This is a genomic window from Vogesella oryzagri, from assembly GCF_040148885.1.
GTDB classification, from domain to species: Bacteria; Pseudomonadota; Gammaproteobacteria; order Burkholderiales; family Chromobacteriaceae; genus Vogesella; species Vogesella oryzagri.
In genome coordinates this window covers 54324-166687 of record NZ_JBEFLD010000006.1, presented here as the reverse complement: position 1 = coordinate 166687, position 112364 = coordinate 54324, and the positions used below count along the sequence as shown (strand labels likewise).

At 64.1% G+C, this 112364-nt stretch carries 107 protein-coding genes, 3 tRNA genes and 1 pseudogene (2 of these 111 cut by a window edge); 66 read left to right on the top strand and 45 right to left on the bottom strand.

What is annotated here, in order from left to right; translation table 11 throughout:
• The 3 genes in view from ABNW52_RS12770 to ABNW52_RS12760 are tightly spaced (each overlapping or abutting the next) and all read left to right on the top strand, a layout consistent with a single transcriptional unit that may run on beyond the window.
• A protein-coding gene (locus ABNW52_RS12770) for an AAA family ATPase (protein WP_349588421.1) crosses the window boundary here: on the top strand, positions 1-182 show its end. The gene continues 727 nt to the left of window position 1, outside the view; 182 of the gene's 909 nt are visible here — the last part of the coding sequence; its start codon lies off the left edge, out of view; the stop codon is at positions 180-182.
• On the top strand, positions 166-1107 hold the full coding sequence (locus ABNW52_RS12765; RefSeq protein ID WP_349588419.1) for a DUF58 domain-containing protein: 942 nt from the start codon (positions 166-168) through the stop codon (positions 1105-1107). The genes ABNW52_RS12770 and ABNW52_RS12765 overlap by 17 nt, the downstream gene beginning before the upstream one ends.
• Complete coding sequence (locus ABNW52_RS12760; protein WP_349588417.1) at positions 1097-3040, top strand: transglutaminase TgpA family protein; 1944 nt, start codon at positions 1097-1099, stop codon at positions 3038-3040. The genes ABNW52_RS12765 and ABNW52_RS12760 overlap by 11 nt, the downstream gene beginning before the upstream one ends.
• A 58-nt stretch (positions 3041-3098) precedes the next feature.
• Here the strand turns inward: ABNW52_RS12760 and rpoS are convergent, their stop codons facing one another.
• The 5 genes from rpoS to nadA all read right to left on the bottom strand — a co-directional run bounded on the left by rpoS (position 3099) and on the right by nadA (position 7689).
• Positions 3099-4046 (bottom strand): RNA polymerase sigma factor RpoS, encoded by a 948-nt coding sequence (gene rpoS, locus ABNW52_RS12755; RefSeq protein WP_349588415.1) that lies wholly within the window; start codon positions 4044-4046, stop codon positions 3099-3101.
• 44 nt (positions 4047-4090) lie between these two features.
• Positions 4091-5176 carry a peptidoglycan DD-metalloendopeptidase family protein gene (locus ABNW52_RS12750; RefSeq protein ID WP_349588413.1) on the bottom strand — a complete coding sequence of 362 codons (1086 nt, stop codon included), beginning with the start codon at positions 5174-5176 and terminating at the stop codon, positions 4091-4093.
• A gap of 87 nt (positions 5177-5263) precedes the next feature.
• On the bottom strand, positions 5264-5938 hold the full coding sequence (locus ABNW52_RS12745) for a protein-L-isoaspartate(D-aspartate) O-methyltransferase (RefSeq protein WP_349588411.1): 675 nt from the start codon (positions 5936-5938) through the stop codon (positions 5264-5266).
• Positions 5923-6663 (bottom strand): 5'/3'-nucleotidase SurE, encoded by a 741-nt coding sequence (gene surE, locus ABNW52_RS12740; RefSeq protein WP_349588409.1) that lies wholly within the window; start codon positions 6661-6663, stop codon positions 5923-5925. Before surE ends, ABNW52_RS12745 begins: the two co-directional genes overlap by 16 nt.
• Before the next feature lie 108 nt (positions 6664-6771).
• The gene (nadA, locus tag ABNW52_RS12735) at positions 6772-7689 is read right to left on the bottom strand and encodes a quinolinate synthase NadA (protein ID WP_349588407.1); all 918 of its coding nucleotides are present in this window, start codon (positions 7687-7689) and stop codon (positions 6772-6774) included.
• A 237-nt stretch (positions 7690-7926) separates the two neighbouring features.
• Here nadA and ABNW52_RS12730 point away from each other — a divergent pair, with 237 nt between their 5' ends.
• The 6 genes from ABNW52_RS12730 (at position 7927) to xerD (ending at position 13605) form a co-directional block, all read left to right on the top strand.
• Entirely contained in the window at positions 7927-10632 is a 2706-nt protein-coding gene (locus ABNW52_RS12730) for a bifunctional acetate--CoA ligase family protein/GNAT family N-acetyltransferase (RefSeq protein ID WP_349588406.1), read from the top strand.
• A gap of 77 nt (positions 10633-10709) precedes the next feature.
• Positions 10710-10958, top strand: coding sequence for a 30S ribosomal protein S16 (rpsP, locus tag ABNW52_RS12725; RefSeq protein ID WP_349588404.1), 249 nt, complete (start codon positions 10710-10712; stop codon positions 10956-10958).
• Positions 10959-10991: 33 nt separating this feature from the next.
• Positions 10992-11501 carry a ribosome maturation factor RimM gene (rimM, locus tag ABNW52_RS12720; protein WP_349588402.1) on the top strand — a complete coding sequence of 170 codons (510 nt, stop codon included), beginning with the start codon at positions 10992-10994 and terminating at the stop codon, positions 11499-11501.
• The gene (gene trmD, locus ABNW52_RS12715) at positions 11501-12271 is read left to right on the top strand and encodes a tRNA (guanosine(37)-N1)-methyltransferase TrmD (RefSeq protein WP_349588399.1); all 771 of its coding nucleotides are present in this window, start codon (positions 11501-11503) and stop codon (positions 12269-12271) included. The genes rimM and trmD overlap by 1 nt, the downstream gene beginning before the upstream one ends.
• Before the next feature lies 1 nt (position 12272).
• Positions 12273-12632 (top strand): 50S ribosomal protein L19, encoded by a 360-nt coding sequence (gene rplS / locus ABNW52_RS12710; protein ID WP_349588397.1) that lies wholly within the window; start codon positions 12273-12275, stop codon positions 12630-12632.
• A gap of 82 nt (positions 12633-12714) precedes the next feature.
• Positions 12715-13605 (top strand): site-specific tyrosine recombinase XerD, encoded by an 891-nt coding sequence (gene xerD / locus ABNW52_RS12705; RefSeq protein WP_349588394.1) that lies wholly within the window; start codon positions 12715-12717, stop codon positions 13603-13605.
• Positions 13606-13729: 124 nt separating this feature from the next.
• Here xerD and clpA read toward each other — a convergent pair whose 3' ends face one another.
• Together clpA and clpS are read right to left on the bottom strand one after the other, a co-directional pair.
• Entirely contained in the window at positions 13730-16012 is a 2283-nt protein-coding gene (gene clpA, locus ABNW52_RS12700) for an ATP-dependent Clp protease ATP-binding subunit ClpA (RefSeq protein ID WP_349588392.1), read from the bottom strand.
• Positions 16012-16320, bottom strand: a complete 309-nt coding sequence (gene clpS / locus ABNW52_RS12695) for an ATP-dependent Clp protease adapter ClpS (RefSeq protein WP_174873355.1) — start codon at positions 16318-16320, stop codon at positions 16012-16014. The genes clpA and clpS overlap by 1 nt, the downstream gene beginning before the upstream one ends.
• A 238-nt stretch (positions 16321-16558) precedes the next feature.
• On the opposite strand from clpS, the gene ABNW52_RS12690 reads away from it, so the two are divergent.
• Positions 16559-16762, top strand: a complete 204-nt coding sequence (locus ABNW52_RS12690) for a cold-shock protein (RefSeq protein WP_349588389.1) — start codon at positions 16559-16561, stop codon at positions 16760-16762.
• Between the two features lie 69 nt (positions 16763-16831).
• Here the strand turns inward: ABNW52_RS12690 and mdtH are convergent, their stop codons facing one another.
• Complete coding sequence (gene mdtH, locus ABNW52_RS12685; protein WP_349588386.1) at positions 16832-18031, bottom strand: multidrug efflux MFS transporter MdtH; 1200 nt, start codon at positions 18029-18031, stop codon at positions 16832-16834.
• Between the two features lie 94 nt (positions 18032-18125).
• On the opposite strand from mdtH, the gene ABNW52_RS12680 reads away from it, so the two are divergent.
• Positions 18126-19013 (top strand): LysR family transcriptional regulator, encoded by an 888-nt coding sequence (locus tag ABNW52_RS12680; protein WP_349588383.1) that lies wholly within the window; start codon positions 18126-18128, stop codon positions 19011-19013.
• 107 nt (positions 19014-19120) lie between these two features.
• Here the strand turns inward: ABNW52_RS12680 and icd are convergent, their stop codons facing one another.
• Both icd and ABNW52_RS12670 read right to left on the bottom strand, forming a co-directional pair.
• Positions 19121-20365: an NADP-dependent isocitrate dehydrogenase gene (icd, locus tag ABNW52_RS12675; RefSeq protein ID WP_349588380.1), complete on the bottom strand. Its 1245-nt coding sequence runs from the start codon at positions 20363-20365 to the stop codon at positions 19121-19123.
• Between the two features lie 299 nt (positions 20366-20664).
• A complete protein-coding gene (locus ABNW52_RS12670; RefSeq protein WP_349588377.1) occupies positions 20665-22902 on the bottom strand; it encodes an NADP-dependent isocitrate dehydrogenase in 2238 nt (745 codons plus the stop codon).
• 450 nt (positions 22903-23352) lie between these two features.
• Between ABNW52_RS12670 and ABNW52_RS12665 the strand changes: the two are divergent.
• Positions 23353-23871: pseudogene (locus ABNW52_RS12665) on the top strand (pseudouridine synthase); the annotation flags it as partial.
• A 195-nt stretch (positions 23872-24066) separates the two neighbouring features.
• A complete protein-coding gene (gene aceK / locus ABNW52_RS12660; RefSeq protein WP_349588371.1) occupies positions 24067-25842 on the top strand; it encodes a bifunctional isocitrate dehydrogenase kinase/phosphatase in 1776 nt (591 codons plus the stop codon).
• 97 nt (positions 25843-25939) lie between these two features.
• Here the strand turns inward: aceK and ABNW52_RS12655 are convergent, their stop codons facing one another.
• From ABNW52_RS12655 to ABNW52_RS12645, 3 genes are all read right to left on the bottom strand, one after another.
• The gene (locus tag ABNW52_RS12655; protein ID WP_349588369.1) at positions 25940-26377 is read right to left on the bottom strand and encodes a hypothetical protein; all 438 of its coding nucleotides are present in this window, start codon (positions 26375-26377) and stop codon (positions 25940-25942) included.
• A 73-nt stretch (positions 26378-26450) separates the two neighbouring features.
• A complete protein-coding gene (gene mutS, locus ABNW52_RS12650; RefSeq protein ID WP_349588367.1) occupies positions 26451-28994 on the bottom strand; it encodes a DNA mismatch repair protein MutS in 2544 nt (847 codons plus the stop codon).
• A gap of 94 nt (positions 28995-29088) precedes the next feature.
• Positions 29089-30936, bottom strand: coding sequence for a diguanylate cyclase domain-containing protein (locus ABNW52_RS12645; protein ID WP_349588365.1), 1848 nt, complete (start codon positions 30934-30936; stop codon positions 29089-29091).
• Positions 30937-31243: 307 nt separating this feature from the next.
• Between ABNW52_RS12645 and ABNW52_RS12640 the strand changes: the two genes are divergently transcribed.
• From ABNW52_RS12640 to ABNW52_RS12625, 4 genes are all read left to right on the top strand, one after another.
• Positions 31244-31813, top strand: a complete 570-nt coding sequence (locus tag ABNW52_RS12640; RefSeq protein ID WP_349588362.1) for a GbsR/MarR family transcriptional regulator — start codon at positions 31244-31246, stop codon at positions 31811-31813.
• A gap of 3 nt (positions 31814-31816) precedes the next feature.
• Positions 31817-33154, top strand: coding sequence for a cytochrome ubiquinol oxidase subunit I (locus tag ABNW52_RS12635; protein WP_349588359.1), 1338 nt, complete (start codon positions 31817-31819; stop codon positions 33152-33154).
• Positions 33151-34161, top strand: a complete 1011-nt coding sequence (locus tag ABNW52_RS12630; RefSeq protein ID WP_349588356.1) for a cytochrome d ubiquinol oxidase subunit II — start codon at positions 33151-33153, stop codon at positions 34159-34161. Before ABNW52_RS12635 ends, ABNW52_RS12630 begins: the two co-directional genes overlap by 4 nt.
• Before the next feature lie 210 nt (positions 34162-34371).
• The gene (locus ABNW52_RS12625) at positions 34372-34506 is read left to right on the top strand and encodes a DUF3149 domain-containing protein (RefSeq protein WP_349588354.1); all 135 of its coding nucleotides are present in this window, start codon (positions 34372-34374) and stop codon (positions 34504-34506) included.
• A gap of 250 nt (positions 34507-34756) precedes the next feature.
• Here ABNW52_RS12625 and ABNW52_RS12620 read toward each other — a convergent pair whose 3' ends face one another.
• Entirely contained in the window at positions 34757-35545 is a 789-nt protein-coding gene (locus tag ABNW52_RS12620) for an inositol monophosphatase family protein (protein WP_349588352.1), read from the bottom strand.
• Positions 35546-35689: 144 nt separating this feature from the next.
• On the opposite strand from ABNW52_RS12620, the gene ABNW52_RS12615 reads away from it, so the two are divergent.
• The 3 genes from ABNW52_RS12615 to ABNW52_RS12605 are packed head-to-tail and all read left to right on the top strand — an operon-like array spanning position 35690 to position 37837.
• Entirely contained in the window at positions 35690-36466 is a 777-nt protein-coding gene (locus tag ABNW52_RS12615; protein WP_349588349.1) for an RNA methyltransferase, read from the top strand.
• A complete protein-coding gene (locus ABNW52_RS12610; protein ID WP_349588347.1) occupies positions 36463-37374 on the top strand; it encodes a DUF1853 family protein in 912 nt (303 codons plus the stop codon). The genes ABNW52_RS12615 and ABNW52_RS12610 overlap by 4 nt, the downstream gene beginning before the upstream one ends.
• Before the next feature lie 7 nt (positions 37375-37381).
• Positions 37382-37837: a flavodoxin family protein gene (locus ABNW52_RS12605; protein ID WP_349588345.1), complete on the top strand. Its 456-nt coding sequence runs from the start codon at positions 37382-37384 to the stop codon at positions 37835-37837.
• A gap of 57 nt (positions 37838-37894) precedes the next feature.
• Here the strand turns inward: ABNW52_RS12605 and fnr are convergent, their stop codons facing one another.
• On the bottom strand, positions 37895-38641 hold the full coding sequence (gene fnr, locus ABNW52_RS12600) for a fumarate/nitrate reduction transcriptional regulator Fnr (protein WP_349588343.1): 747 nt from the start codon (positions 38639-38641) through the stop codon (positions 37895-37897).
• 111 nt (positions 38642-38752) lie between these two features.
• On the opposite strand from fnr, the gene hemN reads away from it, so the two are divergent.
• Positions 38753-40159 carry an oxygen-independent coproporphyrinogen III oxidase gene (gene hemN, locus ABNW52_RS12595; protein WP_349588341.1) on the top strand — a complete coding sequence of 469 codons (1407 nt, stop codon included), beginning with the start codon at positions 38753-38755 and terminating at the stop codon, positions 40157-40159.
• Between the two features lie 83 nt (positions 40160-40242).
• Here the strand turns inward: hemN and ABNW52_RS12590 are convergent, their stop codons facing one another.
• The 13 genes from ABNW52_RS12590 to iscR form a co-directional block, all read right to left on the bottom strand.
• Complete coding sequence (locus ABNW52_RS12590; RefSeq protein WP_349588339.1) at positions 40243-40692, bottom strand: Rrf2 family transcriptional regulator; 450 nt, start codon at positions 40690-40692, stop codon at positions 40243-40245.
• Positions 40693-40748: 56 nt separating this feature from the next.
• The gene (gene hmpA / locus ABNW52_RS12585) at positions 40749-42017 is read right to left on the bottom strand and encodes an NO-inducible flavohemoprotein (protein WP_349588337.1); all 1269 of its coding nucleotides are present in this window, start codon (positions 42015-42017) and stop codon (positions 40749-40751) included.
• Between the two features lie 229 nt (positions 42018-42246).
• Positions 42247-42504 carry a hypothetical protein gene (locus ABNW52_RS12580; protein ID WP_349588334.1) on the bottom strand — a complete coding sequence of 86 codons (258 nt, stop codon included), beginning with the start codon at positions 42502-42504 and terminating at the stop codon, positions 42247-42249.
• 225 nt (positions 42505-42729) lie between these two features.
• Positions 42730-43344 carry a uridine kinase gene (gene udk, locus ABNW52_RS12575; RefSeq protein ID WP_349588331.1) on the bottom strand — a complete coding sequence of 205 codons (615 nt, stop codon included), beginning with the start codon at positions 43342-43344 and terminating at the stop codon, positions 42730-42732.
• 87 nt (positions 43345-43431) lie between these two features.
• Positions 43432-44067 (bottom strand): glutathione S-transferase family protein, encoded by a 636-nt coding sequence (locus tag ABNW52_RS12570; RefSeq protein WP_349588328.1) that lies wholly within the window; start codon positions 44065-44067, stop codon positions 43432-43434.
• Positions 44068-44198: 131 nt separating this feature from the next.
• A complete protein-coding gene (gene iscX / locus ABNW52_RS12565; protein ID WP_349588326.1) occupies positions 44199-44393 on the bottom strand; it encodes a Fe-S cluster assembly protein IscX in 195 nt (64 codons plus the stop codon).
• Between the two features lie 11 nt (positions 44394-44404).
• Positions 44405-44746 carry an ISC system 2Fe-2S type ferredoxin gene (gene fdx, locus ABNW52_RS12560; protein WP_349588323.1) on the bottom strand — a complete coding sequence of 114 codons (342 nt, stop codon included), beginning with the start codon at positions 44744-44746 and terminating at the stop codon, positions 44405-44407.
• Positions 44747-44790: 44 nt separating this feature from the next.
• On the bottom strand, positions 44791-46650 hold the full coding sequence (hscA, locus tag ABNW52_RS12555) for a Fe-S protein assembly chaperone HscA (protein ID WP_349588321.1): 1860 nt from the start codon (positions 46648-46650) through the stop codon (positions 44791-44793).
• Between the two features lie 58 nt (positions 46651-46708).
• On the bottom strand, positions 46709-47242 hold the full coding sequence (gene hscB / locus ABNW52_RS12550) for a Fe-S protein assembly co-chaperone HscB (RefSeq protein WP_349588319.1): 534 nt from the start codon (positions 47240-47242) through the stop codon (positions 46709-46711).
• Between the two features lie 86 nt (positions 47243-47328).
• A complete protein-coding gene (gene iscA / locus ABNW52_RS12545) occupies positions 47329-47652 on the bottom strand; it encodes an iron-sulfur cluster assembly protein IscA (protein WP_349588316.1) in 324 nt (107 codons plus the stop codon).
• A gap of 46 nt (positions 47653-47698) precedes the next feature.
• Positions 47699-48082: a Fe-S cluster assembly scaffold IscU gene (gene iscU / locus ABNW52_RS12540; RefSeq protein WP_349588314.1), complete on the bottom strand. Its 384-nt coding sequence runs from the start codon at positions 48080-48082 to the stop codon at positions 47699-47701.
• Positions 48083-48137: 55 nt separating this feature from the next.
• Entirely contained in the window at positions 48138-49355 is a 1218-nt protein-coding gene (locus tag ABNW52_RS12535; protein WP_349588312.1) for an IscS subfamily cysteine desulfurase, read from the bottom strand.
• A 22-nt stretch (positions 49356-49377) separates the two neighbouring features.
• Positions 49378-49869: a Fe-S cluster assembly transcriptional regulator IscR gene (iscR, locus tag ABNW52_RS12530; RefSeq protein ID WP_349588310.1), complete on the bottom strand. Its 492-nt coding sequence runs from the start codon at positions 49867-49869 to the stop codon at positions 49378-49380.
• A 339-nt stretch (positions 49870-50208) separates the two neighbouring features.
• Here iscR and ABNW52_RS12525 point away from each other — a divergent pair, with 339 nt between their 5' ends.
• On the top strand, positions 50209-51330 hold the full coding sequence (locus ABNW52_RS12525) for a beta-ketoacyl-ACP synthase III (RefSeq protein ID WP_349588308.1): 1122 nt from the start codon (positions 50209-50211) through the stop codon (positions 51328-51330).
• A 201-nt stretch (positions 51331-51531) separates the two neighbouring features.
• Here ABNW52_RS12525 and ABNW52_RS12520 read toward each other — a convergent pair whose 3' ends face one another.
• Positions 51532-52458, bottom strand: coding sequence for a LysR substrate-binding domain-containing protein (locus ABNW52_RS12520; protein WP_349588306.1), 927 nt, complete (start codon positions 52456-52458; stop codon positions 51532-51534).
• A gap of 407 nt (positions 52459-52865) precedes the next feature.
• Here ABNW52_RS12520 and ABNW52_RS12515 point away from each other — a divergent pair, with 407 nt between their 5' ends.
• From ABNW52_RS12515 to ABNW52_RS12460, 12 genes are all read left to right on the top strand, one after another.
• A complete protein-coding gene (locus ABNW52_RS12515; protein ID WP_349588303.1) occupies positions 52866-54458 on the top strand; it encodes an ABC transporter substrate-binding protein in 1593 nt (530 codons plus the stop codon).
• 344 nt (positions 54459-54802) lie between these two features.
• Positions 54803-55831: an ABC transporter permease subunit gene (locus ABNW52_RS12510; RefSeq protein ID WP_349588299.1), complete on the top strand. Its 1029-nt coding sequence runs from the start codon at positions 54803-54805 to the stop codon at positions 55829-55831.
• A gap of 13 nt (positions 55832-55844) precedes the next feature.
• Complete coding sequence (locus tag ABNW52_RS12505; RefSeq protein WP_349588296.1) at positions 55845-56768, top strand: ABC transporter permease subunit; 924 nt, start codon at positions 55845-55847, stop codon at positions 56766-56768.
• A gap of 9 nt (positions 56769-56777) precedes the next feature.
• A complete protein-coding gene (locus tag ABNW52_RS12500; protein WP_349588295.1) occupies positions 56778-57752 on the top strand; it encodes an ABC transporter ATP-binding protein in 975 nt (324 codons plus the stop codon).
• A complete protein-coding gene (locus ABNW52_RS12495; protein WP_349588293.1) occupies positions 57749-58723 on the top strand; it encodes a peptide ABC transporter ATP-binding protein in 975 nt (324 codons plus the stop codon). The genes ABNW52_RS12500 and ABNW52_RS12495 overlap by 4 nt, the downstream gene beginning before the upstream one ends.
• 250 nt (positions 58724-58973) lie before the next feature.
• Positions 58974-59513: a pantetheine-phosphate adenylyltransferase gene (gene coaD, locus ABNW52_RS12490; RefSeq protein WP_174873313.1), complete on the top strand. Its 540-nt coding sequence runs from the start codon at positions 58974-58976 to the stop codon at positions 59511-59513.
• Between the two features lie 89 nt (positions 59514-59602).
• A complete protein-coding gene (locus tag ABNW52_RS12485) occupies positions 59603-60553 on the top strand; it encodes a class I SAM-dependent methyltransferase (protein WP_349588289.1) in 951 nt (316 codons plus the stop codon).
• 139 nt (positions 60554-60692) lie between these two features.
• On the top strand, positions 60693-61055 hold the full coding sequence (gene trxA / locus ABNW52_RS12480; protein WP_349588287.1) for a thioredoxin: 363 nt from the start codon (positions 60693-60695) through the stop codon (positions 61053-61055).
• 117 nt (positions 61056-61172) lie between these two features.
• Positions 61173-61706, top strand: coding sequence for a glutathione peroxidase (locus tag ABNW52_RS12475; protein WP_349588285.1), 534 nt, complete (start codon positions 61173-61175; stop codon positions 61704-61706).
• 114 nt (positions 61707-61820) lie between these two features.
• On the top strand, positions 61821-63083 hold the full coding sequence (gene mltA / locus ABNW52_RS12470; protein ID WP_349588282.1) for a murein transglycosylase A: 1263 nt from the start codon (positions 61821-61823) through the stop codon (positions 63081-63083).
• A 28-nt stretch (positions 63084-63111) separates the two neighbouring features.
• The gene (locus ABNW52_RS12465; RefSeq protein ID WP_349588279.1) at positions 63112-64236 is read left to right on the top strand and encodes an efflux RND transporter periplasmic adaptor subunit; all 1125 of its coding nucleotides are present in this window, start codon (positions 63112-63114) and stop codon (positions 64234-64236) included.
• A 10-nt stretch (positions 64237-64246) separates the two neighbouring features.
• Positions 64247-67369, top strand: coding sequence for an efflux RND transporter permease subunit (locus ABNW52_RS12460; RefSeq protein WP_349588276.1), 3123 nt, complete (start codon positions 64247-64249; stop codon positions 67367-67369).
• A 67-nt stretch (positions 67370-67436) separates the two neighbouring features.
• Here the strand turns inward: ABNW52_RS12460 and ABNW52_RS12455 are convergent, their stop codons facing one another.
• Entirely contained in the window at positions 67437-68255 is an 819-nt protein-coding gene (locus ABNW52_RS12455) for a mechanosensitive ion channel family protein (protein WP_349588273.1), read from the bottom strand.
• A gap of 170 nt (positions 68256-68425) precedes the next feature.
• On the opposite strand from ABNW52_RS12455, the gene hemE reads away from it, so the two are divergent.
• The 7 genes from hemE (at position 68426) to ABNW52_RS12420 (ending at position 75726) form a co-directional block, all read left to right on the top strand.
• Positions 68426-69487 (top strand): uroporphyrinogen decarboxylase, encoded by a 1062-nt coding sequence (gene hemE, locus ABNW52_RS12450; RefSeq protein WP_349588270.1) that lies wholly within the window; start codon positions 68426-68428, stop codon positions 69485-69487.
• Positions 69488-69854: 367 nt separating this feature from the next.
• Entirely contained in the window at positions 69855-72020 is a 2166-nt protein-coding gene (locus ABNW52_RS12445) for a primosomal protein N' (RefSeq protein WP_349588267.1), read from the top strand.
• Positions 72020-73411, top strand: a complete 1392-nt coding sequence (dacB, locus tag ABNW52_RS12440) for a D-alanyl-D-alanine carboxypeptidase/D-alanyl-D-alanine endopeptidase (RefSeq protein WP_349588264.1) — start codon at positions 72020-72022, stop codon at positions 73409-73411. Before ABNW52_RS12445 ends, dacB begins: the two co-directional genes overlap by 1 nt.
• A gap of 29 nt (positions 73412-73440) precedes the next feature.
• A complete protein-coding gene (gene grxC, locus ABNW52_RS12435; RefSeq protein WP_349588261.1) occupies positions 73441-73698 on the top strand; it encodes a glutaredoxin 3 in 258 nt (85 codons plus the stop codon).
• 124 nt (positions 73699-73822) lie between these two features.
• A complete protein-coding gene (gene secB / locus ABNW52_RS12430; protein WP_349588258.1) occupies positions 73823-74275 on the top strand; it encodes a protein-export chaperone SecB in 453 nt (150 codons plus the stop codon).
• Between the two features lie 7 nt (positions 74276-74282).
• On the top strand, positions 74283-74726 hold the full coding sequence (locus tag ABNW52_RS12425) for an SH3 domain-containing protein (protein ID WP_349588255.1): 444 nt from the start codon (positions 74283-74285) through the stop codon (positions 74724-74726).
• A 4-nt stretch (positions 74727-74730) separates the two neighbouring features.
• A complete protein-coding gene (locus ABNW52_RS12420) occupies positions 74731-75726 on the top strand; it encodes an NAD(P)H-dependent glycerol-3-phosphate dehydrogenase (RefSeq protein WP_349588252.1) in 996 nt (331 codons plus the stop codon).
• A 56-nt stretch (positions 75727-75782) separates the two neighbouring features.
• Here ABNW52_RS12420 and ABNW52_RS12415 read toward each other — a convergent pair whose 3' ends face one another.
• The 6 genes from ABNW52_RS12415 to aroQ form a co-directional block, all read right to left on the bottom strand.
• Positions 75783-76307 (bottom strand): redoxin family protein, encoded by a 525-nt coding sequence (locus ABNW52_RS12415; protein WP_349588249.1) that lies wholly within the window; start codon positions 76305-76307, stop codon positions 75783-75785.
• A gap of 130 nt (positions 76308-76437) precedes the next feature.
• Positions 76438-77610, bottom strand: a complete 1173-nt coding sequence (locus ABNW52_RS12410) for a DUF3426 domain-containing protein (protein WP_349588246.1) — start codon at positions 77608-77610, stop codon at positions 76438-76440.
• 103 nt (positions 77611-77713) lie between these two features.
• Positions 77714-78604: a 50S ribosomal protein L11 methyltransferase gene (gene prmA, locus ABNW52_RS12405; protein WP_349588243.1), complete on the bottom strand. Its 891-nt coding sequence runs from the start codon at positions 78602-78604 to the stop codon at positions 77714-77716.
• Positions 78605-78607: 3 nt separating this feature from the next.
• The gene (accC, locus tag ABNW52_RS12400) at positions 78608-79960 is read right to left on the bottom strand and encodes an acetyl-CoA carboxylase biotin carboxylase subunit (RefSeq protein ID WP_349588240.1); all 1353 of its coding nucleotides are present in this window, start codon (positions 79958-79960) and stop codon (positions 78608-78610) included.
• Positions 79961-80108: 148 nt separating this feature from the next.
• Positions 80109-80570, bottom strand: coding sequence for an acetyl-CoA carboxylase biotin carboxyl carrier protein (gene accB, locus ABNW52_RS12395; RefSeq protein WP_349588238.1), 462 nt, complete (start codon positions 80568-80570; stop codon positions 80109-80111).
• A 28-nt stretch (positions 80571-80598) separates the two neighbouring features.
• On the bottom strand, positions 80599-81048 hold the full coding sequence (gene aroQ, locus ABNW52_RS12390; RefSeq protein WP_349588235.1) for a type II 3-dehydroquinate dehydratase: 450 nt from the start codon (positions 81046-81048) through the stop codon (positions 80599-80601).
• A gap of 279 nt (positions 81049-81327) precedes the next feature.
• On the opposite strand from aroQ, the gene queA reads away from it, so the two are divergent.
• From queA to ABNW52_RS12350, 8 genes are all read left to right on the top strand, one after another.
• Positions 81328-82353 (top strand): tRNA preQ1(34) S-adenosylmethionine ribosyltransferase-isomerase QueA, encoded by a 1026-nt coding sequence (gene queA, locus ABNW52_RS12385; protein WP_349588232.1) that lies wholly within the window; start codon positions 81328-81330, stop codon positions 82351-82353.
• Complete coding sequence (locus ABNW52_RS12380; protein ID WP_349588230.1) at positions 82353-82724, top strand: gamma-butyrobetaine hydroxylase family protein; 372 nt, start codon at positions 82353-82355, stop codon at positions 82722-82724. The genes queA and ABNW52_RS12380 overlap by 1 nt, the downstream gene beginning before the upstream one ends.
• 2 nt (positions 82725-82726) lie before the next feature.
• Entirely contained in the window at positions 82727-83458 is a 732-nt protein-coding gene (ubiE, locus tag ABNW52_RS12375; RefSeq protein ID WP_349588228.1) for a bifunctional demethylmenaquinone methyltransferase/2-methoxy-6-polyprenyl-1,4-benzoquinol methylase UbiE, read from the top strand.
• Positions 83458-83976: a M15 family metallopeptidase gene (locus ABNW52_RS12370; protein WP_349588225.1), complete on the top strand. Its 519-nt coding sequence runs from the start codon at positions 83458-83460 to the stop codon at positions 83974-83976. The genes ubiE and ABNW52_RS12370 overlap by 1 nt, the downstream gene beginning before the upstream one ends.
• A 26-nt stretch (positions 83977-84002) precedes the next feature.
• On the top strand, positions 84003-84674 hold the full coding sequence (locus ABNW52_RS12365) for a YiaD family glycine zipper/OmpA-like lipoprotein (protein WP_349588223.1): 672 nt from the start codon (positions 84003-84005) through the stop codon (positions 84672-84674).
• Positions 84675-84832: 158 nt separating this feature from the next.
• A complete protein-coding gene (locus tag ABNW52_RS12360; protein WP_349588221.1) occupies positions 84833-85417 on the top strand; it encodes a ubiquinone biosynthesis accessory factor UbiJ in 585 nt (194 codons plus the stop codon).
• Positions 85418-85578: 161 nt separating this feature from the next.
• A complete protein-coding gene (gene ubiB / locus ABNW52_RS12355) occupies positions 85579-87111 on the top strand; it encodes a ubiquinone biosynthesis regulatory protein kinase UbiB (protein WP_349588218.1) in 1533 nt (510 codons plus the stop codon).
• A 111-nt stretch (positions 87112-87222) separates the two neighbouring features.
• On the top strand, positions 87223-88530 hold the full coding sequence (locus ABNW52_RS12350) for an NAD(P)/FAD-dependent oxidoreductase (protein ID WP_349588216.1): 1308 nt from the start codon (positions 87223-87225) through the stop codon (positions 88528-88530).
• A gap of 98 nt (positions 88531-88628) precedes the next feature.
• Here ABNW52_RS12350 and ABNW52_RS12345 read toward each other — a convergent pair whose 3' ends face one another.
• Both ABNW52_RS12345 and ABNW52_RS12340 read right to left on the bottom strand, forming a co-directional pair.
• On the bottom strand, positions 88629-88982 hold the full coding sequence (locus ABNW52_RS12345; RefSeq protein ID WP_349588213.1) for a GlpM family protein: 354 nt from the start codon (positions 88980-88982) through the stop codon (positions 88629-88631).
• Complete coding sequence (locus ABNW52_RS12340) at positions 88979-89347, bottom strand: Mth938-like domain-containing protein (protein WP_349588210.1); 369 nt, start codon at positions 89345-89347, stop codon at positions 88979-88981. Before ABNW52_RS12340 ends, ABNW52_RS12345 begins: the two co-directional genes overlap by 4 nt.
• A gap of 132 nt (positions 89348-89479) precedes the next feature.
• On the opposite strand from ABNW52_RS12340, the gene ABNW52_RS12335 reads away from it, so the two are divergent.
• The 9 genes from ABNW52_RS12335 (at position 89480) to ABNW52_RS12295 (ending at position 98127) form a co-directional block, all read left to right on the top strand.
• The gene (locus tag ABNW52_RS12335; RefSeq protein WP_349588207.1) at positions 89480-90709 is read left to right on the top strand and encodes a pyridoxal phosphate-dependent aminotransferase; all 1230 of its coding nucleotides are present in this window, start codon (positions 89480-89482) and stop codon (positions 90707-90709) included.
• Positions 90710-90938: 229 nt separating this feature from the next.
• Positions 90939-92249 carry a homoserine dehydrogenase gene (locus ABNW52_RS12330; protein WP_349588204.1) on the top strand — a complete coding sequence of 437 codons (1311 nt, stop codon included), beginning with the start codon at positions 90939-90941 and terminating at the stop codon, positions 92247-92249.
• Entirely contained in the window at positions 92242-92565 is a 324-nt protein-coding gene (locus tag ABNW52_RS12325; RefSeq protein ID WP_349588201.1) for a hypothetical protein, read from the top strand. The genes ABNW52_RS12330 and ABNW52_RS12325 overlap by 8 nt, the downstream gene beginning before the upstream one ends.
• 1 nt (position 92566) lies before the next feature.
• A complete protein-coding gene (gene thrC, locus ABNW52_RS12320) occupies positions 92567-93973 on the top strand; it encodes a threonine synthase (protein WP_349588199.1) in 1407 nt (468 codons plus the stop codon).
• A 177-nt stretch (positions 93974-94150) separates the two neighbouring features.
• Positions 94151-94750 (top strand): flagellar basal body P-ring formation chaperone FlgA, encoded by a 600-nt coding sequence (gene flgA / locus ABNW52_RS12315; protein ID WP_349588197.1) that lies wholly within the window; start codon positions 94151-94153, stop codon positions 94748-94750.
• A gap of 72 nt (positions 94751-94822) precedes the next feature.
• On the top strand, positions 94823-95110 hold the full coding sequence (gene flgM, locus ABNW52_RS12310) for a flagellar biosynthesis anti-sigma factor FlgM (RefSeq protein WP_349588194.1): 288 nt from the start codon (positions 94823-94825) through the stop codon (positions 95108-95110).
• A gap of 12 nt (positions 95111-95122) precedes the next feature.
• On the top strand, positions 95123-95587 hold the full coding sequence (locus ABNW52_RS12305) for a flagellar protein FlgN (RefSeq protein WP_349588191.1): 465 nt from the start codon (positions 95123-95125) through the stop codon (positions 95585-95587).
• A gap of 66 nt (positions 95588-95653) precedes the next feature.
• Positions 95654-96571, top strand: coding sequence for a CobD/CbiB family protein (locus ABNW52_RS12300; RefSeq protein ID WP_349588188.1), 918 nt, complete (start codon positions 95654-95656; stop codon positions 96569-96571).
• 110 nt (positions 96572-96681) lie between these two features.
• Positions 96682-98127: a DEAD/DEAH box helicase gene (locus ABNW52_RS12295; RefSeq protein WP_349588186.1), complete on the top strand. Its 1446-nt coding sequence runs from the start codon at positions 96682-96684 to the stop codon at positions 98125-98127.
• A gap of 122 nt (positions 98128-98249) precedes the next feature.
• Here the strand turns inward: ABNW52_RS12295 and ABNW52_RS12290 are convergent, their stop codons facing one another.
• The 5 genes from ABNW52_RS12290 to ABNW52_RS12270 all read right to left on the bottom strand — a co-directional run bounded on the left by ABNW52_RS12290 (position 98250) and on the right by ABNW52_RS12270 (position 102675).
• A complete protein-coding gene (locus ABNW52_RS12290; RefSeq protein WP_349588183.1) occupies positions 98250-98816 on the bottom strand; it encodes a LutC/YkgG family protein in 567 nt (188 codons plus the stop codon).
• Entirely contained in the window at positions 98813-100195 is a 1383-nt protein-coding gene (locus ABNW52_RS12285; protein ID WP_349588181.1) for a lactate utilization protein B, read from the bottom strand. The genes ABNW52_RS12290 and ABNW52_RS12285 overlap by 4 nt, the downstream gene beginning before the upstream one ends.
• On the bottom strand, positions 100192-100968 hold the full coding sequence (locus ABNW52_RS12280) for a (Fe-S)-binding protein (protein ID WP_349588178.1): 777 nt from the start codon (positions 100966-100968) through the stop codon (positions 100192-100194). The genes ABNW52_RS12285 and ABNW52_RS12280 overlap by 4 nt, the downstream gene beginning before the upstream one ends.
• Positions 100969-101143: 175 nt before the next feature.
• Positions 101144-102028, bottom strand: coding sequence for a cation diffusion facilitator family transporter (locus tag ABNW52_RS12275; protein WP_349588176.1), 885 nt, complete (start codon positions 102026-102028; stop codon positions 101144-101146).
• Between the two features lie 89 nt (positions 102029-102117).
• Positions 102118-102675, bottom strand: coding sequence for a hypothetical protein (locus tag ABNW52_RS12270; protein ID WP_349588173.1), 558 nt, complete (start codon positions 102673-102675; stop codon positions 102118-102120).
• Between the two features lie 61 nt (positions 102676-102736).
• On the opposite strand from ABNW52_RS12270, the gene ABNW52_RS12265 reads away from it, so the two are divergent.
• From ABNW52_RS12265 to ABNW52_RS12240, 6 genes are all read left to right on the top strand, one after another.
• The gene (locus ABNW52_RS12265) at positions 102737-103723 is read left to right on the top strand and encodes a serine/threonine protein kinase (protein WP_349588170.1); all 987 of its coding nucleotides are present in this window, start codon (positions 102737-102739) and stop codon (positions 103721-103723) included.
• A gap of 188 nt (positions 103724-103911) precedes the next feature.
• Positions 103912-105141, top strand: a complete 1230-nt coding sequence (locus tag ABNW52_RS12260; RefSeq protein ID WP_349588167.1) for an aspartate kinase — start codon at positions 103912-103914, stop codon at positions 105139-105141.
• A 59-nt stretch (positions 105142-105200) separates the two neighbouring features.
• A tRNA-Ser gene (locus tag ABNW52_RS12255) sits at positions 105201-105294 on the top strand.
• Between the two features lie 6 nt (positions 105295-105300).
• Positions 105301-105377, top strand: a tRNA-Arg gene (locus ABNW52_RS12250).
• 4 nt (positions 105378-105381) lie between these two features.
• A tRNA-Glu gene (locus tag ABNW52_RS12245) sits at positions 105382-105457 on the top strand.
• Positions 105458-105977: 520 nt separating this feature from the next.
• Positions 105978-106871, top strand: a complete 894-nt coding sequence (locus ABNW52_RS12240; RefSeq protein ID WP_349588166.1) for a LysR family transcriptional regulator — start codon at positions 105978-105980, stop codon at positions 106869-106871.
• A gap of 119 nt (positions 106872-106990) precedes the next feature.
• Here the strand turns inward: ABNW52_RS12240 and ABNW52_RS12235 are convergent, their stop codons facing one another.
• Both ABNW52_RS12235 and ABNW52_RS12230 read right to left on the bottom strand, forming a co-directional pair.
• A complete protein-coding gene (locus tag ABNW52_RS12235; protein WP_349588163.1) occupies positions 106991-108211 on the bottom strand; it encodes a DUF1615 domain-containing protein in 1221 nt (406 codons plus the stop codon).
• Between the two features lie 60 nt (positions 108212-108271).
• On the bottom strand, positions 108272-109006 hold the full coding sequence (locus tag ABNW52_RS12230; protein ID WP_349588161.1) for a substrate-binding periplasmic protein: 735 nt from the start codon (positions 109004-109006) through the stop codon (positions 108272-108274).
• Between the two features lie 249 nt (positions 109007-109255).
• Between ABNW52_RS12230 and ABNW52_RS12225 the strand changes: the two genes are divergently transcribed.
• Positions 109256-111574, top strand: a complete 2319-nt coding sequence (locus tag ABNW52_RS12225) for a YgiQ family radical SAM protein (protein WP_349588158.1) — start codon at positions 109256-109258, stop codon at positions 111572-111574.
• Between the two features lie 111 nt (positions 111575-111685).
• Positions 111686-112364, top strand: partial view of a protein adenylyltransferase SelO gene (locus ABNW52_RS12220; RefSeq protein ID WP_349588156.1) — the 5' end (the start) only. It continues 791 nt past the right edge of the window; the window shows 679 of its 1470 coding nt (coding positions 1-679); the start codon lies at positions 111686-111688; its stop codon lies beyond the right edge, outside the window.

The following is a 112364-nucleotide window of genomic DNA, read 5'->3' as shown; positions in this document are numbered from 1 at the left end:
GCTTGGGGCTGTTGGCCGCGGCCAAGGCCTGGGCGATGCTGGAAGGGCGCGATCACGTGCTGCCGGAAGACATCAAGGCGGTATTCGTCGCGGTGGTGGCGCACCGGCTGACGCCGCGCCTGCCCGGCAGCAACAGTGCAGTACTTGCCATACGGCTGTTGGACCATGTCGCAGTGGCGTAAGGCGCTGGAGCAATGGATGGCCCGGCGTGCGCCGCGCGCGCCGTCGGTCACCCTCAGCCAGAATCGCATCTACCTGCTGCCCACCCGTTTCGGCCTGTTGCTGTTCGGCGTGGCGGTGCTGGTGTGGATCGGGGCGCTCAATTACGCCGTCAGCCTGGCCTATGTGCTGTCGTTCTGGATCATCGCCTTGCTGTTGCTGTCGGTATTCACGGCTTACCGCCAGCTGGCCGGCCTGGCGCTGCGTGCCGAAGCGGGCGGCCCGGTGTTTGCCGGCGACAGTGCCGATTTCGTGGTGCACCTTGCCTGGCCGCAGGAGCCGGGACGGCTGCGCCTGCGCTGGCAGGATGGCGGTGAGCGCGAGCGCTGGCAAGACGATGGCCGGGTGCTGCTGGCATTGGCCGCGCCGCGCCGCGGCCAACTGGCGATGCCGCCGTTGCGGGTGTGGTCGGATGCGCCGCTGGGCTTGATCCGCGCCTTTGCACCGGTAAGGTTGGCCGCCAGCGTGTGGGTCTATCCGCAACCATTACCGGATGCGCGCGCGCCGACGCCTGGGGGGGGCGAGGATGACAGCCTGCTGCAGCGCCGCGATGGCGACGAATTTGCTGGCCTGACTGCCTGGCAGCCGGCGCAGGGCATGCGGCGCATTGCCTGGCGGGTGTTCGCCCGTAGCCAGACGTTGGCCGCACGCGAGTTTGCCTCCTTGCTGCCGCAAGGGCGGCAGTTGCTGCTGGACTGGTCCGATTACCCGCCGACGATGGCGGCGGAAGAGCGGCTGTCCCGCTTGTGCTGGCGTTTGCTGCAGGCGCAGCAGGGCGGGGCGACGGTGTTGCTGAACCTGCCGCAGCAGCAGCTGTTGTTGCCGGACGGTGACGTCACCCCCGGCCTGCTGGCGCTGGCGCAGTTTGGAGTCCGTGATGCCAGTTAACTCGCTGCGATTGCCGGCTTTCGCGGTACTGACGGCGCTGGCATTGACGGCCTTGCCGCTGTTTTTCTACCTGCCCGGCTGGGTGCCGCTGCTGTTTGCCCTGCTGCTGGCCTGGCGCGGAGCGCTGGTGTGGCAGCAGCGCCAGTTGCCATCCCGCCTGTGGCTGTTGCTGGGGCTGGTGCTGCCGGTAGTGGCGCTGTGGCTGACCCTGCGCACGCTGGTCGGCCGCGAGGGCGGGGTCGCCTTCTTGTTGCTGCTGGTGGCGGGCAAGGCGCTGGAAACGCGCGATTTGCGCGACTGGCGGGTGCTGTTGGCCGCCGGCTTCTTTCTGGCATCGACGCCACTGCTGTTTGAGCAGGGGCCGCTGGCGGCGGTGTGGCTGGTGCTCAGCCTGTTTGCGCTGACCTGGGCGATGGTGCTGCTGGCCGGCGAAGATGCCCGTGTCAGCCCGCGTCTGGCGGCGCGGATGCTGCTGCTGTCCTTCCCGGTGATGCTGGTGTTGTTTGTGGTCATGCCGCGCCTGCCCGGCCCGTTGTGGAGCATGCCCACCGAAGACAAGCGTGCCACTACCGGGCTGGCTGACAGCATGAGCCCCGGCAGCGTTGGCCGCATGATTCCCTCCCGTGAGCCGGCATTCACCGCGCAATTCTTTGGCCGCCAGCCGCTGGCGGCGCAGTTGTACTGGCGGGTGATGGTGTTCGATCAATTCGATGGGGTGAGCTGGAGCGCAGGATTCCTGCCGTATTCGGCGGCTAGCCTACTGCCGACCAACCGTCCGCTGTTGCGCTATGACGTGGTGGCCGAACCGTACCGCGGACTGTTGCCGCAGCTGGAGCAGGCCAGTGAGGTTGGCGAAGGGGTACGGCTGGTGTCGCAGCAGCGCCTGCGTCGCAATGACAGTACCAACAATAGCCGCCTGCGTTACCGGCTTAGCAGTCTGGCCAGCGATTATTATCTGGAGGAGATGTCGCCGCGGGTGCAGCAGATGTATCTGCGGCTGCCGGCTGGCAACCCGCGGACGCTGTCTGCGGCGCAAAGCTTGGCTGCTGGCTTTCCCTTGTCGGAAGCGCGCCTGGCGGCACTGAAACAATGGCTGCAGGCGCAGGGGCTGCGTTATACCCTGAACCCGCCGCAGTTGCAGGGCGATGTGGTGGATGGCTTCCTGTTTGGCAGCCGCCAGGGCTTTTGCGAGCATTTCGCTTCCGCCTTTACCGTACTGGCGCGGGCAGCCGGTATCCCGGCACGGGTGGTAGTGGGGTTTCAGGGCGGCGAGTTCAATCCGGGTGGCGCGTTCTGGCTCGTGCGATCTTCCGATGCCCATGCCTGGAGTGAAGTCTGGTTGGCTGGCCGCTGGCAACGGGTGGATCCCACCGCACTGGTGGCGCCGCAGCGTAGTGCCGATGGCATCGAGCAGGCCTTGCCGGCCGCTGCGCCAGCCATGCCCTTGCTGGGTGGTCGCCCGCCGGCCTGGCTGCGCTGGACAACGCAACAATGGCAAGCGGCCAACTTTGGCTGGCAGCGCTGGGTGGTGGGCTATGACGCAGAACGGCAGCGCTCGCTGTTTCAGCGCCTGGGGCTGGATGGTGTCTCGGCGAGCTCGGTTGTACTGCTGCTGGGCAGCGGTATGCTGCTGGTGATGTTGCCGCTGGTGTGGTGGCTGCTGCGGCACCGGCGTCGTGCTTTGCCTGCAACGCAGGCGGCCTGGCAACAGCTGCTGCAGCGCTTGCGCCGCGCCGGTGTGCCGGTGCGCGAGAGTGATACCGCCAGCCAGCTGCTGGAGAAGGCGCAAGGGTTGGCCGCAGCGGATTACCAGCAGCTGGCTGCGCTACTGCAGTTGTGGCAGCGCTGGCAGTATGCACCGCAGCCCCTGGCCGGGGCCGCACAGCAATGGCGGCAGCAACTCCGCCGTTTTCACCCGCGGCGGCAGGACTGAAAACAACACCGCCGCTAGCAGGCTAGCGGCGGTGGGGGCTGGGCGGTGGCGGATGACGCTAGATCAGGAAGTCCTTGGTGACGCCGCGGCGCCGCAGGATGCGGCGCAGGTGTTCCAGCCCTTCGATCTGGATCTGGCGTACCCGCTCGCGGGTCAGGCTCAGCGCCGAGGCCAGCTCTTCCAGCGTGCAGACTTCGTGGCCGTTCAGCCCGTAGCGGCGTTCGATCACCATGCGTTGCTTGTCGGTGAGCTGGGCCAGCCACTCGTGCACAAAGTGCTCGATCTGCGCATTGTGTAGTTGGATGTCCGGTTCTTCATGCTGCTCGTCCGGGATGGATTCACCAATCGACAGCATCGGATCGATGTCTAGCGGTGCATCCAGCGAGGCCATGCGTTCGTTCAGGTTCAGCACCTTGCGCACTTCTTCCACCGTCTTGCCGGTCAGGTGCGCGATGTCCTCTATCGTTGGCTCGCGCCCCATCTGGCTTTCCAGGTGGCGCGAGGCGCGCAGGTAGACGTTGAGCTCTTTGATGACATGCACCGGCAGGCGGATGGTGCGCGACTGGTTCATGATCGCGCGCTCGATGCTCTGGCGAATCCACCAGGTGGCATAGGTGGAGAAGCGGAAGCCGCGTTCCGGATCAAACTTTTCCAGCGCGTGCATCAGGCCGATATTGCCTTCCTCGATCAGGTCGAGCAGGGCTAGGCCGCGGTTGATGTAGTGTTTGGCGATGTTCACAACCAGCCGCAGGTTGTGCTCGATCATCTTCTGCCGTGCGGTGAAGTCGCCCTGCACCACTCGACGAGCCAGTGCGACCTCCTCGGTCGGCGTCAGCAGCGCGTTGCTGCCGATATCGTTGAGGTAGATCTGGGTAACATCGGCGATCTCCTCGTATTCCTTGGCCGCAGCAGTTTCCTCGGCTTCTTCCGCTTCGGTACGCAGGCCGGTTTCCGCTTCGGCCTCTTCGTCCAGTACTTCTTCCAGCAGGTCCAGTTCGTCGCTCATGATATTCCCCCGCTTGTGTTAGGACTCAAGACGGGGGTGAGCCGTCATGAGTGCTGTTCCAGGTACTTGCTTGGGTCTACAGGCTTGCCGAGTTGGCGGATCTCGAAGTGCAGTTTGGTCTGATCCGTGTCGGTATTACCCATCTCGGCGATCTTCTGCCCTTTTTTGACCGTCTGGCCTTCCTTCACCAGCAGCTGACTGTTGTGGGCATAGGCGGACAGGAATGTTTTGTCGTGGCGCAGGATGATGAGCTTGCCGTAGCCACGCAGACCGTTACCGCTGTACACCACCTTGCCATCGGCCGCTGCCACTACGGGTTGCCCCGCCTTGCCGCCGATGTCCAGCCCTTTGTTCTGATCAGAGAAGCCCCTGATCACGCTACCTTGTGTCGGCCAACCCCAGACCGGGCCTGCCGCCTTGGCCTTGTCATCCGCACCGTTGTTGCCCGGTGCTGCTGACGGCGCGGAGGCGTCTGCCTTCGCGGTTGCCGCGGCAGACGCCGGCGTGGTGGCCGGTGTCGGGTTTATCGCTTTGCCATTACCTTCGCTCTGGGCCGTGAGACTCTTGCTGGCCTCTTCTGAGTAGGGCAGTTTCAAGGCCTTTGGATAGCGCTTGATTTCTGCCCCGTTTGCCGCTGCACTGGAGGGTGCTTTGGCATCAACCGGCGCTTGCCCGTTGGCCGGTTTAGTGTCGACTGGCTTGCTTGCCACCGGGGCAACGGCAGTCGCTGCGCTGCTGCTACCTGGTGGTGTCAGGCGTAATACCTGGCCAACCTTGATGTTGAAGCCGTCCAAGTTGTTCCACTCGGCCAGATCCTGGTAACGCAGGCCATTGTTGACGGCGATGCGGTACACGGTTTCGCCTGGCTGGACCGTGTGGGTTGTTTTCCCAGTTGCCACCGCTCTGGGTTGCGGGCTGCCACCAATGGCAATCGCTTGCGTTGTCGCCTTGCCGCTGTTGTTGGCGACGGCTGCCGGCTGGCTGCTACTGGCAGTGCCCAGCACAGAAGGTTGGCCGCGGACAATCTGGGCCGGCGTATCCTGCTGCAACTGCGCACATGCGCTCAGCAACAGGGCAGTAAACAGCGGGCTAAAGCGAATAATCTTTTGAGTTAGCGAAGAGTTTTGCATTGGTTGACAATTTATATGCCAGCATCCCATACAAAGTAAATTGTCTGGCAACGCTGATTGAAAGGGGTGTTGCGTTTTTGCCTTGCATCACTGCTTGCCGGGCAGCAAGGGAACGAACTTGGCTGCTTCCAGCTTGGTTTTGCGGATGCCCTCTGTCGTTTTCTCATACAGCCACAGATGCTGTTCTTGCTGGTCGCCCACCGGCAGGATCAGCCGGCCCCCCTCCGCCAACTGCTCCAGCAGCGGTGTCGGTACCTGGCGTGCCGCCGCGGTGATGATAATGCCGTCGAAGGGGGCGATATCGGGCAGGCCCAGATGACCGTCGCCATGCACCAGCCGGGCGTGTACCAGCTTGGCATTGCGCAGATTCTGTCTAGCTTTGTCCAGAATGCCGGCCAGACGTTCAATCGAGAACACCTGGGCACCGGTTTTCAGCAGCACCGCCGTCTGGTAGCCGCAGCCGGTGCCGATCTCCAGAATCTTGCCGGGCATGGCCCGGCCTTCCAGCAGTTTTTCGGTCATGCGTGCCACGGTCAGTGGCTGCGAGATGGTCTGTCCCTGGCCGATAGGCAGCGATACGTCATCGTAGGCGCGGGTTGCCAGCGCCTGATCGATGAACAGATGGCGTGGCACCTCGAACATGGCGGCCAGCACGCGCTCGTCGGCAATGCCCTGCTGGCGCAGGCGCTCCACCATGCGCATGCGGGTGCGCTCCGACAGCATGCCGTAGTTATTGCCTGCAGCGACTAGGGATTGAGCCATGTCTTGATTACACCCAGTTGGTCACGGGCTGTCAGGTCGATCATCAGCGGGGTGATGGAAACCTGTTTGTGGCGGATGGCGCTGAAGTCGGTGCCATCGCCGGCGTCCTGTTCCGGCCCGACCGGCCCCACCCAGTACACGGTATCGCCGCGCGGGTTTTGTGCGCGGATCACCGGCTCTGCCATGTGGCGGCGGCCAAGGCGGGTGACCGCATAGCCGCCCAGCGCGTCCAGCGGGAGGTCGGGCACGTTGACATTCAGCAGCATGGGGCTGGCAAACGGTGTGGCGATGAAGCGTTGTACCAGATCGCTGGCGACCTGGGCGGCGGTGTCGAAATGGTTGTTCTTGCCGGCCAGTGAGACGGCAATCGCCGGTATGCCCAGCAGGAAGCCTTCGGTGGCGGCGGCCACGGTGCCGGAGTACAGCGTGTCTTCCCCCATATTGGGGCCGTGGTTGATGCCGGACACGACCAGATCCGGGCGTTGTTCCAGAAAGCCGGTAACGGCTACGTGCACGCAGTCGGTAGGCGTGCCGTTGACATAGTAGAAACCGTTGGCGGCCTTTTTTACCGACAGCGGCCGATCCAGCGTCAGCGAGTTGCTGGCCCCACTGCGATCTCGTTCGGGAGCGACAACCACCACGTCGGCCAACTTGCTCAGGCTGGCAGCCAGTGCGGCCAGGCCGGGGGCAAAATAGCCATCATCATTGCTGATCAGAATTCTCATGTCGCTCTTCCATTCAGATGGACTGATTGTATCCATCTCCGGGCGTGGCGGGAACCTCGCGCCGAAAGTGAAACAGCCCGCCGATGGGCGGGCTGTGGCAGTGATGGATCAGCGATAGTAGCGCTGGCTGAATTCCAGCATCCGCTCGATCGGCAGGCGGGCGGCATCCATCTCCGCGTCGCTGAGGTAGTCGATACGGGTACCGATGCCTTGCTGGGCCCGTTTGACCGCCTCGATGGTGTTCATCTTCATGTACGGACAGGAGTTGCACTGGCAACCGGCATAGATCGGCGCCTGGCGGATGTCCAGGTCCGGGCGTGCCAGGCGCATGTTGTAAAGGATGCCATCTTCGGTAGCGACAAAAATCACGTCGGTCGCCGCGCCGGCGAAGGCTTTCACCCAGTTGAGCATGCCGGAGGTGGAGCCGACATATTCGGCGCGTTTCAGTACCGGCAGTGGGCTTTCCGGGTGGGCGATCAGGTGGGCCGGGGTGGCTGAGGCGCTCAGTGCCTCGTCCAGTGCCGCCTCGTTGAACTTGTCGTGTACCTCGCACACCGCCGACCACAGTGGCATGTTGTAGCCGTACTGGTAGTTCAGGTAGGCGCCCATATTGCGATCCGGCGAGAAGATCACCTGTTTGCCCTGTTCGTACAGGTGGGCAATGATGTCGTCCACGTTGCGGCTGGTAACGATCCAGTCGGAGATGGCCTTGTGCGCGGCAGAGGAATTGATATAAGACACATGCACATGCTCGGGGTAGCTCTCGCGCCACTGTTGCAGTGCCGCGACATCGGTCTGCGTTACCAGCGAACAGGTGGAACCGGCATCCGGCAGGATCACTTCTGCCTGCGGGTTCAGGATCTTGGCGGTTTCCGCCATGAAACGCACGCCGGCAAAGACGATGATGTCGGCGTTGGATTCACGGGCGAACAGGGAAAGCTCCAGGCTGTCGCCGACCTTGTCGGCCATTTGCTGGATTTCCGGCTGGGTGTAGTAGTGGGCGAGGGTGACGACGCGTTTGCTCATGTGCTGCTCCCGGGAGGGATGGCCTCTGCTGAATCGGGGTTATCATTTGATGCGGCGCAACATAAGTTGCCCGCCGAATCGGGAAGATTAGCAATAATAGCCCGTCGGCGCTACTGGCCGACCGCGCTTGATGCCGCCGGCAAGTTGCGGCCAACCTTGGCAACTCATTGCCATGAAAGCATTTTGTGTCGGGCAGCATCTTTGCATGGCTGCCTGTGTTAACTGGGACACCTCATCATGAAACCGCACTACCTGACTCCACTGTTTTCGCCGCGCAATGTTGCCGTGGTCGGCGCCAGTGACACACCCGGCTCGGTGGGCCAGGCAGTGTTTGCCAACCTGTTGGCCGGCAACTTCCAGGGCAAGCTGTACCCGGTGAACCTGAACCACAAGGTGGTGGGCGGCATTCCGGCGCAGCCGTCGGTGAAGCTGATCGAGGGGCCGGTGGACATGGCGGTGGTGACCACCGCGCTGCGCAGCCTGCCCGGCATCGTCAAGGACTGTGGCAAGAAGGGAGTGAAGGGCATCCTGCTGGCCAAGGATTTTGCCGACTCGGAAGAGCAGGAGCGTGCGGCGCTGGCCGAGGCGCTGTCCATCGCCAAGCACTACGGTATCCGCATCCTCGGCCCCAACGTGCTGGGACTGATGCGACCGGTGGCCGGCTTCAATGCCAGTAACTACAACAGCCGGGTGCGCGCCGGCAATCTGGCGCTGGTGTCGCAGTCATCGGCGCTGTGTACCGCAATGCTGGATTGGGCCGACAGCAAGGGCATCGGCTTTTCCAGCGTGGTGTCGGTGGGCGAGGCGCTGGACGTGGAGTTCGGCGAAATCCTGGATTACCTGGTCGCCGACAATTTCACCCAGGGCATTCTGCTGCATGTGCATCACGTGCATGACGCGCGCCGCTTCATGAGCGCGCTGCGTGCCGCGGCGCGTACCAAGCCGGTGGTGGTGGTGAAGTCCGGTCGTTATGAAGACGACGTTACCGGCCTGACGCACTCGTCCAATCTGGTGGAAAGCGGCGACGTGTTCGATGCCGCGCTGTCGCGCGCCGGTGTGCTGCGGGTGTCCACCATCGCGCAGCTGTTCACTGCCGCCAAGGTGCTGGCGGCCAACTATCGGGTGCAGGGACGGCGGCTGGCCATCGTCACCAACGGCATCGGCCCGGGCGTGCTGGCGGCGGACAGTGCCTATATGTATGGCGTGGAGCTGGCCAAGTTGTCCGACGCCTCCATGGCGCTGCTGAACGATGCCTTGCCGGCCAACTGGTCGCACGGCAACCCGGTGGACATCATCGGCGATGCCAGTCCGGTGCGTTTCCGTACTGCGGTGAAAGTTTGTCTGGATGACCCCAATGTCGACGGCGTGCTGGTGATTTTCACGCCGCAGGCCGGTACCGATCACCTGACCACCGCTCAGCTGATGGTGGGGTTGCAGCGCGAGTCCAGCAAACCGATGTTCCTGTCCTGGCTGGGTGATGCCAAGGTGTCGGAAAGCCGCGAGCTGTTTTCCAAGGCCAAGTGCGCGCATTTTCGCGCGCCGGAATTTGCCATCGAGGTGTTCCGCAACCTGTCGTCCTACCATCATAACCAGCAGATGCTGCTGCAGACACCGGCGCCGCTGGAAGGCGCGCAGGTGGTGCCGGATATCTCCCATGCCCGTGCCGTGATCGCCACGGCCAAGCAACAGGGACGGGCGGTGCTGTCAGAGCGGGAAAGCAAGGAGGTGCTGGCCGCGTTCCATATCCCGGTGAATCCGGCGCGGCTGGCACGCGACGCGGATGAGGCGGCAAGGTTGGCCGCAGATATCGGCTACCCGGTGGTGCTGAAGATCGACTCGCCGGACATCATCTACAAGTCCGACGTCGGCGGAGTGGAGCTGAATATCGCCAACGAGCCCAGCCTGCGCGAGGCCTACGCTGCGATTCTGGCGCGTGCGCAGGCAGCACGGCCGGATGCGCGTATCGAGGGCATCTCGGTGCAGGCGATGCGCAAGCGCCGCAATGCGCGCGAGCTGATGGTGGGGGTGACCCACGATGCCTCGTTCGGCCCGGTGATTACCTTCGGCGCCGGCGGCATCGCGGTGGAGGTGATGCAGGACCGCGCGCTGAGTCTGCCGCCAGTCAACCAGTACCTGGTCGAGCGCATGATCGACAAAACTCGCATCGGCAAGATTCTTGGCCCGTTCAAGAACATGCCGGCGGTGGACATGGAGGCGCTTAAGAGCGTGCTGCTGCATGTGTCGGAGTTGGTGTGCGAATTGCCGGAAGTGCGCGAGATGGACATCAACCCGGTGATGGCGGACGAGCAAGGGGTATTGGCGCTGGATGCGCGCATCATCATCCAGCCGCTGCCCGCGCGCAGCAAGCCGTATGGCCACATGGCCATCATGCCGTACCCGATGCACATGGTGCATTGCTCGATGCTGAAGGATGGCACGCCGGTGATCATCCGCCCGGTGCGGCCGGAGGATGCGCACATGCAGCAGGAGTTCGTGCGCAACCTGTCGGAAGAAAGCCGCTACAACCGCTACATGTCCAGCATCAAGCAGCTATCGCAGTCGATGCTGGTGCGCTTTACCCAACTGGATTACGACCGCGAGATGGCATTGGCGATGATCCACGAGGCCGAGGGCGCGGAAGAGCAGCTGGCGGTGGCGCGTTATGTCACCGACCCGGACAATGAAAGCTGCGAGTTCGCGCTGGAAGTGGCCGACCACTGGCAGGGCAAGGGTATCGGCGCCATCCTGATGAATGCGCTGTTCGATGCCGCGCGTGAACAGGGGCTGAAAGTGATGGTGGGCGAGGTGCTGGCCGGCAACAAGGGCATGCTCAAACTCATGACCCGCCTGGGTTTTAGCGTGCAGGTGCATCCGGAGGATCGGGCGCTTACCATCGTCACCAAGAACCTGCTGCCGGAGCCGCCTGCGCCGCCGGTCCAATAAGCACTTGCGGCGTAAGGGAAAAATGCCATAGAATCGGGGGCTTTTCTACGAATCCGAATTTTTGAGGATAATCGACAATGGTAGTTATTCGCCTCGCCCGCGGCGGTTCCAAGAACCGTCCGTTCTACAACGTTGTTGTAACCGACTCCCGCAACCGTCGTGACGGCCGCTTCATCGAGCGTCTGGGCTTCTACAATGCCGTAGCCAACGACAAGCAGGAACGTGTTCGCCTGGCCATGGACCGTGTGAACCACTGGATCGGTGTTGGCGCTCAGGTGTCCGACGCTGTTGCCAAGCTGCTGAAAGAGCAGTCCAAAGCTGCCTGATTCTGTAATTAGGCCAGTAAGGAAGCAAGGCGCATGCGTGACGCAGATCTAGTGGTAATGGGGTTCGTCCGCGGCGCCTTTGGTGTTCGTGGCTGGGTGAAAGTCCAGGCAGACACCGAAAATACCGACAGTCTGTTCGACTACCCGCAGTGGTGGTTGAAGCAGAAAAACGGCGAGTGGAAGGCTTTCACTTTCGAAGACGGCGCTATCCAGCCCAAGACGCTGGTGGTGAAGTTCGAGGAAGTGGACGACCGCGATGTGGCGGAAGCCATGCGTGGCATGCAGGTGGCGATTCCGCGTGAACTGCTGCCCAAGCCTCCGGCTGATGAGTATTACTGGATTGATTTGATTGGCCTCGAAGTGGTTAACCGCGAGAACATCGTGTTGGGCAAAGTGACCGACCTGATGGAAACCGGTGCCAACGACGTTCTGGTTGTCCGTGGTGAAACGGATGAGCGGCTGATACCTTTTGTGTCGGATTACATTGTCGATGTTGATCTGGCCGCAAAACGCATCACCGTGGACTGGGGCCTGGATTATTAATGCAGCTTGATGCCATTACGCTGTTCCCGGAAATGTTCGACTCGCTGACCCGCTTCGGGGTAACCCGGCGGGCGCTGGAACAGACGATCTGGCAGTTTGGCGCCTGGAATCCGCGCGACTTCACTACCGACAATTACCACACCGTGGACGATCGCCCCTATGGCGGTGGCCCGGGCATGGTGATGATGGTGGCGCCGCTGGAAAAAGCCATTGCTGCGGCGAAAGCCCGGCAGGCGGCGCAGGGTGTCGAACAAAGCCACGTCATTTACCTGTCGCCGCAAGGCAGGCGCCTGACGCATGCCAAGGCGGTGGAACTGGCGCAAAAGCCAGGGCTGATTCTGCTGTGCGGGCGCTACGAAGGTATCGACGAGCGCCTGATCGACAGCGAAGTCGACGAAGAAATTTCGGTTGGGGATTATGTGCTGTCCGGCGGTGAGCTGCCTGCCATGGTGTTGATGGATGCCGTGCTGCGTTTGCTGCCCGGCGTACTCAACGATGCGCAGTCCGCCTATGAAGATTCGTTCGTGAACGATCTGCTGGATTGCCCGCATTACACCCGGCCGGAAGAATATCGTGGTGTGCGGGTACCGGATGTCCTGATGTCCGGTAATCACGCCATGATCGCCAAGTGGCGACTGAAGCAGTCTCTGGGACGCACTTTCGAGCGCCGTCCCGATCTGCTGGCGTCGCGCACATTGACCAAACAGGAATCTCGGCTGCTGGCGGAGTACCAGCAGGAACAAGATTCCAGTAAAAACAAGGAGCATTAACATGGATCTGATCCAGCAACTGGAACAGGAAGAAATCGCCCGTCTGGGTAAAACCATCCCTGAATTTGCACCGGGCGATACCGTTATCGTTCAGGTAAAAGTAAAGGAAGGTAACCGCGAGCGTCTGCAGGCTTACGAAGGCGTGGTAATCGCCAAGCGTAGCCGCGGTCTGAACAGCTCCTTCATCGTGCGCAAGCTGTCTTCCGGCGAAGGCGTTGAGCGTACTTTCCAGACTTTCTCCCCGCTGGTAGCTTCCATCGAAGTGAAGCGCCGTGGTGACGTACGTCGCGCCAAGCTGTACTACCTGCGTGGTCGTACCGGCAAGTCCGCACGTATCAAGGAAAAACTGGTTCGCAAGTAAGCCGTTACGGTTTAACTTGTCGTACCCTGAAAGCGCCGGCAGCTGCCGGCGCTTTTTTCATGTCCAACGTTGGCCGCAGCAGATGACGGTAGCCGCTTCGCTTTATCTCGATACATTCCTCGACACGCTGTGGCTGGCCGACAACCTGTCAGCCAATACCCTGGCCGCCTATCGCCGCGATTTGCAGCGTCTGGAACAGGCACTGCAGCCCTACGGCCATAATCTGGACACTGCCGATACCCCGGCACTGGAGCAGGTGATGCTGCAGCTGATCGATACCGACAAGCCTGCCACCCGCGCCCGGCGGCTGTCCGCAGCTCGCCGTTTTTACCACTATCTGTGCCAGCAGAAGCTGCGTGACGACGATCCTACCGTGCATCTGCAAGCGCCGCGGCTGGGCTTGCGCCTGCCGGGGGCGCTGTCAGAAGGGCATGTCGAGGCACTGCTGGCGGCGCCGGATATCGACACCACGCTGGGGCTGCGCGACCGTGCGCTGATCGAAACCCTGTACGCTACCGGGCTGCGCGTCAGCGAGCTGGTGGGGCTGACCCTGCCGCAGCTGCATCTGGGCGAGGGTTATGTGCGTATCGTCGGCAAGGGCAACAAGGAGCGGCTGGTGCCGCTGGGGGAGGTGGCCGAGGACTGGCTGCGCCAGTATCTGGCCGACAGTCGCCCGCTGATCATGGGCGCTGCGCGCAGCGAGGATTTGTTTGTCAGCAACCGTAAGCAGGCGATGACCCGGCAGATGGCCTGGCACCTGATCGTCAAGTATGGTCGCCAGGCCGGCATACCGCCGCTGTCGCCGCATACCCTGCGCCATGCCTTCGCCACCCACCTGGTGAACCACGGCGCCGACCTGCGCGTGGTGCAGCTGCTGCTGGGCCATGCCAGTCTGTCCACCACGCAAATCTATACCCATGTGGCGCGCGAACGGCTGAAGGCGCTGCATGCGATGCATCATCCGCGCGGCTGACACCGGCGCATCGTAGCGGCCTGACAGCGGGTACTCAACGCAGTCGCGGGTCGGCTGGCGCCAACGTTGGCCGCAATAAAAAACGCCCCGCAATGCGGGGCGTTGGTTTGGTGGCGGCGGCCGTTTACACAGTTGCTTCGGCCAGCTCGCCAAAGCTCAGCGCCACCTTGCCTTCGTCGTCCAGATCGACCGTCACCTCGCCGCCATGCGCCAGCTTGCCGAACAGCAGCTCGTCGGCCAGCGCCTTGCGGATGGTGTCCTGGATCAGGCGTGCCATAGGGCGGGCGCCCATCAGCGGGTCGAAACCGTTCTTCGCCAGGTGCTTGCGCAGTGCTTCGCTGAAGTGGATATCCACCTTCTTGTCCGACAGCTGATGTTCCAGCTGCATCAGGAACTTGTCCACTACCTGCAGGATGATGGTTTCGTCCAGCATGCGGAACGGGATGATGGCATCCAGCCGGTTGCGGAACTCCGGGCTGAACAGACGCTTAATGTCTGCCATCTCGTCGCCGGTCTGCTTGCTGCCGGTAAAGCCGATCGAGGCCTTGGACAGCGACTCGGCGCCCGCGTTGGTGGTCATGATGATCACCACGTTGCGGAAGTCCGCCTTGCGGCCATTGTTGTCGGTCAGCGTGCCATGGTCCATCACCTGCAGCAGCACGTTGAAGATGTCCGGATGCGCTTTTTCGATTTCGTCTAGCAGCAGCACCGCGTACGGATGCTTGTTGATCTGTTCGGTCAACAGGCCGCCCTGCTCGAAACCGACGTAGCCCGGCGGCGCGCCGATCAGCCGCGATACCGCGTGGCGTTCCATGTATTCGGACATGTCAAAGCGGATCAGCTCCACGCCCAGGAAGTAAGCCAGCTGCTTGGCCACTTCGGTCTTGCCCACCCCGGTCGGACCGGAGAACAGGAAGGAACCGATCGGCTTCTGCGGGTTGCCAAGGCCGGAGCGCGACATCTTGATGGCGGCGGCCAAGGCATCGATGGCCTTGTCCTGGCCGAACACTACGTTCTTCAGGTCGCGATCCAGGTTCTTCAGCACATTGCGGTCGTCGCTGGAAATGGTCTTGGCCGGAATGCGCGCGATCTTGGCAATGATGTCCTCGATCTCTCCCTTGTTGATCACCTTCTTCTGCCGCGACTTGGGCAGAATCTTCTGCGCCGCACCGGCCTCGTCGATCACGTCGATGGCCTTGTCCGGCAGATGCCGGTCGTTGATGTAGCGAGCAGATAGTTCTGCCGCGGTCGACAGCGCCGCCAAGGTGTATTTCACACCATGGTGCGCTTCGAAGCGGCTCTTCAGCCCTTTCAGAATCTCGATGGTCTGCTCCACAGACGGCTCCGGCACGTCGATCTTCTGGAAGCGGCGCGACAGCGCGCTGTCTTTTTCGAAGATGCCGCGATACTCGCCATAGGTGGTGGCGCCAATGCAGCGCAGGCTGCCGTTGGACAGTGCCGGCTTCAGCAGGTTGGACGCATCCAGCGTACCGCCGGATGCCGCACCGGCTCCGATCAGGGTGTGAATCTCGTCGATGAACAAGATGGCATGGCTGTCTTCGGCCAATTGCTTGATCACCTGTTTCAGGCGCTGCTCGAAGTCACCGCGATACTTGGTGCCGGCCAGCAATGCGCCCATGTCCAGCGAGTACACGGTGGCGCGGGTCAGCACCTCCGGCACTTCGCCGGCCACGATGCGGCGTGCCAGACCCTCGGCGATGGCGGTCTTGCCTACGCCGGCTTCACCCACCAGCAGCGGGTTGTTCTTGCGACGACGGCACAGGATCTGGATCACACGCTCCACTTCCTGCTCGCGGCCGATCAACGGGTCGATCTTGCCGTCGCGCGCCTGCTGGTTCAGGTTCTGGGTGTAGTTTTCCAGCGCGCCGCCCGGCGAGCCGTTGCCATCCTCGCTTTCGCCCTCGCCACTGTCGTGGTGGTCCTGGCTGCCGGAGCTGGAGGCCGGCTTGGAGCTCTGCTTGGTAATGCCGTGGGAGATGAAGTTCACCACGTCCAGACGCGAGATGCCTTGCTGGTGCAGGTAGTACACGGCGTGCGAATCCTTTTCGCCAAAAATGGCGACCAGGATGTTGGCCCCGGTGACTTCCTTCTTGCCGGAAGACTGTACGTGCAGGATGGCGCGCTGAATCACGCGCTGGAAACCGAGTGTGGGTTGGGTCTCCACGTCGGCATCACCCGGCACGGTGGGGGTGTGTTCGTCGATAAAGTCGGTCAGCTGTTTCTTCAGCTGCTCGAGATTGGCACCGCAGGCACGCAGGACTTCGGCCGCAGACGGATTGTCGGTCATCGCCAAGAGCAGGTGCTCAACGCTGATGAATTCATGCCGCTTGCGCCGTGCATCCATGAACGCCATGTGCAGGCTTACTTCCAGTTCCTGGGCAATCATCAGTTTTCCTCCATGACACACTGCAGCGGATGCTGGTGCGTCTGTGCGTGCTGCAAAACTTGTGCAACTTTGGTGGCAGCAATGTCTTTGGTGTAAACACCACAAAGGCCCCTGCCTTCATTGTGGACCTGCAACATGACGCGGGTGGCTTTTTCCGCATCCATGTGGAAGAAGTGCTGCAAGACTTCCACCACAAAATCCATCGGGGTGAAATCGTCGTTTAACAACAAGACCTTATACAGTGGTGGTGGGTTCGCCCGAACCTTGGTGGCCTCGGTCGAGACATCATCCTTGTACTGCGTAGACATGGGAACCTTCTGCGAATTCGCGCTCAATTCAATTTTGGTTCGGGCAGGGGCTTTTTCAAGGTCTGCCGCTTTCTATTGCATTGTCTTGACGTTGTCACAGGCGAAGCGTAGAAAGGCAGTCGGTGTTCCGCTGCGACGTGTCAGCCGTATGCATTACTGTACCTGCTGCTGCGCGCAAGCTCTCAATAATTTGCAGGCCTCACCAGCCTGCTACCGTCTACTTGAGGTTTAGTGACACATGGCAACTGGTATCGTTAAGTGGTTCAACGACGCTAAAGGTTTTGGTTTCATCACTCCGGATGAGGGTGGTGAAGACCTGTTTGCACATTTCTCCGCAATCAATGTGCAAGGTTTCAAATCGCTGTCCGAAGGCCAGCGCGTAAGCTTCGAAGTGACCCAAGGCCCGAAGGGCAAGCAGGCGTCCAACATCCAGAAGGCCTGATCGCGTTACGCGATTGCGCCGGCAAAAACCCGCATCGTCAGATGCGGGTTTTTTTATGGTCTTGGCGGGTCAGACGGTTTGCAGCCGGCGCGGCGCGGCAGGTAGCAGTTGCCGCTGCAGCGCCAGCATGGTGATGATGCCGACCGCCGTCAGCACCAGCCACGGCAGAGCTGGCGTAGACGTGGCACGGGACAAGTCCAGCAGCCAGCCGCCACCCAGATAGCCGGCGGCGCCGCCCAGCGCCAACCCCAGGCGGCTGGTGCCGGTGTAGCTGGCGCGGGCATCGTTGCTGGCCATGCTGGCCAGCAGTGTTTCACGGGCCGGTTCGGTGATCAGCGAGCCAATATAGAACAGCGCCAGGATCACGAACGCCGGTAGCGGCTGGCGCACCATGCTCATCAACAGCAGGCTGAGGCACATCAGCCCGATGCCGCACAGAATGCGCCCGGCAGGGGTGAAGTGGCGCTCACCCAGCCGCGCCAGCGGGTATAGCAGGCTGAGCGACAGCACCGTCTCCAGCGCGTACATCCAGCCCACCGCCTGATTGCTGCCGGTCAGCTGTTTCAGCACCACCGGCACCAGCAGCATGATCTGCACCCCCAGCGCGTAGTAGCCGCTCAGCGTCAGCACCAGCCGCATGTAGCGGCGATCGGCCAGCACGGTACGCATCGATGCCAGCGGCGAGGTACGGCGTGCGGTGACACGGTAGGCCGGCAGCAGCCACAGGTTGGCCGCAGCGGTCAGCACAAAGATGGCGCAGCCGCCCATGCCCACCCACCAGAAGTCGAAATGCAGCAGCCAGGAGCCGATCATGGCGCCGGCCACCCCGGCGGCACTCTCGATCATCATCAGCAGGGTGTAGAAGCGGCCACGCTCGGCCGGGCGGGTCAGCTTGATCACCAGCGCCGAGCGCGGCGGATCGAACAGCGTGCCGCCCAGACCGGACAGCACGCAGGAAAACACCAGCAACGATGCGTTTTCCGCCTCGGCCATGGCGGCAAAGCCGGCGGCGCGCAGCAGCATGCCGGCCACGATCAGCGGGCGGGCGCCGTAGCGGTCGGCCAGCGAGCCGCCCAGCAGCCCCAGTCCCTGCTGCAGCAACTGACGCACGGCCAGTGCCAGCCCGACGGCGGCGGCAGCCCAGCCCAGCTGGTCGACAAAGTGCAGGCTGATCAGCGGAAACACGATGAAAAAGCCGAACACCACCAGCGCGGTATCCAGAAAAATGAAATAGCGCCCCAGCTGTCGCGCCTGTGCCATGCGTGCCATGATCGCTCCATGCCCTGAATTGGTGCTCTATTGTCATGGCGGGCGAGCTATCATTGAAGCCGTTAACAGCTAATATTTCCTATTGGGTTTTGTTATGGCTATCACCGTGGATGACCTGACGCTGCTGCTGGATATCGTCGCCTGTGGCAGCTTCAGCCAGGCTGCGGCCAGACGTGGCTGGTCGCAGCCGCAGGTCAGCCAGCGCATTGCGGCGCTGGAAGCGGACATCGGCGCCCAGCTGTTCCATCGCCATCGCCGCGGTGCGGTGGCTACCGCCGCCTGCCAGGCATTCTTGCCGTCTGCGCGGGCGGCGCTGGAGTCGCTGGAGCTTGGCCGCAAGGCGGTGCAGGGCGCACCGGCGCTGCCGCGGCTGACACTGGCCTGTCTGCCATCGCTGGCGTCGGTGGTGTTCGGCCCGGTGCTGCTGGCGCTGGCCGAGGCGCCGTTTGAGATCCGCTGCAGTACCGATCACTCGCCGGCCATCATGGAACGGCTGCTGACCGGTGCGGTTCAGGTCGGCTTTGTACTGAAGTGCCCACCGATGGCCGGCATCCAGATGGAGCGCATCTGGCGCTCGCCCATCGTGCCGGTGGTGCACAAGCGCCATCCGCTGGCGCGCGCGGGCGTGTTGACGCTGGCCGAAGTGGCCAACCAGCGGCTGGCGCCACAATTCTGGGGCGATGGCTGCGATGAACTGATGGCGCTGCTGCGCCCGCACCGCACGGTGAGCGGGCCGCTGCATGCCATCCAGCCGGCTAGTGCCGCGCGCGAGCTGGCGATGGAGCATGGCTTCCTCACCTTCATGCCGGAGGTGGCGGTGAAGCGCGACCTGCGCGAGGGGCGACTGGTGAAGTTGCAGCTCGGCGACCTGCCGCTGTGGCAGTGGGAGGTGATGATGGCGTGGCGGGCCGGCAAACGGCCGGATGCGCCGAAGCAGCAGGTGCTGGACACGGTGCGGGCGATGGCGCCGGACTGGGCGTAGCGGTATGCGGCCAACGTTGGCCGCATGGTGTGGCATTCGTGGCGCGGTGTCCTGTCATAAAGCACAAGGCCCACAAGCGCGGGCCTTGTGCGTCACTACGGCATGGTTTACATGCGCGCGATCATCGCATCGCCAAAGGCGGAGCAGCTGATCTCGGTGGCGCCGTCCATCAGGCGCGCGAAGTCGTAGGTCACCTGCTTGTCGGCAATGGCGGCTTCCATCGAGTGGATCACCAGGTCGGCGGCTTCCTTCCAGCCCAGATGGCGCAGCATCATCTCGGCGGACAGGATCAGCGAGCCCGGGTTCACCTTGTCCTGGCCGGCGTACTTCGGCGCGGTGCCATGGGTGGCCTCGAAGCAGGCGTACTGATCGGAGATGTTGGCGCCCGGCGCGATGCCGATGCCGCCCACCTGCGCCGCCAGCGCGTCGGAGATGTAGTCGCCGTTCAGGTTCAGCGTGGCCACCACGTCGTACTCGGCCGGGCGCAGCAGAATCTGCTGCAGGAAGGCATCGGCAATGGCGTCCTTGACGATGATGTCGCGGCCGGTTTTCGGGTTCTTGAACTGGCACCACGGGCCGCCGTCGATCGGCTGAGCGCCGAACTCGTCCTGCGCCAGCTTGTAGGCCACGTCGCGGAACAGGCCCTCGGTGAACTTCATGATGTTGCCCTTGTGCACGATGGTCACCGACTGGCGGTCGTTGTCCACGGCGTACTGGATGGCGGCGCGCACCAGGCGCTGGGTGCCTTCGATCGACACCGGCTTGATGCCGATGCCGGAGCTATCCGGGAAGCGCATCTTCTTCACGCCCATCTCGTCCTGCAGGAACTTGATGATTTTCTTGGCGCCCTCGGACTGTGCCGCCCATTCGATGCCGGCGTAGATGTCCTCGGTGTTCTCGCGGAAGATCACCATGTTCACCAGTTCCGGGTGCTTCAGCGGCGAGGGCACGCCCTGGAAGTACTGCACCGGACGCACGCACTGGTACAGATCCAGTTCCTGGCGCAGCGCCACGTTCAGCGAGCGGATGCCGCCGCCGACCGGGGTGGTCATCGGCCCTTTGATCGATACCGAGTATTCCTTCAGCGCGTCGAAGGTTTCCTTCGGCAGCCATTCGTCCGGACCGTACAGGCGGGTGGATTTCTCGCCGGCATACACTTCCATCCAGTGGATTTGCTTGGCGCCGCCGTAGGCCTTGGCCACCGCGGCGTCGATCACCTTGATCATCACCGGGGTGATGTCGATGCCGATGCCGTCGCCTTCGATGAACGGGATGATCGGGTTGTTCGGGGTTGCTTGGCCCGGAATGATTTTCTGTCCGCCGGCTGGTACCGTGATATGGGATGCGCTCATCAATATCTCTCCTTTGTGGACTCCATCTGTGTTGACCTGTGTCGTGGCAATCCGCGTGGCGGCCCCTTGCCTGTAGCACCCTGCGTACAGGCGGCTGCTGCTTGTTATTGTTAGCTCAAGGTTGGCCGCAGCGGTATCTGTGTTCGATTTCATCGCCACGCCGGCGTATTGTAGCCGAGCATGTGCTTGGTGGAACATGATCGCCGGCAAGCCGCCGCGGGTGGCAAGAAAAAACGCCAGGGCTAGGCCCTGGCGTTGTTGGGTGCTGGCAGGGCGGGAGCCCTGCGCTAGGCGACGGCTTAGGCGCTCACGGCGGCCAGCGCGGCGTTGAAGGTGGCGCTCGGACGCATTACCGCCTGGCACTTCGCGCTATCGGCCAGGTAGTAGCCGCCGATGTCCACCGGCTTGCCCTGCACGGCCTTCAGCTCGGCCACGATCTGCTGCTCGCTCTCGCTCAGCGTCTTGGCCAGCGGGGCGAACTGGGCGGCCAGATCGGCGTTGGCGGTTTGTGCGGCCAACTCCTGTGCCCAGTACATGGCCAGGTAGAACTGGCTGCCACGGTTGTCCAGCTCGCCGGTCTTCGGCGACGGGCCCTTGCTGTTGTCCAGCAGCTTGCCGGTAGCGGCGTCCAGCGTCTGGGCCAGGATCTTGGCCTTGTCGTTGCCGGTCTTCAGGCCGAGGTCTTCCAGCGATACCGCCAGTGCCAGGAACTCGCCCAGCGAATCCCAGCGCAGGTGGTTTTCTTCCACCAGCTGCTGCACGTGCTTCGGTGCCGAGCCGCCGGCACCGGTTTCGTACATGCCGCCGCCGGCCATCAGCGGCACGATGGACAGCATCTTGGCCGAGGTGCCCAGTTCCATGATCGGGAACAGGTCGGTCAGGTAGTCGCGCAGGATGTTGCCGGTCACCGAGATGGTGTCCAGGCCGCGGATCACGCGTTCCAGCGTGTAGCGCATCGCGCGCACCTGCGACATGCACTCGATGTGCAGGCCGGTGGTGTCGTGATCCTTCAGGTAGCGCTTCACCTTTTTGATCAGCTCGTTCTCGTGCGGACGGTACGGGTCCAGCCAGAAGATCGCCGGCATGCCGGAGTTGCGGGCGCGGGTCACCGCCAGTTTCACCCAGTCGCGGATCGGGGCATCCTTGACCTGGCACATGCGCCAGATGTCGCCCTGCTCCACGTTCTGGCTCAGCAGCACTTCGCCGGTGGCCAGATCGACGATGTTGGCGATGCCGTCTTCGGAGATTTCAAAGGTCTTGTCGTGCGAGCCGTACTCTTCGGCTTTTTGCGCCATCAGGCCAACGTTCGGCACCGTGCCCATGGTCTTCGGATCGAAGTTGCCATGCCATTTGCAGAAGTTGATCATTTCCTGGTAGATGCGGGCGAAGGTTGATTCCGGCATTACCGCCTTCACGTCCTTCAGGCGGCCATCGGCGCCCCACATCTTGCCGCCGTTGCGGATCATCGCCGGCATCGAGGCATCGACGATGATGTCGTTCGGCGAATGGAAGTTGGTGATGCCCTTGGCGGAATCCACCATCGCCAGTTCCGGACGGTGTTCGTGGCAGGCATGCAGGTCACGCTTGATCTCGTCCTGCTTGGATTGCGGCAGGGTGGCGATCTTGTCGTACAGGTTGGCCATGCCGTTGTTGACGTTGACGCCCAGTTCGTCGAACAGCGCGCCGTGCTTGGCGAAAGCATCTTTGTAGAAAATCTTCACGCAGTGACCGAACACGATCGGGTGCGACACCTTCATCATGGTGGCCTTCACGTGCAGCGAGAACATCACGCCGGTCTTGTGCGCGTCTTCGATTTCCTTCTCGTAGAACTCGCACAGCGCCTTCTTGCTCATGAACATGCTGTCGATGATCTCGCCTTCCAGTAGCGATACCTTCGGCTTCAGCACGATGGTCTGGCCGCTGTTGGTGACCAGTTCCATCTTCACGTCGCGCGCCTTGTCCAGGGTGATGGACTTTTCGCCGTGGTAGAAGTCACCGTGGTGCATGTGCGATACGTGGGTGCGCGATGCCTGGCTCCACTCGGCCATGCTGTGCGGGTGCTTGCGCGCGTATTCTTTTACCGCTTTCGGTGCGCGGCGGTCGGAGTTGCCTTCACGCAGCACCGGGTTGACGGCGGAGCCCAGGCACTTGCTATAGCGTGCCTTGATGGCTTTTTCTTCGTCGCTGCTCGGGTTTTCCGGGAAGTCCGGCACTGCGTAGCCCTTGGCTTGCAGTTCCTTGATGCAGGCCTGCAGCTGGCCAACGGAGGCACTGATGTTCGGCAGCTTGATGATGTTGGCGTCCGGGTCCTGCGTCAGGCGGCCCAGTTCGGCCAAGGTGTCCGGCACTTTCTGTGCGTCGGTCAGATAATCGGGAAACTCGGCCAGCACGCGCGCCGCGACCGAAATGTCAGCGGTATCGATATTGATGCCAGCGGGGCCGGTAAAGGTACGGATGATCGGCAGGAAGGCGCTGGTTGCCAGCGCGGGCGCTTCGTCGGTGAGGGTGTAGATGATGGTCGGCTGTTCCGAAGGCATTACGCTATCTCCATGATTATCTTGTGACGACATAACGATGGCACGGGGGGCTTGCTGTGCGGGACGACAACCCGTGTCGACGCGGGGAAAGACTTTGGAAAGGCGGGCTCGATGTTCCTTGGGCGGTTGTCGCCCAGCAGAACGGTGATGCCCGGTGACTCTCGGGCGGCTTTTCAGATGCGAATTATACCTCGCCGCCGCCGTTCTGTTCGACGCACATTCGAACTTTGGTGTCGTTTTAGCAGTGGACGCTTGTTCGAATGTGAATTGTGTTGCAGCGGGGCGACGCCAGCGGCGGCTTATTCCGAAGCGCGATAGCTGCTATAGCGCTGCCAGTTTCTAAAACGAATGTTTGAATCGCGTCGTCGCCGATCGCAGGGCATGCCGATGTGACCGCCGCTTGCCAGCCTTGCTATCATCCGGGCAATTGTTCATTGCCGCCGCCACGACATGCCCCAACTCATTCTGCTCAACAAGCCGTATGGCGTTATCTGCCAGTTTTCCGACCATCCGCTGCACCCGACCTTGAAGTCATGCGTGTCGCAGCCCGGTGTTTATCCGGCTGGCCGGCTGGATACCGACAGCGAGGGCCTGTTGCTGCTCACCGGCGACGGCGAGCTGCAGCACCGCATCAGCGACCCGCGCTGGAAACTGCCGAAGACCTACTGGGTGCAGGTGGAAGGACGGCCGGACGAGGACAAGCTGGCGGCGTTGCGCGCCGGGGTCGATCTCGGCGATTTCGTTACCCAGCCGGCCGAGGTGCGGGTGTTGCCGGAGCCGCCGGCGCTGTGGGAGCGCAAGCCGCCGGTGCGCTTTCGCAAGACGGTGCCGGACACCTGGCTGGAGGTCATCGTCAGCGAAGGCAAGAACCGCCAGGTGCGGCGCATGACCGCCAAGGTCGGCCTGCCGACGCTGCGCCTGGTGCGGGTGGCGATCGGCCCGTGGCGGCTGGACGAGCTGCAGCCGGGCATGCTGCGCAGCATCGAGGTGTCGCTTGCCGACCTGCCGCGCACGCGGCATGCTAAACCGGCCGCACCGGCGCCAGCCAGGCAGGACAGGGCGCCGGCGGCCGCGCCAGCGCCGCGCTTCCGCTTCGCCAAGAAAAAGTAATACCGCAGCAGTCATCTCTCTCCGCTCGCCAGCAGGCGCAACCGAGGTGTCACGATGCAGATTCCCGAATACTACAACCCGGTAGCGCGCGAGATTGCGCAGGCGCTGGTGGACGGCTTCAACCGTCACTACCGGCTGTTTCGCGCCACCAGTCAGCAGGCCAAGCAGCTGTTCGAGGCGGCCGAGTGGCAGGGGGTGCAGAAGCTGGTGCGCGACCGCATCCAGTTCTACGACGAGCGCGTGCACGAGACGGTGCAGCGCCTGAAGCACCAGTTCCACGCCGATCTGCTGGACGACGAAATCTGGCAGCAGGCCAAGCTGTACTTCATCGGCCTCTTGACCAACCACAAGCAGCCGGAGCTGGCGGAGACCTTCTTCAACTCGGTGTTCACCCGCATTCTGCACCGCGACTACTTCAACAACGATTTCATCTTCATCCGCCCGGCAATCTCCACCGAGTACATCGAATCCGACCCGCCGTCCTACCGCAGCTACTATCCCAAGCAGCGCGGTCTGCGCCACACGCTGCGCCAGATCGTGGCCGACTTCGGCTGGCGGCGGCCGTTCGCCAACCTGTCGCGCGACCTGGCCTGGGTGATCCGCGCGGTGGACGAATACTTTGTGCAACGTTGGCCGCAGGCCGAGGCCAACCTGCAGATCCAGCTGCTCTCCAGCGCTTTCTACCGCAACAAGACCGCCTATATCTTCGGCAAGGTGGTGAATGGCGGCCAGATCTACCCGTTCGCGCTGCCGGTGCTGCACGACGCCGACGGCCGCCTGTACCTGGACACCGTGCTGCTGGAGCCGTGGCGCATCGGCGTGCTGTTCTCCTTCAGCCGTGCCTACTTCATGGCCGACATGGAGGTGCCGTCCGGCTACGTGCAGTTCCTGCGCTCGATGCTGCCGACCAAGACCAAGGCCGAGCTGTACACCATGCTCGGGCTGCAGAAGCAGGGCAAGAACACCTTCTACCGCGACTTCATGCAGCACCTGCAGCACTCCAACGACCAGTTCACCGTGGCGCCGGGCATCCGCGGCCTGGTGATGCTGGTGTTCACCCTGCCGTCCTACCCCTATGTGTTCAAGCTGATCAAGGACGTGTTCGGCGGTCCGAAGGAAGTGGACCGCGCCACGGTAAAGGCCAAGTACCAGCTGGTGAAGCGCCACGACCGGGTTGGCCGCATGGCCGATACCCTGGAGTTTTCCAACGTGGCCTTTCCCAAGGCGCGCTTTAGCGACGAGCTGCTGGACGAGCTGCGCCGGCTGGCCACCAGCTCGATCGAGGAGGGCGACGACACGCTGGTGATCAAGCACCTGTACATCGAGCGGCGCATGAAGCCCTTGAACCTGTACCTGATGAACAGCGACACGGCGGAAAAGGAACGCGTGGTGCGCGAGTACGGCGACGCGATCCGTGATCTGGCGGCGGCCAACATCTTCCCCGGCGACATGCTGTTCAAGAACTTCGGCGTGACGCGCTACGGGCGGGTGATCTTCTACGACTACGACGAAATCGAGTACATGACCGACTGCCACTTCCGGCGCATTCCGCCGGCGCCGAACCCGGAAATGGAGATGTCCGGCGAGGTGTGGTATCCGGTGGCGCGCGGCGACGTGTTTCCGGAGGAGTTCGGCACCTTCCTGCTGGGGGATCCGCTGGTGCGGCGGGTGTTCCTGCAATACCACCGCGAGCTGCTGGATGCCGGCTTCTGGCAGCACAAGCAGCAGCGCATCCGCGATGGCCATATCGAGGACTTTTACCCTTATCCGGTGGAGATGCGCTTTTGCAATCGCTATCCGCCGCAGGTGCGTGCTCTGGCGGCGGGCTGAGGCGGTGCGCCGCCCGGCCGGCATCTGCCGCGGCGTGCCGCTAGGTCAGCAATGAAAACGGGAGGCAGCGCCTCCCGTTTTTTGCTACTGCATCTGCTCACGCCAGTGTCGGCGGGCAGTGGTGGTCGTCAAAATACGCCACTGGGCCGGCGCTGGTCAGGCCGACATGGAAACAGCTGTACTCCGGAAATACCTCGCCGGCATTTTCTGCCGCGCGTACCACTTCGAACAGAACTTCCACCTCCTTGAAATACTTGGTAATGCGGTGGTTGTCAGTCAGCCATGCCTGAATGGCTTCTCGTTGCGGGTGGTCGCCTTCTACCGCCAGTACGCAGTCAGGGTAGCTGACCAGGCTGATAGCGGGCGGGATGGAGATACCATGGGTATCCAGTTCTTCCCGCACAATGCGGGCAAATTGCGATAACTCCTTGCTGGCTCGTTCACGGATACCCGACAGCGGGAGGGCTTCGCCACCGTTGGCGGCACCAAACAGGCGCGCCAGCGCGGAAACTACGGCGTTACCTTCTGCATGCATAATCTTTTTGTCTCCTTTCCTGTGTGGCCATCGATTTATTTATTGTAGGAAAGTCCTAAAAAATAACCTGCCTTTATTTTGTCATTTTTTGCAGCTGGTACAGCCAGTCCAGCGCCTGGCGCGGTGAAAGATTGTCCACGTCCAGCTCCGCCAGCGCCTCCACCGCCGGATGCGGTTCCGGCTCGTGCTGGATCACCACCGGGCTGGCGAACAGGTCGGGCTGGGCGCGGGCGGCGGATTCGTTTTCCAGCTCGGTAAGATAACGCTTGGCTTCGCGGATCACCTTGGGCGGCACGCCGGCCAGCTGCGCCACCGCCAGCCCGTAGCTCTGGCTGGCCGGGCCGTCTTCCACGTGGTGCAGGAACACGATGCGGTCCTTGTGCTCCACCGCCGACAGGTGCACGTTGGCCACGCTGTTGTACTCGCCGGCCAGGCTGGTCAGCTCGAAATAGTGGGTGGCGAACAGCGTGTAGGCGCGGTTCTTTTCGATCAGCGCGCGGGCGATGGCCCAGGCCAGCGCCAGGCCGTCGAAGGTGGAGGTGCCGCGGCCAACCTCGTCCATCAGCACCAGCGATTTTTCGCTGGCGTTGTTGAGGATGTTGGCGGTTTCGGTCATCTCCACCATGAAGGTGGAGCGGCCGCCGGCCAGGTCGTCGCTGGCGCCGATGCGGGTGAAGATGCGGTCGATCTGACCGATGGTGGCGCGCTCTGCTGGCACGAAGCTGCCGATGTGCGCCAGCAGCGTGATCAGCGCGTTCTGGCGCATATAGGTGGATTTACCGCCCATGTTCGGGCCGGTGATCAGCAGCAGCTTGCGTTCGGCGGCGAGGCGCGTGTCGTTGGCGATGAAGCGCTCCACCTCGGCCTCCACCACCGGATGGCGGCCGGCGATGATGTCCAGCTGCGTGTCCGGCACGAACTCCGGCTCCACGTAGTTGTGGGTTTCTGCGCGCTCGGCAAAGGCGGCCAGCACGTCCAGCCCGGCCACCGCCTGGGCGATCAGCTTCAGCTCGCTGATGTACGGTGCCAGCCGGTCCAGCAGCGCCTCGTACAGCTGCTTTTCCAGCGCCAGCGATTTGTCCTGCGCCGACAGCGCCTTGTCCTCGAAGGCTTTCAGCTCCGGGGTGATGTAGCGCTCGGCGTTCTTCAGCGTCTGGCGGCGGCGGTAGTCGTCCGGCACCTTGTCGGACTGCGCCTTGCTGACCTCGATATAGAAGCCGTGCACCTTGTTGAATTCCACCTTCAGCGTGCTGATGCCGCTGCGCTCTTTCTCGCGCGCTTCCAGCGCCAAGAGGAAATCGCCGCAGTCGGTCTGGATGGCGCGCAGCTCGTCCAGGTCGGCATGGAAGCCGTGGTTGATCACGCCGCCGTCGCGCAGGAAGGTGGATGGCTCCGGCAGGATGGCTTCTGCCAGCATGGTTTCCACCGGCGAGTTGTCCGGCAGCAGTGCCGCCAGCTCGCCCAGCAGTGGCGCCGGCAGGCTTGCGGCCAACGTTTTCACCCCGGCCAGTGCCGCCAGCGAATCGCGCAGCGCCGCCAGGTCGCGCGGGCGCGCCGAGCGCAGTGCCACGCGCGCGGTGATGCGCTCGATGTCGGCCACCTCGCGCAGCTGGCTGTGCACCTCGCCGTGCGCGGCCAGCAGCGCGCGCACCGCCTGCTGGCGGCGGGCCAGCTTGTCGTGCAGGCGGATGGGGTGGTGCAGCCAGTGGCGCAGCAGACGGCTGCCCATGCTGGTGGCGCAGGTGTCCAGCAGCGAGGCCAGCGTAGGGGAGGGCTCGCCGCGGATGGTTTCGGTGAGTTCCAGGTTGCGGCGGGTGGCGGCGTCCATGCGGATCAGCTCGCCGGCGTCTTCCACCGCCAGCTGGGCGATGTGCGCCGGGTTCACCCCCTGCGTCGATTTGACGTATTCCAGCAAGGCACCGGCGGCGCCTACCGCCACCGGCAGGGTGTCGGCGCCGAAGCCGGCCAGGTCGCGGGTGCCGAAGTGGCGGGTCAGCGCCAGCTGCGACGATTCCACGTCGAACTGCCACGGCGGCAGCTTCTTGCGCGGCATGGTGATGGCCTCGAACGCCGCCAGGCCGGTGTCGTCCGGTATCACCAGCTCGGCCGGCTTCAGCCGCTCCAGCTCGCTGTGCAGCTCTTCCACGCCGGTCTGCATGATCCTGAATTCGCCGCTGGCCAGCGACAGCCAGGCCAGGCCCAGCACGCCCTTGTGCATATTGATGGCCAGCACCAGGTTGTCGCGCTTGTCGTCCAGCAGCGCGGCGTCGGTCAGCGTGCCAGGGGTGACGATGCGCACCACCTTGCGCTCCACCGGGCCCTTGGCCAGCGCCGGGTCGCCGATCTGCTCGGCAATGGCCACCGATTCGCCCATCTTCACCAGCCGCGCCAGATAGCCTTCCGCCGCGTGGTAGGGGATGCCGGCCATCTTGATCGGCGCGCCGCCACTGGCGCCGCGCGCGGTGAGGGTGATGTCCAGCAGGCGCGAGGCTTTCTCCGCGTCCTCGTAGAACAGCTCGTAGAAGTCGCCCATGCGGTAGAACAGCAGCTTGTCGGCGTGTTCGCGTTTCAGGGCGAGGTACTGCTGCATCATCGGGGTGTGCTGGGGCGTGCTCATCGGGTGAATCCTGGGCAAAAGGTTGGCCGCAAAAATGCTGGCGCCCCGACTGGCGGGGCGCGGCGCGACATTTTACGGGATGCCAATCGGTACGTCACGGCAGCGAAACACAGCAATCCCTGCCGGCGTGCTTGGCCAGGTACAGCGCCTGGTCGGCGCGGGCCAGCAGGCTGCGGCTGTCCTCGCCCGCCGCCACGCAGACCTGGCCTATGGACACGGTGAGCGCCACCGTGTGCTGCTGGTAGCACAGCGGCTGGCGGCGCAGCGCGGCCAGGAAAGCCTCGGCCAGTTGCTGCGCCTGCTGCGGCGTGCCGGCACACAGCAGGACAGCGAATTCCTCGCCGCCCAGGCGGCCGGCCAGGGTGTCGGCCGGCAGCAGCTGGCGCAGCAGCTGGGCAAAGTGGGTCAGCGCATGGTCGCCGCAGTCGTGACCGTAGTGGTCGTTGATGGCCTTGAAGTGGTCCAGGTCCAGCATCCACAGGATGCTGCCCTGCTGCGGGCCGGCCAGCTGCGTCTCCAGCCGTTGCAGGAAATGGCGGCGGTTGGCCAGTCCGGTCAGCATGTCGGTGCAGGCCTGCTCGCGCAGCAGCCGCTCCAGCGCCTTGCGCTCACCGATGTCGCGGGCCGAGCCCAGGACAACCGGCTTGCCGTCCAGCATCAGGCGGCGGGCGCAGACTTCGATTTCGAGCAGGTGGCCGTCGCGGTGAAGGTTGACGCTGTCAAAGGTTTCGCCGCCTTCCAAGGTGCTGGCCAGGCGCTGGCAGATCAGCTCGGGGCTGCTGTTGGGCACGACCTGCCACAAATACATGGCCAGCAGTTCTTCCTGGCTGTAGCCCAGCATCTGGCACAGGCAGTCGCTGACTTCCAGAAAGCGGCCGTCCATGTCGATGATGGAAAACGCATCGGCCGAGTTCTGCAACACGGCCTGATACCAGCTGGTGCGGCTATCCAGCGAACGGCGGATTTCGCTGTTTTCCATGATCACCGCCAACAACCGGGCGCAGTCTTCCAGAATGGTGATGGCCTGCGGTGTGGGGGTGGCCGGTTGGCGCTGGTAGACGGCAAAAGTGCCATGCACCTTGCCCTTGCTGTCGATGATGGGTTCGGACCAGCAGCTGCCCAAGCCGAAGCGGGTGGCGATGTCGCGGTATGGCTGCCAGTTGGGGTGCTGCTGTAGGTTTTCTGCCACCACGCGGCGGCCATGCCAGGCGGCGGCGCCACAGCTGCCCACCGTCGGGCCGATGGCCATGCCGTGCAGGAGATTGCTGTAGGCGACAGGCAGCGACGGTGCGGTCAGCGGATGCAGGCACTGCTGGTCATCCAGCAGCACGATGGAGCACTGCCAGTCCGGCAGCTGTTGCTCGATCTGCTGCACCACCCGTTCCAGTAGCTCCGGCAGCGGCTGCTGCGTGGTGACGTACTGCCGCAACACGCTGCTGTGCAGTGCATGCCAGCGCATGCGTTGCTGCTGGGCGGCCTCTTGCTGCAGGCGCTGCAGTTCGGCACTGGCGCGCAGCGCAAACGGCGCGATGGCGGTCAGCAGCGTGTCATCCAGCGTGCCGGCGTGCGGGCAGAACAGGCTCAGCAACCCCAGGCAGTTGCCCTGCGCGTCGTGCAGCGGCCAGGCGGCATAGCTTTGCCAGTCAATGCCGGTGGGGGACAGCGCCCCGGCTGGCCCCTGTTGTTGCAGCAAGGGTTGGCCGCGACGAATCACCTGCTCACAGGGGCTGCCGGCCACGTCATAGCCGTCACGTGCCAGTGGTTGATTGCTGTACAGGATGCGGGCGTGTTGCCGTGGCTGGAACTGCAGGCTGCTGATCAGCGCCTGGCTGTGCGGGAAATGCCTGGCCACGCCGCTGACCAGCGCCTGCAGATACTGGCCGCCCACGGTCGGGGCGGTGGCGTGCAGCAACTCGATGCCAAGCCTGGAAGGGTCTGCCATGAGCACCCCGGGGTATTTCGATAGCTACAGTATCGCTTTTGTGCCGGCTGCCGCCAATATCAACTGGCGTGCGCTGGAGCCGTGGCGGGCGCGGCGGTGAAGCGGTGCTCAGCCGCCACTTGATGCAGGGCAGACATGCTGCTGATTGCGGCGCAACGGGGGACGTGCGCCGTGGGCAGGCTGTGCGTCCGGAAGGCTTGCCAGCACGGCGTTGGCACTGTTGTTGGTTACTGAGTGTGGGATGGCGCTTGCGGCTGGTCTTTGATTTATGTCAAACTTTCAGAAATTACTGAAAATTGGAAAAGACATGAACCTGCCACCCCTGATCCAGTCCTTCGTGCTGCATTTCGGCGAGATGGGCAGCCACTGGGGCATCAACCGCACCGTGGGCCAGATCTACGCCTTGCTGTACGTGTCCGACAAACCGCTCAACGCCGACGACATCGTCGAGGCCATCGGCTGTTCGCGCTCCAATACCAGCATGGCGCTGAAGGAATTGCAGGCGTGGCGGCTGGTCAAGCTGCAGCACCTGCCGGGCGACCGCCGCGAATACTTCTCCACCCCGGACGACGTGTGGGCGATCTTCAAGACCCTGGCCGAGGAGCGGCAGAAGCGCGAGGTGGAGCCGACGCTGACCATGCTGCGCGGCGCGATTCTGGAAACGCCGGGCAGCGATGCCGAGCGCCATGCCCAGGCGCGCATGAACGAGATGTACCAGCTGATCGAGCTGGTCACCAAGTGGTTTGCCGACATCCGCGACATGGACGTGGACACGTTGCAGAAGCTGATGAAGCTGGGCAGCCAGGTGCAGAAGGTATTGCAGTTCACCCAGAGCCTGTCGCGGCTCACCAGCCGCGACAGCGGCAAGGAGGAGTAGATCATGGAGTCGCTCGACCCCGTCACGCTGGCGCGCATCCAGTTTGCGGCCAACATCAGTTTCCACATCCTGTTTCCCACCATCAGCATCGCCATGGGCTGGGTGCTGCTGTACTTCAAGACCCGCTTCGACCGCAGCGGCGACGCGGCGTGGCTGGACGCCTACGGCTTCTGGGTGAAGATCTTCGCGCTGACCTTTGCGCTGGGGGTGGTATCCGGCATCACCATGAGCTTCCAGTTTGGCACCAACTGGCCGGGCTATATGCAGCACGTCGGCAATGTGGCCGGGCCGCTGCTGGCCTACGAGGTGCTGACCGCGTTTTTCCTGGAGGCCACCTTCCTCGGCATCATGCTGTTCGGCCGCTCGCGGGTGAGCAACCGCGTGCACACGCTGGCCACCTTTCTGGTGGCGTTCGGCACCACGGTGTCGGCGTTCTGGATCATCGCGCTGAACTCGTGGATGCAGACCCCGGCCGGCGTCAGCGTGGTGGACGGCAAGGTACACGTACAGAGCTGGCTGGCGGTGATCTTCAACCCGTCGATGCCGTATCGCCTGACGCACATGCTGCTGGCCTCCGGCCTGACGGTGGCGTTCCTGGTGGCCGGGGTGTCGGCCTACCGCTGGCTGCGCGGCGACCGCGCAGGCGGCGTGCGCCACGCGCTGAAAACCGGCGTCACCTTGGCCGCCGTGCTGATTCCGCTGCAGATCCTGGTCGGCGACGCGCACGGGCTGAATACCTTCCACCACCAGCCGGCCAAGCTGGCGGCGATCGAGGGCGTGTGGCACACCGAGCGCGGCGCGCCGCTGCTGCTGTTCGCGCTGCCGGACGAGGCGACGCAGTCCAACCGCTACGCGCTGGGCATTCCCAAGCTGGCCAGCCTGATCATCACCCACCAGCCGGAGGGCGAGATTCGCGGCCTCAACGAGTTTGCCGGCGCGCATCCGCCGGTGGCCAAGGTGTTCTGGAGCTTCCGCGTGATGGTGGCGGTCGGCGTGGCGATGCTGCTGGCCAGCTGGCTGGCGGCGTGGCAGCTGCGCCGCCGTGGCGAACCGGCACCGTGGCTGACGCGCGTGCTGGTGGCGATGACCTTTTCCGGCTGGCTGGCGACGCTGGCCGGCTGGTACGTGACCGAGATCGGCCGCCAGCCGTGGCTGGTGACCGGCATCCTGCGCACCGCCGATGCGGCATCCACGGTGGGCGGCGGCATGATCCTGTCCACCTTGCTGATGTACCTGGCGCTGTACGCGGTGCTGTTGGCGAGCTACGTGTCGGTGGTGTTTTACCTCGCGAAGAAGGCCGGCCAGCCGGCTGCGGCCAACCTTGAAGGAGTCTCGGCATGAATGCGGAACTGTGGTTGCCGGTGATCTTCGCCGGCCTGATGGCCATCTCCTTGCTGGCCTACGTGATCCTCGATGGCTATGACCTGGGCGTCGGCGTGCTGCTGCCGCTGGGCAGCGACAGCCAGCGCGACACCATGATCGCCAGCATCGGCCCGTTCTGGGACGCCAACGAAACCTGGCTGGTGCTGGGCGTCGGCCTGCTGCTGGTAGCGTTTCCGATGGCGCACGGCATCATCCTCGGCGAGCTGTACCTGCCGGTGGCGCTGATGCTGCTGGGGCTGATCCTGCGCGGCGTGGCCTTCGACTTCCGCGTCAAGGCGCAGGCGCACCACCAGCCGGCGTGGAACGCCGCCTTTGCTGCCGGCTCGCTGCTGGCGGCCATCAGCCAGGGCGTGATGCTGGGGCGTTACCTGACCGGCTTCGCCCCCGGCGCCGCGGCCTGGGGCTTTGCGCTGCTGGCCGGCGCCGGGCTGACCGCCGGCTACGTGCTGCTGGGCGCCGGCTGGCTGATCATGAAAACCGAGGGCGAGCTGCAGCAGCGTGCCACGCGCTGGGCGCAGCGCGCGCTGCTGGGTACCGGCCTCGCGGTGGCCGCGGTGTCGATCGCCACCCCGCTGGCAAGCAGCCGCATCGCCGCCAAGTGGTTCACGCTGCCGGACTTCCTGCTGCTGTTGCCGCTGCCGCTGATCAGCCTGGCGCTGTTCGTGCTGCTGGCCGTCAGTCTGCCAAGGTTGGCCGCAAGGCAGGCGGCTGGGCGCGACAGCTTCTGCTGGCTGCCGTTTGCCGCCACGGTGGGCATCGTGCTGCTGTCGTTCTGGGGGCTGGCCTACAGCGTGTTCCCGGAGATCGTCATCGGCCGGCTGAGTATCTGGCAGGCCGCCAGCGACGCCGAGGCGCTGTGGGTGATCTTGATCGGCGCCGCGGTGGTGCTGCCGGCCATCATCGGCTACACCGTGTTTGCCTACCGCGTGTTCTGGGGCAAGGCGCGCGATCTAAGCTATTCCTGAAGTAAAAACATTGCGCCAACACAAAAGGGCAGGAGAAATCCTGCCCTTTTTCTTGCTCGGCACCGCACGCCCGTGCGCTGTATGTTGCATTGCGAGATACAAACCGTTACCAGCGTTAGTGCTGCTTGACTTGTGTCAAAGCCCCTAGTCTACGCAGGGGTAAGATCGCTGCATTCAGATTGAATGCCGGGTTGCCGGAAGGAGAGCATCGTGGAACTGTGGAAACAGCTGCTATCGGATGATGTAGGTCGACTGAGCATCATCGTTATTTCCGTAACGACCGTCATCGTGGGGGTGTGCATCAGCTACTTCATCAAGAAAGCCAATTCCCGCGACGATCAGTAAGGCCCCGGCAGCCGATGCCGGCAAGAATCCTCTTGATGTGTGTGTGTTTGGGGGTACGGTGGTGGGCCGTATCCCCCTTTTTTTGTCTTCGCCGCAGCGCCTGTCGCCACCGGCCAGCCGGGATGGACGTACTCCGGCGCAGCGTTAGCGGCTAGCGATGCCGCCGCGCAAGGTTGGCCGCAGCGCGGCCGGCAAGCAAAAAGCCCCCGGCACGGCGAGTGCGCGGGGGCTTTGACTTGTCTGGTCCGGCTTACTTTACGTGTTGCGCGATGATCGGCAGCAGCTGGCCCAGCACCTTCGGCGGTGCGGCCACGATGTCGCCGCTTTCAAACCAGGTCTGCTCGCCGTGGAAGTCGGTGACCATGCCACCGGCTTCCTGCACGATCAGACTGCCGGCGGCGATATCCCACGGCTTGAGGTTGAATTCGAAGAAACCATCCACGCGACCGCAGGCCACGTTGCACAGATCCAGCGCGGCGGAGCCTTCGCGGCGGGCGCCGGCGGTTTTCTTCAGCACATCCTTCAGGATGTCCAGGTGGGTATCCAGCATGCTCTGGTCCACTACCGGGAAGCCGGTGGAGATCAGGCATTCGTTCATGTTGATGCGCTTGGAAACGCGGATGCGGCGATCGTTCAGGAACGAGCCCACACCACGGCTGGCGGTGAACAGATCGTTGCGGTTGGGGTCGTAGATGACGCCCTGCTGGATCTGGCCCTTGTGCGCCAGCGCGATGGACACGCAATACTGCGGATGGCCGTGAATGAAGTTGGTGGTGCCGTCCAGCGGATCGATGATCCACTCGTATTCGGCGTTGCCGAGGCCGGAGGCACCGGACTCTTCTGCTAGAATCCCGTGCTTCGGATACGCTTCCAGAATGACATCAATGATCGCCTGTTCGGCGGCACGGTCGACTTCGGACACGAAATCGTTGTGCTTTTTGTTTTCGACGCGAATGGTGTCCAGGTTCAGCGATGCGCGCTGGATCACATTGGCGGCGCGGCGAGCGGCTTTTACCGCGACATTGAGCATAGGATGCATTGACGGCCTCACAATAGAAATGGGCAATCGTCGTCCCGCTGTCGGGCGACGCCTGCCGTAAACTTGTCTGGGTTAAGGAGCGACAAAACCCCGTCGCAGCGACGGGCGTTTCGGAAAACCCGCGATTCTACGCAAAATCACCTGATGAATAAACCCCAAGTACCTGATTTTTTGAAGAACATTCGCGTCGTGCTGGCGCGCCCCAACCATCCGGGCAACATCGGTTCGGCGGCGCGGGCGATGAAGACCATGGGCCTGACGCGGCTGTATCTGGTGGAACCGAAGGTGTTTCCATCCGAGGAGGCGGACACGCTGGCGTCCGGTGCGGTGGACGTGCTGCAGACCGCCACCGTGGTACCGACGCTGGCCGCGGCGCTGGCCGACGTTACCGTGGCCTGCGCGCTGACCAGCCGCCGCCGCGAACTGACCACGCCGCTGTCCATCCCGCGCGAAACCACGCCGGAGCTGATCGCGCGGGCGCGTGAGGGCGAGCAGGTGGCGCTGGTGTTCGGCAACGAGACCTTCGGCCTGTCCATCGAGGAAGTGGAGCAGTGCAACCGGCTGGTGACCATCCCCGGCAACCCGGAGTATTTCTCGCTCAACCTGGCGATGGCGGTGCAGGTGATGACTTACGAGCTGTTCAGCCACACCGGTGTCAGCGTCGACTACCTGAAGCCGGACGGCAACAGCGCCACCCAGGGCGAGGTGGACGGCATGGTGGACCATCTGGATGCCACGCTGGAAGACATCGGCTACTACCGCCGCCGCAACAGCGAACGCATGATTCGCCGCCTGCGCACCATGTTCCACCGTGCTGGCCTGCTGCGCGAGGAGATCGACATCCTGCGCGGCTTCTACAAGCAGGCGCAGCGCCTGGCCGGCAAGGGCCAGGACGGCGACAAGGACGGTCACGAGTCATGAGCTACCGTCACCGGCTGGCCGAAGGCCTCAGCGCACTACGCTGCCAGCCGGTGCGCGATCTGGCCTTTCTGCTGAGTTGCCCGGCGCCGTGGCACAGCGGTGCCGAAATCGACTGTGCCCGGCTGTTGGGGCCGCAAGGTTGGCCGCAACTGATGGCGCTGGATGCCGCGCCGCAGCCTTTGCTCGACTGGCTGGCTGCGCGTCCCACGCGGCGGCTGGGGGTGTATGCCGAGTCGCTGCTCGAATTCTGGTTCCAGCTGGCGCCGCATATCGATTGCGTGGCGGCCAACCTGCCGCTGGCCGAGCACGGCCGCAGCATCGGCGAATTCGACTACCTGCTGCGCATCGACGGCCAGCCGCTGCATCTGGAGGCGGCCAGCAAGTTCTATCTGCAGCTGGATGCCGCCGGCGGCGAGCTGGTCGGTCCCAGTCTGCGCGATGCCTGGCCGCTGAAGTACCGCAAGCTGGCCAGCCAGCTGGCGCTGTCCTGCCATCCGGCGGCTAAGCTGCCGCCGGGCTTTGCCGGCTGCCCGGCCTACAGCCGCCTTTCCGGCTGGCTGTTCTACCCGGGGGCGCCGCGCCCGGCTTTTCCCTTCAATGCGGATGCCTGCTGCGGCTGGTGGCGGCGATTGTCCGAACCCTGGCCGCAACACGCCGCCGACAGCCGCTGGTTGCTGCTGCCACGGCTGAGCTGGCTGGCGCCGGCACGCGCCGAGGCTGCTGCGGTGCTGACCCTGGTACAGCTGCAGGCCGAGCTGGCGGCGGTCGACGGCGCACGGCTGGTGGCGGAGCTGACGCCGGGGGCGGACGGCGACTGGCACGAGATCGCCCGCGGCTTCGTGGTGCGCGACGACTGGCCGCTGCCCGGCATGCTGGCCGAGCTGCAGCGCAAGTTGGCCGCATCGTAGGCGCACCATGAAAACCCTGCTGTTGGTCTACGCCAGCCAGAGCGGCCACACCCTGGCGCTGGTGACGGCGGCCGCGGCGGCGGCCGGCGGCGAGGACAATGTGGCGGTGCGGCTGCTACCGGCGCTGGACGCCGGCATCGACGACCTGCTGGCCTGCCACGCGCTGGTGCTGGCGACGCCGGAAAACTTCGGCTACATGGCCGGCACGCTGAAGGATTTTCTCGATCGGACCTTTTACCCGGCACAGGGCAAGGTGGCGGGCTTGCCGTACGCGGTGATCATCAGCGCCGGCAACGACGGCCAGGGCGCGCTCAGCGCCATCCGCCGCATCGCCAGCGGCTACCCGCTGCACGAAGCGCTGCCACCCGTGCTGGTGAAGGGCGAGGTGACGGAGGCGGCGCTGGCGGCCGCGGCAGAACTGGGCGCCACCCTGGCGGCGGCGCTGTCGATCGGCGCCATCTAGTATCGGGCCGACAAGCAAAACGCCCCGCAGTGCGGGGCGTTGTGGTGGCGCTGCGGTTCAGCGCAGGCTGTTGGCTTGTGAGCAGCCGGCTACCAGCGCCTTCAGTGCTTCCGGCTGCAGCATCTGGATGTGCTTGTGGTCCACTTTCAGCCAGCTTTGCTGTTGGAACTTGGACAGCGTGCGGCTGACGGTTTCCAGCTTCAGCCCCAGGAAGCTGCCGATTTCCTCGCGGCTCATGCGCAGGATGAAATCGTTGGCGGCAAAGCCGCGCGCGGCCAGGCGCTGCGACAGGTTGAGCAGGAAGGCGGCCAACCGTTCCTCGGCCTTCATATTGCCCAGCAGCAGCATCACCGACTGGTCGCGCACAATTTCCCGGCTCATCAGGCGGAAGAAGTGGTGCTGCAGACTGGGGATGTCGCGGCCCAGGGTTTCCATGCGGTTGAACGGTAGCTCGCACACCTCGCTGTCTTCCAGCGCGATGGCATCGCAGCCGTGCTGGCTGGCGGAGATGCCGTCCAGCCCCATCAGCTCGCCGGACATGTGGAAGCCGGTGACCTGCTCGCGGCCGTCCTGGCTGGAGACGCAAGTCTTGAAGAAGCCGGTACGCACCGCGTACAGCGAGCGGAAGCCTTCGCCGGAGCGGAACAGGTATTCGCCACGCTTCAGGCGGCGGCTCTGGCGGATAACGGCATCCAGCTGGGCCATTTCTTCCCGGTTCAGGCCGACTGGTAAGCAGAGTTCGCGCAAACTACAGTTGGAGCACGACACTTTCAGCGTGTGCAGGGAGGGGGTTTGCTCGGTCATGGGTTCCGGTTTTCGCAAGGCTAGAGGCTTGCTTGACACGCGTCAAAGCGTGGCAAGTGTCAATTAGCGCAAATTTACCAGCCCACCACCAGTTTTCCAAGCCAGAAAATTATGACACCCACCGCCCCCTTTATGCCCACCCAATGTGTTTTCGATCGAGAGCTTATCGAAAAACTTGAAGGTTCCGGCCCGCGCTACACTTCCTACCCCACTGCCGACCGTTTTCACGGCGGTTTTGGGGTGAAAGATTACGAACACTGGCTGCAGCAGCATGCCATCGGTGCCAGCCATCGGCCGATTTCGCTGTATGTGCACGTGCCGTTCTGCAACACCATCTGCTACTACTGCGGCTGTAACAAGATCATCACCAAGGACAAGAGCCGCGCCGATCAATACCTGGACTACCTGGAAAAGGAAATCGCGCTGGTGGCCGGCCGTCTCGGCTACCGCGAGAAGGTGATCCAGCTGCATTTTGGCGGCGGCACGCCGACCTTCCTCTCCGACGAGCAGCTCAGCCGGGTGATGGCGGCCATCAACCAGCATTTCGAGCTGCTGCCGGATGGCGAGTTCTCCATCGAGATCGACCCGCGCAAGGTTGGCCGCGACACCGTGCTGCACCTGGGCCGACTGGGTTTCAACCGCATGAGCGTGGGCATCCAGGACTTCGACCCGGCGGTGCAGCAGGCGGTAAACCGCATCCAGAGCGAGGAAGAAACCCTCACCGTGATCAATGCTGCGCGCGAAGCCGGCTTCAAGTCGGTGAGCGTGGACCTGATCTATGGCCTGCCGTTGCAGAATGCCGACTCGGTGCGCCGCACCGTGGACAAGGTGCTGGCGATGAACCCGGACCGCATCGCGCTGTACAACTACGCGCACCTGCCGACCGTGTTCATGCCGCAGCGCCGCATCAACGAGGCCGACCTGCCCACGGCCGCGCACAAGCTGGACATCCTGCAGAACTCGGTGCAGCAGCTGACCGACGCCGGCTACGTGTTCATCGGCATGGACCACTTTGCCAAGCCGGACGACGAACTGACCCGCGCGCTGCAGCAGGGCCGGCTGCAACGTAACTTCCAGGGCTATTCCACCCACGCCGACTGCGACATGATCGGGCTGGGGGTGTCGTCCATCGGCAAGGTCGGCCCCTGTTACTCGCAGAACGAAAAGGACATCGACGCCTACTATGCGGCGCTGGATGCCGGCCACCTGCCGGTACTGCGCGGCATGACGCTGACCCAGGACGATATTCTGCGCCGCAGCGTGATCCAGTCGCTGATGTGCCGCTTCTCGCTGTCGGTGGAGGCAATCGAAGAAACCTTCGCCATCAACTTCGCCAATTATTTTGCCGATGAGCTGCCGCTGATCCGCGAATTCCAGCACATGGGGTTGCTGACCTTCGATGGCGACTTCCTGATGGTGGCACCGAAGGGCCGCTTCCTGATCCGCAACATCGCCATGGTGTTCGACCGTCACCTGCGCGAACGCGAAACCAAGGCACGCTACTCCAAGACCATCTGACGCCGCGCCCAGCCTGCGCTGCACGCAACAAAGCCCGGCATGCCGGGCTTTTTGTTTGCGGCCAACCTTGGCCGGTGGCGGGGTCAACTGCGGTTGTGGACGCCCATCATGTGCAGCACGGCGATGGCCTCGCCGGTCGGCGTGGCCACCACGTCGGCCAGCGTATAGCGATCCAGCACGGCGAAGAAAGCACTCAGTGCTTCGTCCAGCACGCCTTTCAGCTGGCAGCGGCCACGCAGGAAGCATGGCGGTTCGGCGCAGTCGATCAGGTCGCCGATGTCTTCCAGCGAACGGATCACCTCGCCCAGCCGGTAGTGCGCGGCGGGGCGGGACAGCGCCAGCCCGCCGCCCTTGCCGCGGCTGGTGGCCAGCCAGTCGTGCTGCGCCATGAAATGCACCACTTTGACCAGGTGATTGCGCGACACGCCAAAGCGTTCGGCAATTTCGCTGATGGTGACCGGGGTAGCGCGCTGCGGGTAGCTCAGGTACATCAGTACCCGCAGGCCCAGGTCGGTAAAGTGCGTCAGTTGCATGGCGGCAGTGTCAGGGACAAAGCACAGAGCATACGCTTGCTGGGCGCCGGCCTCAATTACACCCCGGCACCGCCGGTGCCGAAGGCCTCGGCGTGGATGCGCGCGGCGTCCACCCCCAGCGCCAGCAGCGCGGCTTTTTGCTGCTGCATGAACGGCAGCGGCCCGCACAGGTAGTAGTCGGCATCCGGCAGGATGGCACTGGCAGCCACTGCGGCCAGCTCGATGCGGCCAACGTGCTGGTAGTCGCGACCGGCGATGTCTTCGGCACGCGGGTGTTCGTACCAGACCTGGCTTTGCAGTTGCGGGTATTCGCGTGCCCAGTTGGCCAGCTGCTGGCGGAAGGCGTGTACACCGCCGTGGCGACAAGCGTGCAGGTAGCGGATGCTGCGCGGGCTGTTCTGCTGCAGCAGCTGTTCCAGCATTGCCAGCATCGGCGTGGTGCCAACGCCGGCGCTGAGCAGCACCACTGGCGTGCTGCGTTCTTCATGCAGGAAGAAATCACCCATCGGCGGCGCCACGTCCAGATGGTCGCCCTCGTTCACCGCGTAATGCAGCTGGTTGGACACCATACCGGCCGGGGTGCTATTGCCGGCTTCACGCTTCACCGAAATGCGCAGCGCATTGCCGCCGGGCGCGGATGACAGGCTGTACTGGCGCGGCTGCATCATGCCCAGCTGCGGCACCAGCAGGCGCACCGACAGGTACTGCCCCGGGCGGTACTGCGGCAGCGGGCCGCCATCGGCCGGCTGCAGGTAGAACGAGGTGATCTCTTCGCTTTCCACCACCTTGCGGCCAACCTTGAAGCCGCGCCAGCCGCTCCAGCCGCCGCGCTGGTTGGCGGCCTGCTGGTACAGCTTGCCTTCCTCGGCGATCAGGATATCGGCCAGCTGGCCATAGGCGGCGGCCCAGGCGGCGATCAGCTCGTCGCTGGCGGCATCGCCCAGCACTTCGCGGATCGAGGCCAGCAGGTGGCCGCCGACGATTGGGTAATGCTCGGCGCGGATGCCCAGACTGGCGTGCTTATTGGCCACCAGCGCCAGTACCGGCGCCAGCACCGACGGGTCGTCGATGTGCTCGGCGTAGGCGGCTACCGCCATGGCCAGCGCCTGCTGCTGGCTGCCGGCCTGCTGGTGGCCCTGGTTGAAGATCTGCTTCAGTTCCGGGTTGTGCTGGAACATGCGGGCGTAGAAATGGCGGGTGAGGGTAACGCCGTGTTCTTTCAGTACCGGGGCGGTGGCTTTGACCAGTTGGCGGGTAGCGGCATCCAGCATGTGTGCATCCTTTAGATGTGTAATTGATACATTTTTAAAAGCGCCAGCGCCCATGGCGGGCTCGCCGCTTCCCTGCCGGTGATGCTTGGCATGGGCCGCTGGCAACGGCAAATTAAATATGTGCCGATTGTACATATTTAAATTGGCGCTGTCACGGCGGCGGTGGCGAGACGGTGTAACGGTGAGTAGGGCGTGCCGGAGAGGGGAGTGGCGGCCACTGGCAGATGGGTATCGCGGTGAGCGGCAAGGCAAGGTCAGCGCAGACTGGGCCGCGACGGATTGCTTAGTGCCGGGCGTGGTAGCCGCCAAGCGGGCGCAGGCGCAAAAAAACCGGGCCGCAGCCCGGTTTGTCGCTACCGTCCGCCTCCGTGATGCGTTCGGTGGCGGGCGCGTCCCGGTATTCCTCATACCAGTCGTCCAGCTCGGCCAGCAACGCTTGCTTGTTGCCGAAGCGGGCACCGGAGGCACTGCGCTGGTGGGCGCCGCCTTTCTTCATCTGTGGTGCATGCGCAAACGGGTTGCGCGGTTTCAGGGTGACCATGGTTGCTCCTGTGGTGGTGAATAAGCCGACGGCCAACCGGCTAGCTGGCGGCAGCGTTGGGTGCTGCGTCCAGACCCGGCCGTGCAACTGCGGTGGCCGCTTTGCCGTTTTACCGCAAAGTGCCAGGGCACTGGCAACAAGCGCTGCGGCCAACCTTGGGCCTGGCGGCGATATGGCGGGTTGGAGGGGAAGGCCGCCGGAAAGTTGCAAAGAATCAGAAACTTGCTAACCGATCAGGCTGGTGACCTTGGTTGTGATGATGTCCACCGCCGGCTCGTTGGCGCCGTGCGGCAGGATCACATCGGCAAAGCGCTTGGTCGGCTCGATGAACTGGTTGTGCATCGGCCGCACCGTGGCCAGGTACTGCTCGATCACGTTGTCGGTGATGCGGCCGCGTTCGGCGATGTCGCGCTTCAGGCGGCGGATGAAACGCACGTCGGCGTCGGTATCGACGAAGATCTTCAGCGACATCATGTCGCGCAGCGCAGCGTCGTACAGCGGGAACAGCCCCTCGATCACGATCACCGGCGCCGGCTGGATGCGCACGGTTTCCTCGGCGCGGTTATGGCGGGCAAAGTCGTACACCGGCATGTCGATGGCCAGGCCATTGCGCAGGTCGTCGATATGCTCGATCAGCAGCGGCCAGTCGAAGGCCTGCGGATGGTCGTAGTTGGTGCCCAGCCGCTGCTCGAATGACAGGTGGCTCTGGTCGCGGTAGTAGTAGTCCTGCACGATCACGGCTGCCATCTCCGGCCCGATCGCTTCCAGTACCTTGTGGGTAACCGTGCTCTTGCCGCTGCCGCTGCCGCCAGCGATGCCGATGATGAACGGTGTGCTCATGTGTGATGTCCCAACAAAAAAGCCCGCCATTCTAATGACTTGGCGCGCGGCCGACTACCGCGGCGGCCAAACGGACAGGCCGGCGGGCTAGGCCAGCGTGGCAGCCTGCTCGGTTTCCGCGGCGTCGAACCACTCCAGTAGCGCTGCATCGGCCAGCACATGGTCGGCGTAGGCGGCCGCCAGCGGCGGCAACTCGATGCCGTAGCTGACGAAGCGGCACGCCACCGGCGCGAACATGGCGTCGGCAATGCTGAAGCGGCCGAACAGCCACGGGCCGCCATCCACGTGGCGCTGGCGCAGCTGCTGCCAGATGTCGCAGATGCGGCGGATGTCGGCGGCGGCTTCCGGCGATGGCTGATGCCGGGTGCGCAGGGTGACGTTGAACGGCAGCTCGCCGCGCAGCGCCAGAAAGCCGCTGTGCATCTCGGCGCTGACCGCGCGCGCCTCGGCACGCTCGGCGACATCGTCCGGCCACAGCTTCGAGGCGGGGAACAGCTCGTTCAGGTACTCGCAGATCGCCAGCGAGTCATGCACCCGCAGGTTGTCGTGGAACAGCACCGGCACCTTGCCGGCCGGGTTGGCCGCCAGCAGGTGCTGCTGCGTGTCCGGCATGTACAGGCGGATGTGCTGCTCGCGGAACGGCTCGCCGATGTGCTTGAGCAGCAGCCACGGCCGCAACGACCAGGACGAGAAATTCTTGTTGCCGATGACCAGGGTCAGCATGACAGCCTCCGGATGGGGTGGGTGATGGCAGGGATGCTCCAGCATAGCAAAGCCGGCCTGCCGCAGGCATGTCCAAACGCAAACGCCCTGCGCAGGGCAGGGCGTGGTGGGCGTGCGGCCAACGTGGCGACTTACTCCGCCTCGTCGATCCAGGCTTGCTGAATGGCTTCCAGTACCTTCTCGCCGCCGCGCTTGTGGTCGTCGTCAAAGCCCGGCAGTTCCACCACCCAGTTGTGCAGATCGACAAAGCGCACGGTTTTCGGGTCCACCTCCGGATGCGCTTCGCACAGTTCGATGGCGATGTCGTTGATGTCGCTCCATTTCATGGCCGGGCTCCTCAGTGATGTTCGCGGGCGTGGTTGATGGTGTAGCGCGGAATCTCCACCACCAGATCCTGGTCGGTGACGATGGCCTGGCACGACAGGCGCGACTGCGCTTCCAGGCCCCAGGCCTTGTCCAGCATATCGTCTTCCAGATCGTCGGACGGCGGCAGCGAGTTGAAGCCTTCGCGCACGATGACGTGGCAGGTGGTGCAGGCGCAGGACATTTCGCAGGCGTGCTCGATCTCGATGTCGTGGGCCAGCAGGGCCTCGCAGATGCTGGTGCCAGTGGCGACGTCGTCGAGCACGGCGCCGTCCGGGCACAGGTCGGTATTGGGCAGCACGATGATACGCGGCATGGGTAAGTCTCCGGGTTGGCCGCAGCGGGCGGCCGTCTCAATGGTTACAGGGCGCCGATGTTCTTGCCCTTGAGCGCACGCTGGATGTTGCGGTCCATGCGGCGGGCGGCAAACGGCTCACTAATCTGGTTCAGGCGCTGGGTGGCGGCGTTGACCTCACGGGTGACCTGGGTGGCGATGGCGGTGTGCAGACCGATCAGCGCACCGTCCAGCTCGGCGCGTTCTTCCGCCGCCAGCAGATCGCCGTCCACTTCCAGCGCGGCATGGATGGCGGCGATCAGGCTTTCGGCATCCACGATCGCCTCGCGCAGCTTGCGGGCGTTGATGTCTTCCTGCACGTGGGTCATCGACTCGGTCAGCATGCGGCTGATCTCGTCGTCGGACAGGCCGTAGGACGGTTTCACCTCGATGCTGGCTTCCACGCCGGAGGTCAGCTCGCGCGCGGTCACCGACAGCAGGCCGTCGGCATCCACCTGGAAGGTGACGCGGATGCGGGCGGCACCGGCCACCATCGGCGGAATGCCGCGCAACACGAACTTGGCCAGGCTGCGGCAGTCGGCCACCAGCTCGCGCTCGCCCTGCAGCACGTGGATGGACATCGCGGTCTGGCCGTCCTTGAAGGTGGTGAATTCCTGCGCGCGCGCCACCGGAATGGTGCTGTTGCGCGGGATGATTTTCTCCGCCAGCCCGCCCATGGTCTCGATGCCCAGCGACAGCGGGATCACGTCCAGCAGCAGCCAGTCCTCGCCGCCCTTGTTGCCGGCCAGCACGTCGGCCTGGATGGCGGCGCCCAGCGCTACCACCTTGTCCGGGTCCAGGTTGGTCAGCGGCGGGCGGCCAAAGAAATCGCCGACGGCCTTCTGCACCTGCGGCATGCGGGTAGCGCCGCCCACCATCACCACGCCCTTGACGTCGTCGATGGTGATCTTGGCGTCGCGCAGCGCCTTGCGTACCGGCAGCAGGGTCTTGTCCAGCAGGGTCCTGCTGATGTCGTGGAAGGTGGCCTGCGCCAGCTCCAGGTCCACGGTCAGGCCGTCGGACAGCAGCGCGGTAATGCGGGTGGTGGCGTGCTCGCTCAGCGCTTCCTTGGCTTCGCGGGCGCGGGTCAGCAGCAGGCGGGTGTCCTGCGCGGTGAGCCCGTGCAGATTGGCCTGCTCCAGCACCCAGCAGTAGATACGGTGGTCGAAGTCGTCGCCGCCAAGCGAGGAGTCGCCGCTGGTGGCCAGCACCTCGAACACGCCGCGCGACAGCGCCAGCACCGACACGTCGAAGGTGCCACCGCCGAGGTCGTACACCACGTAGGTGCCTTCGGCGCCGTTGTCCAGGCCGTAGGCGATGGCGGCGGCGGTGGGTTCATTCAACAGGCGCAGCACGTTGAGGCCGGCCAGCCGCGCCGCATCCTTGGTGGCCTGGCGCTGCGCATCATCGAAATAGGCTGGCACGGTGATCACCGCGCCGACCAGATCGCCGCCCAGGCTGGCTTCGGCACGGGTTTTCAGTGTGCGCAGGATATCGGCGGATACTTCCACCGGGCTCTTGGTGCCGGCGCGGGTGACCAGCTGTACCATGCCCGGCGCATCGACAAAGCGGTACGGGCTGCGGCCAACGTCCTGTAGGTCGGCCAGCCCGCGCCCCATGAAGCGCTTGGCCGACACGATGGTGTTGGTGGCATCGCGGCTTTGCTCGGCCTGCGCGGCGTAGCCCACCACGGTGCTGCCATCCGGCGCGTAGCGCACCACCGACGGCAGCAGGTTGCGGCCCTGCTCGTCCGGCAGCACCACGGCACTGCCGCTGCGCACGGTGGCAACCAGCGAATTGGTGGTACCCAGATCGATACCCACGGCCAGGCGGTGCTGGTGCGGGGCGGCGGAGAGGCCGGGTTCGGCGATTTGCAGTAGGGCCATGTCGGGTCAGCTTACTTTGTGCAAAGGTTGGCCGCGGCCAACCTGAGGTTTGTTCGGTTCAGTACAGCAACGCTTCGATGGCGTCGCCGATTTCCTGGTCCAGTTTTTCCAGAAAGCGCAGCTTGCGTACCAGCAGGGCGGCAATGGCGTGATCCGGCGCATCGTCCAGCACCGCGGCCAGCTCGTCTTCCAGCGCCTTCACGTCGCCGCGCAACTGGCGGGTCAGCGTCTCCAGCGCGGCGACATCCTTGCCGTGACGGGCATCCTCGATGTTCTCGCGCCATTCCATCTGCGCCATCAGGAACGCCGGTGGCATGCTGGTGTTGGTTTCTTCGGCAGTATCCACGCCTGCCAGCTGCAGCAGGTAACGCGCGCGCGCCAGCGGCGATTTCAGCGTCTGGTAGGCCTCGTTGATGCGGGTGGCCTGCATCAGCGCCACGCGTTTCTCGGCGTCGCCGGCGGCGGCAAAGCGGTCCGGGTGCGCGGCAGCAGCGGCGGTGCGCCAGGCGCTGTCCAGGGCGGCGTTATCGAGCCGGAAGCGGCGCGGCAGCTGGAACAGGGCGAAGTGATCCTGCGAGAAGTCGGCGGACATGCGGGCTTTCTGCAAAAACCGGGGTGAATAACGTCAAAACCGGCCCTGCCGCGCGGAGGCGGCATAGCCGGTAGTCGGGTGAGGGCTTAGACGTTGAAGCTTTCGCCGCAACCGCACTCGTTCTTCACGTTCGGGTTGTTGAACTGGAAGCCTTCGTTCAGGCCTTCCTTGGCGTAGTCCAGCTCGGTGCCGTCCAGATAGGCCAGGCTCTTGGCGTCGGTGAACACGGTGACGCCGTGGCTCTGGAAGGTCACGTCGTCGTCGCTGGCGACATCGACGAATTCCAGCTTGTAGGCCATGCCGGAGCAACCGGAGGTTTTCACCCCCAGGCGGATACCCAGGCCTTTGCCGCGCTTGGCGATAAAGTTGCTGACGTGGGTTGCTGCGCGTTCGGTAAGCGTGATTGCCATAATGCTTCTGCCTTCTGCTACCGGCGGGCTGGTGGCCCGCCCGGGATCATTTCACGTGCTTTTGCTTGTAATCGGCGACGGCGGCCTTGATCGCGTCTTCGGCCAGGATCGAGCAGTGAATCTTCACCGGCGGCAATGCCAGTTCTTCCGCGATCTCGGTGTTCTTGATCGCCAGCGCCTCGTCCAGCGATTTGCCTTTCACCCATTCGGTGACCAGCGAGCTGGAGGCAATGGCGGAGCCACAGCCGTAGGTCTTGAACTTGGCGTCTTCGATCACGCCGGCTTCGTTCACCTTGATCTGCAGCTTCATCACGTCGCCACAGGCCGGTGCGCCGACCATGCCGGTACCAACCGATTCGTCACCCTTGTCGAAAGCGCCCACGTTGCGGGGGTTTTCGTAGTGGTCCATCAACTTGTCGCTGTATGCCATGATCTTCTCCTGCGTGCGGCCAACCTTGTAACGTTGGCCGCATCATCAAAACGGTTTAGTGGGCGGCCCACTCGATGGTGTTGAGGTCGATGCCTTCCTGAAACATCTCCCACAGCGGCGACAGTTCGCGCAGCTTGCCGATCTTCTGCTGCAGCAGCTGCACGGTGTAGTCGATGTCGGCTTCGGTGGTGAAGCGGCCGATGGAGAAGCGGATCGAGCTGTGCGCCAGTTCGTCGTTGCGGCCGAGGGCGCGCAGCACGTAGGACGGCTCCAGCGAGGCGGAGGTACAGGCGGAACCGGAGGATACCGCCAGCTCCTTGATCGCCATGATCAGGCTTTCGCCTTCGACGAAGTTGAAGCTCACGTTCAGGTTGTGCGGTACGCGCTGTTCGATGTCGCCGTTGAGGTACACCTCTTCGATGTTCTGCAGACCGGCCCACAGGCGGTCGCGCAGCGCGCCGATGCGGGCGTTTTCGCTGGCCATTTCTTCACGGGCGATGCGGAAGGCGGCGCCCATGCCTGCGATCTGGTGCGTAGCCAGGGTGCCGGAGCGGAAACCGCGCTCGTGGCCGCCACCGTGCATCTGCGCTTCCAGGCGCACGCGCGGCTTGCGGCGGATGTACAGCGCGCCGATGCCTTTCGGGCCGTAGGTCTTGTGTGCGGAGAAGCTCATCAGGTCGACCTTGAGCTTGTCCAGATCGATCTCCACCTTGCCGGTGGCCTGGGCGGCATCCACGTGGAACAGCACGCCGCGGGCGCGGCACAGTTCGCCCAGCGCGGCGATCGGCTGGATCACGCCGATCTCGTTGTTGACGAACATGATGGACGCCAGGATGGTGTCCGGGCGCAGCGCGGCTTCGAAATCGGCCAGACTCACCAGACCGTTTTCCTGCACGTCGAGGTAGGTCACCTCGAAGCCCTGGCGCTCCAGCTCGCGCATGGTGTCCAGTACCGCCTTGTGCTCGGTGCGCTGGGTGATCAGGTGCTTGCCCTTGCTCTTGTAGAACTGGGCGGCGCCTTTCAGGGCCAGGTTGTTGGACTCGGTGGCACCGGAGGTCCACACGATCTCTTTCGGATCGCAGTTCACCAGCTGGGCCACGTCGGCACGGGCGTTTTCCACCGCTTCTTCCGCGACCCAGCCGTAGCTGTGGCTGCGCGAAGCCGGGTTGCCGAACTGTTCGGTCAGGTACGGGATCATCACTTCGGCCACGCGCGGATCAACCGGGGTGGTGGCGGAGTAGTCAAGGTAGATCGGGTGCTTAAGCTCGCTCATTACGGGTCTCCACGTAGTCGCGTCAGGCAGCGTTGCTGCCGGCGATGGCGTCGCTACAGGCGGCTGTGCGGCGCAGGGTGCGTTGATCTTGTACGACGCTGGTGTCTTTTGCCTTCTGGTTGTCTACCAGGCTGGCCAGGCTGATCTTGGACAGGTAGTCGAAGATGGTGGCGTTAAGGCTGGTCCACAGGTCATGGGTCATGCAGCGGTGATTATCGTGGCAGTTCTCGCGACCGCCACACTGGGTAGCGTCCACCGGTTCGTCCACGGCGACAATAATGTCGGCGACCGAGATTTCGGCCACGGTACGGGCCAGGGTGTAGCCGCCGCCAGGACCGCGCACGCTTTCAACCAGCTGCGCGCGGCGCAGTTTGCCGAACAGCTGTTCCAGGTAGGACAGGGAGATGCCCTGTCGCTCGCTGATCCCGGCCAGCGTTACCGGGCCGCCGGATTCGCGCAGCGCGAGATCCAGCATGGCGGTGACGGCAAAGCGTCCTTTGGTGGTGAGGCGCATGGTGTAGGCTCCCAGAGTGGTTGACCGGATTATCCTAATTCCGAGTAATTTAGTCAACTATTGTGCGCGGGGAGTTCAATACTGACAGCGGCAAGGATAATGACTGCCGGCGGGGAGGGTTATCCTGCGCTTGGCGTAGTCCGGGTGACGGAGCCGGGGCAGGTTGTGCCGGGTTTGCTGCGGAGCAAGGATTTTACCTGTAATTTCGCGAGCTTGGCAGCGTTTTTTCCATTGAGTGCCGCCGGGCTGCTGGCGCAGTGGTGGCATGGTGTATCATTCGGCAAACAATTGTTTGATTGATCGTGGGCCTTGCTGCCCGACAGAACGAAGGAAACAACCATGCACGATGTGGTGATTAGCGGCAGCGGCCTGTTTACCCCGCCCAATGCCGTCAGCAACGAGGCGCTGGTGACGGCATTCAACGCCTATGTGAACGACTTCAACCAGCAGCACGCCGCAGCCATCGCCGGTGGCGAAATCGAAGCCTTGCAGCTGTCCAGCGCCGAGTTCATCGAAAAAGCCTCCGGCATCAAGCAGCGCTACCTGATGGATGCCAGCGGCGTGCTGGACCCGCAGCGCATGGCCCCATACCTGCCGGAGCGTGACAACGACGCGTTGTCGGTGCCGGCCGAGATGGCGGTCGCCGCCGCGCGCGATGCGCTGGCCGCCGCCGGCAAGACCGGTGCCGATATCGACATGGTGATTGCCGCCTGCTCGAATATGCCGCGGCCGTATCCGGCGCTGTCGATCGAGGTGCAGCAGGCGCTGGGCATCAATGGTTTCGCCTTCGACATGAACGTGGCGTGCTCGTCGGCCACCTTCGGCATCCAGACGGCGGCCAACGCCATTGCCAGCGGGCAGGCGCGTGCAGTGCTGCTGGTAAACCCGGAGATCTGTTCGGCACACCTGAACTTCCGCGACCGCGATAGCCATTTCATTTTCGGCGATGCCTGCACCGCGGTGGTGCTGGAGCGTGCCGACAGTGCCACTGCGGCCAACGTGTTCGAGCTGCTGGGTTGCAAGCTGGCCACGGTGTTTTCCAACAACATCCGCAACAACTTCGGTTTCCTCAACCGTTGCGATGAAAGCGGTATCGGCACCAGCGACAAGCTGTTCGTGCAGCAGGGGCGCAAGGTATTTAAAGAGGTGTGTCCGATGGTGGGCGAGCACATCGTGGCGCACCTGGACAGCAAGGGCATCCAGCCGGCCGGCGTGAAGCGCTTCTGGCTGCATCAGGCCAACCTGAGCATGAACCAGCTGATTGCCCGCCGCGTGCTGGGGCGCGATGCCGATGCCGCCGAGGCGCCGGTGATCCTGGACCGCTACGCCAATACCAGCTCCGCCGGCTCGGTGATTGCCTTCCATCTGCATCACGCCGACCTGGCCAGTGGCGATATCGGCGTGCTGTCGTCGTTCGGCGCCGGCTACTCGGTCGGCAGCGTGATTGTGCGCAAGCACTGAGCAGCTTGCGGCCAACATCAAGGGCGCCCTTGAACGTGTTGACAAAGCCCTTTCGCAACGCGGAAGGGCTTTGTTTTGTAAGCAGGAAGGCTGCCGATGCAACGGCTTAACTGGATCAGCCCGGCGTTGCCGGGTCCGGTTGCGTTCAGGCAACGGAGTTTGTTGGCAGCCGGAAGGGCACCCTCGATGTTGGTGCGGCGCTTATTCCTGGGTCAGCGGAATCGCCCACGGCAGCAGGTTCTTGTCGTTGACCACGCGCAGGGTGGCACGGCGGAAGTCTTGCAGGATCGCAGAGCGGCTGCCGCTGGACGGGTAGGCCAGTACATAGCTGTGCCGCGACTCGGTGACGAACGGGCGGGTGACCACGCCCTGGTGCGACCACAGCTCGGAGGCGAACGGCTCCACGATGGAGACACCAAACCCGTGTGCCACCATGGCGTAGCGGGTATGCGAGGTATGGGTGCGGATGGTGTACTTGGGGTAGGCGCCGGCGTGGCCGAAGTATTTCTCTTCCTGATTCTGGCTCAGCGGATAGTTGGGCATCCAGCCGATCACCGTTTCGTTGGCCAAGTCCTGCGGCGTAATCACCGCGCGTGCGGCCAAGGGGTGATCTGCCGGTAGCGCACACAGTGCGTCCGCTTCCAGCAGCGGCTCGACTTCAAGGCCAGCAATGGCCGGAATGCTCAGGCTGATGGCGACATCCACCTTCAAGTCCTGCAGCTTTACCATGACTTCGGCATTGCCGACGGTGTCGATTTTCACCGGCACGTCCGGGCGCAGCTTGAAGAATTCCTTCAGGATCAGCGGCAGCAGGCTGGTCGAAAGAACAGGCATGCAGGCAATCGCCAGCCCTTCGTTCTCTTCGGCGCGGATGGTGTCGGCAGCCTGGCGCAGGCGTTCCAGCCCCAGAAAGTTTTCTTCCACCGCGCGCTGGAAACGGATGGCGGCGGTGGTGGGCTCCATGCGGCCCTTGGTGCGGTTGAACAGGCGAAAGCCCAGGTCGTCCTCCAGATCGCTGATCAGGCGGCTGATGGCGGGCTGGGTGATGTGCATGCGCCGCGCCGCGGCCACCGTGGTGCCGCAGCTCATCAGGCAGCGAAATGCTTCGATCTGTCGAAAACGAATCATTTTTATTTGGCGGACAGCCAGGTTGGCCGCAAGAAACACGATGGCGCCAGCCTATAACAAAATCACATAGAACATCAATTTTAGTTAGTGGATGTGATAGCGTGGCTTGTGAAATACTCGCCCGCCATCGGCCCTGGAAGGTGTCCGACTGGGTGTAACCGGAGCGTAGCCCCATGCAGGGGAAAGGCCGGGGATGAAAAACCGCCGGTACGCGACCCAAAACAACATATTGCACTGCGATAAGCGCATGGCGTGACGTGAAATGGCAGATAACGACTTGTGGTTATCTGATGGCGTCGCATAATGCATTTGTCCGGGGCTAACAACAATCCGGTACGCCTTTTGCATTGTTGTCGTGGCAATGCCAGGCATCACTTCTTCAAAATAGAAATAGGGAATTGAGAAACATGCAAGTAGCCAAGCACCTGCTGTTTGCTGCCGGTCTGACCGTTGCAGCTACCGCCGCCCATGCCGCGGGTACCCTGATTTACTGCTCTGAAGCCAGCCCGGAAGGCTTTGACTCCGCGCAGTACACTGGTGGTACTACTTTTGACGCCGCTGGCCATGCCATGTTCAACCGTCTGGTGGAATTCGAAAAAGGCTCCACCAAGACCATCCCGGGTCTGGCCGAGTCCTGGACCGTATCGGCAGACGGCAAGGAATACACCTTCAAGCTGCGCAAGGGCGTGAAGTTCCACACCACCGACTACTTCAAGCCGAGCCGTGAGTTCAACGCCGATGACGTGGTGTTCACCTTCAGCCGCATGGTCGACAAGAACTACCCGTTCAACAAGGCTTACCCGGTTGAATATCCGTACGCTTCCGATACCGGCCTTGACGCCAACATCGTGAAAGTGGAAAAAGTTGACGCCAACACCGTCAAGTTCATCCTGAAAGATCCGGATGCCGACCTGCTGGCCAAGATCGCCATGCCGTTCGCTTCGGTGCAGTCCGCAGAATACGGCGACAAGCTGATGAAGGAAGGCAAGGCCTCCCTGATCAACCAGCAGCCGATCGGTACCGGTCCGTTCGTGTTCGTGCGCTATCAGAAAGATGCGCAGATCCGTTACAAGGCCAACAAAGACTACTGGCGCAAGGGTGCGGTTAAAGTCGACAACCTGATCTTCGCCATCACCACCGATGCTTCGGTGCGTGCGCAGAAGATGAAGGCCGGCGAATGCCACATCATGTCCTATCCGAAGCCGCAGGATCTGGCTGCCATGAAGGCTGATCCGGCACTGAAAGTGACCACCGCACCGGGCTTCAACATCGGTTACCTGTCGTACAACGTTGAAAAGCCGCAGCTGAAGAAGCTGGAAGTGCGTCAGGCACTGGACATGGCCATCAACCGCAAGGCCATCATCGATGCTGTATACCAGGGTCAGGGCCAGGAAGCGGCCAACCCGTTCCCGGCTTCGCTGTGGTCCTACAACAGCAAGCTGCGCAACCAGCCGACCGATATCGCCAAAGCCAAGGCACTGCTGGCCAAGGCCGGCTACCCGAACGGCTTTGAAATCACCCTGTGGGCGATGCCGGTACAGCGTCCGTACAACCCGAACGCCAAGCTGATGGCCGAAATGATCCAGTCCGACTGGGCCAAGATCGGTGTGAAAGCCAAGATCACCACCTACGAATGGGGCGAATACCTCAAGCGCATGAAGAACGGTGAGCACGATACCGGCCTGATCGGCTGGACCGGCGACTACGCCAGCCCGGACAACTTCCTGGGCGTGCTGCTGACCTGCGAAGCCGTTGGTGGCTCCAACTATGCCCGTTACTGCAGCAAGGATTTCGACGCTGCGGTGCTGAAGGCACGTAAGAGCACCGATATGAAAGAGCGCACCGCGCTGTACATGAAGGCACAGGAAATCTTCAAGAAAGATCTGCCGTGGTCGACCATTGCCCACTCGACTGTGAACCAGCCGATGCGCAAGGAAGTTAACGGCTTCAAGATCAGCCCGTTCGGCGACTACGCCTTCGAAGGCGTAAGCGTTAAATAAGCGGTATTGAAGTTGCGCGGGGCTTGCCCCGCACTCAAGGACAAGGAGGGCGCCATCGGCCCCTCCTTGTTTGCTGATTGGCTATCAGGTTATGCAAAAGGGAAGTCGGCGGTGTCGCAAGCAGCGGTAGCGTTGACCTGGGTCAAGGCCGGCAGTGCCGGGGAGCGCTAAAGTGCGTTTTGCCGTGGCGGCCTTGCAGCTGGTATAGGTGGGTGGTTCAGATGCAACCAGTCGCCCGGCGCCTCCCCCCGACGTTTACCGTCTCCCTGCTTTCCTTGCGCTTTCCCTGATCCGGTAGGACACGTCATGTCGCCACAAGCGGTATGCACGGGAGACGTATTCACATGTTCGCATTCATTCTGCGTCGGTTGGGTGTCCTCATCCCAACCTTCTTCGGCATCACGCTGCTGACTTTTGCGTTGATCCGCATGATTCCGGGTGACCCGATCGAAGTCATGGTCGGCGAACGCTCGCTCGATCCGGTGATGCACGCCGCCGCCATGAAGCGCCTCGGTCTCGACCAGCCGCTTTATGTGCAGTACTTCGACTACATCGGCAAGCTGTTCCACGGTGATCTCGGCGCATCGCTGAAGACCCAGGAAAGCGTGTGGAAGGAATTCACCACCCTGTTCCCGGCCACGCTGGAACTGGCACTGTGCGCGCTGGTGTTCGCCACCGTGTTCGGCCTGCTGGCCGGCGTGGTGGCCGCCATCAAGCGCGGCTCCATCTTCGACCACGGCGTGATGGGCATCTCGCTCACCGGCTTCTCCATGCCGATCTTCGTGTGGGGCCTGCTGGCGGTGATGTTCTTCTCGGTATTCCTGGGCTGGACCCCGGTGTCCGGCCGTATCGACCTGCAGTACGACGTGCAGCCCTACACCGGCTTCATGCTGATCGACGCCTGGCGCGCCCAGATCGCCGATCCGGAGCTGAACGCCGGCGCCTTCAAGGACGCGGTGATGCACCTGATCCTGCCCACCATCGTGCTGGGCACCATCCCGCTGGCCACCATCGCGCGGATGACCCGCTCCTCGATGCTGGAAGTGCTGCGTGAAGACTACGTGCGCACCGCCCGCGCCAAGGGCCTGTCGCCGGCACGCGTCATCTTCATCCACACCCTGCGCAATGCGCTGATTCCGGTGCTGACCGTGATTGGCCTGCAGGTGGGCACACTGATGGGCGGCGCAGTGCTGACCGAGACCATCTTCTCCTGGCCGGGCACTGGCAAGTGGCTGATCGAAGCCATCGGCCGCCGCGACTACCCGGTGGTGCAAAACGGCATCCTGATCGTGGCGACGCTGGTTATTGTCACCAACTTTATCGTCGACATTCTGTACGGCATCGCCAACCCGCGTATCCGTCACGCCAAGTAAGCAGGAAACCAACATGGCCAATGTGAATACCTCGCCGCAAGTTGCGGCCAACGATGATCCGGCGCTGGGCTACCCGTCGCCACTGAAAGAGTTCTGGCAGAGCTTCAAGCAGAACAAGGGCGCCGTCGCCGGGCTGATCTTCATGTCCATCGTGCTGTTCTGTGCACTGTTTGCGTCGCTGATCTCGCCGCATGATCCGCTGGAACAGTTCCGCGACCACCTGCTCACCCCGCCGTCCTGGGCCGATGGCGGCAACAGCCAGTTCCTGCTCGGCACCGACGAACTGGGCCGCGACATCATGGCGCGCCTGTTCCACGGCGCGCAGATGTCGCTGCTGATCAGCCTGGTATCGGTGCTGTTGTCGCTGATTCCCGGCGTGATTCTCGGCCTGCTGGCGGCGTTCTTCCCGAAAGTGATCGGCAGCCTGATCATGCGGCTGATGGACATCATGATGGCGCTGCCGTCGCTGCTGCTGGCGATTGCCATCATGGCCATCCTCGGCCCGGGGCTGGTCAACGCCATGATCGCTATCGCCGTGGTGGGCCTGCCGGGCTATGTGCGGCTCACCCGCGCCTCCGCCATCACCGAGCTGAACCGCGACTACGTCACCGCCGCCCGCGTTTCCGGTGCCCAGCTGCTGCGCCTGATGTTCGTCACCGTGCTACCCAACTGCATGGCGCCGCTGATCGTGCACGCCACCATGAGTTTCTCCTCTGCCATCCTGGAAATCTCCGCACTGGGCTTTTTGGGCATGGGCGTGCAGCCGCCGACCCCGGAGTGGGGCACCATGCTGTCCGGCGCGCGCGACTACATGACCAGCGCCTGGTGGGTGGTACTGATGCCGGGCCTGACCATTCTGCTGGCGGTACTGTCGATCAACCTGATGGGTGACGGCCTGCGTGACGCGCTGGACCCGAAAATGAAGCGCGCGGCGTAAGGGAAAATCATGAGTCTGTTGCAAATCAAGAATCTGTCGGTCGAGTTCGGCAATGCGGCCAACCCGTTCCGCGCCGTGGAAAACCTGGACCTCAGCGTTAATCAGGGCGAGATCGTCGGCATCGTCGGCGAATCCGGCTCCGGCAAATCGGTCACCATGATGGCGATGATGGGCCTGCTGGAAGGCCAGGGCCGCATCGTGGCCGACCAGCTGGAATTCGATGGCAAGAACCTGCTCACCATCAGCGCGCGGGAGCGCCGCAAGATCGTCGGCAAGGACATCGCCATGATCTTCCAGGACCCGATGACCTCGCTCAACCCCAGCTACACCGTCGGCTACCAGATCATGGAAGTGCTCAAGGTGCATCAGGGGCTGCGCGGCGCCGAGCTGAAGGCGCGCGCGCTGGAGCTGATGGAGCTGGTGGAAATCCCTGCCGCCAAGACCCGGCTGGAAGCCTACCCGCACCAGCTGTCCGGCGGCATGAGCCAGCGCGTGATGATCGCGGTGGCGCTGGCCTGCAACCCCAAGCTGCTGATTGCCGACGAGCCGACCACCGCGCTGGACGTCACCATCCAGGCGCAGATCATGGAACTGCTGGTTAACCTGCAGAAAGAGCGCAATATGGCGCTGCTCATGATTACCCATGACCTGGCGGTAATTGCCGAAGTGGCACACCGCGTGGCGGTGATGTACGCCGGCCAGGTGGTGGAAGAGGGCACCGTGCCGCGCCTGTTCCAGCACCCGGTGCACCCGTATACCGAGGCCTTGCTGGCCTCCATTCCGGAACACAGCAAGGGCGCGCGCCGGCTGACTACCCTGCCGGGCATCGTGCCGGGGCAGTACGACCGCCCGAAAGGCTGCCTGCTGTCGCCGCGCTGCCCGTACGCGCAGGAGCGTTGCCGTGCCGAACGCCCGGCCATCACCCCGTATGAACACGGCGCCGTGCGCTGCTTCTTCCCGCTGTTTGACAAGGAGGCCAAATGAGCCAGACCGTACTGCAGGCTCGCGACCTGACTCGTCACTACGAGGTGTCGCAGGGCTTCATGAAGCCGAAGGCGATGGTAAAGGCGCTCAACGGCGTATCGTTCGAGCTGAAGGTCGGCAAGACCCTGGCTGTAGTGGGCGAGTCCGGTTGCGGCAAATCCACCCTGGCGCGCCAGCTTACCCTGATCGAAGCACCGACGGCCGGCTCGCTGGTGCTGGACGGCGTCGACATCGCCCAGGCCAGCAAGGCCGAGCTCAAGGCCATGCGCAGCAAGGTGCAGATGGTGTTCCAGAACCCGTACGCCTCGCTCAACCCGCGGCAGAAGATCGGTGACCAGCTGGGCGAACCGCTGCTGATCAACACCAAGCTGAGCGCGAAGGAACGCGAGGAAAAAGTGCGCGCCATGATGAAGCGCGTCGGCCTGCGTCCGGAGCACTACTACCGCTACCCGCACATGTTCTCCGGCGGCCAGCGCCAGCGTATCGCCATCGCCCGCGCCATGATGTTGCAGCCGCAGATCGTGGTGGCCGACGAACCGACCTCGGCGCTGGACGTGTCGATCCAGGCACAGGTGCTGAACTTGTTCATGGACCTGCAGGAAGAGTTCCACACCGCCTATGTGTTCATCTCGCACAACCTGGCGGTGGTGGAGCACGTTGCTGACGACGTGATGGTGATGTACCTGGGCCGCGCGGTGGAAGTGGGCAGCAAGGAAGCGATCTACAGCCAGCCGTTGCACCCGTACACCAAGGCGCTGCTGTCGGCGACGCCGTCGGTGCGCGAGGAAGACCGTCGCGCCAAGATCAAGATCAGCGGCGAGCTGCCCAGCCCGCTTAACCCGCCGACCGGCTGCGCCTTCCACAAGCGCTGCCCGTTCGCCACCGAGCGTTGCAGCCAGGAAGTGCCGCAGCTGCGCGAACTGGCCGGACATCAGGTGGCCTGTCATCACGCGGAAAGCATCAACGCCTGAGCGTGAGCGGCGGATTCGGCTGAGCCTGCGTTGCCACGTGCCGCAACATGCCTATGTACTTTATGTGCATCCGCGGTGGCGGCCTGTTGCGCCTTGGCTGCTCCATAGCGCACCTGATCGCGTTTTCGCCGGGCCGCCATGCACTACAGTACAAGCACCGGAGTGGTGAATCGCACCGCTCCGGTGCTTTTTATTCTGCATTGCAGCAAAAAAGCCTTGTCCCACCTTCTAGCCGCAAGTACATTCCGCCATGACACATAGCAACAAAGGAAAGCGTCAATTGAAGCGAGCCGTCTATGCCGGGAGTTTTGACCCGGTAACCAACGGGCATCTGTGGATGATCCGCGAAGCCGTCGAACTGTTCGACGAGCTGGTGGTTGCCATCGGCGTCAATCCGGAAAAACGCTGCAGCTTCTCGGTGGACGAGCGGCTGGACATGCTGCGCGCGGTGACGCGCGGCTTTTCCAAGCTCAAGGTGGAGGTGTTCGAGAACCAGTTTCTGGTCAACTACGCGCAAAGCATCGACGCCAACTACATCATCCGCGGCATCCGCACCGCCAGCGACTACGAGTACGAGCGCACCATGCGCTACATCAACTCCGACCTGCACGCCGATATCACCACCATCTTCCTGCTGCCGCCGCGCGAATACGCCGAGGTGTCCTCCACCATGGTGAAGGGCCTGATGGGGCCGCAGGGCTGGGAGCAGATGATCCGCCACTACGTGCCGGAGCCGGTGTACCGCAAACTGGTAAACTACTACCAGCAGCAGGTTCAGCAGCTGGATTGAGCAATACCGACCCGCGGCCAACGTTGGCCGCAAACCGAATACACCACGCGCCGGAGACTCTCCGGCGCGTCGCATTTCCGAGGTAAAACATGGTAGACGTATCCGCCTTTGTTGGCCGTCTCTCCAAGAACTACAAGCACTACGCCAAATGGGCGCGCCGCAGCGGGCTGGACGCCTGGCGCGTGTACGACCGCGACGTGCCGCAGTTTCCGCTGATCATCGACCTGTACGGCGAGCGCGTCCATCTGCAGGAATACGATACCGGCTGGCAGATCGGCGACGACGAGTACGCCGAATGGATGGCCGCGGTACAGCAGGCCATCTGCGCCGTCACCGGGGTGGCGCCGGACGCCATCTCGCTGAAGGCGCGGCGCCGGCAGAAGGGCGACAGCCAGTACGAGAAGACCGGCCGCGATGGCGAAGACTTCGTGGTGGAGGAGCAGGGGCTGCGCTTCTGGGTCAACCTGGATGCCTACCTCGATACCGGCCTGTTTCTCGATCACCGCAACACCCGCAAGCGGGTGCGCGACGAGGCCGCCGGCAAGCGTTTTCTCAATCTGTTTGCCTACACCGGCAGCTTTACCGTGTATGCCGCCGCCGGCGGCGCGGTCAGCAGCGAGACGGTGGACCTGTCCAACACCTACCAGGCGTGGAGCCGCCGCAATTTCGAGCTCAACGGCCTGGACCTGAACAAGCACCAGCTGATCCGCGACGACGTGTTCCAGTATCTGGAAGACGCCGCCTTTGCCGGCAAGCAGTTCGACCTGATCGTGATGGACCCGCCCAGCTTTTCCAACAGCAAGAAAATGCAGGACGAGCTGGATGTGCAGCGCGACCACGTCAAGCTGGTGGATGGCGCCATGCGCCTGTTGGCGCCGCACGGCGTGCTGTACTTCTCCAACAACCTGCGCAGCTTCGAACTGAGCCCGCTGCTGGTGCAGGATTACGACGTGCGCGACATAAGCAAGCAATCGGTGCCGGAGGACTTCCGCAACCAGAAGATTCACCAGTGCTGGCGCATCACCCATCGCCACGGCTGAGGCTGGTCGATAGAGGGCGGCAATCGGGGCGGTGGTGAAATTTAATCGCCGCCGCGGCTTGCGTTTTGCCGCTCGCGTGCCAATTGTTCAGCACAGCAAGGCATGCCACTGATGGCCGGCCGTACAGAAAGGAAACCGCATGTCTTACGTGAACATCACCGCCGATAACTTCAACGACTACGCCGAAGGCGACGGCATCCTGGTGCTGGATTTCTGGGCGGACTGGTGTGGTCCGTGCAAGATGTTCGGCCCAATCTTCGAGGCTGCGGCGGAAAAGCACCCGGACCTGGTGTTCGGCAAGATCGATACCGAGGCCGAGCGCGAGCTGGCCGCGCATTTCCAGATTCGTTCCATTCCCACGCTGATGGCGCTGAAAGACGGCATCGTGGTGTTCCACCAGGCCGGCGCGATGATGGCTGGCCAGTTCGAGCAGCTGATCCAGGCGGTGCGCGAGCTGGACATGGACAAGGTGCGCGCTGACATCGACAGCCAGCAGCAGTAAACCGCCGCATTGCCGCGCCAACGCAACTTGTTGCCACGGCGCTGGTCTGTATATCTGTTGGCCGCAACGCTCGCGTTGCGGCCAACGTTCATTATTACCCTTGCTAGCGGAGTGTTCATGATGCCTAAGCTGCTATCCGTCCTGCTGCTGTTGCCGGCCGTGGCCAGTGCCAGCTGTCCGCCGTTGCTGGATCACCGTATTCCGGGGCTGACAGGCGGCACCATCGACATGTGTGCCTACCAGGGCAAGGCGGTGGTGGTGGTGAATACCGCCAGCGAATGCGGCTTTACCCCGCAGTTCAAGGGCCTGCAGTCGCTGTGGCAGAACTACCGCGACAAGGGCCTGGTGGTAGTGGGCTTCCCCAGCGACGATTTCTTCCAGGAGCTGGACAAGGACAAGGCCGTCGCCAGTTTCTGCCAGGTGAATTACGGCGTCACTTTTCCGATGGCCAGCCGCGTGCACGTGCGTGGCGATGCCGCCCACCCCTTGTACCAGGCATTGAGCAAGGCCAGCGGCGATGCACCGAAGTGGAATTTCTACAAATACGTGATCGCGGCGGACGGCAAGACCATCACTGCCTTCAGCCCGTTGACCAAGCCGGACTCTCCCACCTTCATCAAGGCGGTGGAAGCGGCGCTGCCGACACCGTAAGGCGGCCGCTGGCAATCGCAACGTCATTTGCCATCCGCCGGTCGCCTTCATTACCATCGCATTTTCGCCGCCGCTGCGGCCAACCCGCCTGACCTTACTACCCGCCACCATCTCATGTTCAAGCGCCTGATTACCCTGGCCAGCGCCTTGCTGCTGGCCGCCTGTGCCTCGTATCCACCGCCCGGCGGCAGCAGCGCCAGCAGCCCGGTGCGCTACCAGCCGACCCGCTTTGCCGATCTGCCCGGCTGGGATGCGCCGCTGGCCGGTGAAAGCCTGGCGGCGCTGCGCGCCAGCTGCCGCAGCCTGCAAGGCAAGCCGCAGTGGCAGGGCGCCTGCAGCGCGGCCGCCGCCGTCGATGCGGCCAACCCGCAGGCGGTGCGCGCGTTCTACGAGCAGCGCTTCATGCCGTGGCAGCTCAGCGAGTCCGGCAAGGACAGCGGCCTGATCACCGGCTACTACGAACCGCTGCTGGCCGGCAGCCGCAGCAAGTCGGCACAGACGCCGTACCCGGTGTACGGCGTGCCGGCAGATCTGTTCGTGCTGGACATCAGCGCCGAGCAGCGTGCGCAGCCGCAGCTGGTGGCGCGCCGCGGCAGCGGCAACCGCCTGCAGCTGGTGGCGGGCAAGAGCGTGGCCGGGCCGGGCGAGATCCAGATCACGCTGGCCGACTTCATCACCGACAGCCGCACCCGCGCACTGAAAGGCCGCCTCGACGGCAACCGCCTGCTGCCGTACTACACCCGCGCCGACATCGATGCCGGCAAAGGCGTGGCCAGCATGCCGGTACTGGCCTGGGCCGAGGACGAGACCGAGCTGTTCTTCCTGCAGGTGCAAGGCTCGGGCCGCATCCAGCTGGAAGACGGCAGCTTCATTCGCGTCGGCTATGCCGACCAGAATGGCCATGGCTACAAATCCATCGGCCGCTGGCTGGTGGACCAGGGCCAGATGCGCTTGGAAGACGTGTCGATGCAGAGCATCAAGGCGTGGATTGCGGCCAACCCGCAGCGTCGCGCCGAGCTGTTTGCCGCCAACCCCAGCTACGTGTTCTTCAAACAACTGCCGGCCAATGACAGCGGCCCGCTGGGCGCCATGGGCGTGCCGCTGACCGGCGGTTACAGCGTGGCGGTCGATCCGCGCTACATCCCGCTGGGTTCGCCGCTGTACCTGGCCACCACCTGGCCGCTGGATGGCACGCCACAGCCGCTGAATCGCCTGGTGCACGCGCAGGACACCGGCGGCGCCATCCGCGGTGGCGTGCGCGCCGACTTTTTCTTCGGCTTTGGCGCCGAGGCCGGCATGTACGCCGGGCGCATGAAGCAGAGCGGCAAACTGTGGCTGCTGCTGCCCAAGGGCATGACCCCGGCGGCCAACCCCTGAGCGCCGCCTGAGGCGGCAAGGATTCCCGATGCACTCGCTTACCCGTCCCCACGTTGGCCGCAGCCTGTTGCTGCTGGCCGTTGTCGCCGCCCTGGCGGCCTGCGGCCCATCTGCCCCGGCCGATGGCCAGCCGGCCAGTGCCGGTCAGGCCACTGCGCCGCTGCGGCAGTTGTCTGCTGCCGATGTGCTGCAAACCACGGTGGCGCCGGTAGCCAGCCTGCTGCCGTTTACCGCCACTCTCAACGCCTTGCAGTCGGCCGAGGTGGCGGCGCAGGTGGATGGCACCGTGCAGCAGGTGCTGGTGCGTGAAGGCGAGCAGGTAACGCGCGGCCAACTGCTGGCGCGCATCGATAGCGAAGCGCTGCAGCAGCAACTCAACGAGCAGCAGGCGCAGCTGGCCAACGACGAGGCGCGGCTGAAACTGGCGCGGCTGAAGCTGGACAAGCAGCGCGAGCTGCTGCAGCAGGGCTTCATCTCCAAGCTGGCGTTCGACGAAACCGAAAGCGACTACCAGGTGCGTGCCGGCGAGTTGGCCGCGCGCCGCAGCCAATTGGCGCGTGCCCGCAAGAGTCTGAGCGAAAGCGAAGTGCGCGCGCCGATGGCCGGCACCGTGTATGCCCGTCTGACCCAGCCGGGCGAGCAGGCGGCGCGCAACCAGAAGCTGTTTGCCATTGCCGATCTGGCCGAGCTGGAAGGTGTGGCCAGCATTCCGGCGCGGCTGGTGGGGCAGCTCAAGCCCGGGCAGCCGGCGCGGTTCACGGTAGAAGGCATCGATGGCGCCTTTACCGCCCAGCTGGTGCGCATCAACCCGGTGGCCAATGCCGCTACCCGTACCTTCAATGTCTACCTGCGGGTGGACAATCGCGATGGCCGCCTCAAGGCCGGGCAGTTTGCCAAGGGCGGTGTGGTGCTGGCCGAGGTCAACGACGCGGTGCGCCTGCCGCTGGCGGCGCTGCGCGATGCCGACAGCGCCACGCCGTGGCTGCTGGCGGTGCGCGGCGGACGCCTGCAGCGCCAGCCGGTGACGGTGCTGTTGCGCGCCGACAGCGAGCGCCAGGTGGCGGTGCGCGGCATTGCCGCAGGCCAGACGGTGTTGGCCGCCCCGCTGCTGGGGCTGAAGGGCGGGGACGCCGTGTCCCTGCCGTCGCGCTGAGGACGCTGCCATGTGGCTAACCCGCGTCAGCGTGCAAAACCCGTATTTCGCCGCGGTGCTGATGCTGCTGCTCACCGTGCTGGGGCTGTTTGCCTGGCGCAGCCTGCCGGTGGAGGAGTTTCCGGACATCCGCTTCCCGGTAGCGGTGGTGATGACCAGCTACCCCGGCGCTTCGCCGGAGGTGGTGGAAAGCGACGTCACCCGCCCGATCGAGGAAGCGGTGAACACCATCAATGGCGTCAAGCACATCCGTTCCTATTCCTTCGAAGGCAACTCCACCATCGTGGTGGAGTTCGAGCTGTCCACCGACGCCACCCAGGGCCTGCAGGAGGTTCGCGACAAGGTGGGCGCGGTGCAGGGCCGGCTGCGGCGCGAGGTGAACACCCCCACCATCTCGCAGATGAACCCCAACGACGAACCGCTGATGTCCTATACCCTCAGCTCGGGCGACAGCAGCCAGCGCGAGCTGACCAGCTGGGTGGACAACGTGCTGAAGAAACGGCTGCAGACGGTGTCCGGAGTCGGCGAAGTCAAGCTGGTGGGCGAGAGCAAGCGTGAGATCCGTATCGACATCGACCCGTACCGGCTGGAGGCACTGGGGCTGTCGGTAGTCGAGGTGGCGGATGCGGTGGCGGCGGCCAACCGCGATTATCCGGCCGGCCAGGTCAGCAGCCAGAGCAACGAGCTGGCGGTGCGCGTGGCCGGCAAGCTCAAATCGGTGGACGACTTTGCCGCGCTGGTGATTGCCAGCCGGGGCGGCAGCGACATCCGCCTGGCCGATGTGGCCAGCGTGCGCGATACCGAGGCCGAGCAGAACAGCATCACCCTGATCAACGGCCAGCCAGGCATCGGCATCGATATCCGCGCCGCGCGCGGTGCCAACGTGGTGCAGGTGGCCGACGGCGTGAAGCGCATCCTGCAGGAATACCGGCCGCAGGCACCGCCGGGTACCGCAGTCAACCTCACCTACGACAAGTCGCAGGAGGTGAAGGGCTCGCTGCGCGAGGTGCAGAAAACGCTGCTGGAAGGCGCACTGCTCACCGTGCTGATCGTGTTCCTGTTCCTCGGCAGCTGGCGCAGCACGGTGATTACCGGCCTGACGCTGCCGATCTCGATGATCGGCACCCTGTTCGCGCTGCAGGCGCTGGGCTTTTCGCTGAACCTGATGACGCTGATGGCGCTGTCGCTGTCGGTGGGGCTGCTGATCGACGACGCCATCGTGGTGCGCGAGAACATCGTGCGCCACGCCAACCTCGGCAAGGGCCACTTCCAGGCGGCAATGGAGGGTACCAACGAGATCGGCCTGGCGGTGCTGGCCACCACGCTGACCATCGTGGCGGTGTTTCTGCCGGTGGGCTTCATGGGCGGCATCATCGGCAAGTTCTTCCACCAGTTCGGGCTGGCGGTGACGGTGGCGGTGCTGATCTCGCTGTTCGTGTCGTTTACGCTGGACCCGATGCTGTCGTCGATCTGGCACGACCCGCACCATCACGGCGACCGCCACCGCGGCCCGGTGGGCAAGCTGCTGGACTGGTTCGAAACCTCGCTGGACCGCATGGCCGCCGGCTACGTGGCGGTGATCCGCTGGGCGCTGGGCCACCGCAAGACGGTGCTGGCCGCCGCGCTGGTGTTGACGGTGGGCAGCTTCATGCTGGTGCCGCTGATCGGCGGCGAGTTCCTGCCGCGCGCCGACAAGGGCGAGTTCCGTCTCGGCTTCAAGACCGCCGCCGGCTCCACGCTGGAGTACACCGCGGCCAAGGCGCGCGAGGTGGAAGCCCGGCTGCGCAGCTTGCCGGAGGTCAAGTCGATCGACAGCAAGATCGGCGGCGGCAGCTTCGGCGCCGGCCGCAACCAGGCCAACATTACCGTCAACGTGGGGGATAAGCAGCAGCGCGCGCGCGACCTGTTCCAGCTGATGGCGGCGGCAAGGTTGGCCGCACAGCAGGTGGCCGGCATCGAGCTGGATTCGGTGGAGGAAACCGGCAAGCACGGCCCGCCGGGCAAGCCGGTGAACCTGGGCATCCGCGGCAGCGATCTGGCGGCGCTGGAGCGCGCTACTGCCGACATCATGGCGCGGCTGCGGCAGATCAAGGGCGTGACCGACGTGCAGTCCAGCCTCAACGATGCCGACCCGGCGTTGAATCTGCAGGTGAAGCGCGATGCCGCCGCCACGCTGGGGGTGGATCTGGCGCGGGTGGGCAGCACCGTGTCCACGCTGCTGGGCGGCAGCACGGTGACGCAGTGGGAGGCGCCGGATGGCGAGAACTACGACGTGCGGCTGCAGGTGCCGCGCGCGGCCCGCGTGGCGGAGCTGCTGGATGTGCTGACGGTGCCGGGCAAGCGCGCCGACAGCGGCGAGGCGCAGATGGTGCCGCTATCGCAGGTGACCAGCGTGCTGCCAGCCACCAGTCCGCGCCAGATCGAGCGCACCGACCTGATGCGCGAAATCAGCATCACCGCCAACATCAGCGGCCGCGGCAGCAGCGAGGTGTTTGTCGACATCGACAAGCTGCTGAAGGGCATCCAGCTGCCGCAGGGCGTGCTGTTGGCGCAGGAGGGCGAGCGCAAGGACATGCAGGAGTCGCTGAGCTACGCGGTGCAGGCGCTGGCGATGGGGGTGGTGTTCATCTACCTGATCCTGGCGGCGCAGTTCCGCAGCTTCACGCTGCCGGTGACCATCATGGTGGCGCTGCCGCTATCCTTCGTCGGCGTATTTGTGGCGCTGCTGCTGTTTGGCTCCACGCTGAACATGTTCTCGGTGATCGGCATCATCATGCTGATGGGGCTGGCGTCCAAGAACGGCATCCTGCTGGTGGACTTCATCAACCATAGCCGGCGCGAGGGCATGGCGCGCGAGGAGGCCATCGTGGCGGCCGGGCGCGTGCGGCTGCGCCCGATCATGATGACATCGCTGGCGATGATCTTCGGCATGCTGCCGCTGGCGCTGGCCAGCGGTGCCGGCTCGGAGACGCAGCGGCCGATGGCGCACGCCATCATCGGCGGCATGGTGACCTCCACCGTGCTGACGCTGATCGTGCTGCCGGTGGTGTACACCTATCTGGACGGCCTGCGCATGCTGATCCGCCGCCTGCTGGCGCGGCTTACCGGCCAGGCCGTGGCCTCGCCGCACTGAGCGTTGCCACCGGCAATGCACAAGGCCGCTGCCATGGCAGCGGCCTTGTGCCGTCATGCGGCCAACCTTACTGCCGGGTGTAGATCACCTGTGCCGGCATCGGTGCCGGGAAGGCATCGCCGCCCAGCGCATCGCGAATCAGTTTGTTGCTGTCGAAATACACCTGCCAGTAGTGGTCGTTATGGCAGAACGGCCGCACCGCCAGCACCGGCCCCACCAGGTTGAACTCCAGAATCGCCACCTCCACCGCCGGCTCGGCCAGCACATTGGGAATGGCCGCCAGCCGCTGGCGTAGCAGGGCGATGGCGGCGTCCACGTCGGCGCTGCCGGCCAGTTGCGCTTTCAATTCGACGCGGCGATAGGGGTTGCTGCTGAAGTTCTGCAGCGTGTCGCCCATGATCTTGCCGTTGCCCACCATGGTCAGCACGTTGTCCGGGGTGTTGAGGGCGGTGGTGAACAGGCCGATCTCCTTCACCGTGCCGGTGACACCGCCGGCGGTGACGAAGTCGCCGACCTTCATCGGCCGCAGCACGATCAGGAATACCCCTGCGGCAAAGTTGGACAGCAGGCCGGACCAGGCCATGCCGATGGCCACGCCGGCGGCGGCGAACAGCGCGGCGAAGGTGGTGGTCTGGATGCCGAAGTAGCCGAGGATGCCGATCACCAGCATCACGTTGAGGGTGACGTTAATGGTGGTGCCGAGGTAGCGCATGATGGTGGCGTCGACATGCTGCCGTTCCAGCGCGCGCTGCACCAGGCTGCCGACCTGGCCAATCAGCCAGCGGCCGATGATCCAGAACGCCAGCGCCGCCAGTAGGGTGCCGCCGATATTGAAGGCGTAGTCGGTGGCGACCTGCTGCCAGTGGGAGAGGTTGAGCTCGTTCATATGGCTTCCTTGGTGGGGGTTACTCAGGCAGTCAAGCACATGGATGCGGGGCGCTCAAGGCGAATGTCATGGTGGGGGCGATAATTTTCGCGGCGACAGATGGCGCCAGATCAAGGCAGCGGGCAGGGCGCGCGGTATAATGCGGCCAACCTTTTTGCCGAAACCTCGCCATGACCCAGCTGAAGAACGATACTTTCCTGCGTGCGCTGCTGAAGCAGCCGGTTGACTACACCCCGATCTGGATGATGCGCCAGGCTGGCCGCTACCTGCCGGAATACCGTGCCACCCGCGCGCGCGCCGGCAGCTTCATGGGTCTGTGCACCAGCCCGGACTACGCCACCGAGGTGACGCTGCAGCCGCTGGAGCGCTTCCCGCTGGATGCGGCAATCCTGTTTTCCGACATCCTCACCGTGCCGGACGCCATGGGCCTGGGCCTGTATTTCGCCGAAGGCGAGGGCCCCAAGTTCGAGCGCAACCTGCGTGAGGAATCTGCCGTGCTGGCACTGCAGCCGGCGCCGCTGGAAAAGCTGCAGTACGTGTTCGACGCGGTGAGCAGCATCCGCAAGGCGCTGAATGGCCGCGTGCCGCTGATCGGCTTCTCCGGCAGCCCGTTCACCCTGGCTTGCTACATGGTGGAAGGCGGCGGTTCCGACGATTTCCGCCACATCAAGGGCATGCTGTACAGCCGCCCGGACCTGCTGCACCGCATCCTGGACGTGACCGCCACCTCGGTGACCGCCTACCTGAAGGCGCAGATCGATGCCGGCGCGCAGGCGGTGCAGATTTTCGATACCTGGGGCGGGGCGCTCAGCCACGCGGCGTACAAGGAATTCTCGCTGGCCTATATGCAGCGCATCATCGCCGGCCTCAAGCGCGAGGCCGACGGCCGTCGCGTGCCGGTGATCGTGTTCACCAAGAACGGTGGCCAGTGGCTGGAAGACATCGCCGCCATCGGTGCCGACTGCGTGGGCTTGGACTGGACCACCGACATCGGTCAGGCGCGTGCCCGCATCGGCGACAAGGTGGCGTTGCAGGGCAACTTCGACCCCAATGCGCTGTTCGGCAGCCCGGCTGCCATTGAGCAGGAGGCCGGCCGCATCCTGGCGGCGTACGGCCATGGCTCCGGCCATGTGTTCAACCTGGGGCACGGCATTTCGCAGCACGCCAACCCGGAACATGCCGCAGCACTGGTGGCAGCGGTGCACCAGTTGTCGCGCCAGTACCACGTGTAAGCCAGCGCTGCTCCACCGGGCGGCCACTCATAGCGAGTGGCCGTTTTGCTTGCCACCTGTCCGTCTTGACGTAGGGGCTTGACAGTAGCGGCGGCTGTTGTTCCTGGACTTATACACACCAAAATCGGGCAAAGCACCGTTCTGTCAAGATGCGCTGCCAGAAAAAAGTGCATTTTGCTAAGTTGTTGATTTTTAAATAACTAATTTTCAGATTAATTTTTGTGCAATCTAGCAGCAAAGCCGCGCCACCGCGCTTTCTGCCAGCTTGCATACAGCTTGTGCACAAAGTTATCCACAGCATTTGTGCACAGTTTGCGCCAGGCCGCGCCAGTGCTGGCTTGGCGCCATGGCAGGGAGAAAACGTGGCATGACGGTGATCAGCGTGTGGCTGGACGTGCCCCTGCGTGGGGCATTCGCCTACCTGCACGGCAGGCCGCTGGAGAGTGGCCAGCGCGTGCTGGTGTCGTTCGGCAACCGCCAGTTATGTGGTGTGGTAGACAACACTGTCATTCCGGATGACATCGCGCCAGAACGCCTCAAGCCGATCCTGCAGGTGTTCGATGCGCTGCCGCCACTGCCGGACAGCCTGCTGCAACAGGTGCGCTTTGCCGCCCGTTACTACCTGCATCCGCAGGGACAGACGCTGTTCACCGCCTTGCCGACCGCGCTGCGCGAGCCGCGCGACGTGCGGCTGCCGGATCGCGCCTGCTACCAGCTCACCGCGCAGGGCCTGGCCGCGCCGCCGACCGCGCGCAGCACGGCGAAACTGGCGCTGTGGCAGGCGCTGCACGAGCCGCAGGAGCGCGAGACATTGCGCCGTGTGCATGTGCAGGCCAGCGCCTATCTGAACGCCGGCCTCGCCAGCGGCGACATCGCCGCGGTGCCGTGGCAGGCGCCGGCGCTGCAGATCGACGGTGAACTGACGCTCAACGAAGAGCAGCAGCAGGCGCTGGACGCGGTGGCGGCCAAGCTTGCCTGCTTTGCGCCGTTCCTGCTGCACGGCATCACCGGCAGCGGCAAGACCGAGGTGTATCTACAGCTGATCGCCCGCGTGCTGGCCGCGGGGCGACAGGTGCTGGTGGTGATTCCGGAAATCAACCTGACGCCACAGCTGATCGACCGCTTCGCTCGCCGCTTCCCGGCTACGCGCATCGTGTGCCTGCACAGCAATCTGGCCGATGGCGAGCGGCTGGAAGGCTGGTGCGATGGCTGGTTCGGCCGTGCCGGCATTGTCATCGGCACCCGGCTGGCGGTGTTCACGCCGCTGCCGCAGCTGGGGCTGGTGATCGTGGACGAGGAGCATGACGGCTCGTTCAAGCAGCAGGACGGCCTGCGCTACCACGCGCGCGATCTGGCGGTGTGGCGTGCCCATACCGCCAATGTGCCGGTGCTGCTGGGCAGTGCCACCCCCAGCCTGGAAACGGTAGCCAATGCCGACGCCGGGCGCTACCGCCGGCTGACGCTGCACCAGCGCGCGCACGGCAGCGCCACCTTGCCGCAAGTGGGTCTGGTGGACATCCGTCGCCAGAAACTGGTGGAAGGGTTGGCCGCACCGGTGATCGACGCGCTGGCCAAGGCGCTGGAACGGCGCGAGATGAGCCTGGTGTTCATCAACCGCCGCGGCTACTCGCCGGTGCTGGCCTGTACCGCCTGCGGCTGGACCTCGGCCTGCAAGCACTGCAGCGCGCGCATGGTACTGCACCTGTCCGCGCGCCAGCTGCGCTGCCACCACTGCGGTGCGCACGAGCGCATCCCACTGCAGTGCCCTGCCTGTGGCAACCCGGATGTACAGCCGTTGGGTGAGGGCACGCAGCGGTTGGAGGCGGCGTTGCAGCGCATGCTGCCAGAGGCGCGCATCCTGCGCATCGACCGCGACAGCACCAGCAGCAAGGCGGCGTGGGATGCCATCTACCAGCGCGTGCACGCTGGCGAGGTGGACGTGCTGGTGGGAACGCAAATGCTGGCCAAGGGTCATGATTTTGGGGCGCTGTCGCTGGTGGTGGTGCTGGGCAGCGACGGCGGGCTGTATTCGGCGGATTTCCGCGCCGGCGAGCGCCTGTTCGCACAGCTGATGCAGGTGGCCGGCCGCGCTGGCCGGGCGGAGGTGCCGGGGCGGGTGCTGCTGCAGACGCAGTGGCCGGAGCACCCGTTGTATCAGGCATTGCAGCAGCATGATTTCGACGGCTACGCCGCCACCATGCTGCAAGAGCGGCGCGAGGCGGGCTTTCCGCCGGCCGGCTTCCAGGTGCTGCTGCGCGCCGATGCGCCGGTCTATGCCGATGCCGAGGCGTTTCTCAATACCCTGCTGGCCCAACTGGGCGAACTACCGCAGGGGCTGAACGTATTCGGCCCGGCGCCGGCGTTGATGGTGCGCCTGGCCGGGCGCGAGCGCGCGCAGCTGACCTTCGAGGCGGACAGCCGTCAGGCGCTGCATGGCTGGTTGCGCGCGCAGCTGCCGCTACTGGAACAATTGGCGCGCAAGGCCGTGCGCGGCTTGCGCTGGTCGCTGGATGTCGACCCGCTGGAGATGTAATGAACAAACTCTTGCTGTTGCTGGCCGTGCTGGCCACGCCGCTGTATGCCTCCGCACCGGCCGGTTTTAACGACGACGAGATCGCGCTGTGGGCGGCGCCGCTGGAAGGCAATGCCGTGTTCGAGTCGCATCGCGGCGAGGTGGCGGTGAACCCGGCCTCTACCATGAAGCTGCTCACCAGCTGGGCGGCGCTGAACCGGCTGGGCCCCAACTTCCGCTGGCAGACCGAATTCAGGAGCAGTGCGCCGCTGCAGAACGGCGTGCTGCAGGGCGATCTGTACTGGCTGGGGCGCGGCGACCCACGGCTGGACAGCGCGCGCCTCACCGAAATGCTGCGCCAGCTACGGCTGCGCGGCGTGCGCGACATTGCCGGCAAGCTGGTGCTGGACCAGAGCGCCTGGCATGGCATCGGCACGGCCGAGGGCTTCGGCGGCGATGCCGATCGCGTGTTTACCGTGGCGCCGCACACCCATCAGCTGAACCTGAAAGTGGCCTGGCTGCGTTACCACTTCGATGCTGGCCAGCCGCAGCTGACGCTGGATCCGCCGCTGCCCGGCATCACGCTGGAAAACCGCCTGCAGGTGGGCGATGGCGCCAGCTGCGGCGATGTGCGCCGTTTTGTGAACATCACGCAGCAGGGCGCGCTGCTGCGGGTCAGCGGGCGGCTGCCGCCGGCCTGCGACGGTGCGGCCAACTATGTGAACCTGCTGGACAGCGACAATTTTGCCGGCCAGGCCTTTGCCGCGCTGTGGCAGCAGCTGGGCGGCAGCGGCCCGCGCGGGCTGGCGGTGGCCACCACGCCGCCCGGCGCGCGCAGCCTGCTGCAGCTGGATTCCACCGATACGCTGGCCAGCGTGCTGGTGGATGTGAACAAGTACAGCAACAACACCATGGCGCGTAGCGTGCTGCTGACGCTGGGGGCGCAGTTTCCGGTCGGCGGCGATACCTTTGCCGACGGCGAACGCGCGTTGCGCGGCCTGCTGGCCGAACGCCAGCTGCCGACCGCGCCGCTGGTGCTGGAAAACGGCTCCGGCCTGTCGCGGCGCGAACGGCTGAGCGCACGGCTGCTGGGCGAGGTGTTGCGCGATGCCCTGCGTGGCCCGTATGGCCCGGAACTGGCCGCCAGCCTGCCGCTGGCCGGCGAGGACGGCACGCTGAAGAAGCGGCTGGGCGAGGTCGGCGGCAGTCTGCGGCTGAAAACCGGCTCGCTGGACAATGTGCGGGCGCTGGCCGGCTACTGGCAGGCACCGTCCGGCCAGCGGCTGGTGCTGGTGGCTATCGTCAACTCGGCGCGCGCCGACAAGCTGACCGCCGCGCTGGATGCCGCAGTGGCGGCGCTGGTGACGCGCTATCAGGCAAGGTTGGCCGCGGCGGCTGCTGGCGGCTTATAATCGAGCGACTTTTCTGCAGGAAAAACAGTATGCAATCCGTCACCATGTACACCACCGCGGTATGCCCGTACTGCATCCGCGCCAAACAACTGCTGTCCAGCAAGGGCGTGACTGCCATCGAGGAAATCCGTATCGACCTGGACCCGGTCGAGCGGGAAAAAATGATGAGCATCACCGGCCGCCGCACCGTGCCGCAGATCTTCATCGGCGACACCCATGTCGGTGGCTGCGATGACCTGGTGGCGCTCAATGCCGCCGGCAAGCTGGAGCCGCTGCTGGCCGGCTAAGCCCGGTGCGACTGTCATCTTTTCGTGCGATGATGCACGACACGCCGTGCGCGCGGGCCGCCGTCCGCCGCGCTGGCCCAGACTTCAACCCTGCACCCTCCGGGTGCCTTCGAGATAGCACAACATGAGCGAACAACAACAGCTGGAACCGGTTTTCTCCATCGAAAAAATCTACGTGAAGGATATGTCCTTCGAAGTGCCGCATGCCCCGCAGGTGTTCCTGGAGCAGGCGCAGCCGGAAATCGACATGCAGCTGGCCAACGGCGGCCAGCAACTGGAAGAAGGTTTCTTCGAAGCGTCGCTCACCATCACCGTGACTGCCAAGCTGCCGGAAAAAACCATGTTCCTGTGCGAAGTGACCCAGGCCGGTATTTTCCAGATCCAGAACGTGCCGGCAGAAGACGTGGACCCGATTCTGGGCGTGGCTTGCCCGAACATCCTGTTCCCGTACGCGCGCGAAGCGGTGTCCAACCTGGTCAGCCGCGCCGGTTTCCCGCCGGTACTGCTGTCGCCGATCAACTTCGAAGCCCTGTACCTGCAACAGCGCGCTGCCCAGGCCGAAGCCGGCAACGCCTGATACCACTATGAAGCGACATCTGCTTGTTGCTGCCGCCGTACTCGCCTCGCTGGCCGGTACGGCGTTTGCGCTGGAATTCCGTTCGGTGAAGGAGACCGGCGTCGCGCTGTACGAGGCGCCGACCCTTACCGCCAAGAAACAGTTCGTCGTCAGCCGCTACTACCCGGTAGAAGTGCTGGCCACGCAGAAGGACTGGTCGCGCGTGCGCGACGCCACCGGCAGCATCGCCTGGATTCCGGGCGCCGCGCTGTCCAACCGCCGTACACTGCTGGTGACGGCGGCCCGGCTGGCGGTGCGCGATGCGGCCAACGACCAGGGCAAGCTGCTGTTCTGGGCGGAAAAAGACCTGGTGCTGGACATGGTCGAGCCGCCGCAGAGCAGCTGGGTCAAGGTCAAGCACCGTGACGGCAGCAGTGGCTATGCCCAGATCAGCGGGCTGTGGGGACTGTAAACGCATGAAAATGACCGTTATCGGTGCCGGTGCCTGGGGCACGGCACTGGCGATTGCCTTCAGCCGTCAGCACGAGGTCACGCTGTGGGGCCGCGATGCCGCGCAGATGGTGGACATGCAGGCCAACCGCCTCAACCGCCGCTATCTGCCGGATTGCCCGCTGCCGGACAAGCTGCACCTGTCGGCCGATCTGTCCGAAGCGGTAATGGGCGTGGAGCTGGTGCTGGTGGTGACGCCGATCGCCGGCCTGCGGCCAACCCTGAAGGAGCTGGCGCGGCTGAAGGTGGACGCGCCGCTGCTGTGGGCGTGCAAGGGCTTCGAGGCCGGCTCCAGCCTGCTGCCGCACCAGGTGGTGGCGGAGGAGTTTCCGCGGCTGAAGACCGTCGGTGTCTTGTCCGGCCCCAGCTTTGCCAAGGAAGTGGCGCTGGGGCTGCCGGCGGCGGTGTCGCTGGCGTCGGAAAACTACGGCTTTGCCCGCGACTTTGCCCGCGAGCTGCACAGCCCGCTGTTGCGCATCTACGCCAATGACGATCTGGTGGGGGTAGAAGTCGGCGGCGCGGTGAAGAACGTGATGGCGATCGCCACCGGCGTGGCCGATGGCCTGGGCTTCGGCATGAATGCCCGCGCGGCGCTGATCACCCGCGGGCTGGCCGAGATCACCCGGCTGGCGGTGGCGCTGGGTGGCAGCCAGCAAAGCATGCAGGGCTTGTCCGGGGTGGGCGATCTGATCCTGACCTGCACCGGGGCGCTGTCGCGCAACCGTCAGGTGGGTCTCAAGCTGGCGGAGGGCAAGTCGCTGGCCGATATCCTGACCGAGCTGGGCCATGTGGCCGAAGGCGTGCCGACCGCGCGCGAGGTGCTGAAAATGGCGGAGCGGCTGGAGGTGGACATGCCGATTACCGCCGCGGTATGCGAGTTGCTGTATCACCAGGCCACGCCGCAAAGCGTGGTGGAAAGCCTGCTGGGGCGCACGCCCAAGCCGGAGTTCGGCCAGGCCTGAGCGGCTAGGCATTAAAAAAGGCACCTGCGGGTGCCTTTTTTCATATCTATCTCGCGCTAGCCCGGCAGCTTGGCCAGCAGCGCGTTGCGGATGGCGGCAAGGTCGAAGTCGTCATCGGCGTTTTCCAGCCGCTGTGCATACAGGATGCGATCATCGTCATCCACCAGCCACAGCGCCGGGCAGGTCATGCCGGCCAGCGGGTAGTCCTGCAGCAGTACGCCGAAATGCTTGTGGAAGTCGCGGCCGCGCAGGGTGGACAGCAGCACCACATTGGGCAGGCCGTGCTCCTTGCGTGCCCGGTGCAGGCTGAACGGTGAATCGACGCTGATCACGATGAACTGCAGCAGCGGCCAACCTTCTAGCTTGCGGCGCAGTTGTTGCAGCAGGGCTAGGCCGCCTTGTTCGGCGTCCAGCGACAGCAGGGTGACGATCAGCTTGGTACGCCCGAGAAAGCGCTCCAGCGCCACATCGCGCAGGTGTTCATCCACCAGCATGAAACTGGGCAGCAGCTGCCCGGCTTCCGGAAAACTGCCCCCCACCGCCATGCTCTCATCGCCGTAACGCAAGAAATGCTGTGCCATGCTGGTCTCCTGTTGGCCCTGCTACCTGGCCGTTGCCGGTAGCGTTTGCATGCCTTCATGGTGGCCCAGTCCGCATAAAAAGCAAGGTTGGCCGCGGCCAACCTTGTGCTGGGGCAGGGCGCGGCGCGCTTCAGCGATAGAAGAAGTCCAGGCTGTAGCCCTGGGCCTTGCCGTCGATGACTTCCATGCGCAGCTGCAGCTTCAGCTCGCTGTTGGCATTGAACTGGCCCAGCTGATAGTCCTGCGGCTTCAGGTACTCCTGCGGCAGCAGTACCTTGCGCATCATGATCTGGTCACTGGCATTTTTCAGCGTCACTTCCATCAGCGGGAACGCTTGCGGATAGGGCGCCAGGTTCTTCAGCGTGGCGTTGAGCTGGATCAGCCGCTCATGGTCGGGAATGAACGACAGCTCCGACCACTCGGTGCGAATCAGCTGGCGGTCGCTGGGCAGCGGCACGCTGCAGCCCAGCACGTCGCAGATGGCCTCGAAGGCCGGGCGCAGCTCCGGCATTTCGGCGCTGGCACGGGTGCGGTTGATGAACAGGATCTGGCCCAGCAACAGCAGCAGCAGCAGTACGGCCAGCAGCGCCAGCAACACATTGCGCCACCACGGCGTGGGCACGTCGCTGTCGGCCGCGGGGGTGTCGATGACCGCTGTGGTGATGGCATCGGGTTCCGGTTCGGCGGTCCAGATGGAAACCGGCGGCGCGCTCGGGGTGTGCTCTTCCGCCGCATCGACTTCGAACGGGTTGGCCGCCAGCGGGGCGGGTGGGACGTCCGCATTGTGCTGCGGGCGCAGGGCGTCGGCCAGCGCCTGCTGGAATTCGGCTAGTTGCTGGCGGCCATCCTGTTCGGCGTCGCGGGCGGCATTGCGGAAGTCCGGGCCGATGGACGTGGCCGGCGGCTGTGGCTCAGGCTCGGGTTCGCGCAGCAGATCGAAATCCGGCAGCTTGAAATCGTCCTCGTCGTGCTCGGCTAACGGGGCGGGGGCCGCCGTGGCGGCCGGCTGCGGGCTGGGGTGATCGGTACTGGCGGCCGGGGCGGCTGCCGGTTCGAAGTCCGGCAGCTCCAGCTCGAAATCGTCTTCCACGGCCTGCGGCCGTGCCGGCTGGCTTGGCGCCGGCGCCGGTACGGCTACCGGTGGCAGGCTTTCCGCCTGTGGCGCGGAGCTTTCAAAGTAGCTGGGGGCGTGGAAGACATGGCTGCAGCGGCCGCAGCGTACCATGCCGCCGGCCAGCGCCAGATGGGCGTCGGTGACTTTGAACTTGGTCTGACAGCTGGGGCACTGCGTGGTATGGCTCATGGCGAGTTCTGTGTTGCCTTGTTAGGTTGGCCGCGACTTGGCGCCAGCGTGCAAAAAGGGCCGCCGGCATGGCCGGCGACCCTGGGGCGATGTTGCCGCCGCGTCAGGCGCGTTTGCTGCCGCTCAGGCGCGTCCAGCCTTCGTCGAAGACTGCCGGATCCATGTCGAACCACTGCGCGTAGAGTGCCGACATTTCATCGGCCTGCTCGGCCAGAATGCCGGACAGCACGATTTTACCACCGGTTTTCACGTGGCTAGCCAGTAATTCGCCCAGCATACGCAGCGGGTTGGCCAGGATATTGGCCACCACCACATCGTACTCGCCCGGCTGCAGGGTGTCCGGCAGGCCGAAGTCGCCGGCCACGCCGTTCTGTACCGCGTTGTCGATGCTGGCGCGCACCGCCTGGGCGTCGATGTCGATGCCGCGGGTGTAGCCGGCACCGAGTTTCATCGCCGCGATGGCCAGGATGCCGGAACCGCAGCCGTAGTCGAGCACGCTCTCGCCGCCCTTGATCTGGCTGTCCAGCCACTGCAGGCACAGCCGCGTGGTGGGGTGGCTGCCGGTACCGAACGCCAGGCCCGGATCCAGCTGCAGGTTGATGGCCGCCGGGTCCGGCGATACATGCCAGGTCGGGGTGATCCACAGCCGGTCGGAAATGCGGATAGGGTCGAACTGGCTTTGCGTCAGGCGCACCCAGTCCTGCTCTTCCACGCGGCCAACCGTGTAGCTGGGCACGGCCATGCGGCACTGGTTGGCCGCAGCGGTGATCATCAGCGCTACGTCGGCATCTTCGGCAAACAGTGCGTTGATCAGGCTGTGGCTCCACAGCTGATCGACCGGCTCGCCCGGCTCACCGAAGATCGGCTGCTCGTCGGCGGTGCCGGCCAGCGCGTCTTCGATGGTGGCCGACAGCGCGCCGACGTCCATCAGCACGTCGGCAAGCTGCTCGGCGATGGCCGAGTCGGCATGAATGGTGGCTTGCAGCCAGGCCATGGCTTAACCTTTCTTCAACTGCGACAGGCGTTCTTCCAGATAGTGGATGCTGGTGCCGCCGTGGCGGAACTCGCCATCCAGGAACAGTTCCTGATGCAGCGGGATGTTGGTCTTGATACCGGTAATCGCCATTTCCGACAGCGCCACGCGCATGCGCGCCATGGCTTGCTCGCGAGTATCGCCGTAGGCGATCAGTTTGGCGATCATGGAATCATAGTGCGGCGGTACGGTGTAGCCCTGGTAAATGTGCGAATCGATGCGGATGCCCGGGCCGCCGGCCGGGTGGTAGCTTTCGATCTTGCCCGGCGACGGAATGAAGTTGAACGGGTCTTCCGCGTTGATGCGGCATTCCATGGCATGGCCACGGAAGTGGATGTCTTTCTGCTTGAAACGCAGTGGCAGGCCGGCCGCGATGCGGATCTGTTCCTGCACGATATCGATGCCGGTGATCAGCTCGGTGACCGGGTGCTCCACCTGTACGCGGGTGTTCATCTCGATGAAGTAGAACTCACCGTTTTCGTACAGGAATTCGAAGGTGCCGGCGCCGCGGTAGCCGATGCGGCGGCAGGCGTCGGCGCAGGCCTCACCGATACGCTTGCGCTGTTCGGCGGTGATGCCCGGTGCCGGCGCTTCTTCAATGATCTTCTGGTGGCGGCGCTGCATCGAGCAATCGCGCTCGCCCAGATACACGGCGTTGCCGTGCTCGTCGGACAGCACCTGGATTTCGATGTGGCGCGGCTGCTCCAGGAACTTTTCCATGTACACGGTGGGGTTGCCGAAGGCGGCACCGGCTTCGGTACGGGTCATGTTCACCGAGCTGATCAGCGCGGCTTCGGTATGCACCACGCGCATGCCGCGGCCGCCACCGCCACCGGCGGCCTTGATGATTACGGGCAAGCCGATCTTGCGGGCAATCTTGGTGATTTCTGCCGGGTCGTCCGGCAGGGCACCAGCCACGCCGGGTACGGTCGGTACGCCGGCTTCGATCATCGCCTGCTTGGCGGACACCTTGTCGCCCATCATGCGGATGGTTTCCGGGCGCGGGCCGATGAACACGAAGCCGGATTGCTCCACACGTTCTGCAAAGTCGGCGTTTTCCGACAGGAAGCCATAGCCCGGGTGGATGGCCTGGGCGTCGGTCACTTCGGCGGCTGCGATCAGTGCCGGCACATTCAGGTAGCTCTGGCTGGACGGTGCCGGGCCAATGCACACCGATTCGTCGGCCAGCTTCACGTACTTGGCTTCGCGGTCGGCTTCGGAATGCACCACCACGGTCTTGATGCCCATTTCGCGGCAGGCGCGCTGGATGCGCAGCGCAATCTCGCCACGGTTGGCGATGAGGATTTTTTCAAACATGATCGTATCTCCTGGCAAGGCTTTATTCGCTGGCGTGGCCAATGCGGTAGCGATCTTGCCCGGGCTGTTCTGCCAGCCCTAACAACACGTCAAAAACGGAAAGGGCACTCAGTCGTGCCCTGTCGTCAGCATTCTGCAGCTTGGTCGCTTACTCGATGATGAACAGCGGTTCGCCGTATTCCACCGGCTGGCCGTCGTCGACCAGGATGGCTTTCACCACGCCGGCGCGTTCGGCTTCGATCTCGTTCATCAGCTTCATCGCTTCGATGATGCACAGGGTGTCGCCCACGTTGACGGACTGGCCCACTTTTACGAACGGCTCAGCGTCCGGGCTCGGCTTGCTGTAGAAGGTGCCGACCATCGGCGATTTCTGCGCCTTGCTCATGTCGGCAGCCGGTGCGGCTTCGGCCACCGGGGCGGCAGCGGCGGCTACCGGAGCGGCGGCCATGTGCGGGGCTACCTGGTAGTGCATCGGCTGGGCCATGGCCACAGCGTGATTGGCGGAGACACGGGTGATGCGAACTTTTTCTTCGCCTTCGGTCACTTCGAGCTCAGCAATGCCGGATTCCTCGACGAGATCGATCAGCTTCTTCAGTTTGCGCAGGTCCATGGTTTTCCTTCGGAGAGATATTCGGGTGTTATGCCGGCGTGGCCAGACGCTTCATCGCGTGGGCCAGGGCCAGCTCGTAGCCATGAGCGCCCAGACCGCAAATAACGCCGACCGCCAGATCGGAAAAATACGAGTGCTGGCGGAACGGTTCGCGGGCGTGGACGTTGGACAGGTGGACTTCGATAAACGGCACCTTGACACCGGCGATGGCGTCGCGCACGGCGACGCTGGTGTGGGTAAAGGCTGCCGGATTGATGATGATCATCGCCGTCCCGTCGCTCAGGCAGGCATGGATGCGGTCGATCAGTACGTGCTCGGCATTGCTTTGCAAAACGTCCAGTTCGAAACCTGCAGCCAGCGCCTGTTCACGCAGGCGGTTATTGATGTCATCCAGGGTGTCCCGGCCGTAGTGCTGTGGCTCACGCAGTCCGAGAAGATTCAGATTGGGGCCGTGCAGCACGAGGATTTTTCGGGTCAAGGTGTCAGTCCCTGTTTTGATATGGCCGCGAGTTTGCCGCAATTGTCAGCACGATGTCCAGTAATTGCGGTAATTCAAACGGGTGTTTGCCGTCGTGGTTTGTTGGTAAAATGCCGCGGTTTGGAGTGAAAGCACTAGCGGAAGTGGCGCATTGTAACGGCCTTGTCGCAAGACTGTGCCTGTCTGTTAGGACTGGCTTGATCTGGGGCAAGACGCGCTTGTTGTCGCGGTGCGGCAGGCAAAAGGTATAATCCGCCGGTTTAGTAGATGAAGCCCGCCATGCACGTTTCCGACTTCGATTACCACTTGCCAGACCACCTGATCGCCCAGCATCCGCCGGCCGAGCGCGGCAGCAGCCGCCTGTTGCTGGTAAATGGCGACACATTGCAGGACAGCCGTTTTACCGAGTTTGCCAGCCATTTGCAGGCGGGCGACGTGATGGTGTTCAACGATACCCGCGTGATCAAGGCGCGCCTGTTCGGTGAAAAGGACAGTGGCGGCAAGATCGAGGCATTGGTGGAACGGGTACTGAACGAGCACGAAGTGCTGGCGCATGTGCGCGCCAGCAAATCGCCCAAGCCGGGTACGCGCCTGATTTTTGCCGGCCGCTGGCAGGCGGAGATGGTCGAACGCGCCGGCGAGCTGTTCAAGCTGCGCTTCCTGGATGCGGCCAACGTGTTCGACATCCTGGACCAATCCGGCAAGCTGCCGCTGCCGCCATATATCGAGCGCGATACCGATGCCGATGACGACGAGCGCTACCAGACGGTGTATGCCCGCGAAAAGGGCGCGGTAGCGGCGCCCACCGCCGGGCTGCACTTTACCGATGCCATGCTGCAGCAGCTGCGCGACAAGGGCGTGCAGCTGTGCAATGTCACCCTGCACGTCGGCGCCGGCACCTTCCAGCCGGTGCGGGTGGACAACATCGCCGAGCACAAGATGCACAGCGAGATCTACGACGTGCCGCCGGCGACGGTGGCGGCCATCAACGCGGCGCACAAGGTTGGCCGCAAGGTGCTGGCAGTGGGCACCACCAGCATGCGCGCGCTGGAATCCGCCGCCCGCGGCGGCGAATTGCGCGCCGGCCGCGGCGAGACCGACATCTTCATTACCCCGGGCTACCGTTTCCAGGTGGTGGACATGCTGTTGACCAACTTCCACCTGCCCAAGTCCACGCTGCTGATGCTGGTGTCGGCGTTTGCCGGCTACCTGGAAATGCGTGCTGCCTACGCGCACGCGGTGACGCAGCAGTACAAGTTCTTCAGCTATGGCGATGCCATGCTGCTTACCCGCAAGGAACCATGATGAGCGGATTGACTCACGACAGTGCCAGCCCGCTGGAAATCCAGCTGCATGCGGTATCGCAGTTGCTGGAGATCAGCTACGACGACGGCGCCAGTTTCAACCTGGCGGCGGAATACCTGCGGGTGTACTCGCCGTCCGCCGAGGTGCGCGGTCACGGCGTGGGCAACGAGGTGCTGCAGGTCGGCAAGAAACACGTGGCCATCACCGCGCTGGAGCCGGTGGGCCACTACGCGCTGAAGATCGTGTTCAGCGATGGCCACGACAGCGGCCTGTACAGCTGGGCCTATCTATACGAGCTGGGCGTGAAGCACGACCAGTACTGGCAGGATTATCTGAATCGCCTCGCCGCCGCTGGCGCGGGCAGGGAGTAAACATGAGCAAGACGCACTTTGGCTTCAAGTCGGTGGAAGAAACCGAAAAGGCCGGCAAGGTGGCCGAGGTATTCCACTCGGTGGCGCAGAAGTACGACGTGATGAACGATCTGATGTCCGGCGGCCTGCATCGCGTGTGGAAGCACTTCACGCTGACCACCTCCGGTGTGCGCCCGGGCGACAAGGTGCTGGACATCGCCGGCGGCACCGGCGACCTGGCGCGCGGCTGGTCCAAGCGCGTCGGCAAGAGCGGCGAAGTGTGGCTCACCGACATCAATAGCTCGATGCTGACCGTTGGCCGCGACCGGCTGCTGGACGAGGGCCTGATGCTGCCGGTGTCGCTGGCCGACGCCGAGAAGCTGCCGTTCCCGGACAACTACTTCAACGCGGTGTCGGTGGCGTTCGGCCTGCGCAACATGACGCACAAGGACGCGGCGCTGAAAGAGATGTGCCGTGTGCTGAAACCGGGCGGCAAGCTGTTCGTGCTGGAGTTCTCCAAGGTGTGGAAGCCGCTGTCGCCGTTCTATGACTTCTACTCCTTCAAGGCGCTGCCGGTGATGGGCAAGCTGGTGGCCGGCGACGCCGACAGCTACCAGTACCTGGCCGAATCGATCCGCATGCACCCGGATCAGGAAACGCTGAAGCAGATGATGCTGGACGCCGGCTTCGGCCGCGTCGACTACCACAACATGACCGGCGGCGTGGTGGCGCTGCACAAGGGCGTCAAGTTCTGATGGACGCGACGCTGGCGCAGCGGCTGGCCGCGCTGGGTATCGACCCGGCCACGTTGGCCGCACGCGGTCTGGTGCCGCACGCCGAACCCGCCGCGCTGGTGGTGGCGGAGCGCAATAATGATGGCCGCGAATTCGAACTGATTGCGCCAGCCGCTGTCGCATGGCAGCAGCTGCGCGATGCGGCGGCCGCCGATGGCATCAGCCTGTTTCTGGTGTCGGCTTTTCGCAGCATCGCCCGTCAGCATGAAATCGTCGCCGCCAAACTGGCGCGCGGCCAACGTCTGGAAGACATTTTGCGGGTCAGCGCCGCACCCGGCTACAGCGAGCACCACACCGGCCGTGCCATCGACATCGGCACGCCGGGCTCGCCAGTGCTGGAGCAGGTGTTCGACACCACGCCGGCCTATGCCTGGTTGTGCGCTCACGCCGCCCGTTTCGGTTATACCCTGAGTTATCCACCCGGCAATGCCGATGGTTACCTGTATGAGCCGTGGCACTGGTGCTGGCACGCGTGCTGACCCGTTCACCCCCAAGGAGCAACAATATGAACAAGCGTCTTTCCACTACCACCCTGGTAACCCTGGTTTCCGCCGCCCTGCTGGCTGGCGGTTGCGCCAATATGGATCAGTACAACAACAGCCAGACCGGCGCCGTGATCGGTGCGGTGGGCGGGGCGGTGCTGGGCGCCGCCGTGTCCAGCAAGAAAGACCGCACCAAGGGTGCCGTCATCGGTGCAGTGGGTGGCGGCCTGGCCGGCTATGCCGTGGGTACCTATATGGATAACCAGGCCAAGGATTTCGAAAAGCAGCTGGCGCCGCAGATCAAGTCTGGCGCCATCGAGCTGCAGCGCAATGCCGACAAGAGCCTGACTGTGGTGATGACCTCGGCCACCGCGTTTGACAGCAACTCTTCGGCGCTGAAATCCGGCTTCCTGCCGACGCTGGACACCATCTCCGGCATCGTGCGCAAGTATGGCAAGACCACGCTGGATATCGAAGGCCACACCGATGCCTCCGGTAATGACCGCATCAACCAGCCGCTGTCCGAACAACGTGCGGCCGCGGTAGAGCAATATCTGCAGTCGCGCGGCGTGCAGCAGGAACGCATGCAGGCAATTGGCTATGGTTCCAGCCGCCCGCGTGCCGACAACAAGACCGAGGCTGGCAAGCAGCTGAACCGTCGCGTGGAAATCCACATCATCCCGGTGGTGCAGTAATCCTGATGTCGGTGTGATCGATAAGGGGCCGGCATCAACACTGGCTTGATGTTGGCCGCGGCGCTTGCCGCCTTATCGATAAAAATGGCGGCCGGATCACCCGGTCGCCGCCATCGCGCTAGCGTATTGTTGAGCCTGAGCGGACAAGGACATTGAGCATGGGTTTGCGCATTGCTGCCTTTAATCATCTGTTGAACCAGCACCCGGAGGTGCGCGCCGACCTGGCGCTGCATGCCGGGCGTCGTATTGCCATTACCCTGCCGCCGTTCGACCTGGCCGGGGTGGTGACCGACGAAGGCTGGCTGGCCGCCTGCGAAGGCGAGCCGGAAGCGCGGCTGCGGCTGAAGCACGGCGTGGCGCTGGCGCAGTTGTCCGGCCGCGAACCGGCGCTGAGCGACATCGTGCTGGAAGGCGATACCGAGCTGGCCACCGAGGTTGGCCGCATCGTGCGCCGCCTGCAGTGGGATGCCACCGAGGACCTGTCGCGGGTGGTGGGCGACGTGGCGGCCCATCGCGTGCAAGGTTTTGTGCGCGGCCTGTTCGGCATCAAGGGCGAGATCGGCGGCCGGCTGCTGGAAAACTGGATCGAACACCTGCGCGAGGAAGTACCGCTGCTGGCCAGGAAGCCGGACGTGGCCGCCTTTGTCGTGGCGGTGGACGAGCTGCGCGAAGATGCAGACCGCCTCGACAAGCGACTGGCGTTATTGCAGCAGCGGCTGGCGGCGCGCACGCCAGCGCGCTGACGCGAGATCCGGAACCGGTGCCCTGGCGCCGGTTTTTTGTTGCCGGCCGCGGCGCCGGCGTTGCAAAGCCAGCCCCGCCGCGACTATGCTTCGCGCTTTGTGCACTGCGGCCAACCTGTGGCCGCGGCGGCACGGCCACTTTTCTCTCGACAGAATCCATCATGCGTATCGCGCGGCTCGCCAAGATCGTTGCCACTTTTTACCGTTACGGCCTGGATGACTTCCTGGTCGACCGTCCCCGCGTGCGGTTGCTGCACTGGCTGTTCCGCCTGACGCCGCTGCCGCGCGACCTGTCGCAGCCGCGGCCGGTACGGGTGCGGCTGGCGCTGGAAAGCCTGGGGCCGATCTTCGTCAAGTTCGGCCAGGTGCTGTCCACCCGCCGCGATCTGCTGCCGGAGGACTACGCCGACGAGCTGGCGCGGCTGCAGGACAAGGTGCCGCCGTTCGATTCCGCCACCGCGCGCGCGGTGATCGAACAGAGCCTGGGGCGGCCGATTGCCGAGCTGTACGACGAATTCGACGATGTGCCGGTGGCCAGCGCCTCGGTGGCGCAGGTGCACCGCGCGCGGCTGCATGGCCAGGATGGCAAGCCGGGGCTGCCGGTGGCGGTGAAGGTGCTGCGGCCGGCGATCAAGCCGGTGATCGAGCAGGACTTGGCGCTGCTGGCAGTGCTGGCCGGGCTGGCGGAACGCTTTCTGCCCGATGGCAAGCGGCTGAAGCCGCGCGAGGTGGTGGCCGAGTTCGACCGCCACCTGCACGACGAGCTGGACCTGATGCACGAGGCCGGCAACGCCAGCCAGCTGCACCGCAACTTCATCGGCAGCGACATGCTGATCGTGCCGGAGGTGTACTACGACTACAGCAGCCGCGACGTGCTGACGCTGGAATGGATGGACGGCATCCCGGTCGGGCAGATCGAGCGCCTGCGCGCGGCCGGGGTCGACCTGAAAAAGCTCAGCCGCTTCGGGGTGGAAATCTTCTTCACCCAGGTGTTCCGTCATGGCTTCTTCCATGCCGACATGCACCCGGGCAATATCTTCGTCGCCGATGACGGCCGCTATATCGCGCTGGATTTCGGCATCGTCGGCAGCCTTACCGAGACTGACAAGCACTACCTGGCGGTGAACTTCCTCGCCTTCTTCAATCGCGACTACCACCGCGTGGCCACCGCCCACATCGAGTCCGGCTGGGTGCCGAAGGAAACCCGCGCCGAAGAACTGGAAGCGGCGGTGCGCACCGTGTGCGAGCCGATCTTCAACAAGCCGCTGTCGCAGATTTCCTTCGGCATGGTGCTGCTGCGGCTGTTCGAGACCAGCCGCCGCTTCAACGTGGAAATCCAGCCGCAGCTGGTGTTGCTGCAGAAGACGCTGCTCAATATCGAGGGCCTGGGGCGGCAGTTGGACCCGAATCTGGACCTGTGGGACACCGCCAAACCGTTCCTGACCAAATGGATGAACGAGCAGATCGGCTGGCGCGGCCTGCTGCGCACCCTTAAGCACGAGGCACCGCAATGGGCCACCACCTTGCCGGCGCTGCCGCGCAAGCTGAACGAGGCGCTGTCCGGCCAGACCACCGAACTGCTGGTGCAGGGCTACATCCAGCTGATGCGCGAGCAGAAGCGGCAGAACTTCCTGTTGCTGCTGATTGCTTTACTATTGGTGCTGCTGCTGGTCATCGGCTGGGTTGGCCGCTAACGATCCCTGCACCTACACAACCCGGCTGGGCTGGCGTCAGAAGCGTCACCCCAGCCGTTTTCACGTCGGCAGACAGCTGTGGTAACGCATTCTGATTATCAAGGAGTTGCCATGTTGAGTCGTTCTGCTGCTTTACCCAGCATTGTCATCGTCGGCGGCGGCGCCGGCGGCCTGGAGCTGGCCACCCGCCTGGGCCGCCAGCTGGGGCTGCGCCACAAGGCGCGCATCGTGCTGGTGGATGGATCGCCGACCCACATCTGGAAACCGCTGCTGCACGAGGTGGCTACCGGGGCACTGAACACCGGCGAGGACGAGGTGAACTACTTTGCCCACGGCTACCGCAATGGCTACGAGTTCGAGTTCGGCTACATGCAGGCGCTGGACCGCCGCCGGCGCACGATTCAGCTGGCGGCCATCCACGGCCACGATGGTGAGCTGCTAAGCCCGGCGCGCGAGGTCGGCTACGACTGGCTGGTGCTGGCAGTGGGGGCGGAGGCCAATGATTTTGGCACGCCGGGCGTGCGCGAACACGCGATGCAGTTGAACACGCCGACTGATGCCGAACGACTGCGCCATCGGCTGCTGGAGTTGTCGTTCAAGTGCAGCAGCGGTCAGCAGGCCGATCTCAACATTGCCATCGTCGGCGGTGGCGCCACCGGGGTGGAGCTGGCGGCGGAGCTGAACCACACCGTGCGCGAAATGCATGTCTATGGCGCCCGGCTGCAGCCGGCGCAGGTGCACATCAGCGTGATCGAGGGCGGCGAGCGGGTGCTGGCAGCGGCGCCGCCGTCGCTGTCCGCCTATGCGCAGGAACAGTTGGCCGCTCGCCACGTGCGGGTGCTGACCAATAGCCGGGTGGCGGCGGTGACCGCGGCCGGCGTCGAACTGCACGACGGCAGCCAGGTGGCGGCCGACATTACGGTGTGGGCGGCCGGGGTGAAGGCGCCGAGCTGGCTGGCGGCGCTGGATGGCTTGGCGGTGAACGGCATCAACCAGCTGCAGGTGGATGAACGGCTGCGCTGCGCCGGGCAGGACGCTATCTACGCGCTGGGTGACTGCGCCGCCTGCGATGGCGGCAATGGCCGCCCGCTGCCGGCCACCGCCCAAGTGGCGCACCAGCAGGCGCAGTGGCTGGCCGCCGAGCTGGCGCAGCGCCTGCGCGAACAGCAGGCGGCGCCGTTTGTGTTCAAGCCGCAAGGCATGATGGTGTCGCTGGGCAAGCACACCGCGGTGGGCAGCCTGGCGGCGATTGTCGGCCCCAAGCGCGATTACTACGTGGAAGGGCGTGGCGCCAAGCTGATCTACGCTTCCTTGTACCGCATGCACCAGGCCGCAGTGCACGGCTGGCTGCTGGCCATGCTGCTATTCATCGGCGACAAGCTGCGACGGGTGGCCAAGCCGGCGTTGAAGCTGCACTAGTCGCGCCGCGTCGGCACCGCCAAAGCACAGGGCCGCCCGTGGGCGGCCTTGTTTTGCCTGCGGCCAACGTTGGCCGCAGGTAGCGTCGGGGAGGACGTTCAGTGCATCCAGTAATGCCAGCCCCACAGCAGCAGGCCGGCTGCCAGCGTCCAGCAGGCGGTGGCGGCCAGCAGGGTCAGCGGCAGCGACAGCCGCCCGGCCAGCTGGTACACCGCCAGCAGATACACTGCGTAGGGCAGCAGCGACCACAGCCCGAACAGCGCGGTCTGGCGCAGCGCCGCCGCACCGCGGCCGCTACCGACGATGTAATGCGCGATCAGCGCAAAGGTGGGGAACAGCGGTACCAGGCCGGCGATGAAAAAGTAGCGGCTCTGCGACAACAGACTGATCAGCAGCACCGCCAGCGCGCCCAGCAGCGCCTTGCCGGCCAGTGCCAGATCGAACGCCATCATTCGCCCAGCAGCACGGCGATCACCTGGCGATCTTCGGCCAGCAGGATGTTGTAGGTACGACAGGCGGCGTTGCTGTCCATTACTTCCACGCCGATGCCGGCATTGGTCAGCGCGGCGGTCAGCCGTGGGTGCGGAAAGCGCAAACGTTGGCCGCTGCCGAAGATCACCACCTCCGGCTGCAGCGCCAGCAGGGCGTTGAAATGCTCCTCGGCCAGCGCCTCGAAGGTGGCCGCCGCCCACGGCTGGATGCTGTTGCCGGTAACGATCAGGCTGCCGCTGTGGCGCTCGCCGTTGATCTCGACATAGTCGGCACCATAGGCGGTAAACAGGTTGCTTCCTGCGGTTTTGGCTTCGTGTAGTTTCATGGTGGAATCCCGTCGGCAGTTGTAGTGCAGTGCACCACAGATTGGGATAGGATTATAACCCGCCTGCAGCCTGGCCAGACGTTGCCGCGGCGGACAGACAGCTCACCAACCACCACCACAGTGACAGTGCCCATGCAGCCCATCCAGAAATCGCAAAAACTTGCCAACGTCTGCTATGACATTCGCGGTCCGGTGCTTGAACACGCCAAGCGCATGGAAGAGGAAGGTCATCGCATCATCAAGCTCAATATCGGCAATCCGGCGCCATTCGGCTTTTTTGCCCCGGACGAGATCATTGAGGACGTGATCGTCAATCTGCAGAACGCTTCCGGTTATTGCGATTCCAAAGGGTTGTTCGCCGCGCGCAAGGCGATCATGCATTACGCGCAGCAGAAGCAGATTCCGAACGTGGGCATGGAAGACATCTACATCGGCAACGGCGTGTCCGAGCTGATCGTGATGGCGATGCAGGCGCTGCTGGATAACGGCGACGAAGTGCTGGTGCCGGCGCCGGACTACCCGCTGTGGACCGCGGCGGTAAGCCTGGCCGGCGGCAAGCCGGTGCACTACCTGTGTGAAGAGGAACAGGGCTGGCTACCGTCGATTGCCGACATCCGCGCCAAGATCACCCCCAATACCAAGGCGCTGGTGATCATCAACCCGAACAACCCCACCGGCGCGCTGTACCCGGACCACATCCTGCAGCAACTGGTGGAGGTGGCGCGCGAGCACGGTCTGTTGCTGTACGCCGACGAAATCTACGACAAGGTGCTGTACGACGGCGCTACCCATACCTCCATCGCCTCGCTGGCGCCGGACCTGATGGTGTGCACCTTCAATGGCCTGTCCAAGAACTACCGCGCCTGCGGCTACCGCGCTGGCTGGCTGATCCTGTCCGGCGACAAGCGGCGGGCCAAGGACTACATCGAAGGCCTGAACATGCTGGCCTCGATGCGGCTGTGCGCCAACGTGCCGTCGCAGTATGCGATTCAGACCGCGCTGGGCGGCTACCAGAGCATCGACGACCTGGTGGCGCCGAGCGGCCGGCTGGCACGGCAGCGCGATCTGGCGCACAAGCTGCTCACCGAGATTCCCGGTGTGACTTGCGTCAAACCGCAGGGGGCGCTGTACCTGTTCCCGCGGCTGGACCCGGACATTTACCCGATCGAGGATGACCAGCAGTTCATCCTCGAGCTGCTGCAGCTGGAGCGGGTGCTGCTGGTACAGGGCAGCGGTTTCAACTGGATTGCGCCGGATCACTTCCGCGTGGTATTCCTACCGAACAGCGACGATCTGACCGAGGCCATCGGCCGCATCGCCCGCTTCCTGGAAAATTACCGCAAACGCCACGGAACCGACTGATGCGCAATGTTCACGCTGCCTGCCAGCAACACCTTGTCAAAGGCAAGGTGGTGGCTGCGCGTGGGGGGTGAACAGACAATAACGGAGGGGGCGCTTGCGCCCCCTTGTGCTGCCGGATGTCGATTGGCGTGCATATCCTGTCGTCAGGACATCGAGTCGGGCCGGTACTGCCGGTCCCGCTGGATCGCCTGAATCCAGGGACAAATAAACAGAACTTAGGAGTTTAACTATGAAGCCAATCAATATTGGCCTGATGGGTGTGGGGACGGTCGGTGGCGGTGTCGCCACCGTATTGAAGCGTAACGCGGAAGAAATCAGCCGCCGTGCCGGGCGCGAGATCCGCCTGACCATCGCGTCGCGTCGCCACGTGGAAATGGCGCGTGAGCTAGTGGGCCCGGACGTGACCGTGGTGGCCGATGCCTTCGAGGTGGTGAACCACCCGGACGTGGACATCGTGGTGGAGCTGATCGGTGGCGACACCGTGGCCAAGGAACTGGTGCTGCAGGCCATCGCCAACGGCAAGCACGTGGTGACCGCCAACAAGAAGCTGCTGGCGGTGCATGGCAACGAGATCTTTGCCCGCGCGCAGGAAAAAGGCGTGATGGTGGCGTTCGAGGCGGCGGTAGCCGGCGGCATCCCCATCATCAAGGCGCTACGCGAAGGCCTGTCGGCTAACCGCATCGAATGGCTGGCCGGCATCATCAACGGCACTTCCAACTTCATTCTCACCGAAATGCGTGAGAAGGGAGCCGACTTTGCCGACGTGCTGAAGGAAGCGCAGCGGCTGGGCTATGCCGAGGCCGATCCGACCTTCGACGTGGAAGGCCACGACGCCGGCCACAAGCTCACCATCATGGCCGCCATCGCCTTCGGCATCCCGATGCAGTTCGACAACTGCTACCTAGAAGGCATCAGCAAGCTGGAAGGCAAGGACATCCAGTACGCCGAGGAGCTGGGCTACCGGGTGAAGCTGATCGGCCTGACCCGCCGTACCGAGCAGGGCGTGGAGCTGCGCGTGCACCCGACGCTGATCCCGGAAGACCAGCTGATTGCCAATGTGAACGGCGTGATGAACGCGGTACTGGTGCGCGGCGATGCAGTCGGCCAGACCCTGTTCAACGGCCCGGGCGCCGGTGCCTTGCCGACTGCCTCCGCCGTGGTGGCCGACCTGGTGGATGTCACCCGCCTGATGACTGCCGATCCGGGGCACCGCGTGCCGCACCTGGCGTTCCAGCCGGACCAGCTGCAGAACCTGCGTATCCTGCCGATCGACGAAGTAGTGAGCAGCTACTACCTGCGCATCCAGGCGGTTGACCGCGCCGGTGTGATGGCCGACATCACCCGCCTGCTGGCGGAAAACGGTATTTCCATCGAGGCGCTGATCCAGAAGGGCGCCATTGCCGACGGTTCTGCCGAGATCGTGATCCTGACCCATCGCGTGGTAGAGAAGGCCGTCAACAAGGCCATCGCTGCCATCGAGGCGCTGGACAGCGTGGCTGGCAAGGTGGTGCGCCTGCGCATGGAAGAGCTCAATGGCTAAGCGCAGCATTGTCGTGTTGTTGTGTCTGCTGCTGGCCGGCTGTGCCAGCCTGATGCCGCGCACGGTTGCCGAGCAGAAGCTGGGTGAAGCCTGCCGCAGCAAGATCAACAACACGCCCTTGCTGCCGGTGCTGCTGTCCACGCCCAAGCGGGTGGACAGCTACTGTGGCTGCGCCAGCAACAAGCTGGTGTCCAGCCTCAGCGATGAAGAAATGCAGGAAGTGGCCAGCAAGGGCAAGGCCCTGCTGAGCGAGCCGAAATGGCAAGGCCGCCTGCTGAACGTGGGCGTGCAATGCCTGGATACCCTGGTTGAATGACATGAAATACATCAGTACCCGTGGCGGCATGGCGCCGCTTGAATTTTCCGACACCATCCTGATGGGCCTGGCGCCCGATGGCGGCCTGGCGCTGCCGGAAAGCTATCCGCAGGTTGGCCGCACGCAGCTGGATGCCTGGCGCAATCTTTCCTACGCCGAGCTGGCGTTCGAAGTGATCCGCCTGTTCGCTACCGACATCCCGGAAGCCGACCTGAAGGCCATTCTCGAGCGCACCTACACTGCCGAGGTGTACGGCTCGGCCGAGATCACCCCGGTCAAGCGTCTCTCCGACGGCCTGGTGATCCTGGAGCTGTCCAACGGCCCGACGCTGGCGTTCAAGGACATGGCGATGCAGTTCCTTGGCAACCTGTTCGAGTACGTGCTGGCGAAAAAGGGCGAGCAGCTCAACATCGTCGGCGCCACCTCCGGCGATACCGGCTCGGCGGCCGAATACGCGATGCGCGGCAAACAGAACATCAACGTGTTCATGATGAGTCCGGACGGGCTGATGAGCACGTTCCAGCGCGCGCAGATGTACAGCCTGCAGGATGCCAATATCCACAACATCGCCATCAAGGGCATGTTCGACGATTGCCAGGACATCGTGAAGGCGGTGCAGAACGATCACACCTTCAAGGCACAGTACAAGATCGGCACCGTCAACTCCATCAACTGGGCGCGCGTGGTGGCGCAGGTGGTGTACTACTTCAAGGGTTACTTCAACGCCACCAGCAGCAACGACGAGAAAGTCAGCTTCTGCGTGCCGTCCGGCAACTTCGGCAACGTCTGCGCCGGCCATATCGCCCGCCAGATGGGGCTGCCGATCGAGCGCCTGATCGTGGCTACCAACGAAAACGACGTGCTGGACGAGTTCTTCAAGACCGGCCGTTACGCACCGCGTGGCACCGCCAATACCTACGTAACCTCCAGCCCGTCAATGGACATCTCCAAGGCGTCCAACTTCGAGCGCTTCGTGTTCGATCTGGTCGGTCGCGATGGCGCTAAGGTGAGGGCGTTGTGGGCCGAGGTGGATGGCGGCAAGGGTTTCGATCTGGCCGACAAGCTGGCGCAGGTACATGAGCAGTTCGGTTTCGTGTCCGGCAGCAGCAGTCATGCCGACCGGCTGGCTACCATCCGCGCGGTGGATGCCGCCGACGGTGTGGTGGTAGATACCCATACCGCCGATGGCATCAAGGTGGCACGCGAAGTGCGTCTGCCGGGCGAGACTATCGTCTGCCTGGAAACCGCGCTGCCGGCCAAGTTCGCCGACACCATCCGCGAGGCGTTGCAGCGCGAAGCGCCACGTCCGGCTGGTTTTGAAGGGCTGGAAGACCTGCCGCAGCGTGTAACGGTATACGAAGCGGATACCGACAAGGTGAAGGCGTATATTCGTCAGGCGCTGGCCTGATTCTGCCACCGTCAGATCAACCCGCCCCCCGGAACCGGTGGCGCGGGTTTTTTGTGGCGGCAACAGCCACATACGGTGGCTGCAGACGGGTAAAATGGCGCTATGAAGCAGACAATCATCGCAAGCCTGCTGTTGTTGCCCGTGTCTGGTTGGGGCGCTGTGCAGGATGGCCGCCAGATGGAGCAGGTTGCCAACCAGTTCCTGCAGGCCCAGCACGGGCAGGACGGCTATGGCTACCAGTTGAAGTTGCAGGCCCGCAAGCCGGCGATGCCGGCCTGCGGCCAACCTTTGCAGGCATCCTGGCCTGCCGGCAATGCCCGCCCACAGCAAAGCGTGTTGCTGACTTGTGTCGAGCAAGGCTGGAGTCTCAGCCTGCCGGTGCTGGCCAGCGAACTGCAGATGGTACTGGTCACCACGCGGCTGATGCGCGCGGGGGAGGTGCTGGAGGCCGACGACATCAAGTTGGCGCCGGTCAACAATCGCTCGCAACTCAACCAGGGCATACGCGATCAAAAACTGCTGCTGGGGCAGATGGTACGCAGCACGCTGCCGCCAGGCACCATGCTGACTGCATCGCAGGTGCGCTCACCGTTTGTGGTCAAAATGAATCAGCCGCTAAAGCTGCAGATACGTGGCGATGGCTTTGCCGTGAGCAGTGATGCCACCGCCCTGGGCAATGCCGCGGCGGGGGAGCGGGTGAACGTGCGGGTGACCAATGGCAAGGTGATTTCCGCCCTAGTGGAAGCGGATGGCAGCGTGTCAGTGCAGATGCCATAAAAAAAGCATCAAGTTTCAGATATTTCGGGCGATAATAGACATAACCGTAAAAAGATTTCAGGCAGGTAAATCATGAAAATCGACAACTCGGGCAAGGTTGCAGCCAGCTTTACCGCCCCCAGCCGTACGCAGAGCAAGGCGGATACCGCCAGCGCACGCGCCAACGGCGAGAGCGTTGCGATTAATCCGTTTGCCAGCCGCCTGCAGGGCATGGAGCAAGCCGCAGCCAGTTCGCCGGCTTTCGATGCGGACAAGGTGGCGGCGATCAAATCGGCGATCGCATCGGGCGAGTTTTCCATCAACCCGGACGCCATTGCCGATAGCCTGATCGCTTCGGCCAAGGAATTGCTGGCAGGCTAAGCCAGCTCCACCATGGATGTTCAAGCCCTGCTGGCCCTGTGCCAGACCGAAATGGCCGCGCTAGACGACCTGCAGCATACGCTGGAGGAAGAACAGCGCGCCATTTTGCGTTTCGATGCCTTCAATCTGGAAGAAATGGCGCAAGCCAAGTTACGGCAGCTGGAGGCCTTGACCGCCGCCCGTGCCGCGCGTCTTGGCTTGCAGGAGAGCGCCGGCTTTGCCGATGCCGCGCATTGGCAGGCATGGCTGCAGCAGGCACCGACGGAAGTGCGCCAGCTGTGGCAGGCGCTGGAAAAAGGCCTGATCAAGCTGAAAGCGCTCAATGATGTGAATGCCGATCTGGCGCAGGAGCGCATGAAGTTCGCTACCGAGGTGCTGGACTCGCTGAAAGCATCCAATCAGGCGGTTGCCGGTTATGGCCGGCAAGGCAACCTGTCGTCGTCGCTCAGCGGCTCGCGCCGCCTGGGTTCTGCCTAGCCGCCGCCCCGCTGGCGGTTTTGTGGTATCTTCCTCCGCGGGTAACAAACAACCATCCGCGTATCCATGACCCTGATTTCGCTGATCGCCGCACTGGCTCTCGAGCAACTGCGTCCCCTCGGTAACCGCAACCGTGTCTGGCTGCTGTTCATCCGTTATGCCAACCACCTTGAGCGCAGCCTGAATGCCGGCTACAACCGGCACGGGGTGCTCGCCTGGTTTGCCGCCATGGTGCCGGCCTTGTTGCTGGCTGTCGGCGGCTACTACCTGCTGTATGCCATCAGCCCGGTACTGGCCTTGCTGTGGAACGTGCTGCTGCTGTACCTCACCATGGGCTTTCGCCATTTCTCCGGTTACTTTTCCGAGATTTCGCTGGCGCTGAACGAGGGCTGCGAATTCGAGGCCCGTCAGGCGCTGTCCAGCTGGATCAGCCAGCCGACCAGTGAGTTGTCGGTGGGCGAAGTATCGCGCCTGGCTATCGAGCAGGGGGTGGTGGATAGCTATCGCCATGTGTTCGGCACCATGTTCTGGTTTGTGGTGTTGCCCGGTCCAAGTGGCGCGGTGCTGTACCGCTTTGCGCTGCTGTTGGCGCAAAAGTGGGGCAATCGCGGCAGCGATGACCTGTTTGGCCGCTTTGCCGGCCGTGCCGGCGAATGGCTGGACTGGATTCCGGTACGCCTGACCGCCATCAGCTTTGCCATCATGGGTGACTTCGAGGATGCGGTGTATTGCTGGCGCTCGCAGGCCCGTACCTGGGGCAACTACGCTACCGGCATCCTGCTGGCTTCTGCCGCCGGAGCACTGGGGGTCAAGCTGGGTGATCCGGTACGCCAGAACTACACCGTCAACTTCCGCCCGGAACTGGGGGTAGGTGATGAGGCCGACCCCAACTACCTGAAGAGTGCCGTGGGCCTGGTATGGCGTACCGTACTACTGTGGCTGTTTGTCGTCTTGCTGCTGAGCGTGGTCAGTCTGTTCGGCTGAACCGACGCCAGTTTGTGCGCCGCCTTCACAATGGGCGGCGCTTCGCATTTTAATGATTTGCAGGTTTGCCGCCGCGAGCACGCCGCGGCAGGCCGATTGGAGTTGCTGACATGTCGTTTGCCGAGCTAGGCCTGGCACCTGAAATCCTGCGCGCCATCGACGAGATGGGCTACTCGGAAGCCACCCCCATCCAGGCCAAGGCCATTCCGCTGGTACTGTCCGGCCGTGACCTGCTGGCTGCGGCGCAGACCGGTACCGGCAAGACTGCCGCCTTCCTGCTGCCCATCCTCGAGCGTCTGAAAAAATTCGCCAACCCCAGCGTCTCGCCGGCCATGCACCCAGTGCGCGCGCTGATCCTGTCACCCACCCGCGAGCTGGCCGATCAGATCGGCGTCAACGCCAAGGCTTACACCAAGCACCTGCCGCTGCGCAGCACCACCATCTTCGGCGGCGTCAACATGGACCCGCAGGTGGCCGAGCTGCGCCGTGGGATCGAGATCGTGATTGCCACCCCGGGCCGCCTGCTGGACCACGTGCAGCAGAAGACCATCCAGCTGAACAAGGTGGAGGTACTGGTGCTGGACGAGGGTGACCGCATGCTGGACATGGGCTTCATCCAGGACATCCGCAAGATCATGTCGCTGCTGCCCAAGGAGCGCCAGACACTGCTGTTCTCCGCCACCTTCGCGCCGGAGATCAAGAAGCTGGCCGCCGATTTCATGCGTGACCCGCAAACGGTGGAAGTGGCACGCCAGAACTCCACCAATGCCCAGGTGGAGCAGCTGGTGTACGCGGTGGATGCCTACCGCAAGCGCGCACTGCTGTCGCACCTGATCCGCGAGCGCGACATGAGCCAGGTGATCGTGTTCTGCCGCACCAAGATTTCCGCCGATCAGCTCTCGCGCGATCTGAAGCGCGATGGCCACGCCGCCGAGGCCATCCACGGCGACAAGGCGCAGAGCGCACGCCTGGAAACGCTGAACCGCTTCAAGGCCGGCGAGGTGAAAGTGCTGGTCGCTACCGACGTGGCGGCGCGCGGGCTGGATATTTCCGAGCTGCCGTTCGTGGTCAACTACGAAATGCCCAATTCGCCGGAAGACTACGTGCACCGCATCGGCCGTACCGGTCGTGCCGGCGCTTCCGGCGTCGCCATCTCGCTGATGGCACCGGACGAAAGCAAGCAGCACGAAGCCATCGAGAAGCTCACACGGCAGACATTGCCGCCGCAAGTGGTGCAGGGCTACAGTGGCCGCCGCGAAGAAGGCAATGGCGAGGCGCCGCCGCGTCGCGAGCGTGAAGACCGCGAACGTCGCGAGCCGCGTGAAGCGCGTGACAGCCGTGAGCGTCGCGAACCACGCGAACCTCGCGACATGCGTGAGCCGCGCGCGCGCGATGCCGGTCGCAGCCCGCTGCAGGCAGTGGACAAACCGCGTGAACGCGACGATGGCGAAGGTCGCAAGGTAGAGAAAAAGCTCGGTGGCCGCATGCTGCCGCAACGCCAGCGCGAAGTGCCGGCGCTGCTGCTGCCGCCGCGCTACAAGGTGGAGCGCACCTGAGCCGGTACTGACCCGCACAAGCCACGATGCAGATCGTGGCTTTTTTCATGTCTGCAGCCAACGTTGGCCGCAAAAAAAAACGGCCCCGTCTGGAGCCGTGAAGCGAAGCAACAACGCAGTCGTTACACAAAGATCACCAGCGCCGCCATCGCGCCGTGCGCGCCCATCACCAGGCTCTGTTCGATGTCGGCGGTGCGCGAGCTGCCGCTGATGAAGCCGCCAAAGCCGTGCTCGCGGATGCTGACGCGGGCATAGGCGTCGCGCATGGTGTCGACGATGGCGTCTTTCGGTACCACCAGCACCAGCTTCTGGGTGAGGAAGTACAGCACGCGCTGGCTGTTGCCGGCGTGGCTGACCCACACCGCCGCGCTTTCCGCCACCGCCAGCTCGCCGGGCACGATGGCGATGTCGACGTCGTGCCAGTCATGCGGCGCGGTCACCTGTTCCGGGTTGGCGGCGGTGATATCGACCACGCGGCCGGCTTGCGGCCAACGTTGCGCCACGATGCCGGCGACGGTTTCGCCCGGCTGCAGTTGCACCGCGTCGCCGCCGAGGTTGCGCACCAGCGTGGCAAAGGCGTCGAACTTATCGGCAAAGGTGATGAACGGCACCGCGTCGATGTCCGGCAGCGCCGGGCCGTGCGGGCGGTTCTGGCGCAGTCGCGCCAGGATGGTTTCGCGGCTGCTCATTGCTTGTTTTCCTTTCTGGCCTGCCACATCTCCTTGAAGCTCTGTGCCGGCATCTGCGGCAGCTCGCGTCCCGGCCGGCTCCACGCGCTGTGCTGCGTCAGCGCCACCGGCAGGATCGGCACCACCTTGCGCATCAGCTTGCCGCCGGCGTCCAGCAGCGACGGATGCTGGGTCAGGAAGCGCATCGCCAGCAGCCCCATCTTCTTCACCGGCTTCAGCGTGCCGGCGTCGAAGGCGCGCTTGCGCTGCAGGATCAGCTGTTCGTGCAGGTTGATCTTCACCGGGCACACATTGCTGCACGAGCCGCAGGTGGTGCAGGCAAACGCCATGCTGCCGTGCTTCTTGATGTCGCGGCTGGGACCCAGCGTGGAGCCGATCGGCCCCGGAATGATGTAGCTGTAGCTGTGGCCGGTGCTGCGGCGGTACACCGGGCAGGTGTTCATGCAGGCGCCGCAGCGGATGCAGCGCAGGCTCTGCGAGAAGTCGTCGCTGCCGAGGATGTCGCTGCGGCCGTTGTCGACGATGACGATGTGCATCTCGCCGCCGGGGCGTGCCTGCTGGAAGTGCGAGGTGTAGGTGGTGATCGGCGAGCCGATGGCGGAGCGCGCCAGCAGGCGGGTGAACACGCCCAGATGCGCCTGCTTGGGGATGATCTTTTCCAGCCCCATGCTGGCGATGTGGATCGGCGGCAGCGCGGTGCCGAGGTCGGCATTGCCTTCGTTGGTGCACACCACCACGCCACCGGTTTCGGCGATGGCGAAGTTGACGCCGGTGAGGCCGGCGCCGGCGGTGAGGAAATGCTCGCGCAGGTTGGCGCGCGCGGCGTGGGTCAAATAGGTCGGGTCGTTGTTGCCGGCCTCGGTGCCCAGCTCCTTGTGAAACAGCTCGGAGATCTGTTCCTTCTTCAGGTGGATCGCCGGCATCACGATGTGGCTCGGCGGCTCGTGGCGCAGCTGCACGATGCGTTCGCCCAGATCGGTGTCGATCACCTCGATGCCGCGCTGCTCCAGATACGGGTTCAGCCCGCATTCCTCGGTCAGCATCGATTTCGATTTCACCAGTTTTTTAACGTTGGCCGCCGCCAGGATGCCGTACACGATGCGGTTGTGTTCGTCGGCGTCGGCCGCCCAGTGCACGGTGACGCCGTTGCGCTCGGCGTTGGTCTGGAATTCGGTCAGGTACTCATCCAGTCGCGACAGCGTGTGCGACTTGATCTGCTGCGCCAGTGCGCGCAACTGTTCCCACTCCGGCAGCTGCTTGGCCTGCGCGTCGCGCTTTTGCCGCACCCACCAGATGGCGCTGTCGTGCCAGCGCGCCTGTTCGCGGTCCTGCAAAAAGGCGGCCGCCGCTTCGGCGTGGTTGATGTTGTCCTGCTTCATGCCGCGCCTCCGCGTCCGGTGAGGATCTCGACGATGTGCAGCGGGCGGATGGGCCGGCACTTGTGGCGGATGATGCCGCCCATGTGCATCAGACAGGACGGGTCGGCGCCGACGATGAACTCGGCGCCGGTGGCCTCGTGCTGCGCGACGCGGTCCTCGCCCATCGCCACCGACACTTCCGGCTCGTCCACGCTGAAGGTGCCGCCAAAGCCGCAGCACTCGTCGCGGCGCTCCGGCAGCCGCACGTCGACGCCGTCCACCAGCTGCAGGATGCGTTCCAGCCGCGAGTGGTAGGGGATCATCAGCTCCGACGGCGCGGCGTGGCCCAGCTCGCGCAGGCCGTGGCAGCTCTGGTGGATCGACACCGGGTGCGGGAAGTACACCGGCTTGGGCAGCCTGTCCACTTTCAGCACGTCCTGCAGGAATTCGACGATCTCGTACACGCGCGGCTGCATGGCCTGGTAGTCGGCGTCGTCGGCGATATACCACGGGTAGTGATGCTTGACGTGCGACACGCAGCTGCCGGACGGCGACACGATGTAGTCGTAGTCCTTGAAGATGGCGGTAAAGCGGCGCGCGGCGTCGCAGGCGCCCTGGCTGTCGCCGTTATTGCTGGCAGGTTGGCCGCAACAGGACTGTGCCAGCGGGTAATCGACTTCCACGCCGTAGCCTTCCAGCAGCTCGGCGGTGGCCATGGCCACGTGTGGATACAGTTCGTTGACGAAACAGGGGATGAACAGGGCGACTTTCATGGCGGTGTGGGGTGTCTCCATAATGGCGCCCTGTGCGGACGCGGGCCATGCTGTGGATTAAAGCCGTTGCCGTCGCTACTGCCAATGCGGAATTACCCTTGTGTGCCGTCGCGCAGCGCTGTGACGAGGGCCTGCGGCCAACCTTGGGCATGAAAAAACCGGGGTAGGCCCCGGTTTTGTGGTGGCGGCTGGCGGACTAGACCGGATCAACATGGGTCATCACATCCAGCACCGGGAACGCCGCCATCACCCGTTCGCGTGCCTGCACTGCGATGTCGTGGCCTTCGCGCACGGTTTGCTCGGCGGCCAGCTCCAGGTGCACGTCGACCAGGATCATGTCGCCCATGCGGCGGGTGCGCAGATCGTGCAGGCCGAGCACGCCGGGGGTGTCCAGCAGGGTCTGGCGGATGGCGGCCACGCTGTGCTCGTCGGCGGCACGGTCCATCAGGTCGCCCAGCGCATCCCAGGCAAAGCCCCAGCCGGTCTTGCCGACCATGAAGCCCACCAGCAGCGCCGCCACCGGGTCCAGCCAGGTGTAACCCAGCAGGTTGCCGCCGATACCCAGCGCCACCACCAGCGACGAGGCGGCATCGGCGCGCGCGTGCCAGGCATTGGCCACCAGCATGCTGGAGCGTACTTTTTCGGCGATGGCCAGCATGTAGCGGAACAGGCCTTCCTTGCTCAGCAGGGTAATCACCGCCACGACCAGCGCCGCCGGGTGCACGCTGCCCAGCGGGGTGCTGCCGGCAAACTTGCCCGCCGCAGTCCACAGCATGCCGGCACCGGCGGCCAGCAACAACACGCCCAGCGCCAGCGAAGCCGCGGTTTCATAGCGGTGATGGCCGTAGTGGTGGTCGTCGTCCGCTTCCTTGCGGCTGTGGTGGCCGGCCAGCATGGCGACAAAGTCGGCCAGCAGGTCGGACAGCGAGTGCATGGCATCGGCCACCAGTGCTTGCGAGCCGGCCAGCAAGCCGGTGACAGCCTGCAGCGCAGTCAGCACCAGGTTGAGCGCCACACTGACCCACAGGCTGCGGCGGGCGGCCAGATGTTCGCGGGCATCGACATGTTCGTGATCTTGCATTGGCTGCATAGTGGGCATGATGGCTTTCGAAATAATGGAGCTCGGCGGCGAGTCTAGCCGCGCCGGCTTAAGGCTGGATGAATAAGCACTCAGGTGGCATCCGGATCGTCGTCCGGTGCCTCATCCAGCGGTGGTAGCGACGCCAGCAGATTGCCCAGCAGGCTCTGCGTCAGCCACGACGGCACGCCCTGCAGCTGCCAGCCGGCTTGCGTGCCGCACAGCGCGACGCCGCGCAGCAGGCGGTGGAAGCCGGCGCGGCTGAGCTTGAGGTTCAGCGTGCTGTCGCCGATCACGAAGCCGATGCTGGCGTAATTGCTGCCGGCCTTGGCATCCAGCCCGGTGCACAGCTGGATGTCGCCGTCGCGTGCGCGGGCGGGCGGCTCGCTGCTGTATTGCATCGCCTTGCCGCCGTCGTCCTGCGGCAGGTCTTCGCCATTCATCGCCATCTGATGTTCCAGCGCGATGCGCTCCTCGGCGCTGCCGGCACCGGGGATGCCGTCGCCAGGCACCTGGCTGGCAAAAATGCCGGCGATGTCATGCACGATGGCCTGCGCCAGCCGCCGCGTCAGCCACAGTTTGTGGGGGCCGGGCTGGATCACCACCAGCAGGCGGTCTTCGGCTTCAAAATAGGTAAATGATGTGCTCATGGGCAGATGGTAAGCCAGCTGGCGGCATGCGCAAAGGTTGGCCGCAGCGCATAATGGCGCGATGAGCACTTTACATCCTTATGCCGCGCTGACGCCGGACCTGATCCTGGATGCGGTGGAAAGCCTGGGCTTGCGCTGCGATGGTCATCTGCTGGCGCTGAACAGCTACGAAAACCGTGTCTATCAGATAGGTATGGACGACGGCCCGCCGCTGGTGGCCAAGTTCTACCGCCCGCAGCGCTGGAGCGATGCGCAGATTCTGGAAGAACACGCCTTTGCCGCCGAGCTGGCAGCGGCGGAAATCCCGGTGGTGGCGCCGCTGCTGTTTGACGGCAACAGTCTGGCGCACTGGCAGGGCTTCCGTTTCACGCTGTTTCCGCGCCGCGGCGGTCGCGCGCCGGAGCTGGACGATCCACAGGTATTGCAATGGCTGGGGCGGTTCCTCGGCCGCATCCACCTGGTAGGCGCCACGCGGCGCTTTGACGTACGGCCAACCTTGGATAGCCACAGCTTCGGCCATCAGGCGTTGCTGCGCATCCTGGCCTGCCCACAGCTGTCTGGCCATCTGGCTGCACGCATGGAGAGCGCCGGCCGGGAGGTGTTGCGGCAGGTAGACGCCGCGTTTGCCGCGCTGCCGGATATCACCTGGCTGCGCAGCCATGGCGACTGTCACGCCGGCAACGTGATGTGGACGCCGGAGGGGCCGCATTTCGTTGATCTGGACGATAGCCGCATGGCGCCGGCGGTGCAGGATGTGTGGATGCTGCTGTCGGGCGATCGCCAGCAGCAGGCGGCGCAGCTGGCCGAGATTCTGGCCGGCTACGAGGACTTTGCCGAGTTCGACTACCGCGAGCTGCGGCTGATCGAACCGCTGCGCAGTCTGCGGCTGCTGCATTACTGCGCCTGGTTGGCCGCACGCTGGGATGATCCGGCGTTTCCAGCGGCGTTTCCGTGGTTCGGCAGCGAACAATACTGGCTGGAGCGCATCGCCGAACTGGAAGGGCAGTGTGCGGCGATGGCCGAGCCGGCCTTGTTCGCCATGCCGTGACGGCTGCCGGATGCGTACAGTGGCCATTCGCTTTTAATACACTGCTGTATCCACTCGACTATGTGCCATTTACGGATGGTGCATAGCAAAAACCGCTATAAAAAACGGCGCCGGATGCCTTGCCAGCCGGGGCCGTCTCGGGCCAGAATCATCGTCCGACATCCAAACCCGATCTAAAGAAAACAAACATGGCACTTATCGTACAAAAGTACGGCGGTACCTCGATGGGCTCCCCGGAGCGCATCAAGAACGTGGCCCGCCGTGTCGCCAAATGGAAGGCCCAGGGACATCAAGTGGTGGTTGTCGTTTCCGCGATGAGCGGCGAAACCAACCGCCTGATTGCGCTGGCCAAGGAAATCCAGGACTACCCGGATCCGCGCGAGCTGGACGTGATCATGTCTACCGGCGAACAGGTCACCATTGGCCTATTGTCCATGGCGCTGAATGAAATCGGCGTACCGGCCAAGAGCTACTGTGGCTGGCAGGTGCGTGTCACCACCGATAGCTCGCACACCAAGGCGCGCATCCAGTCCATCGACGATGCCGCCATGCGTGCCGACCTGTCCGCTGGGCGCGTAGTGGTGGTCGCCGGCTTCCAGGGGATCGACGAAAACGGCAGTATCACCACGCTGGGGCGCGGTGGTTCCGACACCTCCGCCGTGGCCATGGCCGCCGCGCTGGGTGCCGACGAATGCCAGATCTACACCGACGTTGACGGCGTTTACACCACCGACCCGCGCGTGGTGCCGGAAGCCCGCCGCCTGAAGACCATCACTTTCGAAGAGATGATCGAAATGGCCAGCCTGGGCTCCAAGGTGCTGCAGATCCGCTCGGTGGAGTTCGCCGGCAAATACAAGGTACGCCTGCGCGTGCTCTCCAGTTTCGAAGACGAGGGCGAAGGCACACTGATTACGTTTGAGGAAGATGAGAATATGGAAAAGGCCGTTGTTGCCGGTATCGCGTTTGACCGTAACGAAGCGCGCATCAACGTAAAAGGCGTGCCGGACAAGCCGGGCATCGCCTACCAGATCCTGGGCCCGATCGCCGACGCCAATATCGAAGTGGACATGATCATCCAGAACGTGGGTGAGAACGGCACCACCGATTTCTCCTTCACCGTGCCGCGCGGCGAGTTCCAGCGCACCCTTGCCATCCTGCGTGATGTGCAGACCCATATCGGCGCCGGCAAGATCGATGCCGACGACAAGGTAGCCAAGGTGTCCATCGTTGGTGTGGGCATGCGCTCGCACTGTGGCATTGCCTCCACCATGTTCCGCACCCTGGCGGAAGAGGGCATCAATATCCAGATGATCTCTACTTCTGAGATCAAGGTATCGGTGCTGATCGACGAGAAATACCTGGAGCTGGCCGTGCGCGTGCTGCACAAGGTTTTCGGCCTGGATCAGGTGCAGGCATAAATCCTGCAAGCAAAGCTTGACAGGGAGCGCTATGTTAATTAATATGGCGTTCTCTTGACGGAGAAATGGCCGAGAGGTCGAAGGCACTTCCCTGCTAAGGAAGCATACGGGCTTAAACCTGTATCGAGGGTTCGAATCCCTCTTTCTCCGCCAGACCGCGCACCCGTAGCTCAGTTGGATAGAGTATTTGGCTACGAACCAAAGGGTCGGGCGTTCGAATCGCTCCGGGTGCGCCACCCAGTCCCCATCGTCTAGAGGCCTAGGACACCGCCCTTTCACGGCGATAACCGGGGTTCGACTCCCCGTGGGGACGCCAGACTCAAGCAAAAAGCCACCGCAAGGTGGCTTTTTGCTTTTCGTCGTTCAGACATACTATCCGTGGTTCCGGCTGCGGCGGCATTCCCGCACCACTTCCGCAGCATTCCCGCGCTACTTCCGCGGTGAGCCGGCGGTCTACTTATGCCGACCGGTTGCGGCCAACTGGCAGCGCATTTGCGACAGGCAAAAAAAAGCCGGCTCGAAAGCCGGCATAACAACGCTCGTAAAGGGATACAGCGGTAAAACCCCGTACACCATCCCCGGATGCACGAGGCACCAGTCAATCCTGTCCAGCATTCGCTGGTGCCTTGTCCAACTTGGCAGAGCCGCATCGGACGACAACCTGTCGTAACCGGCAGTAACGGGAGGAGAGACCTATTACTGCAGCAAGTGTTACGGCGGGCTGTTGTTACGAGCCACAACACAACACAGAGAGTGATGTGGAGTATATGCAGGTTCTTTTCATTCTAAAAATGAATTAAAATTATAAATATGATTCCAAAATGGAATGATTGGAAATGGACGTCAAAGCGCTGCGTTATTTCACCGAATTGGTGCGGCGGCAGAACTTCACCCGGGCTGCCGAAGCCTTGTTTGTCACCCAGCCCACCATCAGCAAGATGGTGCGCCAGCTGGAAGAAGAGCTGGACATGCCGCTGCTGGTCAAGGAAGGCAAGACCTTCCATCTCACCGATGCCGGCAAGGTGGTGTACCTGCGCGGCCAGGACGTGTTGGCCGCCCATCAGCGGCTGAACAGTGCGCTGGCCGACCTGGTGTCGCTGTCGCGCGGCGAGCTGGTGGTGGGACTGCCGCCGATGTCCGGCGGCGCCTTCTTTGCCCCGGTGGTGGGTACCTTTCGCGATCGCTATCCGGGGGTGGAGCTGAAAATGGTGGAGGACGGCGCGCGCGCCATCGAGAGCAGTGTGCGTTCCGGGCAACTGGAGATCGGCGCCGCGGTGCTGCCGGTGGACGACAACGTGTTCGACAGCCTGAGCCTGGTACACGATCCGCTGTGCCTGGTCGCCCCCGCCGGCAGTCCGTGGCATGGGCGCAGCTCGCTGCAGCTGGCGGACATTGTCGACCAGCCCATCGTGTTCTACCCGGAGGATTTCTCGCTGGCGACGCGCATCAGCGATGCCTACCGCCTGCTGGGTAAGAGCGTGAACATTGCCGGGCGCAGTGCGCACTGGGACTTCATCGTGGCGATGGTCAAGGCACGGCTGGGGGTGGCGCTGCTGCCACTGGCGGTAGCGGGGCGGCTGGAGGCGGCCGAGTTTGATGTGGTGCCGATCGACAACAAGCACATCGAGTGGCATATCGGCCTGATCTGGAAGAAAAACAGCTATCTGTCGCACGCGGCGCGAGCGTGGATTACCTTGACCCGCGAGACGCTGCTGGGCAACGGCAGCTGAGCGGTGCTAGCACATGCCCGCGCGGCCAACGTTGGCCGCACGGGCGATGCGGCCGGATGACAAAACGCCGCGTCGGCACACGACGCGGCGTTTTGGTCTATCTGCGGCGGGGCGCTGCGTTAGCGTGCGCGCTGCAGGCACTGCTGGTAGCGCCAGTCGACGCGCTCGGCAAACCAGGCGGTGGTGAGCTTGCGGGTGATCTTGGGGCTTTGCAGGCGGATTTGCGGCAGCGCTTCACGCGGCACGCGGCCGCCTTGCTGGCTGTCGGCCAACTGCATCACCTTGCGATACAGCGGGCTGTCGATAAAGCCGAAGCTTTTTTCCTGCTTCAGATCGCGCAGCATGTCCGCCTCGCTCAGCTGCAGCTTGCCGCGCAGCTTGCTCAGCGCCTGCTGCGTGCTGCTGGCGGCGCGTGCCGGCGCACCGTTCTGGTAACGCAGCAGGTCGCCGTCTGGCGTCAGCTTGCTGCCGCTGAGCTTGCCGACCGCCAGCTGGAAGGCGGCATTGCGGCTGGCGTAGCGGCCGGCGTTGAAATCGGCAAAGCGGTACAGCATCTGGCTGTAGTTCACCGGGTATTGCAGCAGGATGGCGCTGCCGAAGTACACGCCGCCGCGGCGGCTGAACACCTCGCTGCGCACGCTGCCGCGCCGCGCGTAGGGGTAGGGCCAGGCGCGCACGTGGGCTTCGGCAAACTCCACGCTCACCTGCATCGGGCCGCCGGTGCGAATCGGGTTCTTCATGCCTACCGGCAGGTTCAGGCTTTGCGCCTCGGCCGCCATGTCCTCGAACAGCTCGTTCATCTCGCCTTCGGTGCGCAGGCTGTCGATGCGCGCCTTGTAGCTGCGCCCATCCGGCGAGGTTTTCAGCAGCGCGGTCTTCACCAGCCCCAGCGGAACGTAGTAGCCACCGGCCTTTTCGCCGATCTTGCTCCACACGATCTTGGGCAGGCCCGGCACCACCGGGTCGGCCTGGAAGGTGGACTCCTGCTCGATGACCGCAATCACTGCGCACAGGTTCTCGGCATTGGCGTTCAGTTGCAGCGCGTTGAAGGCGCCCAGGATGTCGTCGCGCCAGCCATCGCGTGGCTTCACGTAGTCCGGCAGCAGCTTACCCAGCAGCTGCCGCGGGTTGGCCGCCGCCGGGCGCGGCGCCGTTGGTGCCGTGGGCAGGGTGCTGATGACCGCTGGCGGTGTGAGCGGCGGCACGACTGCCACCGGCTGGCTGGCTTCCGGCGGTGGGGTGAGTACCGGCGCCGGCATGGCAACGGGGGCGATCGGGGCGGGGGTGGCGCAGGCACCCAGCAGTACGCTGAGGCCCAGCAGGCTGGCGGTACGTTTCATGGCGGCGGGGATGAGGAGTCGAGGCCGCCATTCTAGCGGAAGCCGTCGCCTGTCGGCGGGCTAGCTGTAGCGGTCGATGATCTGCTGGTAGGCGCCGCTGCGCTGCAGCTGCTGCAGGCCGTCGTTGAAGCGGTCGCGCAGTTGCGGCGAGCGGAACAGCACCCGGTACGGAATGCGCGGAAACAGATCGTGATACTTCACTTCGCGTGGCGCTTCGTGAAAATCGGTCTGCATGCGCCGGTTCATGTAATTGAAAATGTGCACATCGGCCACCACCACGTCCACGCTGCCACGGTAGAGCAGGCGGTTCTGGTCCAGCTGGTTGCCGGTTTCGCTGTAGGCCGGGTGCTGGCGCACCAGGCGGGCAAACTCGTCGCCCAGGTACTGGCTTGCCAGCGGAAACGCCAGCACGCGATAGCGCGCCAGATCGGCGATGTGGTTGAGCTGCAGCCCGCGTTCGGCCAGGGTAATGGCCTTGTCTTCGTAGTGGATGTAGATATCGGAGTAGGCGCCGTTGACGCCGTAGCCGGGCACCATGGTGGCGATGGCCTCGATCTCCTTGCTGCCAAAGGCATACGGCAGCCGTTTCTGCGCCAGGAACACCGGCTTGATCTGGATGCCGCTGACTTGCAATGCGGCGCGCACGATGTCCACCTCGATGCCGCTTTCCAGTTGCGGGATCACGTACGGCTCCAGCGATTCGCCAAAGGCCACCACCAGCTCGCGCGCCTGCAGGCGGCCGGGCAGCAGGCAGCACAGGGCAAGCAGGGCGGTGCACAGCGGCGTGGTCTTCATGCGCGGGTATCCTGCGGCGTGGCGGCGGCAGATTATTGCGGCCAACCATGTTCAGTATTTGACACGCCTCACCGTGCCGCAACAGCAAATGCAGAACACAGTGGTAAACCGCGCCGCCAGCATGGCTAAACCCTGTCGCGTTGCAGGGTTATTTGCAGGCTATGTCAATGAAAAAAAAGCCTTTTTTTGCTGAAAGGGCCGGCGCTTTCTGGCACAATGCGCGGTTCCTTCAGAAATGCCGTTTTGACAATGACGCTTCCCGCAGCTCCGCAAGCCATCGACAGTTACCGTAAATACTGGGCCAGCCGTTTCGGCACCGCCCCGTTCCTGCCCATGACCCGTGCCGAAATGGACGAACTGGGTTGGGACAGCTGCGACATCATCATCATCAGCGGCGACTGTTACATCGATCACCCCAGCTTCGGCATGGCGCTGGTGGGCCGTCTGCTGGAGGCGCAGGGCTTCCGCGTCGGCATCATCGCCCAGCCGGACTGGAACAGCGCCGACGCCTTCCGCGAGCTGGGCAAGCCCAACCTGTTCTTCGGCGTCACCGCCGGCAACATGGACTCGATGATCAACCGCTACACCGCCGACCGCAAACCGCGCTCCGACGATGCCTACACCCCGCACGCCGAGGCCAACAAGCGCCCGGACCGCGCGGTGACGGTGTACGCGCAGCGCTGCCGCGAAGCCTATCCCGGCATCGGCGTGATGATCGGTTCCATCGAGGCGTCCTTGCGCCGCATCGCCCACTTCGACTACTGGAGCGACAAAGTGCGCCAGTCGGTGCTGGTGAACTCCAAGGCCGACATCCTGCTGTACGGCAACGCCGAGCGTGCGCTGGTGGAGATTGCCCACCGCGCCGCCAAGGGCGAGAAGCTGTCCGAGATGCGCGACATCCGCGGTACCGCCTTCATGGTGCCGCACGGCTGGCGCCCGGACGACGAGTGGCAGGAGATGGATTCCAGCGTGGTGGACGTGCCGGGCAAAGTCGACCCGCACCTCAACCCGTACCAGGAAATCCCGGAACAGGCGGCCGAGGCCACTGCGGCCAACGATGCCAGCAAACCGCAGGTGATCCGCATCGAGTCGCGCGAAGAGCGCCTGGCCAAGCGCCGTGCCGAGCGCGCCAAGACCGTGATCCGCATCCCGTCCTACGAGGCGGTGGCGCACGACCCGGTACTGTACGCGCACGCCAGCCGCACCCTGCACCTGGAGTCCAACCCGGGCAACGCCCGTGCGCTGGTGCAGCTGCACGGCACGCGTGATGTGTGGCTGAATGCGCCGCCGATCCCGCTCAGTACCGAGGAAATGGACTTCGTGTTCGGCCTGCCGTACGCGCGCAACCCGCACCCCAGCTACGGCGATGCCCACATCCCGGCATGGGAGATGATCAAGTACTCGGTCAACATCATGCGCGGCTGCTTCGGCGGCTGTACCTTCTGCTCCATTACCGAGCACGAAGGCCGCATCATCCAGAGCCGTTCGGAAGAATCGATCCTGAAAGAGATCGAGGAGATCCGCGACAAGACGCCGGGCTTTACCGGTCACATCTCCGACCTCGGCGGCCCCACCGCCAATATGTATCGCCTGAGCTGCAAGGACCCGAAGATCGAGCGTTCCTGTCGCAAGCTGTCCTGCGTCTATCCGGACATCTGCGAGAACCTCGGCACCGACCACAGCCACCTGATCCAGCTGTACCGCAAGGCGCGCGCGCTGCCGGGCATCAAGAAGATCAACATCCAGTCCGGCCTGCGCTACGACCTGGCGGTGAAATCGCCGGAGTACATCAAGGAGCTGGTGCAGCACCACGTCGGCGGCTACCTGAAGATCGCGCCGGAACACACCGAGGACGGTCCGCTGTCCAAGATGATGAAGCCGGGCATGGGTGCCTACGACAAGTTCAAGGAGCTGTTCGAGCGCTTCAGCCGCCAGGCCGGCAAAGAGCAGTACCTGATTCCGTACTTCATCGCCGCCCATCCGGGCACCAGCGACGAAGACATGGTCAACCTGGCGCTGTGGCTGAAGAAGAACAACTTCCGCCTCGACCAGGTGCAGACCTTCACCCCGACGCCGATGGCGATGGCCACCACCATGTGGCACACCCGCCGCAACCCGCTGAAGCGCCTGTCGCGCAGCTCGGAAAAGGTGGACGTGGTGCGCGACGGCTACCGCCGCAAGCTGCACAAGGCGCTGCTGCGCTACCACCATCCGGACAACTGGCAGATCATCTACGACGCGCTGATCAGCATGGGCCGTAGCGATCTGATCGGCCACGCCAAACACTGCCTGATTCCGCCGACCCCGCCGGGCGACAAGGCGGCCGCCGCGCGCCATCGCTTCGGTCAGCAGCCGTTGAACCGTGGCAAGCCGCAAGGGCAGCGCGCCCCGGCCGGCAGCCCGCGTGGCAACGGCCAGGGCAAGAGCTTCAGCGCCAGCGCCAAATCGGCCGCGGCCAAACCGCCAGCAGGCAAGGCCCCGGCCGGTAAGCCCGCCGCCGCCAAGCCCAACACCGGCCGTGGCGGTGGTGGCGCCAAACCGGGCGGCAAGGTTGGCCGCAGCCGTTAACCCGTTTGTGTCAGCCGCCCTCCGGGGCGGCTTTTTGCTGTCTCGCGCGCCGCACCTTGCCGCCGGGGCACGGTCGAACCTCAATCAATCTTCGTAGCGGAAAGCCAGATCATGCCCACCATTGCCTTTGACAACAGCTACGCCCGCGACCTGCCGCAACACGCCACCCCCTGGCAGCCGGCCGCGCCGCGCGCCCCCAGCCTGCTGTACTGGAACGCGGCACTGGCGCAGGAGCTGGGGCTGGACACGACGGCGCTGGCAGCGGAAACGTTGGCCGCACAGTTCTCCGGCGCGCAATTGCCGGACGGTGCCCAGCCGGTGGCGCAGGCCTATGCCGGCCACCAGTTCGGCGGTTTTTCCCCCAGCCTGGGCGATGGCCGCGCGCTGCTGCTGGGCGAGGTGATTGACCGCCGCGGCCAACGTCGCGACATCGCCTTCAAGGGCAGCGGGCGCACGCCGTTCTCGCGTCGCGGCGACGGCAAGGCGGCGGTGGCGCCGATGCTGCGCGAGCTGATCATCGGCGAGGCGCTGCAGGCGCTGGGCATTCCCACCACCCGTGCGCTGGCGGTAGTGGCCACCGGCGAAGAGGTGTACCGCGAAACCACGCTGCCGGGTGCGGTGCTGACCCGGGTGGCCGCCAGCCACATCCGCGTCGGCACCTTCCAGTACTTTGCTGCTCGCGGCGAGTACGAGCAGCTCAAGGCACTGGCCGACTACACCATCGCCCGCCACTACCCGGCACCGGCGGCTGCGGCCAACCCCTACCTGGCGCTGCTGCAAGGCGTGTGCG

Coding starts and splice junctions, on each gene's coding strand:
- ABNW52_RS12765 (WP_349588419.1), top strand. CDS start 166: ATGTCGCAGTGGCGTAAGGCGCTGGAGCAATGGATGGCCCGGCGTGCG.
- ABNW52_RS12760 (WP_349588417.1), top strand. CDS start 1,097: ATGCCAGTTAACTCGCTGCGATTGCCGGCTTTCGCGGTACTGACGGCG.
- rpoS (WP_349588415.1), bottom strand. CDS start 4,046: ATGAGCGACGAACTGGACCTGCTGGAAGAAGTACTGGACGAAGAGGCC.
- ABNW52_RS12750 (WP_349588413.1), bottom strand. CDS start 5,176: ATGCAAAACTCTTCGCTAACTCAAAAGATTATTCGCTTTAGCCCGCTG.
- ABNW52_RS12745 (WP_349588411.1), bottom strand. CDS start 5,938: ATGGCTCAATCCCTAGTCGCTGCAGGCAATAACTACGGCATGCTGTCG.
- surE (WP_349588409.1), bottom strand. CDS start 6,663: ATGAGAATTCTGATCAGCAATGATGATGGCTATTTTGCCCCCGGCCTG.
- nadA (WP_349588407.1), bottom strand. CDS start 7,689: ATGAGCAAACGCGTCGTCACCCTCGCCCACTACTACACCCAGCCGGAA.
- ABNW52_RS12730 (WP_349588406.1), top strand. CDS start 7,927: ATGAAACCGCACTACCTGACTCCACTGTTTTCGCCGCGCAATGTTGCC.
- rpsP (WP_349588404.1), top strand. CDS start 10,710: ATGGTAGTTATTCGCCTCGCCCGCGGCGGTTCCAAGAACCGTCCGTTC.
- rimM (WP_349588402.1), top strand. CDS start 10,992: ATGCGTGACGCAGATCTAGTGGTAATGGGGTTCGTCCGCGGCGCCTTT.
- trmD (WP_349588399.1), top strand. CDS start 11,501: ATGCAGCTTGATGCCATTACGCTGTTCCCGGAAATGTTCGACTCGCTG.
- rplS (WP_349588397.1), top strand. CDS start 12,273: ATGGATCTGATCCAGCAACTGGAACAGGAAGAAATCGCCCGTCTGGGT.
- xerD (WP_349588394.1), top strand. CDS start 12,715: ATGACGGTAGCCGCTTCGCTTTATCTCGATACATTCCTCGACACGCTG.
- clpA (WP_349588392.1), bottom strand. CDS start 16,012: ATGATTGCCCAGGAACTGGAAGTAAGCCTGCACATGGCGTTCATGGAT.
- clpS (WP_174873355.1), bottom strand. CDS start 16,320: ATGTCTACGCAGTACAAGGATGATGTCTCGACCGAGGCCACCAAGGTT.
- ABNW52_RS12690 (WP_349588389.1), top strand. CDS start 16,559: ATGGCAACTGGTATCGTTAAGTGGTTCAACGACGCTAAAGGTTTTGGT.
- mdtH (WP_349588386.1), bottom strand. CDS start 18,031: ATGGCACGCATGGCACAGGCGCGACAGCTGGGGCGCTATTTCATTTTT.
- ABNW52_RS12680 (WP_349588383.1), top strand. CDS start 18,126: ATGGCTATCACCGTGGATGACCTGACGCTGCTGCTGGATATCGTCGCC.
- icd (WP_349588380.1), bottom strand. CDS start 20,365: ATGAGCGCATCCCATATCACGGTACCAGCCGGCGGACAGAAAATCATT.
- ABNW52_RS12670 (WP_349588377.1), bottom strand. CDS start 22,902: ATGCCTTCGGAACAGCCGACCATCATCTACACCCTCACCGACGAAGCG.
- aceK (WP_349588371.1), top strand. CDS start 24,067: ATGCAGATTCCCGAATACTACAACCCGGTAGCGCGCGAGATTGCGCAG.
- ABNW52_RS12655 (WP_349588369.1), bottom strand. CDS start 26,377: ATGCATGCAGAAGGTAACGCCGTAGTTTCCGCGCTGGCGCGCCTGTTT.
- mutS (WP_349588367.1), bottom strand. CDS start 28,994: ATGAGCACGCCCCAGCACACCCCGATGATGCAGCAGTACCTCGCCCTG.
- ABNW52_RS12645 (WP_349588365.1), bottom strand. CDS start 30,936: ATGGCAGACCCTTCCAGGCTTGGCATCGAGTTGCTGCACGCCACCGCC.
- ABNW52_RS12640 (WP_349588362.1), top strand. CDS start 31,244: ATGAACCTGCCACCCCTGATCCAGTCCTTCGTGCTGCATTTCGGCGAG.
- ABNW52_RS12635 (WP_349588359.1), top strand. CDS start 31,817: ATGGAGTCGCTCGACCCCGTCACGCTGGCGCGCATCCAGTTTGCGGCC.
- ABNW52_RS12630 (WP_349588356.1), top strand. CDS start 33,151: ATGAATGCGGAACTGTGGTTGCCGGTGATCTTCGCCGGCCTGATGGCC.
- ABNW52_RS12620 (WP_349588352.1), bottom strand. CDS start 35,545: ATGCATCCTATGCTCAATGTCGCGGTAAAAGCCGCTCGCCGCGCCGCC.
- ABNW52_RS12615 (WP_349588349.1), top strand. CDS start 35,690: ATGAATAAACCCCAAGTACCTGATTTTTTGAAGAACATTCGCGTCGTG.
- ABNW52_RS12610 (WP_349588347.1), top strand. CDS start 36,463: ATGAGCTACCGTCACCGGCTGGCCGAAGGCCTCAGCGCACTACGCTGC.
- ABNW52_RS12605 (WP_349588345.1), top strand. CDS start 37,382: ATGAAAACCCTGCTGTTGGTCTACGCCAGCCAGAGCGGCCACACCCTG.
- fnr (WP_349588343.1), bottom strand. CDS start 38,641: ATGACCGAGCAAACCCCCTCCCTGCACACGCTGAAAGTGTCGTGCTCC.
- hemN (WP_349588341.1), top strand. CDS start 38,753: ATGACACCCACCGCCCCCTTTATGCCCACCCAATGTGTTTTCGATCGA.
- ABNW52_RS12590 (WP_349588339.1), bottom strand. CDS start 40,692: ATGCAACTGACGCACTTTACCGACCTGGGCCTGCGGGTACTGATGTAC.
- hmpA (WP_349588337.1), bottom strand. CDS start 42,017: ATGGGCGCTGGCGCTTTTAAAAATGTATCAATTACACATCTAAAGGAT.
- ABNW52_RS12580 (WP_349588334.1), bottom strand. CDS start 42,504: ATGGTCACCCTGAAACCGCGCAACCCGTTTGCGCATGCACCACAGATG.
- udk (WP_349588331.1), bottom strand. CDS start 43,344: ATGAGCACACCGTTCATCATCGGCATCGCTGGCGGCAGCGGCAGCGGC.
- ABNW52_RS12570 (WP_349588328.1), bottom strand. CDS start 44,067: ATGCTGACCCTGGTCATCGGCAACAAGAATTTCTCGTCCTGGTCGTTG.
- iscX (WP_349588326.1), bottom strand. CDS start 44,393: ATGAAATGGAGCGACATCAACGACATCGCCATCGAACTGTGCGAAGCG.
- fdx (WP_349588323.1), bottom strand. CDS start 44,746: ATGCCGCGTATCATCGTGCTGCCCAATACCGACCTGTGCCCGGACGGC.
- hscA (WP_349588321.1), bottom strand. CDS start 46,650: ATGGCCCTACTGCAAATCGCCGAACCCGGCCTCTCCGCCGCCCCGCAC.
- hscB (WP_349588319.1), bottom strand. CDS start 47,242: ATGTCCGCCGACTTCTCGCAGGATCACTTCGCCCTGTTCCAGCTGCCG.
- iscA (WP_349588316.1), bottom strand. CDS start 47,652: ATGGCAATCACGCTTACCGAACGCGCAGCAACCCACGTCAGCAACTTT.
- iscU (WP_349588314.1), bottom strand. CDS start 48,082: ATGGCATACAGCGACAAGTTGATGGACCACTACGAAAACCCCCGCAAC.
- ABNW52_RS12535 (WP_349588312.1), bottom strand. CDS start 49,355: ATGAGCGAGCTTAAGCACCCGATCTACCTTGACTACTCCGCCACCACC.
- iscR (WP_349588310.1), bottom strand. CDS start 49,869: ATGCGCCTCACCACCAAAGGACGCTTTGCCGTCACCGCCATGCTGGAT.
- ABNW52_RS12525 (WP_349588308.1), top strand. CDS start 50,209: ATGCACGATGTGGTGATTAGCGGCAGCGGCCTGTTTACCCCGCCCAAT.
- ABNW52_RS12520 (WP_349588306.1), bottom strand. CDS start 52,458: ATGATTCGTTTTCGACAGATCGAAGCATTTCGCTGCCTGATGAGCTGC.
- ABNW52_RS12515 (WP_349588303.1), top strand. CDS start 52,866: ATGCAAGTAGCCAAGCACCTGCTGTTTGCTGCCGGTCTGACCGTTGCA.
- ABNW52_RS12510 (WP_349588299.1), top strand. CDS start 54,803: ATGTTCGCATTCATTCTGCGTCGGTTGGGTGTCCTCATCCCAACCTTC.
- ABNW52_RS12505 (WP_349588296.1), top strand. CDS start 55,845: ATGGCCAATGTGAATACCTCGCCGCAAGTTGCGGCCAACGATGATCCG.
- ABNW52_RS12500 (WP_349588295.1), top strand. CDS start 56,778: ATGAGTCTGTTGCAAATCAAGAATCTGTCGGTCGAGTTCGGCAATGCG.
- ABNW52_RS12495 (WP_349588293.1), top strand. CDS start 57,749: ATGAGCCAGACCGTACTGCAGGCTCGCGACCTGACTCGTCACTACGAG.
- coaD (WP_174873313.1), top strand. CDS start 58,974: ATGACACATAGCAACAAAGGAAAGCGTCAATTGAAGCGAGCCGTCTAT.
- ABNW52_RS12485 (WP_349588289.1), top strand. CDS start 59,603: ATGGTAGACGTATCCGCCTTTGTTGGCCGTCTCTCCAAGAACTACAAG.
- trxA (WP_349588287.1), top strand. CDS start 60,693: ATGTCTTACGTGAACATCACCGCCGATAACTTCAACGACTACGCCGAA.
- ABNW52_RS12475 (WP_349588285.1), top strand. CDS start 61,173: ATGATGCCTAAGCTGCTATCCGTCCTGCTGCTGTTGCCGGCCGTGGCC.
- mltA (WP_349588282.1), top strand. CDS start 61,821: ATGTTCAAGCGCCTGATTACCCTGGCCAGCGCCTTGCTGCTGGCCGCC.
- ABNW52_RS12465 (WP_349588279.1), top strand. CDS start 63,112: ATGCACTCGCTTACCCGTCCCCACGTTGGCCGCAGCCTGTTGCTGCTG.
- ABNW52_RS12460 (WP_349588276.1), top strand. CDS start 64,247: ATGTGGCTAACCCGCGTCAGCGTGCAAAACCCGTATTTCGCCGCGGTG.
- ABNW52_RS12455 (WP_349588273.1), bottom strand. CDS start 68,255: ATGAACGAGCTCAACCTCTCCCACTGGCAGCAGGTCGCCACCGACTAC.
- hemE (WP_349588270.1), top strand. CDS start 68,426: ATGACCCAGCTGAAGAACGATACTTTCCTGCGTGCGCTGCTGAAGCAG.
- ABNW52_RS12445 (WP_349588267.1), top strand. CDS start 69,855: ATGACGGTGATCAGCGTGTGGCTGGACGTGCCCCTGCGTGGGGCATTC.
- dacB (WP_349588264.1), top strand. CDS start 72,020: ATGAACAAACTCTTGCTGTTGCTGGCCGTGCTGGCCACGCCGCTGTAT.
- grxC (WP_349588261.1), top strand. CDS start 73,441: ATGCAATCCGTCACCATGTACACCACCGCGGTATGCCCGTACTGCATC.
- secB (WP_349588258.1), top strand. CDS start 73,823: ATGAGCGAACAACAACAGCTGGAACCGGTTTTCTCCATCGAAAAAATC.
- ABNW52_RS12425 (WP_349588255.1), top strand. CDS start 74,283: ATGAAGCGACATCTGCTTGTTGCTGCCGCCGTACTCGCCTCGCTGGCC.
- ABNW52_RS12420 (WP_349588252.1), top strand. CDS start 74,731: ATGAAAATGACCGTTATCGGTGCCGGTGCCTGGGGCACGGCACTGGCG.
- ABNW52_RS12415 (WP_349588249.1), bottom strand. CDS start 76,307: ATGGCACAGCATTTCTTGCGTTACGGCGATGAGAGCATGGCGGTGGGG.
- ABNW52_RS12410 (WP_349588246.1), bottom strand. CDS start 77,610: ATGAGCCATACCACGCAGTGCCCCAGCTGTCAGACCAAGTTCAAAGTC.
- prmA (WP_349588243.1), bottom strand. CDS start 78,604: ATGGCCTGGCTGCAAGCCACCATTCATGCCGACTCGGCCATCGCCGAG.
- accC (WP_349588240.1), bottom strand. CDS start 79,960: ATGTTTGAAAAAATCCTCATCGCCAACCGTGGCGAGATTGCGCTGCGC.
- accB (WP_349588238.1), bottom strand. CDS start 80,570: ATGGACCTGCGCAAACTGAAGAAGCTGATCGATCTCGTCGAGGAATCC.
- queA (WP_349588232.1), top strand. CDS start 81,328: ATGCACGTTTCCGACTTCGATTACCACTTGCCAGACCACCTGATCGCC.
- ABNW52_RS12380 (WP_349588230.1), top strand. CDS start 82,353: ATGAGCGGATTGACTCACGACAGTGCCAGCCCGCTGGAAATCCAGCTG.
- ubiE (WP_349588228.1), top strand. CDS start 82,727: ATGAGCAAGACGCACTTTGGCTTCAAGTCGGTGGAAGAAACCGAAAAG.
- ABNW52_RS12370 (WP_349588225.1), top strand. CDS start 83,458: ATGGACGCGACGCTGGCGCAGCGGCTGGCCGCGCTGGGTATCGACCCG.
- ABNW52_RS12365 (WP_349588223.1), top strand. CDS start 84,003: ATGAACAAGCGTCTTTCCACTACCACCCTGGTAACCCTGGTTTCCGCC.
- ABNW52_RS12360 (WP_349588221.1), top strand. CDS start 84,833: ATGGGTTTGCGCATTGCTGCCTTTAATCATCTGTTGAACCAGCACCCG.
- ubiB (WP_349588218.1), top strand. CDS start 85,579: ATGCGTATCGCGCGGCTCGCCAAGATCGTTGCCACTTTTTACCGTTAC.
- ABNW52_RS12350 (WP_349588216.1), top strand. CDS start 87,223: ATGTTGAGTCGTTCTGCTGCTTTACCCAGCATTGTCATCGTCGGCGGC.
- ABNW52_RS12345 (WP_349588213.1), bottom strand. CDS start 88,982: ATGATGGCGTTCGATCTGGCACTGGCCGGCAAGGCGCTGCTGGGCGCG.
- ABNW52_RS12340 (WP_349588210.1), bottom strand. CDS start 89,347: ATGAAACTACACGAAGCCAAAACCGCAGGAAGCAACCTGTTTACCGCC.
- ABNW52_RS12335 (WP_349588207.1), top strand. CDS start 89,480: ATGCAGCCCATCCAGAAATCGCAAAAACTTGCCAACGTCTGCTATGAC.
- ABNW52_RS12330 (WP_349588204.1), top strand. CDS start 90,939: ATGAAGCCAATCAATATTGGCCTGATGGGTGTGGGGACGGTCGGTGGC.
- ABNW52_RS12325 (WP_349588201.1), top strand. CDS start 92,242: ATGGCTAAGCGCAGCATTGTCGTGTTGTTGTGTCTGCTGCTGGCCGGC.
- thrC (WP_349588199.1), top strand. CDS start 92,567: ATGAAATACATCAGTACCCGTGGCGGCATGGCGCCGCTTGAATTTTCC.
- flgA (WP_349588197.1), top strand. CDS start 94,151: ATGGAGCAGGTTGCCAACCAGTTCCTGCAGGCCCAGCACGGGCAGGAC.
- flgM (WP_349588194.1), top strand. CDS start 94,823: ATGAAAATCGACAACTCGGGCAAGGTTGCAGCCAGCTTTACCGCCCCC.
- ABNW52_RS12305 (WP_349588191.1), top strand. CDS start 95,123: ATGGATGTTCAAGCCCTGCTGGCCCTGTGCCAGACCGAAATGGCCGCG.
- ABNW52_RS12300 (WP_349588188.1), top strand. CDS start 95,654: ATGACCCTGATTTCGCTGATCGCCGCACTGGCTCTCGAGCAACTGCGT.
- ABNW52_RS12295 (WP_349588186.1), top strand. CDS start 96,682: ATGTCGTTTGCCGAGCTAGGCCTGGCACCTGAAATCCTGCGCGCCATC.
- ABNW52_RS12290 (WP_349588183.1), bottom strand. CDS start 98,816: ATGAGCAGCCGCGAAACCATCCTGGCGCGACTGCGCCAGAACCGCCCG.
- ABNW52_RS12285 (WP_349588181.1), bottom strand. CDS start 100,195: ATGAAGCAGGACAACATCAACCACGCCGAAGCGGCGGCCGCCTTTTTG.
- ABNW52_RS12280 (WP_349588178.1), bottom strand. CDS start 100,968: ATGGAGACACCCCACACCGCCATGAAAGTCGCCCTGTTCATCCCCTGT.
- ABNW52_RS12275 (WP_349588176.1), bottom strand. CDS start 102,028: ATGCAAGATCACGAACATGTCGATGCCCGCGAACATCTGGCCGCCCGC.
- ABNW52_RS12270 (WP_349588173.1), bottom strand. CDS start 102,675: ATGAGCACATCATTTACCTATTTTGAAGCCGAAGACCGCCTGCTGGTG.
- ABNW52_RS12265 (WP_349588170.1), top strand. CDS start 102,737: ATGAGCACTTTACATCCTTATGCCGCGCTGACGCCGGACCTGATCCTG.
- ABNW52_RS12260 (WP_349588167.1), top strand. CDS start 103,912: ATGGCACTTATCGTACAAAAGTACGGCGGTACCTCGATGGGCTCCCCG.
- ABNW52_RS12240 (WP_349588166.1), top strand. CDS start 105,978: ATGGACGTCAAAGCGCTGCGTTATTTCACCGAATTGGTGCGGCGGCAG.
- ABNW52_RS12235 (WP_349588163.1), bottom strand. CDS start 108,211: ATGAAACGTACCGCCAGCCTGCTGGGCCTCAGCGTACTGCTGGGTGCC.
- ABNW52_RS12230 (WP_349588161.1), bottom strand. CDS start 109,006: ATGAAGACCACGCCGCTGTGCACCGCCCTGCTTGCCCTGTGCTGCCTG.
- ABNW52_RS12225 (WP_349588158.1), top strand. CDS start 109,256: ATGACGCTTCCCGCAGCTCCGCAAGCCATCGACAGTTACCGTAAATAC.